The following is a 97818-nucleotide window of genomic DNA, read 5'->3' on the forward strand; positions in this document are numbered from 1 at the left end:
ACTGCCGCGGGTGAAATGCTTGCCTGGAATCCTCAATTGTATACCACTTCTGAGATGGCTTGTGAGGCGGTGAAGAGAGCACAGAAATTGATCAATAGGGAGGGGCTACATGTAGTAGAACATATTCTGCTTCGACCTCATTGTGAAAATAATTGCGGGTGTTATTTGTTACCGCATCAGGCGGAGCTGTTCCGTCAGTGTGATTTTCCTGATCTGGTGGCAGGGTATGATCCTTATTCGTTTATTGCTACCGTTGTATTACCTGCATGGCCGGAGAGGTTTAGAAAGGATGGTAACAGGCAGGTGATTGAAAATATGCTGCAAAGGGAAGCGCCTGCGCATGTATTACTGCGTATTACCTGGTTGATGCCGAAAGAATTCTGTCAGTTTGAAAGTTATTATAAGCAATGGATCAGGTGGATGGCGAAGAAAACAGTGTGTAATGGGCCGTTTGATTTTGACGGGTTCTTACAGGTGTTGACGAGGGATGTGGAGACACAGGATTTTCAGGAGCAGGTGAATGAGTTGTTTGATTGGAAGACGTCTTGTGAAGAGCAGGGGCCTGTGATAAAGGTGGCGGCGGAGTGCAAGGTTGCAGTGGAGAGTACGGCGAAGGCGGTAAGTGCAGTTACGACTTCCGATAAGGCAGTCACTGAAGCAGCAACGAAACCAATAATCGAAGATAAAACAAAGCCTGTATCCGAAGCCGCAACAAAACCAGTAACCGAGGATGAAACGAAGCCTGTACCCGAAGCAATAACAAAACCAGTAGCTATTGCTGAACCGAAATCTGTAGGTCAGACCACCCCACTTGCCTACATTGACGCAAGCAATAAAGCCAGAATTGTCAATGGCCGTCTCAATGCCCGCAAGAAAGCCATCAAAGAACTGGCTGCCGACATTAAAGACAAACAACTCGCTGGCATGATCACCACCTTCTCCGAAGCTGCTGACCCCTCCTTAATACAATACCAGCAGGTAGTTGACAAAATTATAGCCGACTGGCCCAGTGGCAAAAAGAAGATCCTGAATAAAAAACAGGCCACTTCTCTCCTCAGCCTACTCACCGGTAACTATCTGGATAAATACACTTTCGGTGGCAAAGACATCAGTGGGCTCACTGCTGCCAAACCTATCCTGGACCAAATCAAAACCAAAATGCCACTGGCAGACATCTATAGAGAATGGAATGCTGCTACAGTGAAAAAATACGAACCTTCATTAGACATGACCCAGATTGAAAATCTCTTTAAATAATACATGGCAGCGGAACAACTCCATATGATCCGCAGACAGGTGCTGGCTTTGAAATTTCCAAAGTCAGCACCTGCTTTCGAATGGCAGCACGAGATGAGCAGGTATTACCACCATCATCTTGTGCCGCTGTTAGAAAAAGCTTGCAATGAACTTTGTGTCGAAGGCGAAGTAATACAACTGGATAGTGTTACCATTGACCTGGGTATCCTCCGGATCAAAGACATGAAGGCAGGCAAAAGCGAAGAAATAATCTATGCACTCCTGCTGGAACAACTTCGAAAGCACATTCCCACCGCATTGCGTATTTCGGCAAAAGCAGGTAATACCATCCGCCTGTCTGTAGCCCGGCAGTGGCTCTTTTACATGCAAAAAGGTTACCTCCCATGGAATACATTAAGGGCAGACTCCGTTTGGTACAATTATGTACTTGAAGCATTTGCTACTGACTTCCATATGGTCACGCTACTCAGAGAGCAGTTATTGCATGATCCTGTCGTATTACAGCGAGTGATCACTGATCACCCAGTTCCTTTTCTGATTCAATTAATGGAAATATTGACTGCCACCAGTCAGGCGAATATACTAACCGTATTTCATGAACTGGCTACGCTCAAAGCTTTTTCAAAAAGTGAAAGCCCGTCCCGTTTCCTCCCATCATCATCTTTTTCCATTCCAGTTGTTATGAGTCATCAGCTCTGGAAACTGGTATTTAAGATGGCGGCCGGTCCCCATGGGAAAAACCTTTCCACATCCCAGGTAGCAGCGGCTTACATACAGCAGGAGCAAATGGCAATGGAAATTTCTATAGCGGAATTAAATGAAGAGGTAATAAACGTACTACCGGTATGCTTTCCCTTATTAAAGGAGATGTCTGTTTCAAATGTAATTCATCCGGTTGCTTCCAATTCACAAAATAACGCAATCAGTATTGAACATGAAGATGACACCATCCCATCCGATGGCATCTTCCTCATCAACACCGGACTTGTCCTGCTCAATCCCTTCCTTTCCACCTTCTTCAAAAAACTAGGCCTGTTAAAAAATAACGCCTTTGCTGATATCACCGCACACGAAAAAGCATTGTACCTGCTGCATTACCTCGCTACAGGTGAAACCGAAACCCCAGAACATGCCTTAGTAGTGCCCAAGTTACTCTGCGCATGGCCATTAGGTAAAAACCTTGCACAGGAAATTGTATTGACACCCGGGGAGTGTGAAGAAGCAGACAACCTGCTGGAAGTCGTGATCGAACACTGGGAAAAACTACAAAATACATCTGTCGATGCATTGAGAGGTAGCTTTCTGCAACGCAACGGAAAGATCTTTACCCTCAATGAACAAACATATATCCAGGTTGAACAACAACCCCTAGATATCCTTTTAGATTACTTGCCATGGAGTATCAGTCATATCCGGCTGCCATGGATGAAAAATATTTTAAGAGTTGAATGGCGATGAAAAAATACAACCAATGTAAGAAACCTTCCCCTGTCACAGAGGAAACTCCTTTTTTCGGATCACAATCTGAAAGCAGTTTCTTCACGCCCACTATTCAACGCAGCCCGCTCAGTGAAAGCGTCAAAAACAGCTGGGGATTCGATGGCAATAAAGGAAACATCTTCAATATACTCAGAACCAAATGCCCCTGTAAAGACCCGGACCTGGATCAATACATCGGCAGCATCTTCCCCATTATCAGCGACGATTGGTGGCTGGCTACAACCATCATGCAATATGGTCCCGAGCCCTTATGGCCACACGAGCTACTGGTGGAACGTAATAAACGATCCAGGGAAAACAACTGGGGATCAGAACCAGGAAATATCGAAGCCAGTATGGGCAAGGAAGGCAAGATCAAAGCTTACTATTTTCCCGGTACCAGCGATCGTCGTGCGATGATCATTGGTGGTGTACATGGCAGTGAGCGGGGTGGTGTGGAAGTAGTGAATCATCTGCTGGAAATCATGCGGGGTCCGATGGCACAAATGCCATATTATTCTGTGATCATTGTACCCAGCCTCTTCCCTGACAATGTCGCTATTGGCAGCAGAGAAACGCCAGTAAAAGGCGCCGTTGACCCTAACCGACAATTCCCAAAAGTGGGGAGCAATGCCGATTTCAATGCTGATAAAAACTGTACAGTAGACAGTACCGGGAAAAGATGTGTTGAAGATAACAACCTCGTATTAATGGACCTGGTAGACCGCTTCAAACCTGAGCGCCTGGCCAGTGTACATGGTCATAGCAATTTAGACGAATCGACCATGAATGAACTGGGTGGTCCAAGTATCACCACCGATCCAAGACCTGGCAATGAAGCAGCTGATGAAGCACTGGCACTTGAGATGGCGAAAAAAGCAAATGACCTGAAGGTAAGAGTACCCGCCAATAAACTGGGTAAAAAGGATCAACATGTTCGTTACCCCAACAAAACAGCCAAGCGCTCTACTGAGGGTGTCACCTTTGGCAACTGGGGTTCGCATGCCACTCCTACCCGACCAGCGATGAATATGATATTGATTGAAACCTATGGTAATGCCACCAGCAAAGGCAACAAAACCAGACAGGCAGAACTGGAATCATTAGCAAGTGTGCTGCATGATATATTCCTGGCGCCTCCGAAGGAAACTAAATAATGGAAAAAGCTACCCCAACATCCGTCGCGACTTCCGCGAAAACAAACACCCCCTTTTTTGGAAAAGAAGGTGGGGAGGATTTTTTTTCGGGGACTGATTTTTTTGCTGATGTGCAAAGGTGTGCGTGTGATGAGCAGGAGGAAGAGATTCAAAGGTGTGCGTGCGACGAACAGGAGGAAGAAATTCATACTAAAACAGAAGAACAAAAACCAGATCCTGCACCTACACCCCCACCACCTGCAGCGCCTACGGAAACGGTAAAAGAATCGGAAGAAGAGGAGGAAGACCCGGAATCAAAGGAAGAAGTTCAAAAGAAACCCATCTTTGAAACCGAAGCGCCCAATGATATACAACGCAGTTGCCGGGAATGTGAAGAAGGGGAAGTAGTATACCGCCAACCAGCTACAAACATCCAGCTACTGGATGATGTAAAACCTGATGGCAGCCGTGAATCTATCATCACCGCGGCCAGAACTATGCTGGATAAAATCCAGGCCAAAAACAACGATGGCAGTGGCAAAAGAGTCGGTGCCCAATACCTTTTAGAGATCTTTCACCTCGCCGCCCCCGGGGTATGGGATGACACCAACATCGAAAACATCGGCGGTCAGCTTCCCTCCTGGTGTGGTATCTTCGCCGTTTGGGCACATAAAAAAGCAGGCAAAAACATAGGTGACTGGCAAATGGGTAAAGGTGTCTCAGCCTTCCATACCCTTACCCAAACCACTGCTCCTCAACCCGGTGATATCGGTTACATAGACCAACCCTACCAGCACCACTGCATAGTGGTAAAAGTGGAAGGCGACACCGTTTACAGCATCGATGGTAACAGCGGCCTTTTCAGTGAAGTAAAAGAAAATGTCAAACCACTCTCTAACTATTCCGGCTTTTTTACAGCCTTTGCAACCAGCACGAGCAGTGCGGTTCAAACCAAACTCACCGTTGGCCAGCCCGATGACATATACGAAAAAGAAGCTGACAGTGTCGCCACCCAGGTCATTCAGCGTATGGCAACTCCTATCATCCAGCGCTCCATTGCTCCTGTAAAGATCCAGCGTAAGCCCATCTTCGAAAGCAACAGCCCTGAACACCTGCAAAGGAAATGTGCCGCCTGCGAACAAAAAGAAAAGATGTTGCAAAAGAAAGGTGGCCCATCAGCAGCACCGCCTTCTGTAGAATCTACACTTGCAGGAAGCAAAGGCAGTGGTAGTCCGCTTCCTTCACACATACAACAAAGTATGGGTAGTGCTATGGGCGCAGACTTCAGTGGTATCCGAATTCATACGGACAGCAGCGCTGTGCAGATGAACAAAGACCTGCATGCACAGGCCTTTACCCATGGCAATCACATTTACTTCAACAGTGGTAAATACAACACGGCGCATAGCAGCGGTCAGCACCTGCTGGCGCATGAGCTCACACATACCATTCAACAAGGCGCTGCGGGTAAAGCCATCAACCGGCTCACGGCAGAAGAACAAACTTCTCACGCCAATGATGTATATGATGCACTGGATGGCTGGACCTCCAGCAATGACAGCGCCATCATCTTATCCAAATTCCAGGGACTGAGCGCGAATGATGTGGATGCTATCCTGAACGCCGTAGCCGCCAGGGCAGAAGAAAACGTACTATATGTGTATGACTGGCTCAGTGCTGACTGTGTTACTTCTGACTGGAAAGCATTGCTCCGCATCTTCATACAGGTACAATCTACCCAGATCACTGAGCTCATAGCAAAAGAGGTTTTGAATCGTCTGAATGGATACACCTCTGACGACGACAGCAAAGAGATCAGGGAACTGCTTACGGGGCCTACCGGTGGTACGATGGACAACATTCTCGGGGAGATGGAGACACAGGGGGAATACCTTCCTGATGACATGGCTGTCTTCCTCTTTGGAGATTTACAGGATATGGATGCGCACAACCTGTCGCTCGCCTTCTTTGGCAGTGGCAGTGTAAAAGCCCTGGAATACGCCACTCACTGGTATGCCTATAAGATTAAAAACCTTATTTCAGGCTGGACCAGCATGGCAGACAGCAACTCTATATTACTCAACTTCCGCCGGTTGCCTAATCACATGGCGCGAGTGGCAGTATATGCCAAACTTGGGGAACTCACACAGGCCGAATGGAATGAAACCGCGGCCTTCTCTCTCATGGACGATATGCAGCAGGGAGATTACAATACCTTACGCAGTGAATTACTCCCCGAACTGCCTGTGTATAGTATTGAAAGAAACTTCCTCCGGCAGGCATGGGATTTTATCACTGATGTAGGTGATTACCTGATTGGTTTTGTAGAATATGTAGTTTGTGGAGTAGCTGGTGTCATCGCGGGTATTTTTGATGCCATTGCAAGCATTGTAAGTGGCATAGTTGACCTCGCGGCAGGTATTGTACACTTCTGTGGCTGGTTACTTTTTAAAGCCAGCGGCGGGGCTATATGCAGGGAATCTGCTGATAAGGTACACGACTTCGTGGCTTCTATTGGTCAGGCTTTTAATGCGCCCGGTGAAATGATTTCCAGGATGTGGGAAGAAACAAAACTGGAAGCTTCCCTGATCGAAGGTCCATTTGAAGAATGTCAGCTCGCGATCTTCTGGGTGAGAAAGGTGACTAACTTTGTGGTGAACATAGTCTTACTCATTGTTGCTGGCTATGGTGCCGTCAAAGCGGCGCTTGAAGCCATCGAAACCATCAAGACCATCAGCACATTCGGCGAGTTTCTCACAAAAGTGGGCGAGGTACCTATCCGTTTACTGCGCAGCATGCGGCAATTGCCAGCCAGCCTTGCCAGCGGTGCAGCCAGGATCGTGAGTACGATCCGTAATATTGATGAAATCATTTCGGCAGTCCGAACCACGATAGGTTTTATCCGACTCGCAGTTGCTGATGAAAACTTCTTTACAAACTTACGAGCTGCAGGTACTGAACTGGCCAGAGAACGACTCGCCGCAGAAAGGGAGTTCTGGCGCAGGCGCCGTGAGATATGGCGAGGTGCTACTGATGCGCAGGAAACACGCCTGGGAGGTATTGAAAACGCCACTGATGATGCGATTGCCACAGCCGATACAAACCGTCAGGCTGCCGAAGCGCAGATACTAGAAGCAGAAGCGGAAGCCAATACTACCAGAACTGCCGCCAATGCGACTGAAACTGAAGTAAGAACAGGGCAACCTACCGATGAACCTAACAGACCTGTTACTCCTGATGTTCCGAATCCGGAAGCACTGGCATGGGAACAGAGCCTGAGTCCTGAAACCCGTGCCATGCTCGATGCCGATCCTGAACTCCGCAGGATGTGGCACAACATGGATCCTGATGTACGTCGTGCACTTACCTATTGTAATTCCCCCTGTATCCCGGTCAATATTTCTCCACAGAACCTGACCAAGGTACATAACCTCATCACCAGGCTCAACCTGTCTTCTGATGACCGTGCACTCAGGGAATACCTGCATATGTTCAGAGACAACCAGACAGATCTTGCCAACGCCATCGACGCACTCAATGGTGTCACCAATGGAACAGAGCTGCAGCAATTCATGGACAACCGCCTCATTTCAGCGATACAGGCCAGGGCAGGTGTAACATTGCGCAGGGGTGTTGGCGGATTGTGGGAATATACCCGGGCTGATGGCGTAGTGATCCGTGAATTTGAATTCAATACCCACGGGTTCCTGACTGACAACAGGGGTACGAACAACTTCTTCCAGTCACACCACGGTATACAAGATGCCTGGGCAAGGGAACGCTTTGCAGGTATGGGGGTTTATGGCAGGGATGACGCTCCGGCTTTGTTACTGAGAACACGTAACTTCGCCGACGGCGCCCGTGGTACCCCACATGGATTGATCAATGACCTGCAGGGCGCCAGAAGAGCAACGGTCGCTACCCGCACCTTTGCAGAAGAAAGAGCCTTCCTGGTAAGTGATATGAATGCAATAGGCATACCTGCCGGCGTGCAGGGGCCTTACCTCGCAGAAGTGGATGCCTACTTTGGAAGGATCTACAATACACTCAGAACAACTTTAACCAACGATCAGCTAACTGCTATCTTTGGCACATGGACCCCATAAAAAAAGACCTTATGAGTACAATTATTGGTCCCGACTGGGATAAACAAAACCCGGCTACGGAGCAAGATATACAATCGCTGGAAGCTGCTTTCGGGGCAATACCGGAAGACTACAAAGCCTTGTTATTACAATCCAACGGCAGTAGTCTGCGTGGTAAGAAGACACCATTCATCATCTATTCCGTCTCTGAAGTACTGGCATTATTCAGAGAGAAAGATCTGTATAAATTCATTCCGCAATCCCTTGTTTTTGGTGGGGATGGTGGGGGTACTATTTATTGTTTTGACCTGCGCCCGGGAAAGGAACAGGCTGTATTTTTCATCAGGGAAGAAGATGCCGGTTATGAGCCGAATGCATACAATTATGTAGTGTTTAATGGCACGACACTTACTGACACCATTCAGCGCATTGTCAACAATGAAAAGCTCAACTAATGCCTATCATTTCCATAGCCATCCAAAAGGGAGGCGCTGGCAAGACCACTACCTCCATTAATCTTGGTGCCGCACTGGCAAGAGCCGGGAAGAAAGTGCTGCTGGTAGATGCCGATCCACAGGCCAACCTCTCCCAATCACTGGGTGTGCCGCCGGAGCCGGCGCAAAACCTGTATACTGAATTGAAGCGGGAAATGACAGGAGAAGGCAGCCAGATCAGGGATGCGATTATCAACATCAAAGAAGGACTGGACCTTGTTCCATCGTCTATTGAACTGGCAGGTGCAGAGCTGGAACTGGTGAGTGTATATGGCAGAGAACAGGTACTTAGCTGGCTCTTACAACCTGTAGCAGCTGATTATGATTTTATTCTCATTGATTGTCCTCATGCTGTAGGAATGCTCACTGTGAATGCGCTGGCTTGTAGTGACTATGTGCTCATTCCTCTGCCGGCAGAGTTTCTGCCATTGAAAGGGGCATATAGTTTTATGCAGCACTTTCAGACGATCAGAAAAAAGCTGAACCCCAAACTCAATCTGCTGGGCATGGTCCTCACCAGATTTGACGAGCGGAAAACAATGAATCAACAAGTCAGACAGGAACTGACTGATAAATACAATGGTCAGGTATTCGGCACAGTCATTCGTACCAATATGCAACTGGCCAAAGCACAGGAAGCAGGTAAAGATATTTTCAGCTATGACCCACAGGCCAATGGTGCAAAAGATTACGCCAGACTGGCAACGGAACTACTTAGTAAATTATAAATGACTCCATATGCCCCGTTCAATTCGCCTTCGCCCCCAGGAACAGGCTACACAATCCGGTTTCTTTCAAAAAAAGGAGGACCCCTCTTTTTTTAAAGTCAATGAACCGGATGATAAACATGAAAAAGAAGCAGATGCTGTAGCGGACAATACCATTCAGCGACTCGCTACTCCTGAAGATAAACAGGAGCCGGCTACCAACGAAGGCCGGATGAAACAGGACAAAGATATTCAACGCTGTCCCTGTGAAGAATCTGAATAACATTTTACAATAAAGAACATGCAGGTATTACAGGCGTACGCCAAAGTTTTGTCAGGATTAATCAGTCATCGCATGCAAACGCCTGAAGCTGATCTGGTCATTAACGTTCCAATTGATATGGATCAGGAGGATCCATTCCTACAATTTATCAAAGCACATTCATTAACTACCTATGAACAGTTATTACTCTTCATGGCCCTCATCCCCCATTTACAACCCGACTACTTCGATACCGAAATACAGAAATATCTTCCGGGCAAAGGCGACTTTCCACAAATAGGCGGTACCCGCAGTAAACAAAGCAGGGGCTTTCTGCCCACAGGAGAAACAGCACTGTTCTTACTAGGTGGCAATGACTGGGGTACACGTATTGAAATACAACAGATCTTCTGGCCAGATCACTTCTTCAGCCGTTCAAAAGTACTCTGGCTGGAAGAGATGCCGGGGGGTGAACCCACGATGAGCGGACGATTGCTTTTATCGCAGGATCATATCAACATCTTTACACATGGCAAACCAGTACCCCCACATTTCAGTAGTAGCTTTCCTGCCAAACCAGTAACGACTGAATTAACATGGGATGACCTGGTCATCAGCAATGACCTGAGAGCACAGATTGATGAGCTGATAAGCTGGGTCAACCTCAATGCGAAGCTGATGAACAGATGGGATATGGAAAAACGCCTGCGCAAAGGATACAGAGCCCTCTTCTATGGGCCACCGGGTACAGGAAAAACATTCACAGCAGGATTGTTAGGGAAGTATACAGGCAAGGACGTGTATAAAATAGACCTCTCTATGATTGTGTCTAAATACATCGGTGAAACAGAAAAGAATTTAGAATTATTATTCAGCCGTGCTGAAGACAAAGGATGGATTTTATTCTTTGATGAAGCAGATGCACTCTTTGGAAAACGCACCAATGTGCGGGATGCGCATGACAAATACGCCAACCAGGAGGTGTCTTATTTATTACAACGTATTGAAGACTATAATGGACTGATCATTCTCGCTACCAATATGAAGAATAATATAGACGATGCATTTATACGTCGTTTCAATGCGATCTTAAAATTTACTTTCCCCGATGCCAATGAGCGGGCTTTGATATGGCGCAGAACTTTTCCATCTAAATCTACATTTATAGGCGGGGATATTCCTGATATGGTTAAACGATATGAACTGGCAGGAGGCAGTATCCTGAATGTAGTGCACTATGCCTGTCTGAAGGCAATTGAGAAACATACGGATGATAAGGAAGAACTGGAAATTTATGTCAATGATGTACTGGACGGCATCAAGCGGGAATTTGTAAAAGAAGGCAAGCCCTTCTGATAATGAAAAATTATATATATTTGCCCATTGTTTGTGAAAGAGGACAATATACCACATTAACTACCAGTACTTTATTGAATTTGTTTAACCAAAAACACCCTTACATGAGAACATTTATCTGTTCATTCCTTGTCATTGCTATGTTCGTTAGTAGCACATCCTGTAACAATACCAGCGGCAAGAAACCCGGCGCTTCCGAATACAGCGAAAACTCAGCTGAATCAGCCAGCCACATTATTGAATACACGAACCTGATCGTTGATATGTCGAACAAACATAACAGCTACCTGGAAGATGTTGTAAACAATACCACCAAACTGGAAGAAGCACTGAAGCATCCTAATGACCACTATCGTTTTATCACGATCAATAAGCCATTCTCTGCACCGGATTTCCATCAATTCAATCAGAAAGTCAAAATCGACGAACCTGTAAAAGAACTTAGTTCTCCCGACAAAAAGTTCTTCAAAGACAGCATTACGAAGTACCAGGGGCTTTTTGCCACTATGCAGGCGACTAACAACCGTATGCACGAGTACATCACTGCAGAAGATTACAAAGACGATAAAGGTTCGAAAGGATACGCTATCATCGATACGCTCCGTGGCCAGATCGCTCAATTATATAGTCTGAAAAGCGCTATTGTAAAGAAAGTTGAAGTAGTAGCTGACGCAAGCGAACAAATTATTCTGAAGGATAGTCCGCTGAAAGAATACATCATCGCGATGAAAAAGGATATGGGCAATATCCGTTCCTTCATCGATCTGCTGGGTAGTGAGGAAAAATATGCTGGTATCGAAGCGAAAGCCAAAGCCCAGTATGATTCACTGGAAAAAGCACAGGCTGAACATGCACAGATCAATATCGACAATGCGAAGAAAGCAAACGAAGATCATAGCTTTAATACTTTCTACGATGATTTCCATAAACTACTGCTGAATGCCAGAAAACGCATGCGTGATGCTGGTGAAAAGGGTCACTTTGAGAGTTATGACCTGGAATCACTGGATAGCGATTACGATTCACTGGTAAGAGATTATAATAATTTCAATAGTTAAGAAATAAAAACATTCATGAAAGAGGGAATTCACCAGCGAAGATGAAGACCATTTTCAGATAAAACGGGCTTGCCTCACACGGCAAGCCCGTTTTATTTAGTCTTCTCTACTTCCATCATCCGCCATTCTCACAATTCGAGGCGAGAACTTCGCCACCACATCTACCAACGCTTCCTGTGCCGCCATCACTGTATGGATGTCCTTATACGCCATTGGCGCTTCGTCCAGACCTGCACCGATCAATGTCACATTGTTAGCTGCCAGTACCGCTACCATATCTACTTTCGAAATCTCTTTTTCCGCTCTGGTACGGCTCAATTGTCTACCCGCACCGTGAGATGCTGAGTTAATCGCCGCTTCTTCTCCCTTACCACGTACCAGGAATCCAGGCGTAGCCATAGAACCAGGAATGATACCCATCACACCTTTACCTGCGGGCGTTGCTCCCTTTCTATGCACGATTACTTCTTCACCATTCAATTGTTCCTTCCACGCAAAGTTATGGTGGTTCTCTACGGTTGCCAGCAACTGGCCACCTACCAGGGCTGCAACTTTACGGTGTATTACCTCGTGACATGCTGCCGCATAATCACCGGCCAGGTTCATCGCCATCCAGTATTCCTGACCTTCTGCCGTATTCATATCCAACCATGCCAGGTTAGCTGCTTCTTTTGGCAGTTTACACAGGTCCTTGGCCAGTCTGGTATAATAACCGGCTACTGTCGCACCAAAACCACGGGAACCGGAGTGTGATAACAGCGCCAGGTATTTACCTGCATTTATATTCAGTGCTTCGTCTCTCTGCGCAAATTCAATCACACCAAATTCCACGAAGTGGTTACCGCCACCTGATGTTCCCAGTTGTGACCAGGCTTTATCTTTCAGTTGTTTTACAAACGGTGTCATATTAAATGCATCGTTATCCAGTACGGCGTGTTCTGCACGATATTTACCGTGGAAACTTTGTCCTGCACCAAATTTTGTTTCATCCAGCAGGATCTTTTTCAACTTCGTTTCATCCATGGCAGTATCCGGAATATCATAGATGGACAGCGCCATTCTACATCCGATATCTACACCTACACCATAAGGGATCACAGCGCCTTTGGCAGCTAATACACCGCCGATTGGCAGGCCATAGCCCTGATGTGCATCGGGCATCAATGCACCACCCACCGTTACCGGCAGCCGCATAGCGAAATCCATTTGTTTGATGGCACCCGGATCGATGGCTGCTTCGCCATAGATCTTATAATCAGCAGCTTTATCATTGAGGGATATAGTGGTATCTACAGGGGCGGAGGCTTCTTCAATCATTTTAGTCGCAAGGTCTTCCAACACCGGATGGTCCAGGTACATTTCTGGTGCAGATCGCAGGTTACTCATCAATGCAATAAGGCTTGTATGGTCCATATCGCTTAAATGCGCTTCGATTACGGCCAGCGCTTCACCTACTATTTTACCTTGTTTAAAACCTGCTGCAATTAGATCAGCTCCATTAATCTTGTTCATACATTGATCAATTTAGTATAATTGAATTGATGATACAAATATTCAAACCTATGTGCGCAAGGTTAGTGCGTAGTTAAAAAAAACTTTCTGGCACCATACATGTTATATATCCTTATAGAAAACCTTTATATATATACAGCTGAGACAGCTGTAGTTTCAAACCTGTAATCTCAAAAAAATCTAACAATGAAAAAACTACTAATTTTTTCCGCCTCTCTGCTGTTAATAACAGCCAGTGCTACATCTGCACAAACTCCCATGACTGATACTGCCATGCATCACCATAATGGTATGCACAAGATGAAAGACTGTGTAGTCATGAAAGGAGGCAAAGTATGGGTAATGAAAGGTGGTCAGAAGTCAGAAATGACAAAGACCATGACCATGACTGATGGTACGATGGTAATGGCAGACGGTACTGTTAAAAATAAAGATGGTAAAACGTGGATGCTGAAAGATGGGGAGATGATAGATATGAACGGTAAAGTGATGATGAAGGATAAAATGAAAAAGGCCAAATCAGACGGTATGAAATAGTACCATGATAGTTAAAAGGAAAGGGCAGCCACTACCGCTGCCCTTTTTTCTTTTCTTTTATTGATTAGTCGATGAACAACTGTGTAACTGCGGCTGCATCTTTCGCCCATACCGTAGTATAGGCTTCATCAGATGCCTTCTTCATCTACAGGTTGATGTGTAAAAGGGCGTTTTAATGTGGGTATGTATAGGGCCTGTTGGCGTAAGGAAACTTTCAACAATGCTTTTAGCTGTTCCATGCTGATTTGTATTAAAAAGAAAGGTCCGGAATTTTGTAACTGTTATCAGATTAGAAGTAAGTTACAATTGACCAGGACCAAATATCTAACGATACAAAGATGTCACCACAAGTGCGCAATTTTTCTGCGCAGACAGAATTAATCTTACCAAAGGTAATAAATAATTTTATTTATTATATATAATATTTTGAAAAGTGAGTATAAAGTTGTCTATCTCCTAATCAATTATTTTTCTTATATTGCTTAACACAGTATTAAGACACAAGACACAATAGCCTGGACAATCAGCACATTTTCTCCTGTTTTCCCACTACCTCCATGTACCTTATTTAAACCCATCAACTATGAGTAAACTTTATGTACAGTATGGCTGTGGCATGTCATCACCCCAGGGCTGGAAGAACTTTGACGCCTCTCCTACGCTCCGTCTGCAGCAATTACCTCTTATAGGGAATTTGCTTAAACAACGCATGCATATTGCTTTCCCCGACAATGTGCTACAAGGGGACATCATCAGAGGTTTACCTGGCATCGCCGACAACTCTGCTGATGGTGCATATTGTTCGCACGTGTTGGAACACCTTACGTACGAAGATTTCCTCATTGCTGTGCGCAACACCTACCGGATACTGAAACCCGGCGGTATCTTCCGCTGTGTAGTACCCGACCTGGAAAAAGCAGCCCGCGAATATGTGGAAGACCTTACGAATCATGACCAGGAGGCCAACGCAAAATTCCTGCAAAAAACACGGTTAGGAAAAACGCATCGTCGCAGGGGTATTAAAGGACTGTTGCAAAATACATATGGCAACAGTGACCACCTGTTTATGTGGGACACTTTATCGTTATCCAATGAACTGTACAGGGCAGGCTTCAGTTATGTACGTCCTGCCACATTTAATGATAGTGAAGATGAAATGTTTAAACTTGTGGAAAGTGAAGGACGGTTTAACAATGCTGTTGCACTTGAAGCGCGTAAATGAAAATAAAAGAGCGTGTATCAAAAGTAAGATACACGCTCTATTCATTCGGATACCTGATGGAGCCAGGTTTCCATGTATGTTGTTCTAAGGAGGTTCATTTATTTTTCATACATCCTGATCGTATTACTTCAGTATAGCTACGATATTCTGAAATGCAAATATTTCAAATGCGGCTACATTATAGTGTCCCAATGGCATCAAACCATCAGGCAGCATGCGATAAAATGAATAATCAGGCAGCAGGTCAATAAAGTCTTTAAAGAAAGTGCGGGATATTACATTCATTTCGTTGAACTCAATCTGGATTACTTTTACCTTTCTTCCTTGTATTGTATGCATTGCACCCCTCAGCACATTCAGCTCATGACCCTCTGTATCTATCTTTAACAACGCTACTTCGCTGATATTGCGCTCTGCGACAAATTCATCAATGGTGGTAATATCAATCGGTAATTCTTCTGCCTCACTGTCTCTGAAACCAGTGATCACCTCCTTGTACATACTGGCATGTTCAGAACCACCATTGCCAGCATAGTCGTAGATGACGGCCTGTGACACTTTGTCTCCCGCACCACGCTTTACAGGTATAAAATGATGCGTGGCAGCTGCATCCTGCAATTTGTTGAAAGCCTTTGGATGTGGTTCAAATGCATATATTGGCAGACTTACATTTTGCCTGCGCAACATGATGGAGTAGTGACCCACATTTGCCCCTATATCGAGTATAGCTCCGTTATCAAAATAATGATACTTCTTCATGTATTTTACAAAGGCCTCTTCTCCACTTACACGATCATTTTCATGATTCATGATTCCAATTCCCCGCATACTTAACTTATACATCAGCAAATTGAAACGATACAATGCTTTTCGTGCAAATACAAAAACATACAGATCTTTAAATATTGTTGATACAGGATTCATTGAGGTTTTATTTTACATTCATTTTAATTAAAGTAATTCTGTTTCTCCTGTTGCCACATTGATCACAGGCATTCCTTTTATACACTCGTATCGCTGTGTACCTCTTAAATAATTCAGCTGGCCCTTCTTATTCCTGCTTTCCCTGAATTGAGATTCCACATACCCCTCTTCTACACTTAGTGCTTTCAACTCACCCAGCCGATCGTTTCTTACAAAATAGGCGTTGTTACCAACAGCATTACATCCCACCAGGCTATATCCTTTCTCCTCTGCCAGCACATATAATGCTTTTAACGAAGCGCCAAAATACAAGTAGCTATAATGTTCAGCGGATCGTACAAAATCAGGTTTGTAAGGTACTGTCACCGGACGGTGCTTCCCAAATACACTATTATACTCTGCTACAACAATCACAGGTTGTACCACTTCAATCGCTTTCCAAACCCAATAGTCATTACCATCTATATCTACACTCAGCAATCCAATCTCTCCATCGATTCCCCTGGAAGAAATGAGATCATTAATATTGTCCCTGGTGATAAAAGCTTCCAATGCCTGCAGATCATGCTGATAATAAATGTCATCGGACATTATATAGTCAATTGCCTTCCGCGATCCATCTATGACCAGACCGGACCAGTTATCATGTCTTAATAAAAATCGGGTATTCGATTCTACATAATTTTCAACTCCAAACTCGATAAATATTTTCAGAGGAATTTGAACTTTATGAATCAGATATTGTATTATCCCATCGTCCCCTGCCTGACTAAACACTTTAAATTCAGCATCTGCGATGTTGTCCAAAATTGGTAATGCTTTATTTTGTCTTGCTAACAATGCTCCTAATAACAGAATATCGGTTTGTTGGGACTTTCTGATGTTATACAAATAATGGTGCATAACATTAAATAACTTTCTAATGCTTTTCATCTATTACGGGTCAATTTTTTTTCGAGCTACAGCTAGGATTTTTTTCTCCCATAAATACATAAATAATACAAATATTGTTCATTTTTTAATAATTTATAACGTGTATAACTATCGTATTTAGTATTGCACTTGCCCCATTTTCCTAACAGTCTTATACTGGAAAAATCTTTACTATAGCATATTATAGCGAACATCCACTGCTCAGGTCACTACGCCAGGGATTTTTTTTCAATTTTGTGCAAATGATATTTTTGATTTAACTTGCCCTCGTCTGAGAATGCTATAATCAATAAAAAACTGGAAATAACTCCACTCTAATAATGACCAAAAAGTCATTAAGGTTTTTTATTGTTTTATATTATCACCATTCCATGACCTCGAATAAGCCCTCATCATTATACTTTTTTAGTCTGGATGCAATCAGGGGATTTGCGGCACTCATTGTCGTATTATGCCACTGGCAATTCTTCTTTTATAAGGATTATACTGTTCAGACAGCTCCCCTCGAAGATTTCCATTTACCGCTATATTCCGTATTCTCCATCTTTTATCATCATGCATTTTATGCGGTAGACCTCTTTTTCCTGCTGTCAGGTTTTATATTTTTCTGGTTCTATGCAGATAAGATCGCAAAGGGGGCAACCAGTTTTAACTATTTCATTACCTACAGGTTCACACGCCTATATCCTGTGCATGTTCTTACGCTCCTGGCCATTATACCATTGCAAATGCTGATGGTGAAACAGTCAGGACATACCTTTATTATACAAAATAATGACTACTGGCATTTTCTGCTCAACCTGCTCGTTATCCACAGCTGGGGGTTTGAGAAAACACCGGCGCTCAATGGATTTAACGGGCCATCATGGTCTGTATCCGTAGAGTTGTTGCTCTACCTGGTATTCTTCCTCATCGCATGGCGTAAACAACATAACAGAAAAGGATTATTGATCTTATTGGTCGTTGCTGGTGCTATTGTCCAGGCTATTTACCCAATGATCGGTCAGGGTATCTATTCTTTCTTTTTAGGGGCACTCGTATATCATATATACTCCTGGTTGTGCACTAAAAAATATTTCGGGAAACTGACCCGCAATATTGCCATTGCTGCTGTGTTGTTATGGATGTATATCCTTGCCGAATATTATTTTTCGTTTACTCATCGCCTGTTCTTCTCTGTTACACACAAATTACTGCCAGCCTGGACGGATGAAAAAAATGAAAAGATCTTTTACCTGGCGACTAATACATTTTTCAGAACGATTGTGTCTCCTGTTACTGTACTGGTATTAGCCATGGCAGAGACGATCAAAAGCGGCATCAGGGCCAGGTGGACACAGCTACTCGGAAATGCCAGCTATTGCCTGTACCTGATTCACTTTCCGCTCATGGTTGCTGCCGCCGTACTGGTCAATGCGCTGGGTTTACCCAAAACAATATTCCAGTCTCCCCTCACCTTATTATTATTCTATGTAGTTCTGATCACACTAAGTGTTTTGGGCCACTACTATTTCGAGCTCCCTGTACAACAGACTTTACGACAGAAATTAATTAAAAAAAGGACGAGCACTGTGCCTGCTGCCATCATTCCGGAAGCATAATCTATTCAACCATCAAATACACACGATCTATAATTAAATAACACATGAAATCCAAAATCCATTTACTGTTAATTAGCAGTTTGTTCTTAATGGCCAGCTGCATTGAGACCAAAAAAATAACCTATTTAAACGACATTCAGCAACAAATGGGTGAGGAAAACGGGCATTCCTTACAGCCACTTAAAGTTCAACCCGGGGATGTATTGCAAATTACTGTTACGACCATTGACAAAGACATTTCCCAGATTCTGAATCCTGCTGCCGTATCCGCTGTTTCCACTACTGCCAATGGTATTGATCCCGGTTATATCGTAGATAGTGACGGCTACATCAATCTCCCGATGGCAGGCAGGGTTTATGTAAAGGATAAAACAACGGCAGAAATCAACACTGTCATTACTACAGAACTGGACAAAAGTATCCGTAATGCCTTTGTTTCTACCCGTATTACCAATTTCAAAATATCTGTGTTAGGTGATGTTGCGCGCCCAGGCTCGTTCAAGATAGGTGCTGAACGGGTATCCATACTGGATGCACTCAGTATGGCCGGCGATATGAATGTAACCGCCCTGCATGATAATGTTACGGTGATCAGGGAAGTAGATGGTGTAAAAAAGTATGTGTCCCTCAACCTGACTGACAGTAAAGTGCTTTCATCACCTTACTATTACCTGAATAATAATGATGTGGTTTATATAAGACCGGGCAAAAACAAAGTGTTCAATAGTTCAAAATTCGTCACGCTGATTCCAACTATGATAAGCGCGCTGTCCCTCATCACAACACTTATTATCGTTACTGTTAAATGATTCCTACGTTATGAACCAAAAAAACGAAACAAATAACCGGGCTGCAGTTATTGATCTGAATGACCTGTTGAAGAAACTGGCATTCCATTGGCCACTTTATCTCATCCTCATACTGCTCTCAGTTTTGGGAGCATTCATCTACCTGAAATATGCCAAACCGAGGTATATGTCCAGCGCTAAGTTGTATCTGAAAGATGAAAAGAAAGGTGGTGGTGAAGAAATGGATATGCTCAAGTCGCTCTCCCTATTCAGTAGCGGGAAAAATATTGAGAATGAAATGGAAGTGATCAAGTCCCCGATATTGATAGCCAAAGTAATCAGGGACAATCACTTCAACATTCGTTACTACCGGAAAGCAGCAGTTCGTAATCAAGAACTCTATGACAACTCCCCGTTCAGCATCCGGGTTCTTAGTGATACTGCCAATATCGGCAATTATGTTTTTGATATAACCCCAGAAAGAAACGGTCTGAAAGTAAAAGCTGAATATGGTGATGACCAGACGAAAGATTTCACTGTGCAATCAGGCGTCCCTTTTACTGTAGGACGCGATCAGTTTAACATCACTTACAGCACCCCCACTATAGAAGTTCCCGGCATGAATGACTATCGCATCCGGGTGGATTCTATTGCAGAACTGGCCTATGAAAAGTTGGATGATATAGGCACAGCGCTGGTGAATAAAGACGCGACTGTAATATTGGTGACTTATGAGGATGCCGTCGCGGCACGTGCTGCTCACTTTATCAATGCACTGCTGGATACCTACAACGATTATACGCTGGATGATAAGAACAGGGTAGCCCTGAAAACGATCAACTTCCTCTCTGTACGTATTGACTCCCTGCGCGATGAGCTGGGCTACCTGGAAAAACAGGAGGAACGATTCAAAGTGCAGCGGGGTATTACCGATATCGAAGGCACTTCCAAACTGGCCCTGGAACAGGTAAAGGATGCAGATATAAAACTGAATGATGCAAACATGCAGCTCTCCGTATTCGACCAGGTGGACGAGTACCTGAATGCACCGGGTAATAGTTATCCTTTCGCACCGATGCTGGGCACCGTTGATCAAACCCTGACGGCCATGATCAACAGGTATGAAGAGCTGCTGAAAGAAAAAAACAAACTCTCGCTCTCCCTGCAACCCAGCAGTATGATCGTACAAAACCTGGATAGCCAAATAGAAGATGCACGTAATACTATTAAAAACTACATCTCCGGTTACAGGCGCAACGCCGGCGTAGCACAGAACCAGATGCAGCAAAAGGTCAACCAGATCCAGGCTAAAATTGCCAACATTCCGGCTTACGAAAGAGAATATATCAATATCAAAAGACAACAGGGCGTAAAAGAAAATCTCTACCTCTACCTGTTGAAAAAGAAAGAAGAAGCATCGGTTTCCTATGCAAGTAATGTGACTGACAACAGGGTTATTGCTCCTGCATTCATTCCTGAAAAACCGGAATCACCCAGGAAAACGATGGCCTTTGTAGGATTCCTTGCTGCTGGTCTGGCACTGAGTACGCTTTACATCTACCTGAAATATTTCCTTAACAATAAGATCCTTAGCAAAACTGAGATTGAACAATTATTTGAACTTCCGCTTATGGCAGAAATATACCAGGATGAAGAAGAAACAGCCAAAAACTTTTCTCTTCAAAACAGGTCCGTACTGTTGGAACAAATCTTCAACTTACGTACCAATCTTCGTTACCTGTTGAGCGAACATACTGATAGTACTACTATCCTGGTTACTTCCAGCATTTCCGGCGAGGGTAAAACTTTCTTAAGTGCGCACCTGGGCAACTCCCTCACAGTGAATAAAAAGAAAGTAATACTGCTGGAACTTGACCTGCGTAAACCAAAACTCTCCAAGTTCCTGGGCATGGACAATTTTACAGGCATCACTAATTATATCGTAGAGAATAAATCTATCGACGATATTATCCGCAAAGTGCCGGGTACCGACCTACACCTGATTTCATCCGGACCTATTCCTCCTAACCCGGTGGAACTGATAGAAGGAAACAGGATGCGTACACTGCTGACTACACTAAAAGAACGCTATGACTACATCATCATTGATACGGCGCCAATCGGTATCGTTTCTGATGCAAAGAGTCTCGCACCTTATATTGATGCCAGCCTTTTTGTAATCCGGTACAATTTCACCTTAAAATCGAAACTGAAAGCAGTAGCAGAAAATATCAGGGAAGGGCATTTCCGCAAAACCGGTATCATCTTCAACGGTATTGAACAGGATAGTTTCTATCCAAACTACTATTACGACCATTATTCATATTCACAGGAAAATCTGAAAGTAAAAAGATGGTTTTCATTTTTCAAAAAACTAAAACATCGTCTTGCATAAGATCCTTCAAAATAGTGGTTGGCTGCTGATTGACAAACTGGCGCGGCTGTTCCTTGGTTTATTTACCATGGCTATGATTGCACGTCATATCGGCCCTGAGGAATTTGGTATCTGGAACTATTCTATAGCCCTTACTGCAATTGTAGGTGGTATAGCGGTGCTGGGGCTGGACAAGATTGTAGTGAAAGAATTGGTATCTGCCCCTGAGCGCAGGGATGAGATTGTGTCTACAGCGCTGTGTATGCGAATTGTAGCGGGCATTCTATCCTGCACAATTTGTATTATGATCCCCTGGTTCACCAGGCAGAACAATCCTTTGTACATCTGGTGTACCACCATTACTGCTTTTAATATCCTGCTGCAATCATTCGATGTATTTGACTACTTCTACCAGGCACACAACCAGGTGCAACGGGTCATTATACCGAAGGTGACCATATTTGTTTTATTCTGCCTGATCAAGATTATGTGTATCAGGATGAATCTTTCTTTTATGATCATCCCGTGGGTATCTCTTGCGGAACTGGTGGTTACCTACCTGCTCATATTTGGGTATTACATCTGGCATGAAGGCATTGCCTCATTGTTTAAAGTACGCATGCAGGAAGCCCGCTACCTGATTTCACAAAGCTGGTCCCTCCTGTTCACCGGTATACTTGTACTGCTGTACATGAAAAGCGATCAGCTGATGCTGGATATACTGACTACCCCGCAACAACTGGGAGAATATGCAGCAGCTGCCCGTATATCAGAGTTGTGGTATGCGATACCGACGGTGATAGCCGTTGCTATTTTACCCAACCTGATACAGAAAAGGCAAACCAATCACGGCAGGTATTTAGAAAATGTGGAGAAATGGATCCGGCTTTCTATGTGGGGCAGTACGGTGATTGCCATTATTATGACAATTGCTTCCAGCTGGCTCACAGGCATCTTATATGGCAGCCAGTATCCACATGCAGGTGTGATCCTTTCCATACATATCTGGGCGAATATACCCGTATTTATATGTGTTGCCATTATGCAATACCTGATAGTGGAAGGCAACTATAAAGCGAACCTGTATGCAACAATTGCGGGTATTGCAGCGAACCTGCTGATCAACCTGTTGCTGATTCCCTCACTGGGAGGTATAGCTGCAGCTATTGCTACCGTTATTTCTTATACAACCGTCGCTACCTGCCTGATCATTGTTGACAAAACCGGACAGGCAAAAATGTTCATTATAAAAATGCTACACCCAGGAAAGGCGCTTGCAGATATCTGGCAGTTGCATCTGGCGTTGAAGAGTTCTATTGAAAACTTATTATCTGTATTACGTCAAAAGTCGTTGAGTAAATGAGTCAAGTTAAAAAATTAATTGCCTGGTTGGGATCAAAGCTAGCACCTCAGATCAGGTACCTGGCTCCGGCGTACAGCTCGGAGGGGGAAGACCTGATTTTGAAAAGAATTTTTGACAACAAACAAAATGGTACTTATGTCGATGTGGGTGCACACCATCCTTTTCGTGTATCCAACACCTATATATTCTATAAAAAACGCTGGAAAGGCATCAACATCGATCCGAACCCCGGCTCCAAAGCGATGTTTGACAGATACCGTCCACTGGATACCAACCTGGAAATGGGGGTATCCTCCACCAGGCAGCACCTGACCTACCACATTTTCAATGACCCTGCGCTGAATACCTTTTCGCCTGACAAGGTGGAAGAATACACACAGGACCCTAAATACAAAGTGATTGGGGAAGAACAGATTGAAACCTGGCCACTGGGTGACATTCTGGATAAATACTTACCTGCCGGCACTGCGATCGACTTCCTTACTATTGATGCAGAAGGACTGGATATGGATGTGCTGCGTTCAAACAACTGGCAAAAGTATCGCCCTGCATACATCCTGGTAGAAAGCAATCCCTTCCTGCTGGGAGACATGTATAATACAGAGCTGGGCAAATTCATGCAGGCAGCGGGTTACGACATCTTTGCCAAAACATATTATACCTACATTTTCAGGAATATCAAAGGTCATTAGCGTATATGAATAAGTTATATGTACAGTATGGATGCGGTCCCTATTCAGTGCCTGATGGATGGACCAATTTTGATGCAAGTCCAACACTCCGGATCCAGCAGTTACCTATCCTTGGCAAATTGCTGAAAGGCAGGCTGCATGTTACTTTCCCAAAAGATGTTCAGCAGGGAGATATTCTGAAATCATTGCCTGGTATCAGTAAAAATTCATGCGATGGTGTATACTGTTCTCATGTACTGGAGCATCTTTCTTATGATGATTGTCTGCTGGCGGTGCGTAATACCTATCGCATTCTGAAACCAGGCGGCTATTTCCGCTGTGTATTACCTGACCTGGAATCAGCTGCCAGGGAGTATGTAGAAGACCTCGCCAATCATGATATCAATGCAAATACCAAGTTCCTCGAAAAAACGATGCTGGGCAAAAAGCAACGGCAAAGGGGATTCAAAAGTCTGCTGACAAGCACGCTGGGCAACAGCGAACATCTATACATGTGGGATCATCTCTCCCTGTCCAACATCCTGCAGGAAGCGGGTTTTAGTACCGTAAGGCAATGTGCATTCAATGATTGCCCGGATCCGATGTTTAAGCTGGTAGAAGAAAGAACAAGATTTGAAAATGCAGTATCACTTGAAGCTATAAAATAATGAAGCTCGAAACACCTGTGCTATTACTGATATTCAACCGTCCCTTTCAAACCATGCGGGTATTTGAGCAAATCAAAGCCCAACAACCTTCCCGGTTGTTTATCGCAGCAGACGGTCCCCGTCCTGGTAAACCAGGCGAAGCCTCCCTGTGTAAATCTACCCGGAATGAAGTGATGAATGCGGTGGACTGGCCCTGTGAAGTAAAAACCTTGTTCAGAGTTGAGAACCTGGGGTGTGGCAAAGCGGTGAGCAGCGCCATCGGGTGGTTCTTTGAACAGGTAGAAGAAGGGATTATCCTGGAAGATGACTGCATACCAGATCCCACCTTTTTTAGCTTCTGTACCTCCCTGCTGGAGCGATACAGACATAACAACCATGTTATGCACATCGCTGGCAGCAATTACCAGATGGGACTGCAAAGAGGTGATGCATCTTATTACTTTTCACGATTCGCACACATCTGGGGATGGGCTACCTGGCGCAGGGCATGGAAATATTATGACTTTACCCTGCAGCGGTACAAGGATGTTTCCAGGAAAGGTATGAACCGCCAGTTCCTCACAGATATTGACAATATCTATACTAATAGAATCGATACCTGGGATATTCAATGGTTTATGAGTGTGTGGTTCAATCATGGATATGCTATTATTCCTAATACCAACCTGATTAAAAACATCGGGTATGGAAAGGAAGCAACACATACCCGCGCCACGCCTGCCTGGTTCAAAAAAATGGTGTATGGCAGTATCAGCAATATCGTTCATCCAAAAGAGATAAGCATTGACGATGCAGCTGATAATTATTCAGTAGCGAGCCTGTTCAATCCTCCTTACCTGTCTTATATGGCAAAGAAGATTGTAAGGGGCACGCCATTCCTCTATAACCTGTATAAGCGCATTTCGTAAATATGGATAGTATTTATAACGCCCTCATCAGCAGTAATCAATTCGTGGAGATGTTCAAGGAAGCTATGCCCCTTGTCATTGCCAGTATATTGTTATACCTGCACTACAGCAGGAGGATCACTGCGATGGAAACTGCTTTATTTGCCTTTGCCACTGAAGCTTATACGATGCTGATAGTAGGTCCTACCTTTACCGCGACTTTCTTTATCAGTGCAGTCTTCATGGTGGAGCAGGCACACAGGCTCTTTACAGGGCAGACACTCATCAGACGTGAATACCTGTTATTACTGGTACTACCGGCATTGTCAAGCCTTGTTATTTTTGTTCTTGTGCAGGTGTATAAAGATCCGTTCTATTATCCACCTGGTAAGAAATCGGCTTTCTACTTCAGACCCATTTATTTTTACATCAAGTCTTTTCTACCGCTCTTTGCACTGGGGGCTAAGATTGTACAGGAAAGGAAACAGTTGTCTTTTGAGCTGTATGCTGCCACCATGAAAAAGATTGCAAAATTTTCTTTTGCAATTGCCATTCTGCAGATCGTGTCACAATTTATATTCAAAAGTGAAGCATTGGGTGAGATCATCGGGTTACAACACCGTTACCTGCTGGAGCAATCCACATCCTTTTTCAGCCTGCGCATACAGGCATTATTTGCAGAGCCGAAAGTGTTCAGTGCATTTCTATCACTCACCATCCCCTTGTTTCTAAATGACAGGGAATACAAGTGGGCTGCGATCTCTCTGATCATGGGTGTGCTCACTGTATCTCAAACCTTCTGGATCAACCTGCTTTCGGCGGGAATCTGCTGTATATTCCTCGCCAGTATTTCATCTGCCAGGTTACGTATACTCCTATCCATAAGCATCATCATCGGTCTATTCCTGGGGGTCGCAGCATCCAGTAAATATTTTATAAAGCTGTACGCCAAAAACCAGACAAATACCTTTTATCAGTTAGTGTTCAAGCGCTCTGTATACAGGTATGATAATGAGATCTGGCAGAAAGACAATGTAGTAATGGGGATGCCATTGCAAAGAGATATGGAGCTGCCGGTGGTAGACTTCTTCAAAGATGAACCTTACCTGCTGCTGTCCGGCTATGGTGCGGGTAATAGTACGTTTATTCCTGCACAATACTTCTTTGGGCAAGTGAACTATGAAAACAGGTTGAACGGTATTGGCGGGCATAACCTGAATATGCGTTGGTTCTACATATTGGCAGAGTTTGGTTTGCTGGCCCTCATCTGCTTTTTCGCAGTGCTTACTATAACAAGGCCACAGCTGGGGGCTTTTCAAAAAGGGTATTTCGCCTTTGTATGGGTATGCTTCTTTTTTAGTCAAATAGATCTGTTCCTGATAATAGTAGCAATGTTATGCGCTTACGATGATGGAGAGACTACTAAAATGACCATGTGATGCAGATATATTTAGACAATATTGTGTTTACGATTCAAAGGGCAGGCGGTGTGTCTATGTATTGGTATGAGCTACTGAAAGGGCTCTGCAATACAGATCTGCCGCTGAACTTTCTGAATGCGGATCTGCATTCTGACAATCTCTTTGAGCAGCAGCTTGACTATAGTCCTTATCCCTGTATCCGTGAAAGCTGGATACCTCCAAAGTATCTGCGCTACCTGCCATTGCGGTACACACTGCCTTCCAGTGCTGTATTTCATGGTGGTTACTTACGTGTATCACCCCAAAAAGATATCGTCAACATTCTCACATTACATGACTTTGCACATGAGCGAAGGATGGCTACCCGATTCCCCCGCGGGCTGGCCAACATCCGGCAAAAGGCTTATGGCATACGCCATGCAGACGGTATTATCTGCATCTCAGAAAGTACCCGGAAAGAGCTATTGTATTTCTATCCCAAAACGGATCCTGAAAAAGTCAGGGTTATTCTTCATGGTATTGCTGATTGCTTTTATCCCCTGAACAAACAGCAGCCGCCTGACTTCGCATTGCCCCCGTCACCTTATATTCTGTACATCGGCGTGCGCGGCCACTACAAAAACTTCGATCAGGCAGTGGCAACATTGCAGTTATTACCAGCCCAATACCAGCTGGTGATAGCAGGTGGTGAACCCTGGCAGTCCAAAGACAGGGAGGTACTGGAACAGGCCATTCCAGGCAGGTATCATATACTCCGGGATGTGAGTTCCTCAGCGCTGAACATCCTATACAATTATGCCTGGTGCCTCTTGTATCCTTCCTCCTACGAAGGCTTTGGATTTCCACCTGGAGAAGCCATGAAGGCGGGTTGCCCGGTAGTTGCTACCTACACCACTTCCATACCGGAAGTGACAGGTACCGCAGGGCTACTGGTGAACAACCCCTCTCCTGCTGCATTTGCAGAAAAAATCCAATTGCTCGAAGATCAACATTTCAGGGATACAATTATTCAGGCGGGGTATACCCGATCGCAATTCTTTACATGGGACAAAAGCATTCAGGAAACAATCGCTTTTTACAAACATTGCTGGAACACTAAATTTTCACTATGAATTTCATTTTCAAAATTGCCGACGCGGCCAAAGTTTTTTTACAATCAGGAAGAGGTCTCAGTGCCTTGTGGAAAAAAGGAGGATCCATTGCCTCCACCACAATTTTGCATAACTGTAAACACTATATTCCGGAAATAAAAACAATCATCGATGTAGGCGCCAACCAGGGACAGTTTGCGCTTTCTGCACGTTTCTTTTATCCACGTGCCGGTATTCATTCTTTTGAGCCGGTGCCGGCTGTATTTCACACATTGCAGCAAAACATCAGCAAGGCGAAAGGTATCAGTACGTACAACTTTGCACTGGGTAGTACCAACGGCTTCCTGGAGTTCTTTCAGAACGATTATTCACATGCCAGCTCTGCACTGCATGTATCAAGTATACAGCAACAGTTTTTCCCACAGACCGCTTCTGAACACCAGATCAAAGTACCTGTAAGAAGGATAGACGACCTGTTTAGAAACATTCCTTTTGAAGCACCGGTGCTCCTGAAACTGGATGTACAGGGGTTTGAAAAAGAAGTACTGAAAGGGGCTGCTGCAAGCCTGGACAAAATAGATTACCTCCTGTTCGAAACATCGTTCGTACCTATGTATGAAGGAGAACCCCTCTTTGATGAGATGCATAATTATGTAAAAGAGCTGGGATTTGAATTCATCGCTCCTGTTGGTTTCTGCCAGACAGATGCTTTGCAAATTTTACAAATGGACTTGTTGTATAAACGAAAAACAGCAGCCTGAGCTGATCATCTTTTTTTTAAAGGAGTAAGAACAAAAAGCGTAGCAGTTTTGTAATAATAAAACCAAGCAAGCCCCCAAATTCACCACTCCGATCTTCATAGCCTACCCAAACCTGACTGAGTTAAAAACTAACAGTAACGCCAATAGGAAATTGATATACGGCAACCGATGCCTACTGTAATCTTGTGACTATGAAGAATCGAAATTATGCTGTACAATATTTACGGCACTTTATTGACTTTACCATACTGGGAGCGGCATTTGTACTTACCAGATACTATATCAGTACCAAGGGGGGGATGATATTTACTCCCCTGGATTGGATACTGCTTAGTATCAGTATCAGCACCTGGATCGCGCTCGGCTCGTCTCTCCGGTTGTATGTTGAATATGATAAGGTTAACTCGTTTTCATTTGAATTTGTAGCTGTATTGAAAAATGTATTGTTACAATCATGCGTACTCACCTTCCTGTTTTTTTATCTCTTCAAAAACTATAGCTACCCACGCACCTTTACGTTATTGTATTCCACATATGTATTTGCGGGTGTATTGTTCACAAGATATGCAGTAAAGAAAACCCTGCTGAAACTCCGCAATCAGCGGCATCGCAAAAAAAATGTTCTGATCGTAGGCACTGGCGAAACTGGTATCGACTTTTATCACACTATTACCAATAACGGTCATTTCGGTTATAACTGTATCGGTTTTGTAGGCGACCAGGCGCAAACACAGTTACATGGGCAATACCTGGGCAATCTCTCTGAACTGACCAATATACTGGAAGCAAATGAAATAGACGATGTGATCGTTGCCCTGCCGGAATATGCCAGGGACCAGACGGAAAGCATTATTGTAGCCAGTGAACGCGCCGCAAAAAATGTGAAGATCATTCCCAATGTACACCAGTATTGTTCCCCTACGGTGAGTATGAACCTGTTGGGATCTTTTCCACTGGTAAACATCCGTTCCTGTCCGCTGGATGATCCTGCATTACAAAGAATAAAGCGGGGGTTTGATATCGCATTTACGCTCGTACTTTTCACTGCTTTCAGCTGGTTGTTCCTGCTGATTGCGGCGCTCATCAAACTGACGTCAAAAGGTCCGGTATTTTTCAAACAGGAAAGGTGGGGGCTGAAAAATAAAAAGATCACCTGCTATAAGTTCCGTTCCATGATCGTACAGACCAGTGAAGTGGATGCGAACGGCAGGTTCCTGCAGGCAACCCGCAATGACAGCCGTGTTACTTCAATAGGCAGGTTCCTGCGTAAAACCAATCTTGATGAATTGCCACAGTTTTTCAATGTGCTGTTGGGCAACATGTCATTTGTAGGTCCGCGTCCACATGCCACTCCCCTGCATATAGAATCAAGGGAAACGGTGCAACACTATATGCGCAGGCAGATGGTAAAACCGGGCATCACAGGATGGGCACAGGTAAATGGTTGCAGGGGTGAAACCAGCCAGTCAGGTATGATGCAGAAAAGAGTAGACTACGATATCTGGTATATTGAAAATTACAGCTTCTGGCTGGATTGCCAGATCATATTCCAGACAATGGTGAACATGATAAAAGGGGATAAGAACGCTTATTAAGAATATGTCCGAACGATTATTACTGATTACAGGCAACTATAGTCCTGAGCCAACCGGAATTGGAAAATACAATGGGGAAATGATACAATGGCTGGCGGATAAAGGTCACGATTGTACTGTCATTACTACTTATCCTTATTACCCACACTGGAAGATACAGCCTCCTTATGAACAGCAGGGACGCTGGTATAAAAAGGAAGTACACGGGAGGCTCACTGTTTATCGCTGTCCTCAGTATATACCGGCAGCGCCATCAGGTATGAAACGTATATTGATGGATGCGACCTTTTTTATCGCTGCGTTCTTTCGGTTATTCACATTGTTGTTTACCACGAAATTCGATGTGGTCATGGTGGTCGTACCCCCGTTCCATTTAGGCTTTCTGGGCCTGTTGTACAAGTGGATCAGGGGGGCGCGGCTGCTCTATCACATACAGGACATGCAGATAGAAGCAGCCCGTGACCTACAGATGATCCGTTCCCGATGGCTGATCAATACCTTGTTCCGCATGGAACGTTTTATACTCCGCAGGGCAGACCTGGTAAGCAGTATTTCGGAGGGTATGATGCGGAAGATTGCGGCCAAATCAGGCAGGGACATCTTCTTTTTCCCAAATTGGGTAGCCATCAGTCATTTCTTTCCCATCACAGAGAAAGCGATTCTCAAAGCAGATTTTGGCTTCCATGCGCAGGATAAAGTGATACTATATTCAGGTGCTATTGGCGAGAAACAGGGGTTGGAATCCATACTGGAAGTAGCCGGCGCTATGCAGACAGATACCCGGCTGAAGTTCCTGATCTGTGGGTCAGGGCCCTATAAAACAACTTTGGAAAACAAGGCGCAGGCCATGTCTTTGCACAATGTGATCTTCTACCCTACCCAGCCTTCTTCGCAATTCAACCGGTTCCTGAACATGGCAGACATTCACCTGGTAATACAAAAAGCCAATGCCGCCGACCTGGTGATGCCAAGTAAGCTCACTACGATACTGGCAGTAGAAGGATTAGCATTGATCACGGCCAATGAAGGTACCAGTCTGTACGAGCTGGTAAGGACAAATGAAATGGGTATAGTGGTGCAGGCAGAAAACCAGCAGGCGCTGTATGAGGGATTGCTACAGGCTATAAACGAAGATTCCGGACACATCACCAGTCGTGCTGGAGACTATGCCCGGAACTTTCTCGCTATAGATTCGATTATGACAAGCTTTGAACAGACAGCGATTAAGGCTGCCAGATAATGCGTGCACCACCTTTTACATCGCCGCTGTATTCAGTGGAATTGAATATCACACTGCAGAAGCTGATAGTGGTTACGTTATTATCAATAGATACATAAACAGATCCTGATGATGTATCTGTGGTCCATGGAGCAGTAGTGATCGCCTTGGCCGTCAGTCTGCAATAGCCTGAAGGCAGTGAAGAACTGGATTTCTGGATAGAATAGATACCTTCAGCAGGAGGCTGATTGTTGGGAAATTCTACAGTAATAGTAGCATTCCCGTTTGTAGCAGTAACTACGTAATCGCTGGTACCAGTAGTCCCTACTACCTTATTGAAGGAGAGGTCAACCACACCTTGCAGGGTAGCCTGGTTACTATCCAGACCACAGGCGTTTGTAGGGCCAGTGACAACGATAGTATCAGAATTGCCGGTGTAGGTACAGCCACCTGTGGTAGTTACAGTTACTGAATACACATATTTGCCTCTGGTAGGAGCAGAGATCTTAGGTGCCGCATCTGTTGATGTATACCCATTGGGGCCGGACCAGACATAGGATTGAACGGCACTTACACCAGAACTGGAGAGCGTGAGCGTTTCATTGTTACCAATGGGACCATTGCTTTTGACTTTGGGCTTAAGGCCTGTATCGCAGGCGGCTCCGCCTTTGGAACATCCTGTTAGCGCGCTGATCCATCCTAAGATTAATACGATAAATATAGATTTATACTGCATTGCCAAATATTCATCAATACGAAATAATATTATATGCTTTACTGCCGTTAATATGTAACCAATAGCTCCAGCGTCATACAAAATGTTCCATTTTTACTACCGCACATAGCTCTTCCAGCAAGAACAACCCTCGTTGCTTTGGCATCATATTGGATAAAAGGATGTAAATCGGAAATAAATATAGTAAATACTTTAGTTATTAGTATTTTTTAATATTAATAATATATGAACAGATACGGGTTTAGGTGCGTTAAAAAGATTAAAATTATATCAGTATCAAGGGGTTGGAGGGCATATATTATATAGGTAAAAAAAATTAAAAAAGTCAAAATTTAATAGAGAATTTAACATTTTAGATGAAAAATGGCTGTTTTCCGGGAGAGTTGGGCATAGATGATAATGGGGGTTTTAAAATGACTTGTGTGGATAATTTTCAAAAAAAAATCGCTTTTACCTGACGGTAAAAGCGATTTTTTTTGACGCTGGCCTGCGGCCGGCTAATAAAAATGAGACTGGACTATAATTGAGGGCCAGATTATTTTATTTCAATTACTTGTTCTGCCAGGTTCCAGCCGCTCACAGTTACCTGTGCTTTGCCGCTTTTACCAATTGCATCACCACTGATAATCACTACTTTCTCTTCTCCAGGCACTACTGATACATAGTTATCATTGTAGAACACAGGCAGAATTCTCTTCTTTGTCTGTGCATCTACCAGTGATACCCTGTTAAAGAATGCCAGCGGACCACCTTTAGGGTTGCTGATCTTCACATGGATATCATTGCCTGATTTAGTTGCCGTGATCTGTGGTTTAGCAGCCTGCATGTTCTGCAGACCGGAGTAGTTGCCTTTTGCATCAGGGAACCAGTACAGGTTATCATCCATCACAGTTTTATCAGCTTTGATGAGGCGTACTGCCAGGAACACACCTTCCTTCTCTCCCAGCTTATCCAGGAAAGCTTTGATGTTCATGATCTTCTGTACATTGGATGGACCGATTTCAGAGAACACCTGTGTGATCAGCGTATCATGACCTTTCATATCATATGCTTTCAGTTGCAGCATGATGTCGTGATAGTAATCGAAAGTATTGTTTACAATGAATACTGTACCATCGGTTGGATTGATCATACCATGTACAGGTGTAGCACCGGCTCTGTTACCATACAGACAGGCGTTTGGATCCAGGTAGTAATCGTAGTGCTGTCCACGTAATGCAGTCCATGGGTTCTGTGTTTTCCAGATGATCACACCTGTGTACCAATCCCACATATGAGAACTGAAACCTTCCATCAGGCCACGGTACTGATCATAGTTTACCAGCTGTGCCTTGTTCGTCCAGTCCCTGATATCTTTGGGTTTACCATATACATCCAGTGAATTGAAGTAAGGAATGTATTTGTGATAATCCCATACTGAATCAACACCACCAGATTTATTTTCAGGACCTACCAGGTTTTCTTTTGGTATAAAGCGTTCCAGTGATTCCAGGTCGCCTACGCCAACAGAGCCTACTTCGGAGTTGAACGGCCAGGTTCTTTCATTCCAGAATACATTCAGCGGCTGCCAGTTGTAAGGGCCGTCGCCATTGCCCCCCAGCATGTTGTAAGACATACTATCGGTGTTGGAATAATGGAAGAAGTAACGTGTACCATCCAGTTTAGGCATAATGCTGTCTGCCAGCACATCGAAGATATCTGTAGGAGGGGTAATTTCATTACCACCACACCAGAATGCCAGGGAAGCGTGGTTACGCAGCAGTTTTACCTGGTCCGCAGCGGAGTTGATCCACAGGCGGTGATCATCAGGATATTGTCTGCGGGTCCACTGGTCTTCTTTCTTCATTGGGTCTACCCAACGACCGTTACAGTCGCCGCTCATCCAGAAGTCCTGGAATACCAGCATACCGTATTTATCACAAGCCTGGAAGAACTCAGGCCTTTCGGTGAGACTACCACCCCATATACGGATCAGGTTCAGGTTCATGTCGCGGTGGAAACGAACTTCTGCATCGTAACGCTCGTTGGTGAAGCGGAACATTGCATCGGAAGTGATCCAGTTACCACCCTTGATGAAGATATTCTGACCATTTACAGAGATCTCACGGCTTCTGGTGTGCGCATTCCAGAAAGTACGGATTTCGCGTACACCTACAGTGATTTCTTCAGTATCGTCTACTTTGGTATTTTCTACAAACTCTACCTTGCTCTGGTACAGGTTCTGCGGGCCATAACCGGCAGGCCACCAGAGTTTAGGATCTTTCAGTTCCAGGTCGGGCAGTTGTACTTCGGTATGTGCTTTTGGCGCCAGCGTTACTTTGCTGCTCACGGTCACACCACCAATGGTATAACGCAGGGTACCTGCAATGGTTTTTGCAGTAGCGTTATCCAGTTCTGCGCTTACCTTGATTGTAGCAGGGGCCTGCTTGCCTTCCGGCCATCTTGGACCTGGTACATTGGTTACCACGTGTGGGTTGCTGATGTTCACAGCACCTGTTTTTTCGATGGTCACCTTGTCCCATATGCCGGTATTACGATCGCGCATGGGCTGAATCCAGTCCCAACCCGCGGTGTACTGAGGGCCTACGTTTTTTGCAATCGTACCATCGCCACCCTGGCCACCATTAGGATTACCAATATTGACAGGTGGATATACGATCACCGCCAGGCGGTTTTTGCCATCCTTTGCGAGGAAGGAAGTAATGTTGTAAGAATGACGGATGTAGGTACCGTAGTGGGTAGTCGCGTTCAGGCGGTGACCGTTCAGGTAGATATCGCAACCGTCGTTTACGCCTCTGAAGTGCAGCCAAACCTGGCGGTCAGCAGCAGGAGTCGCTTCTGAGAAGTCTTTTACGAACCAGTAAGTATAATGATCGCGCCCTGTGGTATAGATATCAGGTATACGTTCATTATTCATTCCATAGAAAGGATCTGGAACAAGTTTGTTGTTCAGTAACGTCGTTAAGACGGTACCCGGCACAGTAGCTGGTAACCAGCCTTTGAGCCCATAGGCAGGTGTTGACAGTGCTTCGCCCTTTACAGTGACGTCGGATACATTTGCACATTCCCAGCCACTATTAAGTTCATATTGGCTTTGCGCCATCAATTGTAAAAAGGGTGCCAGTAAGAGACCTGTCACATTCAGTAGTTTCCGGACCATAGTTATGCATGAAAGTTTAGAAGGCAATATTGCCTGTTCACTGTTCTGACAAAAATATACGTTGGAATTCCAAAATCAAAATGATGCTGATTAGTTAGGTCAAATATGAATTACAAAAGGAGAATTACGTATTAGAAAGGGGGAAATAAAAAAGCCCCTTTGGTTAAAGGAGCTTTTAAAATACGTTTTTATTATTCTGCTTGTGAAGCAACTAATACTATTTTAAGATAAAGGTCGCCAGGAGGATCTACTGTTGTACCGGTAGCGCCCTGAATTTCAAGATAGAGTACGCCTGGTTTGTAGGTGTATACAATACTGGAACCATTGTACACATCTGGTAAAGCTTCCCAGGTAGTACCATCACCGGAAATATATGCTAATACGCCATCAGTCTGGTTTGTACTTTCATTAATTTCAGGCATATTAATCTGTGCATAGTAAGTTTTTGTAGTCTGGTCATATTGCCAGGCAGTGGAGGCAACAGATGTCTGAATTGTAATGTTAGGAACCTCTTGTGTGATGTACTCTTTTTTACAGCCAGAAACAAGGGACCCCAGGCCTAATACCAGTACAGCAAGCAATAATTTAGTTTTCATAAATAAGCATGTATTGATTAATTACAGAATAAGGAACATATATCCTAATCTTCAAATACGATGCCATATTTTGTAGAATTAACTTCCTTCTATTGCTTTCAATGTTTTTTCTGCCTGCTCTTTTACAGCCGGGTTTGCACTTTGCGTCATCGCCACTACCCTTGCTTTCATCTCTTCGGCTTTGCGTTCTGCCAGTACCTGCAGGAGTGCAATCTGCATAAGCGGTGGTTTATTTTGCAGAGAGATGCCTGCCGTAGAAGCGACCATATTACTCCGCATTGTGAGCAAAACATCCCTGATTAAAAAAATCGTACTACTGTCCACGCGATTCATTTCATACACCAGCGCAGCGATCATAGTGGTATTGCCTAACATGCCTGCTGCTTTGATAGCTGCCGTTTTTACGACCATATTACTATCGTTCAGTGCTGCCTGTATCACTCTTGTGGCAGTACGCTGACGGCTCTCGCCAAGCAATAATAGTATGCCTGCTTTCACTTCATCTTTTTCTCTTACTACTCTGTCTATCCAGTAATTGGTATTGGAAGTATTCAGGTTCTTTGCCGCCATCTTCAATGCTGCTGATCTGAAAGCGGGATCAGGATCTGCAGCTGCATCGCCTAATATCCTGTTGGCATCATTGAACCTCACGGTCACCATGATTTGCAGTGCAGCAATCCTGGCAGGCAACTGTGCAGGTGATTTACATTCTTTCAGCAGGCGGGCAGCAATTTTTCTTGCAGGTTCCTGTGGCCAGTTTTCCGCCATGCGCTGTGCAAATAATATATACGCTGCCGTTGCATTCATGCTGTCGTATACATATCCTGCTCTTGCCGCTGCAGCACGTAACAAAGAATCACTGCTTTCATTGCCTATGTTGGCAATCGCCATCAAAGCAACCCTGCGTTGACGCAGGTCTTTTGTATTTGCCAGTGCTGTCACCGCATCGAGGCCGCTCAGGTAACGGAGTTCTCCGATGGCATTGATCAGCGCTATTTTGCTATTGCCTTTTGCTTTTGATAAGGCATATACCAAAGTTGGTTTCGCCACCGGCCCACCAATTTGTATCAAGGCCCTTGCTGCAGCATCGCACAATGGCTCCTGCACCAGGTAAGGGGCAATAGTAGCAGCGGCGACGTCATTGCCACATAACTGTAACTGGCTGATCAGAAAATTTTTGGCGGGGATTGACGGCACCCATTTCAATGCCCTGCACCAGGCTTTTACAGCCGTTTTACGGGCAGAATCCTGCAGGGCGGCAGTGATATACCTTGTATACGCTGTGAGGGCATATTGCACTCTTATATTCCCGGTCTGCGACATCATCGCGAGTGTAGTCAGTCCCTCTTCTCCCAGCTTTTCCAGTTGTTTCATGGAGATGTTTTTCAGACTATCGTTGGGTGATGGCATTTCCTGAAGGATCGCATTGATCCGGGTAGCATAGGGAGATGGTTTCCCCTGCCCAGCTGTATATAGTATAGGGAAGAGGATAAATAATATAATCAGTTTCGAACGCCTCATGGTACATGGTTATTTCCAGGTGGTGCGCAGGGGCTGGTTCAGCAACCTGTTTGCACCTTCATCGAACAGGAAAGTTTGTTTTTCAGGATCATATTGGAGAGAGCGGCCCAGCTGAAGGGCGATCTTTCCCATATTGACAAGTGTACAGGAACGATGTCCGTTTTCTTCGTTTGTCACGAAGGTTTGTCTTTCTTTTACCGCTTTCACAAAATCAGTGATAGCCAGTGGTGGTTCAGGAAAGTTGGCCAGGCGTTTTTCCAGGTCAGGGATATCTGATCTGAAATCAGCATACAGTTTACCATTGGGTCCGGAAATGAAGGGGGCATTTGCATCCCGGCCTTCCGGGTCCAGGATGATCTTGCTGCCATCCTGGTAGGTAAAGGTGATCTTCTGCCAGGTACCTACGGCATCCGGGTGTTGTAACGGTGTTTCCACCTCTACCTCAATCGGACTGGTTTCATCTTTATCCAACAGGTATTGCACAGGATCGAGGTAATGTTGCCCTGTTTCACCCAGCACGCCTGCTCCATAATCCCAATATCCACGAAAGTTCTGTATCCGGTTGATATTGTAGGGTTTATAGGGTGCAGGTCCCAACCAGCGGTCATAGTTCAGGGTTGCCGGCACAGGTTGAACCGGCAGGTTGGTTAAACCGGTATACTCACCAGGCCAGGTAAAACCCGTATGTGGTGCCAGGGTGATGGTGAGCGGCCAACCCAGTAGACCGCTGAAGGTCAGCTTCTTCAATTTTCTGACAGGAATATTAGTCCCGTAAAAGTTCCCATCTATGCGGTGGTTCATATTGAGCCGGAAGATGCGGCCATAGGTTTGCACGGCATTGACCACCTGCTTTCCTTCGGCAATGGAATGGGTCATCGGGGTTTCGCACCAGATGTCCTTCCCTGCGGCGGCGGCTTCCATAGCAATGAGGCCATGCCAGTGTGGTGGCGTGGCAATATGTACGATGTCGACATCCTTTTGTAAAAGAAGGTGCCGGTAGTCGTCGAAGGTTTTGACTTTTTTGTCTGTGAGGAGTTTACTTTTATCTACATCACAAATAGCGGTGAGGCGTGTACCGGCGTAGTCTATATGCTGATGGCCGGCGACACCCATACCGATCACACCTTTGGTCAGCTGGTCGCTGGGGGCAAGGTAGCCACGGCCCAACACATGCCGGGGAATGATAGTAAAGGCAACTACCGTTCCGGCTATATTTTTCAGGAAATCACGTCTATGGTTTGGCATAGGATCTTCTATAATGATCACGAGGGGACAAGATATGCATTTTTTATAAATATAAAGTTTTGGCCTCCTATCTGGAAAAATTTTACTTAAATTAGGGCTAGCCCTGAACCATTGAACACAAATTCCATGTCTAACAATCATCACGAAAAAGTAATTGCCAGCATTAGCGAATACCTGCTACTCAACCTGAATAAGCCGGTCAGTATTTCACAACTAGCTCATTCTCACTACATCAGTGAGTCAAAGCTCAAACAGGATTTCAAAAAATACAAGCAGCTTTCCCTGATAAACTGGTTATTGGAGCAAAGAATGCAAAAGGCTTTTCAGCTTTTACAACAATCGGATAGTAAAATTTCCGATATTGCGGAGGAAGTCGGGTATAGTAATGTATCCAGTTTCAACCGGGAGTTTAGGAAACATTATGCCTGTTCTCCCCAGGAAATCAGGAATGGAAATAGTGAATAAGTAAAACCATTCGGGGATTTTTAGCGTACATATACTCAGTGCCAAAAAAAATCTGCATTTTTCTTTGAAATCAGCAGCCTTGCCGAAAGAATTATCAGACAAGCACTTATATCTGTAGTACGTTATAATTAAGACTGTTCCCTGTAATTTTTACAAATCATTAACAGCCGTATTCGAAGTTTATTTTCTAAAAACAGCAATGTGTTTAGTAGTTTTGCCCCGCTTATGAAGTAATCGGTTACGATAGTCAGGCAGGCAGAATAGTATAAAGTGAGTGCATAACGTGTCATGCGAATCATAAAGATCTGGAGCTAATAACCGACAGGATACGTTGGGTTCTTATTGTTCCAATCTAATTATTATACATGTCGCCACTTTATATGCAAAACGAAAGACACCAGACTACAACAATGCACAATGCTTTCCAAATTACCATCGCGTAATCAAACATATTTACATAGTGCCTTGAAAAAGGGGCTATAACCTTCGTTTACGAACAATGCAAAATGAAATACCGGTACTTTAGTCCTTTAGTGCCGGTTTTTTTTTGTCCGTATCTTTAGTAGGAAGGTCTATTAGATCTGCTCTTTTCAGGGGTATTCTCAAGACGTTCATCCAGTTGCTCATCGCTCATTTCTCTTTCTGATTCGTCCAGCGGACGTTCTGCCTCTTCAAATGCTCCACCCGAACCAGTGTGCAAAATTTCGTTTTCTTTTGGTGAGCCGGTCGACGCGCCGGTGTCGTTCACGTAAATCATTGGTATACACGTTTTTCCATTCAAAGGATCAATAACAATGCTAATCTAATAAAAATCGTGGGTATTCCATAATGGTAGGGCTTTAACTCTATATTAAGAGCGGGGTTTTGCCGTGCAAAACCCCGCAGATCTGTTATTTTAATAATTTAATAATCCCCTTACCCCACAGTTTTCCAAGGCTCTCTGCCCCTACCTTGTTGGGATGCAGATAAAATACGCCCTGCCAGCCTTCTTCTGCCTGCAATTCTGCTGCCGCATGTTGCTTAAAGTACCCAAATCCCTGTTTATCACCTACAATCACCTGACCGGGTTTGGTTCTTCCATACTCCTTCACCAGGTTGCCTACCTCCGGGAAATAGGTTTGCAAACGGTCCAGACCACGCTGTAAATAGATAGCACCATTGTAAGTATTCGGGCTATACCAGATAGGCAAATGAATGACCACCCTGCTGTCGGGAAAATCCGTCAGCAACTGGTCTATAATCGCCTGTAAGTTCTTTTTATAGTTTTCGGGAGACACTGGCGCTCCATTGGGCCCTTCTACGGCACTATCATTGGTACCCAGATCAATAGAAAATACTAACAATGCATCTTTGTCTGCCTTATAAGCTTCAGCCGCAGCTTCTACTTTTTTAAATGCTTTGCCGGTAGCTGGCAGAAAATCTACTGTGGTGTAACCGCTTACGCCCTGGTTGGAAAAATTCACCTTTCCCACTCCTTCCTGTGTTTGTAGCCACTCCACCGTTCGTACCGGCGGTGCCTCCTTGTCAGGTTCCTTTAGCGTGGCTCCATGCGTAATGCTGTTACCAATAAATACAATGTTCAGATTAGTGGCGGCTTTCTTTTGCGCCATTGTTGGAAGCTGGGCAATCACCAGCATGAGCAGGTATACACCTGCCCGTTGGCCATAGGTTCTCATATACATGACAGTTTATCTCCGCCACTGGAAGTAGAAACAGCTACCCTCGCCTAAACGGGATTCCACCCACACCTTGCCTCCCTGTGTTTCCACCAGTAATTTGAGGATATTTAATCCTATCCCTGTGCCTTTGTCATCATCTTTGTCTACCTTTTCAAACAACCTAAAGATTCTTTCATTGTCCTTATCCTCTATGCCAGGACCATTGTCCTTCACATAAAAATTATAAAACTCACCATCCGGTGTACCCCCCACACTGATCTCTGCTAAAGCTTTATCATTATATTTAATCGCATTACTCAGTAAGTTCTGGAATACCTGTTGCAGTTTTTGTCTGCTGGTATGTAATACAGGCAGGTTCGTTCCCATCTGGATGTGTACATGTGCCGGGGGGAACAACAGTTTGATCAACTGCTGCAACAACTCGTTTACATCCACATCTTCTGTCTTGTTGGAGAACTGGTGTTCCTTGCTGTAGTCTAGAATGGCTGTGATCATATCTGCCATCTGGGTAGCGGCATTCACAGACATATCCATATACTCCGTCAGCATAGGGGATACCTTGATCCCATCTTCCTCCTGCATCAGCATCAGCAAACCGGTAATACCGGAAAGCGGTGTTTTCAGATCATGTGCTACCACATGCATAAAGCGCTCCAGCTGTCCATTGATCTGCTCTTTCTCTTTCAGTGTCTGCTTCAGTTCATCCTGATAGAAATATAATTGTTCGAATACATTTACCTTGGCTCTGGTCACATTGATGTCCAGGGGCTTTGACAGATAGTCTACCGCTCCTATTTTAAATCCTTCCAGCACATAGTATTCGTCTTTATTGATGGCTGTCACAAAAATGATGGAGATGTTCCGTGTTTTAGGGTTGGCTTTTAGTAACCGGGCTACTTCAAAACCGTCCATATCCGGCATCTGCACATCCAGCATAATCAACCCAATATCGTCATGCTTTAATACCAACTTCAATGCTTCATTGCCCGATGAAGCCTGTATAAAAGTCCTGTTATCCGCCAGCAGCATCTGTTCCAGCGATAATAAATTCTCCAATCTATCGTCTACAAGCAGGATGGTAAATTTTTTAGTCATAATACTCATGGGCTCTCTTTTAACGGCTAGTCTTATTTATATATACGAAGAAAACATTACTCACGGTTCATTAATTATAAATTTTATTATATCTTCAACTGACAGTACTTGAATCCCTTTGCACATTTCTATAGCGGCCAGTGGCATCGCCTCGAACGCGGCAGTAGCCGGATCCTGTACAATGCCGGTACCGCCTGCAGCGATAATATCGTACATACCTGCGGCGCCGTCTTTGTTGGCTCCACTCAATAAAATGGCCAGTGCGCTGCTGCCATATACCTCTGCCACACAGCTAAATGTCATGTCAATTGAAGGCCGGCTATAATTGACCAGTTCTGAATAATCCAGCATAAAGGTCTTATCAGCTTCCAGCATCAGGTGATAATTTTGTGGTGCCAGATAAATGTTGCGGGGTTTTACAGCTTCTTTATCTTCAGGTTCAATAATTCTTCTTTTGTTGGATAGTAACCGGCCCATTTCACTCTGCACATTGCGGAGCCGGTGCAATACGATAACAACAGGCGTCTGCACATAATCGGGCAATGCATCGAGAATGCTGGTTAATACAGCGATGCTACCGGCTGACCCTCCGATTGTGATAATATCGTACTTTTTGTTCTTCATAAATTTACAACATCCGGTTTATCCTTTTCTACGGTAAATTTTATGAGCCGCATGTATTGTTTCAAATTTTTCATGGATGCTGGCAAACCTCATCGTTTCTTTGATCCCCATGGCCAGGTAGCCGCGTGGAGAGAGGCTATCATAGAATAATTGCAATACGTGGTTCTGCAGTTCCCTGTTGAAATATATAAATACATTCCGGCAACAAATGAGCTGGAACTCATTAAATACTGTATCTGTGACCAGGTTGTGCTGAAAAAAGGTAATGTGTTTACGAAGTTCCTTTTTGATCAGAACATTGTCATACCTGGCTGTATAATAATTTGAAAAATCGCCTAACCCTCCTGATTGAATGTAATTATACACATAGTCTTTCATATTATCCAGTGGCAGGATGCCCATGTTCGCCTTTTCAAGGTTCATCGGGTTGAGGTCAGTTGCATATATTTTAGTTCTACCAAGGAGCCCGGCCTCATGTAGCAGGATTGCCATAGAAAATACCTCCTCTCCGGTAGAACAACCGGCATGCCATATTTTAATATTCGGATACGCCGCCAGCTTGGGAAGTACCTGTGTCCGCAATGTTTGGTAAAACAGGGGATCGCGGAACATTTCCGTCACGTTTACAGTGATAAACTGAACCAGCCGGTTAAAAAAGTTTGCATCATTGACCAGCTTATACTTCAGTTCAAATACAGTAGCTATCCCGGTATAGCTCATAAAACGAACAATACGGCGCTTGAGTGATGCCAGCGCATAACCGGTGAAATCATATCCGTATTGCAGCTTTATAATATTAACAATATCGACGAAATCTGCATTAGATATGTCTTCCTTCATAGAAACGTTACAAGGTTATACCATCCAAACATGCATTAATGATAAAAGTTTACTGCTGTCGATGGGCTTTGCTATATAATCTGATGCTCCAGCGGCAATACATTTTTCTCTGTCCCCCGCCATAGCTTTTGCAGTTAGTGCAATTACCGGCAGATTTTGATAACGAGGATTAGCTCTGATGTGGCGCATGGCTTCGTAGCCATCCATTTCCGGCATCATGATATCCATTAGTACTAACCGAATATCAGGATTTTCTTCCAATCTTTCAAGTGCTTCTTTTCCATCGGCAGCTGTCACGACATCCATACCATGTCCAGCCAACAATGCACTCAGGGAAAATACATTTCGCATGTCATCATCAGCCAGTAGCACTTTCAGTCCATCCAGGTTCCTTTCTGTTTTAGGAGCTCTGTCTGAAGGCTTTTGAGAATCAGACGCAGTCAGTTTGTACAGGAAGAGTTCAAGTTCGTCCATCAACCGGTCTCCGGAGAAGGTGGAGTTTCGGACGATGGCAGCAGCGTTCTTCTTCAGCGCCAGCTCATCGGCTTCTGAAATGTCGTGATCGAGATAGACGATCACCGGCACGTCTCTGGCAGTGCTGATCTGCTTGAGTTGGTTCAGCCTTGCTATGCTTTCTGAAATATCTGTACCGGCATCGAGTACGATCCCGTCATATTGATGGGATTGTAGTTCCAGGGCAGCTTCCCCCAGTGTTTTCACCAGGTGGTACTGGGTTTGTAACTGCCTTTCGTCACTCAGTGATTGCAGGAAAGGGTGATGGAGTAATACCCCGTCTGAGATTACGAGCACCTTTTTCAGTCTGGCTTCCAGCTGGGAGCTGATACCATTGAAGACACTCTCCAGGTCGGTCACCTGCAGTGGCTTCTGCGTATATCCCTCTACTTTATCACGTACCTGCAGAGAGATCTCTCCGGCAGATACTACGTGTACGAGTATATGTTTCAGCTCTTCATTGTTCTTCAGGATCTTGAGGATACTGCTGCCATCTATCAATGGCAGGTTCATATCTAATATAATAGCCGCTGGCAGGAACTTGCGGGCGAAGAACAGGCCATCATTACCATTCAGGGCAACGATGGTTTTGAATCCTTTCTGCCGCGCGAAGTCACGGAGGATGGAGGCAAAGTTGGCATCGTCTTCGACGATGAGAATGAGTTTATCCTGTTTGCCCAATGCATTACGATCGTCATCTACCAATTGTTCTTCAGGTGGGGCTATTTCTCTTACCATTACAGGCGCTTCCTTTACAATAGCAGGAGCAGGTGATGCATTCGAAACCGCATTGGTGCCGGTCTGCATCACAATCGTAAAGGTGCTGCCATGACCTTCAGTGCTGAATAACCTGATTTCTCCACCCAGGCGTTTCATCAGTTCCTTGCTTATGCTCAGTCCCAGGCCGGTACCACCGTATTTACGGCTGGTAGAGCCATCAGCCTGGCGGAAGGCTTCGAATATCAATTGTTGTTTATCAGCAGGAATACCGGTTCCGGTATCTGATACAGCGATGTGCAGGCCATCGGGGTGCAGGGTCCAGGCCAGTTCGATGGTGCCGTCTTTCGGCGTAAATTTAAAGGCATTGGAAAGCAGGTTTTTAATGACCTGTTCCAGGCGCTGGCCATCCGTTTGTATCATGGCTGGTACAGCAGGATCTATGTTGGTAATGAAGTTGATATGCTTTTCATCTGCAACGACATGAAAGAGTTGTTCCAGGTCGCTGGTAATACTCCTGACAGCTACGGGTTCGATATTCATCTCTACCTTTCCTGCTTCAATTTTGGAGAGATCCAGGATATCGTTGATGAGTTTGAGCAGGTCGGAGCCGGATTTGTGAATGATACTGGCGTATTCCATCTGCTTTGGACTCAGGTTTTGTTCCTTATTTTCTTCCAGCAGGCGGGCCAGGATCAGCACACTATTCAGAGGAGTACGCAGTTCGTGCGACATATTTGCCAGGAATTCAGATTTATAGGTACTGCTTTGCTCCAGTTCTTCTGCTTTTTTAGACAATTCCTGTCTTGCCATTTCAAGGGCTTTGTTCTGCACGCTAATTTCATCGTTTACCTGGCGCAGTTCTTCTTCCTGAACTCTTAGTTCCTCTTCAGAAGCCTGCAGGATTTCGGACTGGCGGGTCAGTTCTTCGTTGGATTGACGTAATTCTTCCTGCTGGGTTTCGAGTATTTCTTTCTGGTCCTGTACCCTGGTGAGTAGTTCCAGTACTTTCTTGCGGGAGGCAGCCGCGTTGACAGCTACGGCTGTGGCGTGAGCGGTATTGCGCAGCAATTCCATGGCCCTTTCAGAAAGCGGGGTAAATGAAACGAGTTCTATCAACCCTACCAGGTCGTTATCATGCCACAGGGGCAGGCATATAACAATACCGGGGGTATTGTTGCCTGTGGCAGATTCAAGTCGCCAATAGCTGGCCGGAATATCTTTGACAACTGTCAGTTCTTTGTGGGTGGCAGCTTCACCGGTGATGCCTTCATTCAATGCATAGAATTTTTTAACAGTGGCAGGCAGTCCTTTGCCGGCACAAAGTTTCAGCAGTTTATTATCCACATCATAACAATAGAAAGCGCCACCGGGAAGGTCAAGATAATTGACCAGGGCTTGTAGATTTTTATAGGCGAGGGTGTCAATAACGGCATCCCCCTGCAAGCTTTCATTGATCAGGCTCATACCGGTGAGCAGCCAGTTGTTGGCATTTGCATTTTGATTGAGTGTTTCCGTTTCCTCTAATTTTACCTGCAATTCTTTTTGGGCTTTGAAGCGGATGTTAAACTCCCGGAAGGAGATGGTCATGAGTATGATAGCTACAAGCAGGATAAAGGCTGTATTAAGAATGAGGGCTGTAAAGGCAACCTCAACGTTTTCTATATTTGCCCCGTTTCTGTTGGCAAGCAGCAGTCGTTCTTCGACAATCATATCCTGGAAATCATTATGAATTTTTTCCAGCATTGCCCGCTCTTCTTTTGTGATTTCCATGGCATGGGAAAACACAAAACTGGTATCGTGCCTCACTCCCAGCCCTTCCCAATAATTTAGGATTCCTATCAATTCTTTTTCTATGGCAATCGTTCTTTTGAGCTGGCTGGCATTGTCCATCACCCTTTTACGGAGGTCGTAAAAGGCTGGCAATATTTTTGGACGTATATCGAAGTAAGGGTCAAGGTATTTGAACTCATGAGTGTTCCTGTAGGCGGTTCCTGCAGATTCGATTTCGTAAATATATTTGTTGATACGTTGTGCAGTCGTAATGACTTCATAGGATTGTTCGACCCATTCGGCCTGTGAGCGTTGTTTCTTGAAAGTAATGTAGGTAAAGACACCCCCTCCTATTACCAATAATATGGCGAAAGAGAAGCCTAGATACAGACGTGTTCTTAAGGAGTTCTTCATAGTTAACAAATATAATACAGATTCGATATAGTAAGGGCACTATAAGGGCATCAAAAGGTCACTTCAATATCCTTTGGATAATGAGATGCCCTATTGGAGACCTTATAATAATGAGTTTGTGATACGGCTTACGTATATAAATCTCAATTATATGGCTATAATTCCTTTGTTGGTAGTAATTTGCAGCTATATTCGAGTGCATAAAATCGTAAACAGAACATTTACCGCCCCGAATAATTTTAAATAATTTATAATGTTAAAAAATTAACGAATCGTTTGCAAAAAGGTGAAAACCTTTAGGGGTGATTTCGAGTATATATGGGTAAGCCATTAGTAGACCATGCAAAATCGCCTGCACTTCAACAAAAACGTGAACAATTTTTTATCATACACTAAAAACATACGGTTGTACATCCCGTACCGCCATTCATCAAAAATAAAAGCCAATATATGAGTAGTAAAATTCTGCTTATTGAAGATGATGAAGTGATGCCGAAGATTGTAGAAAGGATCCTGCACAAAGAAGAATACAAGATTGAACATGTGACGAATGGCAAGGAAGCCTTCCAGAAGCTGGAGGATACCAACTACGACTTTGATCTTATCATTACTGATATTATGATGCCATATGCCAATGGTTTCGAAATACTCAGTAAAGTAAAAAACCGTAAAGAGGGTAAACCAATTCCCGTGATTATTGTTTCTAATGCAGGGAACGAAGATATCATCCTCGAAGGCTTCAAACTGGGAGCTGACGATTTTATGAAAAAGCCGGTGATACCCGGAGAGTTATTGATCAGGGTAAAAAGGCTTCTGATGCAATATAGCCGGTAATTACCGTTGGATATTCTATGTGACTGATGACCAATTGACCAATCCTTATGGAATTTAGCTTTTACGAATTCAGGTATGCTCCCCTGAGTATACAGATTGCATCCACTTTTATTGTTGTTGCCATTGTGTGTACGTTCTTTGCGTACCTCTCTATACTGGTCGGCAGGTACAAAGCCTACCGCCAGTCAGAAAGGTTGAAGAACCTGCACCCGATCATCGATGACCAGCTCATGGAGCACATCCTCCTGAATGAAGAGCTGGCCAGCGACGTGCCTGCCGACCATGTACAACTTCCTCTTGAAAGCTTTCAACAACCCATATTTGAAAAGAAATGGGCCCGTCAGGCGCTCATTGACCGTCTCATCCATTATAGAAATAATGTAAGAGGGGCGATGGGGGAACAATTGCGTAACCTGTACATTCAGCTGGATCTGGACAAGGATTCCCTGAAGAAAATGAAATCCCCTAAATGGGAAAGAAAGGTGCAGGCGCTGGCAGAGCTGAGCAACATGAACATGTCTATTGCTGACGTAAGCATCCTTCCGCTTACGAACAGTAATAACCGTGAGCTTCGTGCCGCTGCGCGTCATGCTTATATCAAGCTGAGTAAAAACGAGCCGTTCAAGTTCTTTGATGTGGTGACAGAGCCCCTGCTGCTCTGGGACCAGGTAGAGCTCTTTAAGATCATCTCTACAACTGAGCACATTACTATTCCCAATTTTGCACAATGGATCACTTATTCTTCCAATAAATCGATTGTATCTTTCTGTCTGAAGCTGGTGGTGCATTATAATCAGTTAAGTGCCGTGCCTGCTGTAATCAGACTGCTGGATACCAAAGATCATTATGTTCGCGCCGATGCTATTAACTGTCTGGGTAAGATGAAGATTGAAGATGTGGAAGAGAAACTTGTACATATGTATAACAGCCAGCCTCTCAATTGCCGGCTGGAAATACTGAAGGCACTCGGTAGGATCAGTAGTGGAAAGTATGTAGATTTTCTGCGTCAGGAATTCCTGCACGCCACCGATTTCGAAGTTCGTAAACATGCTGCCAAATCTCTCATCAACAATAAATGGGCGGCCAAAGGACTGATACAGGAGCTGATTGATACTGCTACGTCAGAAAACAAGCTGATCCTGAAACATAGCATGAACCCGTTAATAAAATTCTAGTTGTGAATGGATAATATCTGGGAAACTCTCGGACGAATATATGAGAATAGCGTTTTCATTTATGGTTCAATACTGCTGGTAACATACGCCTTGCTGGCTATCTTCTCAATGATATCCGTACGTGCATATGCCAAGAGGGACAATGCGGATCAGCTGAATACATTGCTCAGCTCTCCATTAGCCCCTGGCATTACCGTGCTGGCACCTGCCTTCAATGAAGGTCTTACCATTATATTTAATGTACGCTCACTGCTCACGATGAACTACCCCCGATATGAGATTATCATTGTCAATGATGGTAGTACGGATGACAGTCTGCAACAAATGATCGATGAGTTTGAGCTGGTGGAAGTTGACTTCGCCTACAATGCAAAGATCCAGACCAAGCCGGTACGCAAGATCTTTAAATCGTCGAATCCTGCCTACGCCAAACTGATGGTGATAGACAAAGTGAATGGTAAAAGTAAGGCCGATGCTGTGAATGCAGGTATCAATGCCGCTAGTTATCCTCACTTTGTATGTACAGACGTGGATTGTATTCTGGATAAAAACACCCTGCTGGAACTGATCAAACCGGTGATGCAGGAAGAGAAAAAACGGGTAATCGCAACAGGTGCTACCCTCCGTATTGCGAACTCCTGTGAGTTCGACCAGGGTGTGATGACCCGTATGCGGCCTCCGCGACAGCTCCTCCCCCGCTTCCAGGAAGTGGAATATATTCGTGCATTCGTGTTAGGTAAAATGGGGTGGACCCTGCTCAACTGCGTTCCGAATGTATCAGGTGGTCTCGGCCTTTTTGATAAGGAAATCGCGATACGCAGCGGGGGCTATGACCATAGTTCCTTTGGGGAAGACATGGAGCTGATGACACGTATGTGCCGCTATGCACATGACAACAAGATTGACTACGCTATCCGCTATATACCAAAGACTCTCTGCTGGACAGAAGCACCTGTGACCGTTAAGATCTTTAACCGCCAGCGTACCCGCTGGGCCAGAGGTCTTGCACAGCTGATGTATGCCCACTTCGGGATGTTCTTTAATCCAAAGTATGGCAGAATGGGGATGATCATTTTCCCGTACAACTTCTTCTTTGAGCTGCTGGCGCCAATCATTGAGTTCACTGGTATCATCTACTATATTGTAATGACCATCTTCGGCCTCATCAACTGGCCTACGGCACTGATATTACTATTATTTGTATATACGTATTCGGTAATGATCACAACCATCGCTATCCTATGGGATCAGCTATCGTTTAAATATTACCGGACGTGGAAGGAAGTCGCTTTTCTGTGTACCACACCATTCATGGAATTCTTCCTCTATCATCCGCTGATCGTGATTTTTGCCCTTCGTGGATATTGGTATTTCCTGACAGGGAAGAAAAGTACCTGGGGCAACATGCAGCGACGCGGGTTTCAGCAAACACCTAAACCAGCTGCTACAGCAGCTACAGCTAAATAAATACGCCAGTGGAACTGATAAGAAATTTTTACGAAGGCTTTGTGTTCATTTATGGTTGTACAATGCTGTTCATGTATGCGTTGCTGGCATTCCTTTCCCTGAGAGGCATCCGGAAATTCCAGCGTAAGAACAGCTATGTAGATTATACCAAGATGCTGCAGTCACCGCTGGCACCCGGTATTTCTATTATAGCTCCGGCGTTCAATGAGGCGGTGACTATTATTCAGAACGTACGCTCGCTGCTTACGCTCAAATATCCCACCTTTGAGGTGATCATCGTGAACGATGGCAGTACGGATGATACGCTTCAGAAACTGATCAATGAGTTTGAGCTGGTGGAAATAGACTTTGCTTACAATGCGCGCATCAACTGTAAACCCGTAAAGCGCCTGTTTAAATCGACCAACACGGCTTATGACAAGCTTGTAGTGATCGACAAGATAAATGGTAAAAGTAAGGCAGATGCTTCCAATGCGGGTATCAATGCCGCTGCTTACAACTACTTCCTCTGTACGGACGTGGACTGTATCATTGAGAAGGATACCCTGATGCGCATGATCAAGCCTTTCATGGATGAAGAGCACCATAAGATCAAAGAAATTGGTGAGCCTTGTCCTGAGTGTGGTTTTGTACATGTGAAAGAAGACAGTATCCGTGTAATTGCAACAGGGGCTACTCTCCGTATTGCCAACAGCTGTGAAATTGACGAAGGGGTGATCACCCGTGTACGTCCACCGGAAAAGTGGCTGCCACGTTTCCAGGAAATGGAGTACCTGCGTGCTTATGTACTTGGTAAAATGGGGTGGAGTGTGATCAACTGTGTGCCGAACGTATCTGGTGGCCTGGGTTTGTTTGACAAGGAAATCGCGATCAAAGCCGGTGGTTACGACAGTAAATCATTTGCGGAAGATATGGATATCATTACACGTATGTGTACGTACATGATTGACAATAATCTGAAGTACGCCATCCGTTACATTCCTACAACACAATGCTGGACGGAGGGTCCTCCAAACATGAAAGTATTCAGCCGTCAGCGTACCCGCTGGGGTCGCGGTCTGGCAGAGATCATCACGATACACAGAAAGGTCATCTTCAATCCCCGTTACAAACAGTTGGGGATGGTCGTATTACCGTACAACCTGTTCTTCGAATTCCTTGCTCCCATTATCGAATTTACAGGGATCATTTATTATATCTACCTCATTATTACCAACCAGATCAACTGGCAATATGCATTGATACTGCTGGCGTTCGTGTACTTCTATTCTGTGATGATCACGACACTCGCAATATTATGGGACCATAAGACCTATCAATACTACCGTACCTGGAGAGAGGTATTGGGGCTGGCACTCATGGCTTTTATTGAACCTTTCATATACCATCCGCTCATCGTATTCTTTGCCCTGCGAGGTTATTTCAACTTCCTTACGGGTAAGAAACACACATGGGGAAATATGCAGCGTCAGGGATTTGGTAAGAAAAAACCTGCAAACACGTAAGATGATGTCTCTTTTTAAACATATACTATCAGGTATCCTGATATGCCTGTCCTTACAGGTAGAAGCGCAATTATTTAAGAAAGGCCCGGATGCGGACGACCTCTATAATGAGGCGGTGAAAGAAACTAAAGCGCAACATTATGCAAAAGCGATAGAGCTGTCTAAGGCTGCGCTGGCAAAAAGGCCTGAGTTCACTGATCAGGAATTGCTGCTGGGCAGGTTGTATATGCTCACTGGTCAGACAGAACAAGCACGTAAGCATGTAAAAGCAGTACTGACCAAAGATCCGTTGTACAGAGATGCCTACCTGTATGCGATCAATATAGAGTTGGGCGCAAAGAAATATGATGAAGCAGAGTGCTATGTAGATGAAGGATTGTACCACTTTCCTGCAGACAGAGACCTGATGCTGAAAAAGCTGGGTATACTGGATGCCGGTGAAAACTTCTTCCAGGGCGGCATCTATGCGACGTCATTATTAGAAAAATATTCTTCCGATACTGTAGTGACCCGTGCTTATACCGGCCACTATATGCAGGCAGGCCACTTTTACCAGGTAAGAGGTAACCAGCCACTGGCACAGCAGAATTATGAAAGAGCACTGCTGGTAGATCCGAATAACAGGGAAGCAAAAGAGGCAATCACCAGTATGTATATCCGTAGTGGCAGCTATACCAGCGCCATGGAACGGATCAATGCAGAACTGGCAACGAATCCGGGTTCTTATGACCTGATGATGCGTAAACTGGGGTTGTTGCAGGATACACATGACTATGCCGGCGCACTGGCATACTTACAGATCATACTGAAAAGATTCCCGAACGATGGTAAAGCACGTAGTATAGATGCACCATTACGTATGGAAGCTGCTGCGTGGTATGCCAATACAGATCCTTACTTATTGTATGAAGGTGTGCTGGAAAAGAATCCCGGCAACCGTGAAGCACTGGATAAAGTAATTGGGTTAAGCATGTCTCGTGGTGCATATCGCGAGGCGCTGGCATGGATAAACCGTGGGTTGAAAAATAGCCCGAATGATCAGCGCCTGCTGGCACTGAAAATGGATGTACTGGAAAGCGACCGGAAATTCACTGAAGCCGCTGCGCTGGCAGAAAAACTGCGTCAGAGCAATCCGGGGAATGCGGATCTGAAAAGCAGGTATACTGCCCTGAAAATAGCCAGTGGCAGGGATTATCTGTCACAGCAGCAGTACGACCTGGCATTGTCTGAATTCAACAAAGCGTTACAGGCAGATCCTAAAGATACCGCTGCGCTGGACATGACTGCAAATACGTACATCATCCAGAAGGATAACGTACGTGCGTTGCAGGTGTTAGATAAAGCACTACAAACATATCCAAATAATACCCGCTTCCTCATAAAGAAGAGCAGTGTACTGGCGGACATGGGACAATATGATGAAGCGGCAGCGATTGCATCCCAACTGCTGGAACGTAATCCGGGTGATGAACGCTATCAGGCGAACCTTGTGGATTTACGTCTTACAGCGGGTCGTATCCTGATGCAATCAGAAGAGTATGATATGGCAGCAGGGCAATTCAGGGCAGTACTGGCAGAACAGCCGAACAACCCTGATGCTATGAACTACCTCATCAATATGGAAACTGCGGTAGGGCAACCAGACAGCGCATTGCTCTATGCTGATCAGGGATTGAAATATTATCCTGATAATAAAGATCTTTTACTGAAGAAAGCAGGTGTATTAACCAGTTTACACAGGTATAATGAATCGAATGACATCACCTATCAGCTGATGCAGCGTTATCCATTTACCGTGAAATACCGGAATGCCTATACAGAAGGTTTATTGTCACTCGGCACATCCTATCAGCGGAACAGTCAGCCGGATAGCGCACTGGCAGTATTCAAACAGGTACTGGCAGTGAACAGACGTGATTCATTGGGTTTATTGTATAGCATTAATCTGCTGAATGGTAAACAACAATATGATAGTGCACTGGTATATGCAAATGAAGGGATCAGGTACTATCCTAATAATGATGCTTTTGTACAAAAGCGTGCTGTGACCCTTGAGAATAAAAAGGAATGGGTGGCGGCAGCCGCAGCTGCGGATTCTGTAGTATTGTTGAAGAATAACCCGGTGAATGTGGATTATGCAGACTACCTGAAGAGTAAAACGCTGAAGAATCAGTTTGGCATGTATTACCTGCATACCAATTATGATTATTCTGATACGAAATACAACATTGCAACACTGGAATACCGTCACTATATACCGCGCGGTTCCTGGGCTGCCAGGCTGAACTATGCAGGTCGTACACAGGGTACGGGGCTGATGGGTGAAGCGGAGATCTATTATAACCATACGCCTAAGATGTATTCTTATGGTCTGGTGAACTACTCCAATGGGATTGTGTTTCCACAGCTCAGACTGGGGTACTCCCTGTTCAAAACCTTCAGGCATAATATAGAAGGGGAACTGGGGCTGCGCTATTTAAAAGGAGATAGTATCAACAGTATATCAGGGCTCGCTTCTGTGGCTAAAACATGGAAGGATTTCTGGGTAAACTTCAGGGCGTACTTTATCAGCGACTCGCCTAACTTCTATACCTCCTTTAACCTGACGAGCAGGTATTATATGAACCGCAACCAGGATTATCTCATGTTTGTGGCAGGGTTGGGTACATCGCCGGATGATAAGAGCCGGTTGGTGCAGTTCCCGAAACTGGCCGGGTTATTGACACGAAGTGTGGGCGCCGGTTATATGAAGACATTCAAATACCGGACTACAGTTGGACTGAATGCCACCTGGATCAATCAGAAGATTACTGATACGGACTTCCAGAACCAATATGATCTTTATATAACTTTACAACGTAAGTTTTAAATATACTGACTCCCTCCCTGATACGGAGGGAGTTTTTTTTCAGTCTAATTTTAAATTTTCATGTTCAGAATGATGCACTCATTGTTATTAGCATTGACCCTTTTTTCATGTCAGTCTACGGTTTCCCGGATAGATCTGAAGAAGCATGTGATAGTGTTACCCGTAGAACCGACAAAGAATGAAACGCATGCAGGGTCCGTATTGCAGGATTATGTGAAGCGGATATCGGGGGTGACATTGGCTATTGTAAAAGAGAACAGTTACCAGAAGAATCAGGCGGCGATCTTTGTGGGGAATACGGAGCAAGGGGTTTCTTTTGGTAAATTAAAAGGAGAAGGATTTATAATTGCGTCTGATGCGAAGAATGTATATATCAAAGGCGGTACAGGAAAAGGTGTGGTGTATGGGGTGTATACATTAATAGAGAAATACTTTGGCGCACGGAAATATGCGGAGGGGCCGGCTTTTATACCAGCATCAAAAGATGTTAGCGTGCCGCAGCAGTTGATGGATAAGGAGGAACCGACACTGGTGTACAGGGAGACGTATTACCCCGCTGCGTTTGACAATGAATTCCTGGAATGGCATAAGCTGCATAGATTTGAAGATCTGTGGGGGGTATGGGGGCATTCATTCTTTAAGATTGTGCCACCAAAGACTTATTTTTCTGCACATCCGGAATACTATGCATTGGTAGATGGGAAGAGACAGGCTACGCAGTTGTGTCTGAGTAATGAGGGGGTGTTTAAAGTAACGGTGGATTATTTACGGCATGCGATTGCTGATAACCCGGATGCTTTGTATTGGTCGATTGCGGCAGAAGATGGAGGGGGATTTTGTACCTGTGATCAGTGTAGCAAGGTGAATAAGGACGAAGGGAGTGCGGCTGGAACATTGATCCGGTTTATTAACAGAGTAGCTGCTCAATTTCCGGATCAGCATTTTACGACACTGGCGTATACCTATACCGCAAAGGCGCCATTAAAGACGAAGCCAGCTGCTAATGTGTATATTATGCTGAGTAGCATTGATGCTTACAGGCAGGAGCCATTGAGCACGATTCCTTCTGCAGCGGATTTCAGGAAGAACCTTGAAAGCTGGGGGGCATTGACAGATAATCTCTTTGTATGGGATTATACAACGCAGTTTACGAATTACCTGGCGCCATTTCCTGATTACAATAATTTACAGCCGAACTTACAATATATGACTGCGCATAAAGTGCGTGGGGTGTTCTCACAGGGAAGTGGGGATACGTATGGGGATATGGGGGCTTATAATGCTTATTTGCAGGCTCAATTATTGTGGGATCCTTCGGTGGATGCAGCGGCGGTTACGAAGGATTTTTTTAACGGGTATTATGGTAAAGCGGGTGCGGCTATGTTGGAATATGTGCAGGCGTTAAGTGAGTCTAAGGCGCAGTTGGATATTTATGGAAATCCTGTGGCAAGTGCAAAGAACTATTTATCGCCGGAGGCTATTGATAAATATTCTACCATTTTGGATAAAGCAGAGGCAGCGGTAGAAGATCCATATTTAAAGAGAGTATATAATGCAAGATTAGGGCTGGAATATTGTGTGCTACAGCAGTCACGTTTCTTTGGAACGGATAAGTATGGGTATTTACAGGCTTCCGGAAATGGGTATGTGGTGAATCCACGCTGGCCTGAGCGGGTGAAGAAATTTGTGGCGCAGTGTAAGGTGGCGGGTGTAAAGGAGATATCAGAGGGAGGTGCTTCGCCGGATGCGTATCAGCAGGAATGGGATAGTATTTTTTCGAAGAAGTGGGTGAATAGCCTGGCGTTTGGTGCGAAAGTGACATTGGTGAATCCGCCATCGGATGAATATCCGGCAAAGAGAGAAAGGACGCTGACGGATGGGTTATTGGGTACGAAAGATTTTAGTATTAACTGGTTGTTTATTTATGGAAAAGATCTGGTGGCGACGATAGATTTAGGGGGAGAAAAGACGGTGAATACAGTACAGATGAATTTCCTGAATGATCCAAGGCATTATATATTTAATCCTGCTACGATTACCGTGGAGACATCTGTGGATGGTGTGCATTTTACACCTGCGGGTACGCAGAAGAGTGCTTTTCCTGCAGAAGAGGATTATACAACGAGTATTAATACGTTTAAGTTTGGATTGTCAGCAGTGCATGCGAGGTACGTGAGGGTGACTGGGCAGTGTCAGGCTGCGGTGCCGGGGTGGCGGGGAGCGCCGGCTACGAAGAAGGCTTCGGTGTGTTGTGATGAAGTGTATGTATTTTAAAAATAGAAGTTTATGTATTCTAAATATTACAAAGGGTCGGTGCAATGCACCGACCCTTTGTAATTCTGCAGCCAGTAATTGCTTCGCAATCATTGGCTATATTTTAAAATGCACATAATAATTACTTTCTAATTGCTCTATCACTGCTTCCGCCGTTTCTACAGCCGCGGCTGCATTCCGGCCTGTGATAATATTTTCATCCGTCACGACCTTTTCTCCTTTATAAAATACGGCGCCGATTTCTTTCAATCTTGTTTCCAAAGGGAAAGGGACTTCTCCTTTTTCTTCATCATTTGAAATTGCCGTAATATTCTTCCCTGCGAGTAAGCTCATTCCACTCTTATCTTTTGAACAACACAACCCTGCCACCCCGTGTGCCACAGCCGCGATGGGCTTATGCGCCTTGTTGAAATCCTGCAATAAACCATTCAGTTCCTTATTATCTACCAGGTCCCACATTGCTCCTCTCCCACCTGCAATAAAGATGGAATCAAAATCCTCGGCACTCACCTCAGACAACCTGAGCGAGTTGGCCAGCCAGTAGACGACGTCCTGATCAGCCAATAACTGTTGGTGTTGCTCTGCGGTTGGATCTAAGGTAACCCGGCCACCTTTGGGTGAAGCGACCTGAACTTCTGCGCCGGTTTCGATAAATGCATAGTAAGGGGCTGCCAGTGTATCAAGCCATAGACCTGTGTTACCTGGCTGATGGTGGGTTGTGGTTACTAACAATATCTTCATAAGCATTTGTTTTTGAAGCAAATACTGCTGCAATAATAATGCCCCGGAGGGGTGCTCCGGGGCATTGGATTGTTAAAGAACTGCAATTATTTAAAAGGTACTTATTTAAGGTTGATTAGGTTAAGATTACTTATTATGAAGTTGCCTTGCTTTAGGATTACTTATTTTAAGGCGGCTTGTTTTTAAGATTACTTATTGCAAGGCGACTTATTTTAAGACGGCTTGTTTTAAGGTTACTTATTACAAGGCGACTTATTTTAAGACGGCTTGTTTTAAGGTTACTTATTGCAAGACGACTTATTTTAAGGCGGCTTGTTTTAAGATTACTTATTGCAAGGCGACTTATTTTAAGACGGCTTGTTTTAAGGTTACTTATTACAAGGCGACTATTTTTAAGGTTCCCTTATTTTAAGGTGACTACTACGACAGAAGTAGCTGGCAGTTCTACGACCAGGTCATTCCCTTGTTTCTTCGCACCATTGAAAGTAGCGATCTTCACCTTGTCTGGCTTTTCGAAGGTATTGATGTCGGTATATTTACCAGAGGTCAGTACCTGACCGGTTGCGGTCTTCCATTGTACATCCTGCAGATTTGCTTTTACAGTGATCTTTTTGGATGGATCCAGGTTGACGAAAGAGATATGCACTGCTCCGGTAGAATCTTTGGATGCAGAGGCATTTACCGCAGGGATGCTTTCGTTGCCATTGGTATATAATGGGCTATTCAGCTGAATAGGCAGGTAAGCGGCGTCCATGTGTACCTGGAACAGGTCAAATACATAGTAAGTAGGAGTCAGCAGCATTTTTTCCTTGTCGGTCAGGATCAGGGCCTGTAATACGTTTACAGTCTGCGCCAGGTTGGCTAATCTTACACGGTCGCTGTGGTTGTTAAAGATATTGAGCGTAGAGGCTGCGATCAGGGCATCTCTGAGACTATTTTGCTGAAAGAGGAAACCGGGGTTTGTGCCTGGTTCCACATCTGTCCAGATACCCCATTCGTCAACAGCCAGGGCTACTCTCTTTTTAGGATCGTATTTATCCATGACAGCGGAGTGTTTGGTCACGAGCGTGTCCATGACCAGGCATTTCCGCATTGTGGTAAAGTACTCTTTTTCGTCGAAGCTGGTAGCAGAACCTTTGTGGCCCCAGTCGCCAGGCAGGGTGTAATAGTGTAATGACAGCCCCCACATCATGTGCAGCGGAATATCTCTCATACAAACCTCCGTCCAGTGGTAGTCAAAGTCGCTGGCACCGCTGGCCATTCTTTTCAGTTTTGCACCCGGATAGTCGCGGGCATAAGTAGCATAGCGACGGAACTGGCCGGCATAGAATTCGGGGGTCATGTTACCACCGCAACCCCAGCTTTCGTTGCCTACACCCCAGAAACCGACTTTCCAGGGGGCAGGGTGACCGTTTTCAGCACGGAGCTTGCTCATTGGGCTTACACCGTCGAAGTTGAAGTACTCTACCCATTTAGACATTTCTTCAACAGTACCGCTACCTACATTCGCAGAGATGTAAGGCTCTGTGTGCAGCAGTTCGCAGAGGTCCATGAATTCGTGGGTACCGAAGGAGTTGTCTTCAGTGACACCGCCCCAGTTGGTATTTACCATTTTAGGACGATCGGATCTTTTACCGATACCGTCACGCCAGTGGTATTCATCTGCAAAGCAGCCACCGGGCCAGCGGAGGTTCGGAATGTGGATCTTTTTGAGCGCCTCAACGACATCGAGGCGGATGCGGTCTTTTTTAGGTACGTTCAGTGAAGAGTCAACCCAGAAACCATCATAAATACAATGGCCGAGGTGCTCAGAAAAGTGACCATAGATGTGACGGCTGATCTGGTGATCGGATTTACCAGATACCGTGAGGCTCGCTGTGGTTTGTGCCTTTGTAACCTGCATGATCACCAAAAGCAACAGGAAAGTGAGATTCTTTTTCATATACAATTTTCATTAGCGTAATTGCGAAGACGTGGAACGATGGCTAAGATAGAAAAATTAATTGTCAATTATACAACAATATTTCACCTTTTTATATAAGTATTAATACTCCGTTTAATATAAATGTCAGGTTTTGGTTTGCGTTACATTTGCGGGTATGGAAAAGATTATTTCAAACACACTTACATTGGACGCCTCCCCCGAAAAGGTATGGACCCTACTCACGGAACCAGGTTATGTAAAACAATATATGTACAACAGTGATCTGGTGACTGACTGGCAGGTGGGTCAGCCTGTAATATTTAAAGGGGCATACGCTTATCAGGCAGGAAGGAACATGTTATGATGTGCAGGACCAGCAGCATAATATCATTTATGCGAATGGGTACATGAATACGTTTGAGAATAAATCGCTGGATGCGGAGAATCTAAGTATTGAATTTAGCAGGGAGGCATTTTTGCAATTGACGGAGGGTAGTAATGATACGATGAAGCGATTTGCAGACCGATTAATGGCCGGAGGACCGGTGGTGATGGGTATACAGTCATTGCCTACAAATGCGACGATACAGCGGGTCATACAGGATATTATACAGTGCAATTTCACGGGGCATTTGAAGAAGCTGTTTTTGTTGTCTAAAAGTATTGAGTTGCTGGTATTGCAGGCGGATGCGTGGCACCAGGCTTTTCAGTTTAGGGAGCGGCAGCAGTATAAGCGGGATGATGTGGAGCGGATTCATTATGCGCGGGAGTACCTGATCAATAATATTGAAATGCCGCCGAGTTTGTCGGAGTTGTCGAGGATAGTGGGGATCAATGAGTTTAAGTTGAAGAAGAAGTTTAAGGAGGAATTTAATACGACGGTATTTGGGTATTTGGCGGATTATCGTTTAGGCATGGCCAGGAGTTTTTTAGAGGAAGGGAATAAGTCGGTAGGAGATATTGCATATGAGCTGGGATACTCGTCCCCACAGCATTTCAGTGCGGCGTTCAGGAAGAAGTTTGGGGTGGCGCCGAGTGAGTTGAAGAAATAATTTTTAAAAATATTTGGAGGATTAAAAACAATTCGTACATTTGCAATCCCAATCGCAGCCATGGTGCTGCGAAAAAGGAAAAAAGCTCTTAAAAATACAAGCGGAAGTAGCTCATTTGGTAGAGCACGACCTTGCCAAGGTCGGGGTGGCCGGTTCGAGCCCGGTCTTCCGCTCAGAGATTAAAAGCCTGATAAGATAACTTATCAGGCTTTTTTGTTTTTAATGCATTCTATTAGCCGGCCGTAGACCGGGCTGCTCATAAAAAACCCGCATTCGCCTACGGCAAATGCGGGTTTTTATTTAAATAAAAAAGAGCCTTCCGGTATGGGACCGAAAGGCTCTTTCAATATGATAGAATCCTTATTTGTATTTAGGATTATAAAGCGTGTTTTCTGGAACATTTACCTCAGGCTTACCAGGATAACGGTGTTTGTACAATTGGTAGCAACCTCCCAGAACAAAAGACAAAAAGCAGAAAATGCTTACATAAAATAAAAATCTGGAAGACGACACCCAGTTATTGGTAAAGTCATTCTTGTTTTCAACAGTATTATTTTCCATATCTAATTATTTCGCATTGCAAACTTACATCATGTCAAATGAAAATCAAAGTAAATTTTTACAATTAATTTACTCTTTTTCCAAAGTTCTGAAAGTCTTCCTGTTCAGGAAATAATACCTCCAGATCATGATCCCATGAAACACTCCTGTCATACCCAGCAGCTTCTTCTGTGGCAGGGGATGTTTCTCTCCTGTATACTTCCTGCGCCAGCGGAGATAATCCACATAAGCTCTGTAAATGGCCGTCATATCTTTGGGTTTTCCTGCTACCAGGCTCTTCACCGCTGCCAGCACATCCAGAAAAAACCGCTGGAAGAGCACGATCCATCTATCATGCGGATGCAGGTTCTTCCACAACATCATCAGGTTATTCCTGAAATTCAGGTATACCTTCCTGGGATTTCCCTGTGGGAGGCTACCTCCACCTACGTGATATACAATAGATTGAGGACAATAGCAGATCCGGTACCCGGCCCGTTTCAATCGCCAGCATAAATCCACCTCTTCCATATGTGCAAAAAAATCCGCATCAAACCCTCCAACCTCATGATAACAGGAAGACCGGATAAACAATGCGGCACCCGTAGCCCAGAAAATATCCTGTTCGTCGTCGTACTGCCCTTCGTCCGTTTCGGTCGTATACAGGATACGTCCACGGCAAAAAGTATATCCCAAAATATCCATCCAGCCGCCCGCAGCACCTGCATACTCAAACTCCGGCTTATTATAATAAGCCCTCAGCTTCGGCTGACAGGCTGCAATATGATGGTCCCTTCTCATTAATGCGACTACAGGTTCGATCCAACCCGGCTCCACTTCCACATCCTGGTTCAGCAATACATAAATATCAGCATGCACATGTTGCAGGGCTTCGTTATATCCCCCGGCAAATCCATTATTAGTACTATTCTGAATAATTTTAACTGCCGGGAAATGCTCGCGTACAAATTTCACGCTATCATCCGTGGAAGCATTGTCTGCAACGTATAACTCCAGGTTCTCATAAGTTGACCTGCATACGGAAGGCAGAAAATCTTCCAGAAACTTACGTCCGTTCCAATTCAGGATGACAACTGCTACCGATGGTATTCCAGACAAAAGATACTGTATTATACGTGAGTAATATATTTAGCGTTGCAAATATGCGAAAAATACGTTAGTGTATAAGGGGTATTCCTTAAATTCGATCCTCATATGTTCAAACAGTTCATAGGCTGGAAATTCCTGCTGGTTACTGCGGCCGTACTCATCATAGTGGGTACGATCTGGTATGTAAGCAGCCTGGCACGCAAGATCGAAGATGAAGAAACCCGTAAGGTGGCTACATGGGTGGCGGCTAACAGAGAGTTGTTACAGGCTCCTGATGAGGCGAACCTAAACCTGGCTGCGGAAATCATTACCAACAATACGACTATTCCTGTGATCATCACTGACCGGGAAGGCCATATCATCGACTCCCGCAATCTCGACACGGTTCGTATGGCGCATGATCCGCAATATATTGAAGATGAACTGACTACATTCAGGAAGCAACACCGTCCATTTATTATGGAGATCGATACCCGGAGTAATCTTTATAACTACATTTATTATGGAGACTCCCTGATCCTCAAACAGGTTCGCTACTATCCATATATACAACTGATGGTGGTGGCGCTCTTTGTGAGTATCATGCTGATCGCCCTCTCCTCTTCTAACCGCGCCGTTCAGAACCTTGTATGGGTAGGGATGGCAAAAGAAACGGCACACCAGCTGGGTACTCCCCTCTCTTCTATAGAAGCGTGGATAGAATTGCTTAAGGAAACGGATGGGAATGAGCTGATGGCAACAGAGCTGACGAAAGATGTGAACCGCCTGAAACTAATCACTGAGCGATTTTCCAAGATCGGTAGTGTGCCGCAGCTGGAAGAGCGGGATGTGATCCACCAGGTGAGTAATATGATGCAGTATATTAAAAAGAGGGCGCCGCAAAAGGTGGTGTTTAATATGCATACGCAGGAAAATGAGATGCCGGCGATGATTTCGCCGTCGTTGTTTGACTGGGTGATAGAGAATTTGTTGAAGAATGCGCTGGATGCGATGGAGGGTAAGGGTAGTATTGATATATTTATTGAGAGTCACCCGGCGCATATTATTATTGATATTACGGATACCGGGAAGGGGATTCCGAAGGCTAATTTTGAAAAGGTGTTTAAGCCGGGATTTAGTACAAAGAAGCGTGGCTGGGGGTTGGGGTTGTCACTGGCTAAGCGGATAATAGATGAGTATCATAAGGGGAGATTGACGGTGAAATGGTCAGAAATTGGTAAGGGGACGACGTTTAGGATTTGGTTGAGGAAATAAAAATGGCGGGTTCTGCAGAAAAAGTTTCAATTAAATTTGTTGGTTTTAAAAAAGAATTTAAATTTGCACTCCTTCAAAGCTGCGGAGGTGGCGAAATTGGTAGACGCGCTACTTTGAGGTGGTAGTGCCTGAAAGGGCTTGGGAGTTCGAATCTCCTCTTCCGCACACAGGGCGAAAAATTACTTTAACAGTAATTTTTCGCCCTTTTTTTATTGGGGAAATTGTTGGCGTTTAGGTAGTTATAAAGTGGTGATTTTTCAATAAGTGTTCGATAACGGAAATGGGTAAATGAATGTGGTTGTTAGAAGGTGAATATGGCTATTATGCCTGCATCAAAATAAAGCCATCAAATCTTTGGATCAATAATCAGGCACTTTGCCAAAATACTGAAGCCATATAGCTGCGATACATAAAATTTTATTGTATCTTTTTTGCAAATAACTGCAACAAAATCTAAGTTAACCGGTCTTATTCGACAATGAGCTATTCCGCGGAACATAATTTTACTGACCAATTCCTTGTCGAACAGGTGCTTAAGGGCGACCAGCAGGCATTTACACGGATTATCCGGCAAACTGAAAAACTGGTAGCCCAGATAGTATTTAAAATGATTCCCTCCCCTGCCGACCGGAAGGATATAGTACAGGATGTCTATCTGAAAGTCTATTCCAATCTTCCCGGGTTCCGTTTAAACGCCAAGCTTTCCACCTGGATAGGGCAGATAACATATAACACCTGCCTGCATTATATCGAGAAAAAGAAATTGGTGTATTTGCCCTCTTACTTTGAAGAGGATGATGCAGAAGATCACCATGACCGTATCAGTTATAAACAGGGAAACATCGCGCAGAATGAGGTGGAAAAGGAATTACAGGCCAAAGATCTCACCGCTATTCTCAGCTCAGCTATCAAAATTCTTCAACCACCTATTTACCAGACGCTGATCACATTGTACCACCAGGAAGAAATGAGTTACGGAGAAATCGCTGAGATCACGTCGCTCCCGGAAGGCACCGTAAAAAATTATCTGTTCAGGGCCAGAAAGTCGCTTAAACAACAATTGCTGACGGCCTATAAAAAAGAAGAAATATGAAGCAGGTACATCTTTCAGAGAATGAAGTACAGCAATTGGCTATGAAATTGCAACAGGCTGATCCACTGCAGGCACAGCACCTTCGGGAATGTGCTGCATGTAAGACGGCAATAGCCAGTTACCAGGCAATATTCAATTCACTAAAAGTAATGGAAGGGCCCACATTCGATTTTGACGTGGAGCAATTGGTAATGCCCCAACTACCTCTGCCGCAAAAGGCTGTTTCCAACAGTAAATGGTCTATCATACCTACCATTGGAATAGCTGTGGCCGTTTTTTGTATTCCTATCTTTATAATGAGCAGGTTCCTTTCTAATCTTGCAAAGGGCATTCCCGAGTACACCTTATATATTATTATAGTGACAGCCCTGGTTATTGCGGGCTTCCTGGGCAGGGAAATGGTGACCTCTTACAGGGAAAAAATTCGCCTGTTAAATTTTTATTGAAAAAGATGCAACATTCATTTGTTTGACCGGTCATATACGGTATAAACAATAAAACAGAAAAAAAATGAAAAAGATCATCACTACTATAATGCTTGTTGCACCTGTATCAGTATTTGCACAATCACCGCTTTTTCCCGCGAACAGCGAAATCACCACTGAACTGCTCAGGAGTACAGTGGCCACCATAGTCCTTTTTATAGCATCTTCCTTTATTCTTTCATTGCTCAGAATATTGCTGAATAATCAGCTAAAGAAAAAGATGCTGCAAAAAGGAGTTTCAGAAGAGGTTATTGCCAATATGCTTCCACGTAAAAGTGAGCAGATTGCAGCAATTAAATGGTTTGCCATTCTTACTGCCATTGCTTTAGGATTAACAATTATCACCTTTTTCCCTCCGATCGGCATTCACTCTGTAATTATAATGGCTGTATGTGTAGCATTGGGCTTTTTAGGTTATTACTTCTGGGTGAAAAAGATTGAAAAATAAAGCATGACTGGTTACCCTCTCATTCCTCACATTAATGCTTACATGTATGAAAACAGCATATATTCTATTTTCGGTTAGCGTGGTATTAGTTATCATTTCAATAAGTTTGTTCCTTAGTAATAATACGACCAGTCATAAAACGGCAGTTTCTTACGCTGAGACACCTACTGCTTATGTGTTTCGCGCATCCTACAATGCCAGTCAGGCTGAGTTGGTAGAAAAGTACATAGATAGCTGTTTTTCCCCGGTTGTAATTTTCGGCACCACTCATAAAGTAAAGAAAGAAGTGGTGACTGCTGACAATACCCGCTTTGATATCAAAGCATCCCAGGGAAACTTTTATGTAAAAGCAGATAAAAAATTAAATAGTCAGGCCGCTTTAGATAAGCTCATTAATACCTGCATGGGCTTGAAAAGTGTGATTAAACCCATATAACCATTACATAATCCATAAACATTCTTAGATGAAACCCTTGATAACCCTCATGGCTGTAAGTGTCATGCTCCTCTCTCTGTCCACAAAAGCCCAGCTGCCTGTCAGCAAGATTGTTGGAAAGATCGTACAGGCTGACCAGCAGCCTGTCAACGCAGCCACCATATCATTATTGGTAGCAGGCAATACACAACCAGTCAAATTTGAGGTATCTGCTACTGACGGATCTTTTTCATTTGAAGATATCCGGCCCGGCATCTACACGATAGTAGCAACGGCGTTAGGACTCGTCAAATATGAAAGTGCTCCTTTTACAATCGACCCATCCAACAACCAGACTACATTGCCGGTCTTTATAATGAGTAAAGCAGATATTGAGCTGAAAGAAGTAGCCGTAACAGCCAAGAAGAGTTTTATTGAACAAAAAATAGACAGAACCGTCGTAAATGTGGATGCCATGATTTCCAATGCCGGTACGACCGCGCTGGAAGTACTGGAAAAAGCACCAGGCGTGCGCGTAGATCCTAACGGTACAATCAGCCTGAAAGGACAACAGGGGGTTACCATTTTTATTGATGACAAACCCTCCTATCTTTCAGGTGCTGATCTGCAGAATTATTTACGCTCACTTCCTTCCTCCACACTGGCACAGGTGGAAATCATGACCAATCCACCTGCCAAATATGATGCAGCAGGTAATGGAGGTATTATCAATATTAAAACTGTAAAAAAGAAGATCCAGGGTTTTAATATGGGTATTAACTTAAGCCCAAGATTTTCAAAATACATCAGCGTGAATAATAGTCTTGACTTTAACTACCGCCACAATAAATTCAACTTCTTTGGCAACTTTGCATACGGTACACGAAATAACTATAATGATATCAGCATCACCAGGAAATATAAAAATGAGGATGGCAGTCTGAAAGATATCTTTACACAGGACTCCTACATCCGCCGGAAAGGATATGGTGTAAAGGCAACTGTTGGTGCAGATTTCTATGCTTCTGAGAACACCACCCTGGGCATCACCCTTGACAATATGATACGTTATCCAAAGAATACCAATACTAGCACCGGGCAAATATATGATAGCAAAATGATACTGGATTCTTCAGTCGTTTCGATCAACAATGAAGATGGTAAATTCAAAAGCCATGGTGTCAATTTCAATATCAAACATGATTTCTATAAGAATGGTCCATCTATTCTTGCCAATTTCGACTACCTGACATACGATATCAACAACGACCAGGTATTCTCTAACAAAAGCTATTCTCCTGAAGGAGTATTCAAATCGGAAGACAAACTGGATGGTAATTTGCCAACTGATATTAAAATTTATTCTGGAAAGGTAGATTATAGCCAGACGTTCAAAGGTGACTGGAAATTTGAAGCAGGTGCGAAGAGCAGCTATACCAATACCTCCAACATCGCTAATTATTTCAATACTATTGGAGGCATCACTTCACCGGATTATGAAAAAACAAACAATTTTAGTTATAAGGAAAATATCAATGCAGGCTATGTCAACTTGAATAAGGATTTCAACAGGTTGAGTGTACAGTTGGGATTACGTCTCGAAACAACTTCTTCTAAAGGACATCAGCTTGGGAATGTAGAGAAGCCTGATTCGGCCTTTGACCGTAATTATACGAACATCTTCCCTACGGTATTCCTGATGTATAGCCTGGATTCATTAAGCGATCATCAGCTTAAATTTAACTTTGGTCGCAGGATTGACAGGCCTTATTACCAGGACCTCAATCCCTTTATATCTCCTTTGGATAAGTTTTCCTACTACACAGGAAATCCTTATTTGCAACCATCCCTTTCGACAAAGGTAGAACTAGGCTATATCTTCAAAAACAAACTGACTGCTACAGCAAGTTATACAAACACGAAAGACCAGGTGTTTGAAACGATTGAGATCATTGACAATACCTACTATAGCAGACCTGGAAATATTGGAAAAACAAAACTCTATGCACTTGACCTGGGTGCAGGTCTGGACCCTACCCCCTGGTTTACTTTCCAAATCAATGCACAGTTAAACTATTTTCATTCTAAAGGTAATTTCTATACAGGCTTACTGGATACCAAAAGTACTTACCTGTATACGCAGGGGATGGCACAGTTTAAATTGAAGAAGAATTGGATTATTCAGCTAGATGGTTATTATCAGACCAAAATGACAAACGTACAATTTGAGCTGGCAGCCAGGGGCAGATTGAATGCAGCTGTAGCGAAAGTATTATCGCCAAAGGCAACGCTCAAATTCAGTGTATCGGATATCCTGTTTACCAATATCAGCAAAGGTACAATCACCAACCTTCAGCTGACAGATGCGTACTTTAAAACGCTTTCTGATTCAAGAGCAGCTATCTTTACGTTAAGCCTTCGTTTTGGAAAGGCGGTAAAGGGTCAACGTAAACATAATAGCACAGGAGCTGATACTGAATCAAACAGGGTAAAGAACTAATCATTATTTTTTTCATCATGGAAATACAAAAGGGTAGCTTCCATTCCTGGAGATTACCCTGTTTTTATTTCAACAGATAACTACTATCGCTGTCTAAAAGTAATATAACAGGTCTAACTCATTTGGCAATCGTCTATTAATTAAAAAATCTTTTGGGGGAGAGCAAATGATCTTTGTTCTTCACACAGCCTTTAATTACATGGATGTTGCTTAAAAAATGTCGAAAAAGTCAAAATTATTTGCATTCAGCTCCACATTGCTTTCATTTTCTCCATTTACAATTCTTATCAAATTCAATAATGGGATCAAATGTTCGATAGAGTTTACATTGTTTTTAAGGGTTTCGGCAATGGCAGCAACATGGACCTGAGGTGGAAGTGTATTTGAAATTTTTCAACATTCACCGGACGATAACAGGAATAGGATAGCAACCCAAACATCGCTCAGGGCAACCGAGAACTACCTGCCTCCTGTGCTAATAACTTTCCCCTATAAAATCCTTCCGCCTATTCCTCGATACCGGAATGACATTGCCATTTACTATGACATGACGGGTAGTGGTTTTCTCAATTTTATCCAGATTGACTATATACGATCGGTGGGTTTGTGCAAACTTGTCCGCTGGTAATTTCTGTAAACACCAATGTAATGTTTCCCGGATACTATATCTTTTATCTGCTGTAACTATTATGACATAATTTCCCATCCCCTCGAAGTATATTATTTCACTGCTCAACAAGCGCACAGTGGTATATCCATCTCTGAAAACAAAGTGTCTGTTATTTTTTTCATGACGCTCCTTTATTATGATCGATACAGCAGCATAGACATCCATATTTTTAAAGGGCTTTGTAATGTAAGCCGCCGGCTTTGTATTCAAAGCAGCAGTGACCGTTTCCTTATCTGAATAGGCTGTGATAAAAATCACCGGGATCTGGTACAAATAGCCTATCTCTTCTGCCATTGAGATACCGGTCTTGTCACTAGCCATTTTTATATCCAATAGGATAATATCCGGTTTGAACATGGCGATCATTTCCATGGCCTGCTGTCTTTCATGTGCCATTTTTACCTGGTCCATGTCGAATGAGATTAATATATCTTTCAGGTATTCTGCGATCAATACCTCGTCATCTACAATAAGAATCTTAAAAGGCGTCATAGGTTAATTTAAGCCGGGTTAAAAAAATGATGTATTGGCAGTCTTTAGCCGGCTACCGACTGAAAGGTAAATTCAAATACACAACCGCCCTCGTTCCTGATGCTATACTTTCCTCTTAACTGCCTCGAAAAAATATCTACTAACCGCATACCCAATCCCTCATTCTTTTTATTTTCATCAAAACCAGTTCCATTATCCTTTATCGAATATACTATTTTTCCAACTGTGGCCTTTCGAACCAGGTGAAGGGTTATTAACGGTTTATCGGTTTGATAGAATGCATGTTTTATACTGTTGCTCAACAATTCTGTGGTGATCATGCCCAGCGCAAGACAACTATTGACATCTAAATTTACATTGTCAATGCTCATTTCAAATTGAATAGGATGACGCTGGTCATCAATTAAATGTTGAAGCTTTTCCACGAGCTCTGTAATATACATTTTTATTGATATTGATTCCAGGTGATCCCTGTTATACATCATTTCATGTACCAGTGTCATTGCATTAATCCTGCGATTTATATCCATCAGCACCCGTTGATCATTTTCATTTTTGGCGGCATTGATCTGCATGGCTATCATCGCCTGGATAAACTGCAGGTTATTTTTAACACGGTGATGAATTTCCTGTAACATCGCTTTTTGTTCATTCAGCGCAACCTTCAACTCTCCGGTCTTTTCGTTAACAATCTTTTCAAGGTGCTCATTTTTCGTTTTTAGCAGGCGTAGTCTGATTTTAAATATTAAAATAATTACCAGCACCACACAAATTAACGACGTGGCTATGAACCAACCCGTTTTATAAAATGCCGGGATAATCTGCAAATTTACAACTATCTGCTGCTCACTCCACTGCCCATCAGGCAACTGCGCTTTTAAGCGCAGCTTATATCTGCCAGGGGGAAGGTTGCTCACGCGGATATGGTCTTCAGCAGTATAAATCCAGTCCTTATCAAAATCTTCCACCTTATAAGCATACCTATGCTCCCGGCTGTCATAATCCAATAAGATATAGGATAAGTTACATGAATTACCCGACTCCTGCATCCGGACAGTTTCTCCTGCAATTACAGCTGATGTCACGTCTTTTAATCCACCTTTCCTGTTATCATAGCTTTGAAAATCCAATAATACAAAGGGGTAAGTTTTTAATACCTTTTTATTCGCCAGATCTGCCGGGTTAAATGAAGTGATCCCATTGGCTCCTCCAAAATATAAAACACCCTTTTGATCTTTAAAAGAGGAGGACCGGTTAAACTCATTGTCTGCTATACCATCCTCCATAGTATAATTGGTGATGACACCCGTTTCCTTGTTTAACCGGGCCAGTCCATAATCTGTACCCAGCCATAGGTTATTATAATTATCTTCCTGGATTGTATAGATAATGGTGCTCAACAATCCGCTGGTAACCCCGAATTGCTGAAAGGTGTGATGCTCCCTGTCCCATCTGTATAACCCTTCAAGGTTGCTGACAATCCAATATATTCCCTGTTTATCTTCATATACGTCATATATAGATCTGCAAGGTAATTGCCGGTTTTTATCCGGAGCTGAATTGTTATAACAGTCTATCACATCTCCATTCTCTGACAATACAAATAAACCATTTTCGGCTACTGCCATTAACTCCTGGCTGGAGTTCCGGAAGATCTTGTAGATAAACCTCGGCTGTACCTCGTAGTTCTTGGCCACTCTTGTCAATTCACCGGTAGCTATATTATAAATAGCCAGTCCTGCTGTCGCCCCCAGCAACAATTTTTGATCACTTATAGGGAACATCGACCAGATCTCTGACATGCCTATTCTATGCATGAAATATATCTGGCGTTTTTTAATATCATACTTCCTTAAACTCCATCCGCTTAACCAAAGGTTATTATCCATCTTTACAATAGCGAAATTCTGTTCTCCTGTCAGTAGTTGCGTATCCCCTTTATTGTATATTATCACCGGGGCATCAAACAAACTCACCGCGAACAGGCTATCGTCTGCATATATACCTCTTGCTGAATTATTAAAGGCAAAACAAGGGGAAGCCCTGGTAAAATGGCATTCAAATATCCTTCTCTTTATCTCCACTTTATACAACCCGGTACTCGTACATAACCAATATGCCCCCTGCCGGTCAGTAAAGTAAGAGGAAACATGTATGTTTTCCTCTTTCCGGAACAACGTAATAAACCCGGTACCTGCACTATACAATACCACGCTATTGTCGGCCTGCTCTATTACGGCGGCATCCAGGTTGCTATCCGGATAAATGCAGTACCAGCTGTAAAATTTGATGGTACACCACCTCGATACCAATCTCTTTTTAAATTCACCTGCCTGACGGCCTGCTGAATCTATTGGCCACAGCTTACCGCCATAATCCAGGAATAAAAAATCATGTGATGCCGCCCAGGGCAAACGATATTGTATGATATATCCTTTACCTGGAATATGCAGACTAAGATTATCCAGATAGAACCTTATCAGGGTACTGTCCTCGCGCAATACAATACTCCTGTTTAAGTGGCTGTCGGCCTTGTGGGCCATTTCCTGGTCAATATGCTCAGCTGAGTTCCAACCTTTGAAAAGTCCTTTTCCCACGATCGCCTTTTTCTGAAAACCGGCTTTATGCGTATAAGTATAATTATATGACAGGCTTGGTGTAAAAAATTCCACTGGCCTTCCTGCTTCAGTTGAAATATTCCGAATGTCAGATTCGTGAAATGGCAAATGAGGGTAATAGCGATCAATCGGTTTTACACTTAGTGTCTTAATATCTATCACATCGAGGACCGTATCTGGTAAAATGGATGATCCCGGCCTTATGTAAGCGATAATAATCCCAGTACTGTCATCGGGTATTAAAGATAAAATAGCAGTTCCCCTGAGACCATTATTTTGGGTTGTAAAAAAAATAAAGTGATGCCCGTCGTAACGACACAGGCCACTCCGGGTGCCCAGCCATATAAAACCATACTTATCCTGCACGCCACAAAATAAATTCCGGTCAGGCAGACCATCCGTTTGGGTGATCAACCTTTTGTTAACAATGAATGCAGAATCCTGTGCATGTAACTGACTAACCGTAAATATAAATATTAAGAGAAGAACCAGTCGGCATATAATCATTGGGACTTCTATTATTTTTGGACAAATAAGCGCCTGGAAAATTAACAAATTAATTAATATTTCCGCACAGTTAACCAGGAATACTTCAGTTACCAATATTAAGGTGTTACCATCTGCTGTATAATTTGCCTCGGACCATTAGTAATATTTACCATTTACATACAAAACCTGGTCATTCACCCCCCATTTTATGCATATCATCCGACTACTAATTAATTTGCCCCTATGTTTCCATTTTCTATAAAATATCCAGTGATAACCATTACTAATGATACATACCGTATTGAATGTTCTCAAGTCGAAACTCAACGAATTCTTTAATATTAAAACAGGTGACGATGGTATGCTCGTCAAATTCATTGAAAGCGGTACCAGCGATCGTATCTCATTTTCTACCAATGCCGTTACACCATTTCTTATCAATATATCTGAAGACCGCACTTTCAGACAACCTGACCAGTATGCAGGCGTATGGCAGAACGGGATCAAAACCCAGCTGAATCCCGAGGTGAGAATTGAATTGCTGGTACTTTTCGTATCCAACTTTTCAGAATATTTTCAGGCGCTCAGTTCTATTTCTTATGTGATCAGGTTTTTTCAGGCTAACCGGGCTTTTGATCAACATAACGCCCCCGGGCTTTCCGACGAGAATATTGAACGCATGACAGTGGAACTGGTATCACTCCAACTGGCAGAACAGAACCAGGTTTGGCATTCCCTGCATGCCTCCTATTTGCCATCTGTATTATATAAGGTCAGGGTGCTTACTTTCCTGGACAATGAGAGCATTGCTTTCAAGAGCACACAGCCCGTATCCAATGTTATTTTGATCAATGAAAAACCGATGTGATGATGTACCGAAAATTATTCAGTATCGAAATCATTCACGCCTACTATTCCAGTGATGAATGGATGGATGTCACGATCATTCCTGACAGACTTACGCTCCAATTTTTTAATAACTCCCCCTTTTGTATAAGAACCCTGAAAAACGGCGTCGGTATTTTTGTAAATGCCGACGCTCCTTCTGCTACGCTTGCCATTCCGGATAAACTGACCTTTGAAGTATTTCCGACGGCCGCTATTTTCAACCAATTCCGGGACTTTAGCGAACTACAGGATAATGAATGCCTGCTCTTCCGCAACCAGACTTCATCAGGGGATACTCAACTGATGCCTGCGGCTACGCCGGCACCTGACAGGTACCTGAATGGATTCCAGGTGGCGGCACTGATTGATATTTACCCAGGTGCCGCGATGAATGATCTAAGAACTGACCTCCATTACACGGCAACTTTTAAAGTGCAATCCGCAATATGGAAATATTACCTTATTACCAATTCTGATGCAAAGGATATGTGGATTGAAGATACAGCGCTCACGCCCCTGCTGTTTAACCAGGTGGGTACCTCAGTGCTATTGACAGATCCTGTTATTACAGGATTACAATCCCAATTCCCGGATACAACACTATTAACATTTGCATCTGATACCGTCGTGCCTTTCCAGAGAAAAGGCAGGAAAAATATTCAACTCATCAGGAAGGGCTACATATTAATAGCGGACCTGCCTAATCCTACAGATCCTATACAGCCCTTTAATATTCTCAGGATCTTCTAACAGACAATTAATCTCAACATATCACTATGACCAATTACCAAACACCCGACGTTTATACTGAGGAAGTTGCAACCATGCCACCGTCAGTTGCAGGTGTATCCACTGCTATCCCTGTTTTTATAGATTACACCGAAAAAGCGGTCTGGAATGGAAAAAATATTTATAATACCGCCGTTCCTATTGCTACTTTAATGGAATTTAAGGAGTATTTTGGCGGTGCGGATACCACTTCTTTTACCGTAAGCTTACTACCGGATGAGTCTATCCAGGATATTACTGTAACAGCCCCGAGGAACACCCTGTATTATTCTATGGACCTCTAATTCAAAAATGGAGGTGGTGCCTGTTATGTTATTTCCATTGGCAGTTTTCCGGAAAGTTATTCCAAAGAAGCTTTTGTTAAAGGCCTGGAAATAGCCGGTAAAGAAGACGAACCTACCCTGCTCATGTTGGGAGAATCCATCCACCTGGATCCGGAAGATTATTATGAAGTGTGCCAACTGGCCCTGGCTCAATGTGCTGAATTGAAGGACGGGTTCTGCATTTTTGACCTGGAGAGGGGAGATAATAAGGCTGAAAATTTCAGGGAGGGTATCGGTATCAATAATTTAAAATATGGTGCGGCCTATACACCTCACCTGCAAACATCCCTCAATTTTATATACAAGGATACAGATGTAGCGATCACGGGTTTAACTGCCGGAGAGAGTCTGACTTACGATATTAATGGTATACTTACCACTGCAACCACGCTTGAAAGCATAAAAAACACCCGTTCTGCACTCTATAGCCAGATTGTAAGTGAGCTTGCAAAACAACGGATCGTATTACCTCCAGGTGCAGCTGTAGCTGGTGCCTATTGTACGACTGACAGAGATCGTGGCGTATGGAAAGCTCCGGCCAACCTCAGCCTGAATGCTGTAATTGGTCCTGTTGAAAAAATCACTGCCGCAGAACAGGGAAAACTGAATATTGACACCAACACCGGCAAATCTGTCAACGCTATCCGAAGCTTTACTGGTGCAGGTACGCTTATATGGGGCGCGCGCACACTGGCAGGAAATGATAATAACTGGAGATATGTATCCGTACGCCGCCTCTTTAACATGATCGAAGAGTCTATTAAAAAAGCAACTTATTTCGCCGTATTTGAGCCCAACGATGCCTCCACCTGGCTGAAAGTAAAGGCGATGATCGACAGTTACCTGTATAGCATCTGGCAACAGGGTGCGCTGGCAGGATCTACGGCGGAACAGGCTTATTTCATCAATATTGGCCTTGGTAAGACCATGACCTCACAGGACATCCTCGAAGGAAAAATGATCGTTGAAATTGGTGTTGCAGCTGCAAGGCCAGCCGAATTTATTATCCTGCGTTTCTCTCACATGCTGCAGGAATCATAATTCCTTCCTCTCCATCTGATTATTACTTCACTTGTATAAATATTACTGCTATGGCATTTACCAAAGTGGCAGTATTATAATTTTCGGATAGGCCTACACTTAACAGGACAATGGCTCCTTTAACAGTATCAGCAGGAGTGCGTGCCACATAGAAATTCTACACGCTATCCCTGGCATTCTATAATTGTATACTTGTTCGTAGGCGGATAGGTGTGGGAGTAATAAGATATAAAATAAGACGGTTCTTTTACAGGCCGTACTATAAGATAGATAATCTCATTCATAATTGCTGTGGTATTGTGACAGCAATAATTGTTAGAAATAACTTTATTACTTGTTTTACTAACAATTATTATCTATATTTATTAAGATTTTTAAGTGATATAATAATTCACCCTCTTTCAAAGATATATTGTGAACCCATAATCCCATTCTAATTTGTGCTAAAGGTAAGTAGCGTTCCACGGAAACAAGGAGACCCTCTATTAGCCTCCCCTGTTATTGTTTCATTCAAGTAATAAAGAAGTTAATATTTCTTTAACCTAAAACTGTTGCCTATGGTACAATAGAAAGAGTAAGGAGGTCATTATTTTAATGATTATGTGCATCTGCCTTGAAGCACACGAGATATTATTTGCGATAATATTCCTCCCAAAGAATATCGCAACAAAGTAAAAAAACCTACTATTCATTTAAAAATGTTACCCACATGAAAAAAAAGATCTATGGTGCTCTTGGCGTAGCAGCACTGGCTATTGCAGTATTCTTTACTACCAAAACATCCAGCTCTGCATCTGACATCTCCTTGTCAAACCTGTTTAAGATCAATGCTGCAAATGCAGAATGCTGCAGCACTCCTATTAACAACGGACGTTGTTCATTCACAGGCAATTGCTTTGGTAACCCTGGTGGTCCAGTTGATTGTGATACCACAAAAGGCAGCTGCTAATTTTATTTAGATAAAAAGGCTATCTGTCCGGTAATTGCTGGCGGATAGCCATCCCGGTCACCTTCAACCTTCAAGTAAAAATGCTATGCGTAGGAAAATACCTATCATTTATATCGTCGTGTCCAGTATTTTCATATCCTGTCAATCAGGTCCTGAAATAACCATTAAAAATGAAAAAAAAGGCCACCTGAAAGCTACCAAACGCCTGGAAATAACTGAAGAGAAACAATTCCCATTAGATAGCCTTTCTGCCCCACGCCCTCCATATATTGAATTGTTCAGCGACAGTAGTGGAGACAGCCGGCTTGCTATGCTCAGCGGATTTTCAAAGAATATTTTAATTTACAATTACGACTCTTCCAATAGCCCCATCCATAAAATTCCTATTGGGAATGTACAGATCCCGCTTGCATTTCACATCAAAAATATGGACTCCATTTATGTGTATAATGACCAATTCCTCGAAATGGACCTGCTGAATAACAAGTCTGAGATCGTATCAAAAATTTCATTGGTGAATAATACCAATTTAAAAGATCTCGGGTGGACCTTTAAGTATCCTCAGTATATGCCTCACTCTGTGAATAAAATGATTGAACATGAAGGCAAGCTCATATTTCCCGGACAATACATCTGGACAATTCCTGACGCAATCGTGAAAAACTTTAAGTTCTCCACCGCTATTGATATGAACAGCAATCAGGTAAGTTTTTTGAACACATACCCCTATGATATATATGGTCATGGATATGTGTGGGATGAGCCAATATATACAAACGTATACTATCATATGACTCCTGATAATAAAAAGATGATATGTAGTTTCCCTGTGTCACATGACCTATTCATTTATGACATGGAATCAAATAAGGAGCAGGTTGTGTATGGTGGCAGCAATGGGGCAGAAAATATCAGCTCTATGGACCCTGCGAAATTCAAATCCAAAACAGTAGCTCCCAAGGAATATATCTACCAGCAATCCTGCAAATCTGACCTATACGCGGGCATATTATATGATAAGTACAGGAAAGTGTATTACCGTTTTTTAAGAAAAGGTATTCCTGAAGGAGCCCGGTTCAAATGGGAAAATAAAAAAGTAAATGTGATCGTCATGGATGAAAACTTCAATTACCTGGGTGAAACTGAGATCGGTGATATGAATGAATTCTATCCGGACAATTCCTTTGTAACAAAGGAAGGGTTGAATATTGAATATGTAGATCCTAATGACGTAAAAGAAGAATTCCTGCGGTTCAAAATTTTCGCTCTAAAGAATATTTAAAACTATTTATCATGAAAGTAAGACATATCGTATGTTACATAATGGCGTCTATTGCTATATTATGTTGTTACTCATGCAAGAAGACTGATGCAAACCGGGAAGATGAGATCATTGCAACCGGGATAAAGGAAATCAAATTGCCTCAGCAATATAACTGGCTGGTCGTTCTTCCGGGACTTGGCTGCAGAGGCTGTATACAGGAAGCCGAAGCTTTTATGAAGACCTACGTAGAGAAGCCCAATATAATGTTTGTGTTGACGAAGGTGCAATCCATGAAAATTCTGGAGCAAAAGGTAGGAAAAACGCTACATGATCGCCAAAATGTTTATATTGACAAACAAGGATACTTTGATATCCCGACTAACAATACTATTTACCCATGTATTGTACAACTGGATAACGGCAAACCTGTACAACACCAGTTTCAATCACCGGCAAACGGGCAGGCATTCCAGTTGCTAAAAACAAAAATTGAGTAAGAAATTTCACGAATGAAGGTCTTTTTCAACTTCTTTTTAATCGTTAACCTGATCTGCAGCGGATCTAAGGTGTATTCCCAACCCGGTCGGGTATTGATGGATAGCCTGGCCCGGAGAATGAACATGTCCCTTTTAAAGGAAAGTATCTACCTGAACAGCGATAAGGATATCTATATAGCTGGTGAGAATCTGTGGTTCAATGCATTTGTGATGGACAGGCAGTCTTTTGGGCTGGCTGAAACTGATAAGATTCTTTACCTGGAAATTATGAGCCTGAATGGTGATACTGTGATATGGAAGGAGATGTATCCTGTTGTACACGGTGTGTGTGCAGGTCATGCTTACCTGCCGGTGGATCTCAGGAAAGGCAGATATTTATTGAAGGCGTATACAGGACATTCCTTCACCAGGGATCAACCTTATTTTTTTGCCACGGCTACTATACAGGTAGTGAAAGATCCCAGAGAGATCAGCAATAACTGGAAAGAAGACCATGATAAAACTCTACGTATTGACATTTTCCCGGAAGGTGGACAACTGGTGAGTGGTGTGACAAATACCGTGGCTTTCAGAACAGAAAGCTCATCTGTAAAGGGTAAATTGCTTAAAAACGGGGTTGTTATACAAGATATTGAGACAGAACAGGAGCATATTGGTGTATTTCAATTTACGCCGGATGCACAAGCTACTTACAGTATTCAATATGGTGGACAGGAGCAGCAATTGCCTGCTATCCAAAAAAATGGTGTTGCGCTACACCTGTTACATAATGGGAAAGACAGCATTACTTTCAGCATTGCTGCCAGTGGCTGGCAGGGCAATGTACTATTAAGACTACAGATGAATGGAGCCTTGCAGATGATAGGCGCCGGTGTGCTGCATGACAACCTGGTCATGAAGATACCGGTAAGCAGCCTCCCTGCCGGCATCGCAGAAGTTAGCCTTTTTGATGATCAATTTCAGGTACTTGCCAGCAGGTTGGTATATGTACATGCCGGGCGAAAAATGCATGTTCGCTTTAGTGGTCTGCAGGATACATATGGGCCTAAAGGTATGGTGACTTTGAAAATAACCACTACAGATGAAAATGGGAAACCTATGCCGGCAGCGGTGGGTGTACGTGTATACGACCGCTTGTTCGGCGACGCCAGGAGGAACAGGGATCTGACAAACTTCTATTACCTGACCTCACATTTAAGGGACACGCTTATTAATCCCGATCATTATTTTGACAGCAGTCACCCCCTTTCATTGGATACGTTGTTACTAACAAAGCAGGTGGTACAATATAACCTGAGTGAACGCAACCTGAAAGAAGATATGACAGTATTGCCCGATAGCTTGCTGTGTACAGCTGTAGCCATTCATGGAGCTGATAAAAAGCGCACTAACCTATCCCTGCTTTTCTTCAATTACGATAAAAGTGTGAACCGGGTAGGTATGACCGATGAAAAAGGACAGTTCTTCCTGAGACAGGAAGAGCTATCTGTTGGTCAGCGCTTCTTTATCAAGTATTTTTCTGACAAAGAATATGCGCTGCTGGTGCCCAGACCTTTTGATACTATTATGGCCATTGAATCAAAACGGAAGCCGGTATACTTTCTCAATGAGCGGCGTTTATTGCCCGGAGATGGTGGTAGCGGCCCTAACATGCTCCAATATGGTAATATGCTGAAAGAGGTGGTCGTAAGCTCCAAAGGGCGGGATTTTAATGACCCTTACCTGGGATTCCTGGACAGCATTGCAAAGTTCGAGGCCAATACCGACTTTGTAGGTGCATGCGGCTGGTTGAATTGTCCTGCTTGTGGGAGTGGCAAGAAACCAGTGGAAGGCGTCGTTTACTCCGAACTAAAAGATAATAAAAAGACGCTTGTATCCGGTCATCCTTTTTCATTTGGCGCTGATGACTATACAAAGGAAGCTTATCATTATCCAAAATATACAGAAGAGGAGCTGCTAAAAAAGTTCAAGATGGTTATTACAAAGGGCTTTTGGCAGCATGCTCCATTTTACCATCCGGATTATGAAAAGGAGGATACAAGGATGAGTGATACCCGGAATGTACTATACTGGAATCCCCTGGTTGTGACAAATGAGCATGGTGAAGCTACAATCCGGTTCTATTGTTCTGATATAAAAAGCAGCTTTGTGGGTGTAGCAGAAGGGGTAGCAGGAAACGGGTATGTGGGTACCGGTACTTTCGATTTTTCAGTCAGATAAATAGCAACAATATGCCAGGTAGGTGCCTGCTGATATATATGTCTATTCTCTTTATTTCTGCGCAGGTCATGGGACAGTCCTATGACATAAGGGGCGTATTGCGGGATTCAGGTTTACACCGTCTGCTCTATAACGGATCGGTCATATTGTTGCATGCAAAAGACTCATTTATTGTGGCAGATACCCGTGCTGACCAGGACGGTCGTTTCATTTTCAAAGGTGTAACAGATACGTCAAAGTATTTATTGTATTTTTCTTATCCGGGCTATGCAGGATATTGGTACCGGGTAGATGCCAGTCATCCGGATATAGGTACAGTCAACCTGTTTAAAAAGGAGAGATTGCTGAAAGAAATCATTGTAAAGGCAAAGGTTGCTAGTATCAGGATCATTGGGGATACGACGGAATATGTAGCGGATAGTTTTAAGATACAGCCCAATGCAAATGTGGAGGACCTGTTGCGGCAGCTACCCGGACTGCAGATTGATCAATTTGGAAATATTACGGCGCAGGGCCCAAAAGTGAAAAAGGTACTTGTAGATGGAGAAGAGTTTTTCAGTGATGACCCTACGCTTGTAACACGGAACCTGCGTGCAGATATGATCGACAAAGTGCAGGTATATGATAAACGATCTGATGCAGCTGTATTCACAGGAGTGGATGATGGGGTGAAGGATAAAACTATTAATCTTAAAATAAAAGAAGATAAGAATCATGGCATATTCGGAAAAACAGATGCGGGTGCAGGAACTGATGAACATTATGATGTACAGGGTATGTTCAATGCTTTTAATAAAAAGCGTAAAATGGCATTGTTTGCCACTACGGGCAACATTGGCAGAACAGGCTTAGGTAGTGCTGATAAACAAAAGATAGGATCGGGAGATAACGATAAAGGGACTTATACCGGCAAGGGATTGCCAACAGCTACCAGCATGGGCGCCCATTATGATAATGCCTGGAATGATAACGGCACATCCTTCAATGGCAATTATACCTACAACCTGATGAACGTGAATGGTGAGGATAGGATAATATCACAAAACAATCTGCCAACGGGGTTGATACTGGGTAATACTTATAATAAATTTGATAACAACTCCATTCGCCACGCCGGCAACGGGAAGTATGTATACCGGATAGATTCCACAGCAACACTTACCTCCTATGTAAATGGTGTGGTGATGGCCCTGACTTCCAATAGTGAAGGTTCAAATACAAATCTGAAAGAAGATAGTTCTTTTTTTTATGACAACCGGACCAGGAATCATAATGACTACCATTCTCAGTCGTATACAGCCAATGTATCGCTGGAAAAAAGATTGAAGGCAGGAAGAACTGTTTCAGTTTATTTTGACAATAATTTCTCAAATGATCGTGCAAGTGGTGAGAACTATTCTATCAGTACTTTCTATGGTGACAATAATCTGCCAGACAGTACTGCTATACTGGATCTGAAAAGGTCTATGAATGATGACTGGCGTATCAATACGCTCAAGGCATATTTTACTTCTCCCCTTTCAAAGCACCTGCATATCGTGTTCGATTATGAAGGAAGCAACAGCTACAGTAATGATGATAAACGATCACTGGACCCTGATAAAAATGAAAATACCAGTTTTAGTACAAAAAGGACAAGCGATGTTTGGTCGCATCAGGCGGGTGTAGCACTCAATTTTTCTACGGCCCAACTTATTATCAAAGCCGGTAACAATGTCCAGGCCATGCGGATGAATATAACCGAAGAGTTGGAGCATATACACTTAAAGCGACAATTCCTGAACTGGCATCCCAATGCCAGTATGCAATACACCGTTAAGCCATACAATGTGATCAACGTCAGCTATGTGGGCAATAGCACCACGCCGGAAAAAACACAGCTATTACCGATGGCTTATAATAATAGTCAGCTGGTGACCTGGCTAAAGAATCCCGGACTCAATAATAGTTTTACACATATTATAGGTGTGGGTTACAATTCTTCAAAGGTATCTACTAATACTTATACTGGTATCAGCGGCAACATCACCTTGAATAGTCGTCCTATTGTGCAGGACCTCTATGTTACTTCTGCAGGAGAATACATTTATCAATATGTTAATCTCAGTGGATATACTAATAGTAACTATAATGGCACTGCTTACTTCTCAAAAAAGATAATGAATGTACAAACTGTATTTGCATTATTTGGAGATGGTGGTACTGCTTATAGTTTGATAAATGACAGGGTGAACAAGTTGCGTTTTTCCAGCTACAGTGCCGGTATTGAGCTATTCGGATCTAAAGTTAAGGTTTATAGCATGTACCTGATGGGGCGTGCCGGGTATACTATGAATCAGTCTTCCCTGCAACCGGATAGCAAGAATGACTACTGGTTTGTGGAGGCTAAGCCTACGCTGGACATCTACTTCATGAAGCGATTTCAGCTGCACACTGATGTGAATTATTTATGGCAGGAAAAGTCACAGGCTTTCAGTGACAATTTCAGCAGGGTGATCTGGAATGCATGGATTGGCAGGACATTTTTGAAAAATGATCAGCTGACGGTTAAAATATCCTGTAACGATATATTAAATGAGAACAATGGTTATTCCAGGACGGCAACTAATACATTCTTCTCAGAGGAGCGGTATACTACTATACAACGCTATTTTATGATTGGCGCAACGTGGAGTTTTACCCGGTTTAAAACAATAGCACAATGAGGTATTTCTTTTTTACAGTTTTGCTTTTATTATCTGTACAGCTTTCTGCACAGCATTCCTCTTTTATGCGGAGTGGTAAGATCGTGTTTGAGCGAAGTGTAAACAAGTATACAGCAGTTGAAAACTTTGTAAGGGAAACAAGTGGCTTACCGGCGAATGATATTTATAATTATATGCAGGCATTCAGGGCTGGTACTTCACAGTTCTGGACCAGTTATTTTGAATTATTGTTTGACTCTGCACATACCTTATACCAGCCACAGGACCCTAATTTGAAATACCCGGACGATTTCTATGTCCCTGTAGCGTACAAAAACAAGGTATTGAATAACATCCCTTCCAGGGAATCCTTTATGGTCAGACAGGTATTTGATAAAACTTTTTATGTAAGGGATACCATGCGACATATACGATGGAAGCTGACCGAAGAAATACGTGAGATAGCAGGTTACCAATGCAGGCGAGCAAATGCATTAATAGCTGATTCTGTATATGTGATCGCCTGGTATGCCGATGATATCATGACTAAAGGAGGGCCGGAGTCATTTAATGGATTACCGGGTATGATATTAGGCGTAGCTATTCCTCATGAACACATTACGATATTTGCGCAGCAGGTGCAGGAGGAGGCTATGACTACGTTGACGTTACCCGAACAAACCAGGGAAGATATATTGACACATGCTACTCTTTTGGTCCAAATAAAGAAGATGTTGGCCCAGTTTAGGCTGAGTTATTCATGGATGAACTTTTTTATCGCTATGTAATTAAGGATTAAATGAAATCATTGTTTATTACCTATGCATTACTCTTTGCGGGGCTACTCATACCGGTATGTTTTGGTTTATACTGGTTATCGGGCATGCTTGCCATTCCATTTGCCATAATACTGGGCTGTGAATATATATTTCACCGGATGCCAGCGATGCTCTTTACATGCAGGCTATTGCTGGTGCTGGTGTATGTACTCATCTGCAAACTGTTTGTGTTTGATATCTTCCAGGTGAACAGCAGTTCTATGGAAGGTACAATCCTGAAGGGGGATGTGCTGCTGGTGAATAAGCTGGCATATGGGCCTATAAGTTTACAACCGGAAGATATTTCGTGGGTAAAACTTTTTTACAAGGGGCAACATAAAGACGTTGTGGACAGGAAGCGTGGTTATGAAAAGATCAGTCGGAATGACGTGTTTATCTATGAATTGTTCCCAGGGTATTTTGTTGTAAAGCGATGTGTGGGATTGCCACAGGATACTATCAAAATTGACAATGATTCCGCGTATATCAACAATCAGCTGTCAGGCTTTCCCAAAGATGGATACCAGCAATACAGGGAGCGGTTTCGTGACCGGTCGGGAGTAAAGAAAGCGGTGTCAATGATTCCTGAATCTGCTATAGACTCCGTGAATATTGATTCGAATGTGGTCATTGCAAATATGGCAATGTCCCAGTTGTCCGGTGATGCTATAGAAGTGGAACGGTTGCCTAATAAGTTATTGCAAGGAAAAACGCCGTACTTCCAGCCCGGTGTATGGACGATCAATAATATGGGGCCGCTCATTGTTCCACATGGTCATTATTTTATGATGGGTGATAACCGGCCTTATTCTGAAGATTCGCGATACCTGGGTTTTATACCGGAACAGCATATAGTGGGAAAGACAGTACTTGTGTTGTATTCTTATGGTGATAATGGATTTATCTTGAACCGTTTATTTAAAAAAGTATTATGAGCTTTTTATTTGCGGAGGGTATTGCTTTATTATTCATGTTCCGTTGTTTAAAGTGGAACGACCGGTTTATGTTAACAAGGATTGATGTGATCTTCTCATTGCTGGTAATTTATGTTTTTATCAGGAGTGAATTGCGGCTCACCTTGCGGCTTGTAGATGTTATGGCACTGGCAGGATGCTATGTATTTTTAAGGAGAGCACCTTTACGTTTCTTTATTTACATGTTTTATGGCATCATTGTATGTGGTATTATTGAGTCTTTATATGGGCTATTACAGTTGTATGATGTATTACCTGCTGAAGGACAGTTTAAGTTAACAGGGCATTTTTTCAACCTGGGTGCGTTTGCTGCTTTTATAGCATGTACTGTATGTATATCTATGGTGTTATTATTATTATTCAAAGATAAGCGGTATCAGTTGATCCCGTGGGTGAATGTGGTATTGGCAATTATTGTGCTGCCAGTGACCTATAATAGGACGGCCTGGATCATCTGCCTGGTAGTTGGTCTGTTTTTGTTTCTATCCAGACGGATATGGGTGTTAATGATAGGGATCGTAATATTGACAGGAGCATATTTTATAAAAAAGGATTCTGCTGATGGCAGGATGCTGATATGGAAGGTAACGATCGATATGATTGGTCAACAGCCGGTATGGGGCGTGGGATATGACCGGTTTGCTGCAAAGTACATGAACTACCAGGGAGCTTACCTGGCAGCGAGGGGTAGTAATGAGGAGGGGCAACTGGCAGACAATGTGTATTATGCTTTTAATGATCTATTGCAAGTGACAGCGGAACTTGGTCTTATCGGAGGTGTTGGTGTACTGGCATTGCTGTATTGCTGTTTTAGTATCAGGCGGGGGAAGCGTTTATTATGGACTGGGCAGGGAATTGTGTTGGCGTATGTGATTGCAGGATTGTTTTACTATCCTCATTTCATACTATCACTGAAGGTGGTGGGTTTAATAGGATTAGCGTTATTATCCAGGCTGGATAAGCGGGTATATCAGGGCAGGATACCTCCGGTTGTGCTGATAGCTCCAGCTATTGGCATAATAATATGGATACTGCCATTGCAATATGGCTATTACTATTGGGGGAAGGCGCAGGTAGCTTTCAGGCAGCTGCAGATACACCGTAGTCTTGACTATGCCAGAAAAGCCAGGCCTGTGATGAAGCAGAATGGCGAGTTCCTGTCTGAAACAGGGAAAAGCTATATGCTGGTAGATTCACTGGATGAGGCAGCGGAATATATGAGGCAAAGCCAGGCGTATTTAAACAACACGGTGATTGAGACAAATTTAGGGATCATCAGCTTGCAAAACAAACAGTTTGCCGATGCAGAAAAGCATTATAAGCGGGCTTTATGGATGGTGCCAAACCGTTTCTTTACAGAATACCTGTTATTGGAGCTATATACGAAGGCTCATGAAGACAGGAAAGCTTGTGAGCGTGCCAGGATTATATTACATAAAGATATGAAAGTATACTCATCAGCTGTGCGGGAGATAGTGGACTCTGCGAAAAATTATTACGATCATCATTGTAGTCAATAAAAAATTCCCTTATGAAAATTCCTTTGTTAATCCTTCTTGTGGTACTGTTATCATCATGTAAGCACCGGAGTGTAGAAGAGGAAGTGATCAGTTACTTTGAGCAGCAACGAAACCCTGAGAAGCTGCAGGCAGCCAGGTACCTGCTGGCCAATATGAAAGGGCATTATAGTTTGTCCGGCCCTAACTATGGCAAATACGTAAACGTATTGCATGAGGTATCCGGGTATGTTGAAAGCAAAAGAAAGAATGCTATTACGGACCTGATGAAGGTGCATGCTGTGGATGATATTTTTTCAATGGAGAAAGATGACAGCACGATCACGGCAAAATACCTGATCGACCATATTGAAAACATTTATAGTGTGTGGGAAAAAGTGCCATGGAGGAATGACTATAGCTTCGAGCTATTCTGTGAATATGTATTGCCTTACAGGATAGAGAATGAGCGATATAGTAATTGGGTCCGCCCTTTTAACGAGGCATTCTCGGGGATCTTCAAAGAGGTATTTTTTAAGGGAGGTACTGTGTATAAGGCAGTGAATTATTGCAAGGATACTACACAATACTTGTCTATGCTGGACTCGGACAGTACTACAATGGTGAAGTTGGAACCAGGAAAGAATAGTATCATCTTTGATCATGTACAGATAGATAAACCCGGGGAAAAATGGATCAGGATTCAGTATACCAGCGGGCAGGATTCAGCTAATGTGTTGATGGTATTCAATAAGAAAGATACGGTTGTACATTCTTTAAGTACATCCGGCACCATCTATTGTTATCCCAATAATCAATGGCGGATCAAGAATGCTTTTGAGGAAGGTGATAATACAATTGAGATCAGCGTGCGGAATCATCCGATAGGACTGGATTATATTGATATTATTCCAATAGAGGATTTTCATAGGAACGGGCTGACAGATGGAGGTCATTATATGATTACCAATGCAGGTAATGGTCAGGGGTTAGCAGGGAAAAAAGTGTTGAATATGCAGAACATCGATTATGGTTTCTTTGTATTGAGGGATTCATTGCAGGCCCTTGGGTTGCGATGGAATCCTTACTATAGCCAGGATACATCAAAGATTGAGGCATTTACAGGAAAGGATAACCAACAGTGGTTTATTTCAGGTGTAGATACCGGATATTATAAAATCATCAGCAAGGTCAATGGAAAGTGCCTGGAGTTTTCGGTAGATGGGCATTTAACAGCAACCAGGGAATATAAAGGATTGCCATCTCAGCAGTGGCTCTTTAAGCAGGTAGGTACTGGTATAAAGTTCGATCCGAAAACCCATGTGCCTCAAAATACCCCATTGGAGTATGCCTGCAGGGTGAAGGACGCTATCAATTTTCAATGGATGTTCTTTGGTAATTATTTTCCTGCTTTGCCGGCAGATGAAATATTGAAGATACATATGGGTGATTGCCGTGAGCAGTCGCATTACCTGGTATATATTCTGCGATCATTGGGCATACCAGCTGTAAGTGAGGTCAATCCCCAGCGTCCTTATAAGGACATGGGCCATGACTGGAATGCGATCATTGGCAGCAATGGTGAGACGATCTATTATCAGTTGGATACAAAGCCTGGCACAGGAAAACCAGACTCTCCCATTGCGAAGATCTATAGAAGGACATTTAAGACAGAACCTACTTCACTGGCTTTAAATAAATACCCACATGAGATAATACCTGCGGCGTTTGATAATCCATATATGAAGGATGTGACCAAGGAGTATTTTACTACGCGCACGATATCTGTGCCAGTCTTTCAACAGGCGCATGGACAACATGTATATTTATGTGTATGGGATGATGCCAAATGGCTACCGGTGGGTTGGGGCGAAATCCGGAATGGCAAGGCAACATTTAAGGATGTTGGGTTAGATGCACTATATATGCCTATGATATTTGACAAGAAATATACAGCCATTGGGAAACCATTTGTGGTGAAAGATAGTAGTATTGTCTATATTTCAGTGAATCCTGAAATGAAGCAGCAGGCAGTGCTGACCAGGAAGTATTGGTGGCCGGCTAACCATTTTATGGACTACAGGTTGAAGGGGGGAGAATTTCAGGGTGCCAATAAAGAAGATTTTTCAGATGCGGTGACGTTCTATACGATTAAGGAGAAGATCAAACCGGTTTATTATAATATTAGGGTCAATGATCAAAAGATGTATAAGTACTACCGGTTCTGGAGTGTGCCATATAATTACGGGAATTTGGGTGAAATGAGGTTTTATGGAAAGGATGATCATGAGTTGCAGGGAAAAGTGATTGGGAATGAAGGGAGCTATAAGTCACTGGGAAATGGGCGGGAGAATGTGTTTGACAATAATATACTGACCTATTATGATGGTAAATCAAGGTTGGAGAGCTGGGTGGGGATAGCTTTGAATACTCCACAGGCGCTGGGTAGGATAAGATTTGTACCGAGGAGTGATGGGAATTGTGTGGAAACGGGAGATAGTTATGAGTTGTTGTACTGGGATAATAAGGGGTGGGCATCATTGGGGGAAGTAGTGGCCCAACAGGATTCACTGGTATATAGCAATTTGCCCAAAGGGGCTTTGTTCCTGTTGAAGGATAAGACGAAGGGAAAGCAGGAAAGGGTGTTTACGTTGGATGAAAAGGGAAGGCAGGTGATGTGGTGATATGATTTTCAGTAATGGTCGATGACAATCGCTGGTAGGGGATGAACGCGACAGATGATTCAGGTAGCCTCTCATGATCCTTATCAAGCCTTCTAAAGAAATTCAGCCAGGAAAAAGATCGTTCAACCTGCCAACTACCTGCTTGTGGAACAAAGCCTTTTACAGATAGTAGTCTCTGGGTTATCTGGATATTCCAATTATAGTAGTTTTCGACCGTATCACTGAATTCACCTGTATAAGCCTTATTAGTACGAATCAACTTCATTCTGGAACTAACGGTTTCTATTTAGCCCTGAAATTGGCGGAAACTATGTTTCCGCCTTTTGCTTCTTCAGTTCATTTCTTACAGGCACTGGTGCACACATGTCCTTTTTCTCCGTGTGCATAAATATGCTTGCCACTATCATGGCATGCCTGGGTACATACATGGGCTTTCATCTTCATTTTCTTCTCTGTCTTAGCTTTTGGAGCATCCTGCTTTTTATCCTGCGCTATAGTAGCCAGGGAAAAATGTCCAATCAAAAGCGTTGCAATGAAAATTTTAAGGATTGATCTCATGGTAGTTTATTTAAATTGTTATTGAAGTGTTACTTTAATAATATTGCTGATAGCAGTCAACATCGTCCTCTCATTTGGGCAAGGAACAGCAGCTAATACCTTTGATTCAGTTAAAGGAGTACCTGCCAGAGTGAGCCACTGCCAAATCCGGTATCCGATTTTTCCACGAACCATTGTCCCATAGCTTTATATGGTCAGATACGTCTCCGGTAATAAGTATATCATCCTGATAGTTCAAAAGGACACCCGGATAATCCGGTGCAAAAAACAGATCATTGATCCAGCCATATCATCCTTCTGAAAGGCTGCCAGCTTCAACACAGAATCAGATAAATGACACGTCTTTAGCAGTCTATAATTCATTTCGGGTGCATTTTAGTAATACAAAACAAATGAAAAGGTATCCCACAGATATTGCAGAATTGTAACAAAAGTATCACAATGACTATTCCGGGGTTTCATTTAGCAACTTAGAACATGTTTAAATTTCTAAACGACTCATTTTAGAAGAATATTAATGAATGCTACCTATTACCAGGGAAGAATTTTGTATTGCACAGCAGTGATAATACGGGTATTATATTTATTCACTAGCGTTTTGATATTAAGCTGGGGCAATTACAATGAAGGAGGATTACTGATCGAAAGCCTGGAAACACATAAACGCCTGTTTGGGTGTTATCCAGAGTGGATATTGGCAGATCAGTTGTTCGGGACACTTGAAAACAGACGATTCATGAAGGAAAAAGGGATCTGTTATGTTGGCAGGCCATTGGGCCATCCCTCACCGGATAGTAAGCAGCAAAAGCGATTATTATTAAAAGAGATGCCGGAACGAAATGCGATTGAAGGGAAGTTTGTACAGGGGAAAAAATGCATACGGTCTGGGTAAGATAAAAGCCCGGCTCAAGGATACAGCTGAGAGTTGGGTAATGTCAATATACTTTGTTATGAATCTGCTGAAACTGGCAGCAGGTTCTTTGTTGTCAGCACGCCAAATCTTTTACTGGCTATTAGCAGGGTGCTATTTGACCATAATAGTGAATAGACCCGATGCACAATTTATACCCCGATATATGAGACATCATGAATGGTAAATGGTCATGGTGCTAAAATGAAATATAATTGATCGGGAACTTATTCAGCAGGCCCTAATTACTTTTCAAATATTTAACCGGACTTGCCCCTGCAATACTGCCAATCTGAATAGCCAGCGTGATACCTGTAGTAATTAAAGACAGTACTGTCGTGACAATAAAAGCTCCAAATGGCATATGTATTCTGTAAGCAAAATTATCTAACCAATTATTTGCCCAGAAAAACACAACAGGATACGCCAATAAATTGGCAATGAGCACTAGCCACAGATACTTCCTGCTAATCATGGTAAGTATTGTTGTAGAAGATGCACCTAATGTTTTCCTGATGCTGAATTCCTTTAGTCGTTGCCTGATCATGAAAGTAGTCAAAGCAAACAATCCGATCAGGGCAAGCATCAGTGAAACTGTAGAAAAAATGTAATAAATATTCTTCAATCGCTCATGTTCTGCATTCAGCTGGTTATATTCATCTTCCAGAAAATCATACCTGAGTGGGTATCCAGGATAATAACGTTCCCATATTCCTTTAACTCCCCCTATCACCATCATTTTTGCACGATCATCTATTTTAATAAGCAGATTGCTTGTACCTGATGAACCGATATGAGTATTAATCATGTAAGCAGATGGACTTACTTTTTGTTCAAATCCATGATACTTAAAGTCGTTAATGACACCTACCACAGTAAGCGGAAACCGCTCTCTTCCTCCGTAAATAGTTTTCCCCAGCATATTCTTCCCCAAAAGATCTGCTGCCGCTTTATTTAATACAACTGCATTTTCTGAGTCAAGTCCGTATTCCTTTGAGAATAATCGTCCCTGCTGTACCTGAACATTCAGTGCATGAAGTGTCTGATAACCAACAGAAATAAGAAACATCTTTTTTATTTGACCTTCATAAGACGTCTCAAATAAAAAATCATCTTCCTGATTGCTCTTTTGAGAACTAACACCTGCATATTTAACACCTGGCAGTTGTTCTATTTCACTTATCATACGAGGATTGACCGGAGATTCAATATGCAACAACCCCATTGGACTAAAGCCCAGATCGCTTTTTTGCATATACCTGATCTGCAGCGTCATTACGATCAGAGAAATAATAAAGACGACGGTGATAGAAAACTGAAGTACGATAAGCGTATTGCCAACAAACTGTCGCCTATTCATTGATCCATTTTCATCCCTGAAAGCACCCAGAGGGCTAAAATTCGTAAGAAACAGACATGGATAAACAGCGGACAACATACACGTCATGATGAAAATACCGAGAAGCTGTAATACAAAAACAGGTAGATTAATATTTTGCTTCAGCGAAATCGATATCTGAAAAATGTCATTGATAAAAGGCAATAGCAATACGGAAAGTAAACAACTTAAAAGCAAGGCTGTAAGACATTTAACGGCAACCTCTCCTAATATTTCTAACATCAGATGAATTCTGGATGCGCCTAATATCTTTTTGACACTTATGCTTTTTATACGGTAAAATGACGCGGCAACGGAAAGGTTCGTAAAATTCGTAATAGCCAGCAATAATAATAAAACAGAGAGTCCTATTAGTGGGGCTGCAATATTCATGATCCCTTTACCCTGCAAGGGATGGATATGTATATCTTCTAATGATTGTAACCTAAACCCATCCGGCAATATTTTGTTATGTACAGTCAGGTTATGGTTCCGTCGTGAATCGTATAATATGCCCATTTCCCGGGCATATATACCATATGCAAGTGTTTGCAACCGCTCTGTGTTTGCACCGGGATTTAGCCGCATAAAGATCCTGCAGGGCATCGTTTCTCCCAGATCTGTAGGGGGAATATCCAAATTTCCACTACTGGAATGATATATAGCAGTAAAGTGAAGCAGCGATGGTAACGCTGGCAATTCAATTACCCCCTCTATCTGATATGATATTGATTTGTCCTGGTTCCATCGCTTTAAACTGACAGATCTACCCACTACTTCTTTTGTACCAAACCATTTCTTTGCAAGCGATTCTGAAATTACTATTGTGTTAGGATTTTTTAAAGCCGTCTTTCGGTTACCGGCAATAAACTTATAAGGGAATACATCAAAAAAGGAGCTATCGCAATCAAGCATATCCTTTTCAAGAAATGAATTGTTTTCCGTAGTTATCCCAATCTGTCCTCTTCCCCCTGCAAGACTAATCATGGTAAGGGCCTTTACATCAGGCATGCCGGATTTGAGGGCAAATCCCATTCTTGAATCACAGTAGTAGGTCCATTCTTCCTTATCATAAGCCTCATCCAATACACCTGCACCATATATGTGTTTTAATTCCGGAGACCAGCGATCATAATTCAGTTCATAGTTCAGGTATAAAGTGATCACAATCAGACTGGTCAGACCTAGAGCCAATCCAATAATACTTATAAAGAATGTAGTATTATAGGTTTTCCTGTTTAAAAGAATACTCACCATAAGTGTGGAATAATATTATAACGCAGCTAAATATTCTTCAAAAAGATTCATTCTACCGGATTTAGGCATAAAGACATCATGCAATTGATTATCTTTTCCCAGCACAAAATAATACGCACTTTCACCCGCTTTCTTATCGATATCTATCTTATTTTTTCCGACAATAAAGATAGGGTATCTAACCGAAAATTCCTGCTTAACCGCATTTACTGATTGAAAATCTGCAAATACCGCTACGTTATACTTTAACTCATGGGCTTTCATTTCTAATACTTTCAGACTCTGCGCAATACAAGTGTTACAGTCAGCTGAATGTATTCTTAAAATGAGAAGTGGTTTTGTTAAGTGAAGATTCCCGATAACACTATCAGCAACAGTAAATTTATTGTACCCTATAATCAGGTTGTCATTTAAATAGGATGCTTTTGCTGTAACTTCTGCGATTTGACTTTCTTTCGCTGCAAGCACAAAATTTAATTGTCTGATCTGTTCAGAAGAGTTTTTAAGCCGCATTACAAAAAAAACATCCAGTGCGGACAATATTACGATAACAACAATTCCTAGCTTCATATATCATTGTATTATTGGTTAATTTCAGCAGGTAAATCATAACGCACAACTGCTGGTTTGCTTTCATTCCTGTATTTAATCGTATATAACCTGTTTTGCTTTTCATCTACAGCAAAAAACCCCAGATACGACTGATCCAGATAATAAATTTTTTTCAGCTGCCCATCCCATGAAAATATATGTAACTCCATATTTGAATTTTCCTGAAAATAATTGGCATACTCCTTATTCAGGCATAAAGCGTAGAAATAATTATTACCTCCGTAAGTAGTTATATAATAAGTTTTAGTATCTGCATAAGGCAGCATCGTATTTCCAGGCTTAATAACCGGTACCGGGCTTGTTGCCGCATTTTCAAATATAGATGTCTGGATCTTATTACTGTCAGGTATAACAAAGTCTACTCTTTTAAACAAGGTCATTGCAGAGGCCATAATACCTTTCTTCATATTAAACGCATTCTGCGCATAGTAGTAATACGCTTCCGCGCTGGCAGGGATATCGACACTATCTACTTTACTGAAATTCTTAATCCAGCTTGTTTTTCTCTTTTTTATATCATAAACAAAAAACCGCCCTTTATAACGTGAGCTGATGCTACTACCATAAATCAGACTATCACGCCATCCCAATAAAGATGCATATCCTGAAATTAAATAAGGTGGAAGCCTTACTGTCCACTCCGGTCTTACAATTGTATCCTCCAGCACTTTTCTAAAATTGAATTTAAGGTATAGGTTTTTTCTATAGTCAGTTAGGTAAAAATAGGTCTCATTATCCTTTACATAATACTGATTGTCATACCTTGGGTTCATAAACTGGTAGCTACTATCGCCCCTGGTACCATATTTGCCCAAAAATTTGAGATCCCTGAGTGCATAAAAATTTAGATATGCATTGCTATGTGGAGTCACTATTACTAAAACTGTATCAATGATACCAATGAAAGAAATTTCTGCACTATCGATCCCGGCAACAGGGTCCCCTTTTAAGGTATCTATTTTTGCTGTCTCTTCTTTTATAATGATTCTGTTATATTTCATTTTATCACTTTTACAAGCCAGCTGACACAGAAATATACTTAAGCCTAATAAGAGTTTATTCCGACATGACTTTATCATGGATGATTGTATTATAAAATGAATAAATTGTTTCGTTACTAACCGGATCTCCTATCATGACGACTTTATCATTTTCATCCAATAAAAAAGTTCCCTGAACATATCTGTCAAGATGGCGATTTAATAAGTAATAACCACTCGTATCCAGATATATGTAAAATGCGGGTTTTGTACTATCTATGAATTCCCGGAAATACGTATCCGGCTTCCCCTGGGCTACAAAAATGATTTCTTTGACATCCATTTTTTCTTCTGACAGAAACTTGTTCCATTCATCCATTTTCCGGATGCAGGTTCCACAACTGGTATTGATGAATGAAACAATTTTATACGCTCCCTTATGTCCAGCTACGCCATTGGGTGTATAATACAAGGAGAGCGAATCCCGGGTATTTATCCTATGCCCAACTACATCACTGTAGTCATTCAGATAGGACATCAATGCTTTCTTCTTTTCAATATCATTATTACAGGCACATACCTGTAATAGTAAGACGTATATAATAAATAAGTTTTTCCACATCTCCTGTTTTTTTATAATGAGCCATCCTTATTTAAGGATGGCTCATGTTCATTACTTTTTACAAGTAGATTGATCTGAATAGGTACCGGCGGTTGTCTCAGTGCATCCATTACATTTTGTAATGGTAGTGGACCCTTCGCTATAAGTACTATAGCAATAGATCTTCCCGCCGCTTGTGTCTCCGCTTGTATCTGTTGAGGTAACAGTACCAGAGGTACCTGTAGAAGTAACCGCCAGAATGCCTAAAACGTTTCCGTTTTTTCTTAAAGCGATGTCATAATTCGCGAATGCATACTGGATGTTAAAACCAACTGCAAATACAAAAGTTGCAATACCAATTGCTTTTACTAATTGCTGTTTTGTCATTGTTTGACTTTTAAGGTTAATAATCGGATTTATTTAAAAAGTGAGCTTTCTCGGTATCCAGTAAGTGCCGCAGTTCAGTTTTCAGCGTGTCTGAATCATGCCATACGAATGTGCGTTGATAAGCATAGATACCTAGTCCGGAAAAATACACGATGATCATTGCGGCGTATAAATTTCTTAGTTTTTTCTTTCCTGAAATTAGTTGATCAAACAACCAGGCAAGTGAGAAAAAGATGCCTGCGGCGGCTAAATAGGCATAACGGTCTGCGACTAATTCAAATCTTTTCAGGGAAAATAAATTCAGCACAATACCGATGTGTATGAGGAAAAACACAAAACCAGCAAGCAGTATCCGCAGCTGTTTATAATAACGATACAGACAATATCCCATTATGAGTATTATAAATGGATATATCCAGAATCGCAGCGGTAATGGTTCTCCAGGGTTATTGGGAAAGACGTATAAATAGGATAATTTAAACGGCAGCAGGCACTTGGTCAGGTATTCGATCAGCGTATAGGATGCCAGTATTATCCTTTGATAAAAGGGGTAAATTTTTTGACCTTCCATATTCGCTGTCCTACCCTGTGATATTATTGAAAGAATACCAAAAAATATGGATAGCAGAAAGAATGGAATTTTCTCAAGCCAGACATTCCATTTATGTACATTCCGTTGTAAGAAATAGTCAAACAGGATGAGACATACAGGCAAGGTAACAGCCTGTTCCTTTGCACCAAAGGAGATAATAAAAAACAGGATGACTAGAAAATAATACCGATATTTCTCTGTAGTGATGTACGTGATGTAAAAATGCAGGGCTATCAAATAGAATAAAGTATAAACAATAATCTTTGATGCCGCCATCCAGGCCACTGCCTGTACGAGGAACGGATGAATGGCAAATAATAACGCCGTAATAAATGGAATGCGCCAGGCACCGGCCTGCTCCTTATTTCCGGTCAGTAGGATTCTGAGTACAAGAAAGTAGAGTAATAGCACGTTGGAGATGTGTACCAACAAACTGGCAGCATGAAACCAAAATGGATCATATCCAAAAAAGGTATACAACAAAATATAAAAAAACTCATTGACAGGTGCATACTGTCCATGGTAAAATTCAGTCAATACATTCCACAGATTATAATGATTCAATCCCTCTTCAGTATAGGAGTTAATGACGACCCACTGGTCGTCCCATTTATACTGAAAATCATTATCAAAAACCTGCTGGTAGGTGATAAGACAACATGCAATCAAAGAGACAATAACAATTAGATTTATCGTCTTTATTTGGATACGGTCGCCTGAAAATACCTGTGGAATAAATTGACTTTTGACTGAATTATTCATTCGATTCAAAAGTGAAAACATAAACAGTAAATGAAATATTAGGTATGTTTTAATGGTAATTAAGCACAGCACCTTCTTACGTGTAGCATTGTCTTTCCTCAATGCATACGCACTTTCTGGTCCATTTTTCCTGAACCGGATATGGGTTAAATATGTCGAAACTAATCTGTTATAGAAGCTAACTTAAGGATCTCACTAAGTGAGATTAATTAACAAACCTGATAGCACGACTCATAGGCACAACTGAAGTAAAAGTAAACTTCTAACTTTGGAAAGGATTGGGTTTAAACTGTTATATAATAATAACTTATAGGTTAAACACAGAAATTGATTGATCTAATGGTATACTTTCCTCGCTGGATCAAATATAAATTACATTTTTGGTAATATCAATATTTTAATAATGAAGTTGTTTACACT

78 protein-coding genes and 2 tRNA genes are annotated in these 97818 nt (G+C 43.1%); 54 read left to right on the top strand and 26 right to left on the bottom strand.

What is annotated here, in order from left to right:
- From BW716_RS36685 to BW716_RS08455, 9 genes are all read left to right on the top strand, one after another.
- On the top strand, positions 1 to 1257 hold a 1257-nt coding region (locus BW716_RS36685; RefSeq protein ID WP_220388728.1), incomplete at its 5' end, for a hypothetical protein.
- A gap of 3 nt (positions 1258 to 1260) precedes the next feature.
- Complete coding sequence (locus BW716_RS08420; protein WP_083722096.1) at positions 1261 to 2715, top strand: contractile injection system tape measure protein; 1455 nt, start codon at positions 1261 to 1263, stop codon at positions 2713 to 2715.
- Positions 2712 to 3893: a hypothetical protein gene (locus BW716_RS08425; RefSeq protein ID WP_083722097.1), complete on the top strand. Its 1182-nt coding sequence runs from the start codon at positions 2712 to 2714 to the stop codon at positions 3891 to 3893. Before BW716_RS08420 ends, BW716_RS08425 begins: the two co-directional genes overlap by 4 nt.
- The gene (locus tag BW716_RS08430; protein WP_083722098.1) at positions 3893 to 7978 is read left to right on the top strand and encodes a DUF4157 domain-containing protein; all 4086 of its coding nucleotides are present in this window, start codon (positions 3893 to 3895) and stop codon (positions 7976 to 7978) included. Before BW716_RS08425 ends, BW716_RS08430 begins: the two co-directional genes overlap by 1 nt.
- An 11-nt stretch (positions 7979 to 7989) precedes the next feature.
- Positions 7990 to 8412 carry an SMI1/KNR4 family protein gene (locus BW716_RS08435; RefSeq protein ID WP_179091045.1) on the top strand — a complete coding sequence of 141 codons (423 nt, stop codon included), beginning with the start codon at positions 7990 to 7992 and terminating at the stop codon, positions 8410 to 8412.
- A complete protein-coding gene (locus BW716_RS08440) occupies positions 8412 to 9179 on the top strand; it encodes a ParA family protein (protein WP_083722100.1) in 768 nt (255 codons plus the stop codon). The genes BW716_RS08435 and BW716_RS08440 overlap by 1 nt, the downstream gene beginning before the upstream one ends.
- 10 nt (positions 9180 to 9189) lie before the next feature.
- Complete coding sequence (locus BW716_RS08445; protein ID WP_083722101.1) at positions 9190 to 9441, top strand: hypothetical protein; 252 nt, start codon at positions 9190 to 9192, stop codon at positions 9439 to 9441.
- Between the two features lie 18 nt (positions 9442 to 9459).
- Positions 9460 to 10776, top strand: a complete 1317-nt coding sequence (locus tag BW716_RS08450) for an ATP-binding protein (protein ID WP_083722102.1) — start codon at positions 9460 to 9462, stop codon at positions 10774 to 10776.
- 104 nt (positions 10777 to 10880) lie between these two features.
- The gene (locus BW716_RS08455; protein ID WP_179091046.1) at positions 10881 to 11834 is read left to right on the top strand and encodes a DUF3829 domain-containing protein; all 954 of its coding nucleotides are present in this window, start codon (positions 10881 to 10883) and stop codon (positions 11832 to 11834) included.
- Between the two features lie 96 nt (positions 11835 to 11930).
- On the opposite strand, the gene BW716_RS08460 is transcribed toward BW716_RS08455, so the two are convergent.
- Positions 11931 to 13346 carry an RtcB family protein gene (locus tag BW716_RS08460; protein ID WP_083722104.1) on the bottom strand — a complete coding sequence of 472 codons (1416 nt, stop codon included), beginning with the start codon at positions 13344 to 13346 and terminating at the stop codon, positions 11931 to 11933.
- A gap of 186 nt (positions 13347 to 13532) precedes the next feature.
- Between BW716_RS08460 and BW716_RS08465 the strand changes: the two genes are divergently transcribed.
- Both BW716_RS08465 and BW716_RS08470 read left to right on the top strand, forming a co-directional pair.
- Positions 13533 to 13883 carry a DUF6799 domain-containing protein gene (locus tag BW716_RS08465; protein ID WP_083722105.1) on the top strand — a complete coding sequence of 117 codons (351 nt, stop codon included), beginning with the start codon at positions 13533 to 13535 and terminating at the stop codon, positions 13881 to 13883.
- A 583-nt stretch (positions 13884 to 14466) separates the two neighbouring features.
- On the top strand, positions 14467 to 15105 hold the full coding sequence (locus tag BW716_RS08470; RefSeq protein ID WP_083722106.1) for a methyltransferase domain-containing protein: 639 nt from the start codon (positions 14467 to 14469) through the stop codon (positions 15103 to 15105).
- 123 nt (positions 15106 to 15228) lie between these two features.
- On the opposite strand, the gene BW716_RS08475 is transcribed toward BW716_RS08470, so the two are convergent.
- Together BW716_RS08475 and BW716_RS08480 are read right to left on the bottom strand one after the other, a co-directional pair.
- Positions 15229 to 16029 carry an FkbM family methyltransferase gene (locus BW716_RS08475; RefSeq protein ID WP_083722107.1) on the bottom strand — a complete coding sequence of 267 codons (801 nt, stop codon included), beginning with the start codon at positions 16027 to 16029 and terminating at the stop codon, positions 15229 to 15231.
- A gap of 27 nt (positions 16030 to 16056) precedes the next feature.
- Entirely contained in the window at positions 16057 to 16962 is a 906-nt protein-coding gene (locus tag BW716_RS08480) for a hypothetical protein (RefSeq protein WP_235643563.1), read from the bottom strand.
- 371 nt (positions 16963 to 17333) lie between these two features.
- Between BW716_RS08480 and BW716_RS08485 the strand changes: the two genes are divergently transcribed.
- The 12 genes from BW716_RS08485 to BW716_RS08540 all read left to right on the top strand — a co-directional run bounded on the left by BW716_RS08485 (position 17334) and on the right by BW716_RS08540 (position 31422).
- Entirely contained in the window at positions 17334 to 18563 is a 1230-nt protein-coding gene (locus tag BW716_RS08485; RefSeq protein ID WP_179091047.1) for an acyltransferase, read from the top strand.
- 44 nt (positions 18564 to 18607) lie between these two features.
- On the top strand, positions 18608 to 19372 hold the full coding sequence (locus BW716_RS08490; protein WP_083722109.1) for a polysaccharide biosynthesis/export family protein: 765 nt from the start codon (positions 18608 to 18610) through the stop codon (positions 19370 to 19372).
- 10 nt (positions 19373 to 19382) lie between these two features.
- The gene (locus BW716_RS08495) at positions 19383 to 21746 is read left to right on the top strand and encodes a polysaccharide biosynthesis tyrosine autokinase (RefSeq protein WP_083722110.1); all 2364 of its coding nucleotides are present in this window, start codon (positions 19383 to 19385) and stop codon (positions 21744 to 21746) included.
- Complete coding sequence (locus BW716_RS08500) at positions 21739 to 23088, top strand: flippase (RefSeq protein WP_083722111.1); 1350 nt, start codon at positions 21739 to 21741, stop codon at positions 23086 to 23088. The genes BW716_RS08495 and BW716_RS08500 overlap by 8 nt, the downstream gene beginning before the upstream one ends.
- Positions 23085 to 23780, top strand: coding sequence for an FkbM family methyltransferase (locus tag BW716_RS08505; RefSeq protein WP_083722112.1), 696 nt, complete (start codon positions 23085 to 23087; stop codon positions 23778 to 23780). The genes BW716_RS08500 and BW716_RS08505 overlap by 4 nt, the downstream gene beginning before the upstream one ends.
- A 5-nt stretch (positions 23781 to 23785) precedes the next feature.
- Positions 23786 to 24427: a methyltransferase domain-containing protein gene (locus tag BW716_RS08510; protein ID WP_083722113.1), complete on the top strand. Its 642-nt coding sequence runs from the start codon at positions 23786 to 23788 to the stop codon at positions 24425 to 24427.
- On the top strand, positions 24427 to 25335 hold the full coding sequence (locus tag BW716_RS08515; RefSeq protein ID WP_179091048.1) for a nucleotide-diphospho-sugar transferase: 909 nt from the start codon (positions 24427 to 24429) through the stop codon (positions 25333 to 25335). Before BW716_RS08510 ends, BW716_RS08515 begins: the two co-directional genes overlap by 1 nt.
- Before the next feature lie 2 nt (positions 25336 to 25337).
- Positions 25338 to 26753 (top strand): hypothetical protein, encoded by a 1416-nt coding sequence (locus BW716_RS08520; RefSeq protein ID WP_083722114.1) that lies wholly within the window; start codon positions 25338 to 25340, stop codon positions 26751 to 26753.
- Positions 26753 to 27847 carry a glycosyltransferase family 1 protein gene (locus BW716_RS08525; RefSeq protein ID WP_083722115.1) on the top strand — a complete coding sequence of 365 codons (1095 nt, stop codon included), beginning with the start codon at positions 26753 to 26755 and terminating at the stop codon, positions 27845 to 27847. The genes BW716_RS08520 and BW716_RS08525 overlap by 1 nt, the downstream gene beginning before the upstream one ends.
- The gene (locus BW716_RS08530; RefSeq protein ID WP_083722116.1) at positions 27844 to 28587 is read left to right on the top strand and encodes an FkbM family methyltransferase; all 744 of its coding nucleotides are present in this window, start codon (positions 27844 to 27846) and stop codon (positions 28585 to 28587) included. The genes BW716_RS08525 and BW716_RS08530 overlap by 4 nt, the downstream gene beginning before the upstream one ends.
- 191 nt (positions 28588 to 28778) lie before the next feature.
- Positions 28779 to 30182, top strand: a complete 1404-nt coding sequence (locus BW716_RS08535; protein WP_083722117.1) for an undecaprenyl-phosphate glucose phosphotransferase — start codon at positions 28779 to 28781, stop codon at positions 30180 to 30182.
- A 4-nt stretch (positions 30183 to 30186) separates the two neighbouring features.
- Positions 30187 to 31422 (top strand): WcaI family glycosyltransferase, encoded by a 1236-nt coding sequence (locus BW716_RS08540; RefSeq protein WP_083722118.1) that lies wholly within the window; start codon positions 30187 to 30189, stop codon positions 31420 to 31422.
- Here the strand turns inward: BW716_RS08540 and BW716_RS08545 are convergent.
- The 5 genes from BW716_RS08545 to BW716_RS08565 form a co-directional block, all read right to left on the bottom strand.
- Positions 31406 to 32137, bottom strand: a complete 732-nt coding sequence (locus BW716_RS08545; protein WP_083722119.1) for a hypothetical protein — start codon at positions 32135 to 32137, stop codon at positions 31406 to 31408. The genes BW716_RS08540 and BW716_RS08545 overlap by 17 nt on opposite strands.
- Positions 32138 to 32672: 535 nt before the next feature.
- A complete protein-coding gene (locus BW716_RS08550) occupies positions 32673 to 35297 on the bottom strand; it encodes a glycoside hydrolase family 2 TIM barrel-domain containing protein (protein WP_083722120.1) in 2625 nt (874 codons plus the stop codon).
- A 191-nt stretch (positions 35298 to 35488) separates the two neighbouring features.
- A complete protein-coding gene (locus BW716_RS08555; RefSeq protein ID WP_083722121.1) occupies positions 35489 to 35893 on the bottom strand; it encodes a hypothetical protein in 405 nt (134 codons plus the stop codon).
- 78 nt (positions 35894 to 35971) lie between these two features.
- Complete coding sequence (locus tag BW716_RS08560) at positions 35972 to 37414, bottom strand: HEAT repeat domain-containing protein (protein WP_083722122.1); 1443 nt, start codon at positions 37412 to 37414, stop codon at positions 35972 to 35974.
- Positions 37415 to 37423: 9 nt separating this feature from the next.
- Positions 37424 to 38659, bottom strand: coding sequence for a Gfo/Idh/MocA family oxidoreductase (locus BW716_RS08565; RefSeq protein WP_083722170.1), 1236 nt, complete (start codon positions 38657 to 38659; stop codon positions 37424 to 37426).
- Positions 38660 to 38785: 126 nt separating this feature from the next.
- Here BW716_RS08565 and BW716_RS08570 point away from each other — a divergent pair, with 126 nt between their 5' ends.
- A complete protein-coding gene (locus BW716_RS08570; RefSeq protein WP_083722123.1) occupies positions 38786 to 39124 on the top strand; it encodes an AraC family transcriptional regulator in 339 nt (112 codons plus the stop codon).
- A 559-nt stretch (positions 39125 to 39683) separates the two neighbouring features.
- Here the strand turns inward: BW716_RS08570 and BW716_RS08575 are convergent.
- From BW716_RS08575 to BW716_RS08600, 6 genes are all read right to left on the bottom strand, one after another.
- A complete protein-coding gene (locus tag BW716_RS08575) occupies positions 39684 to 39881 on the bottom strand; it encodes a hypothetical protein (protein WP_083722124.1) in 198 nt (65 codons plus the stop codon).
- A gap of 133 nt (positions 39882 to 40014) precedes the next feature.
- Complete coding sequence (locus BW716_RS08580; protein WP_083722171.1) at positions 40015 to 40800, bottom strand: GDSL-type esterase/lipase family protein; 786 nt, start codon at positions 40798 to 40800, stop codon at positions 40015 to 40017.
- Between the two features lie 12 nt (positions 40801 to 40812).
- Positions 40813 to 41907 (bottom strand): ATP-binding protein, encoded by a 1095-nt coding sequence (locus tag BW716_RS08585; protein WP_235643565.1) that lies wholly within the window; start codon positions 41905 to 41907, stop codon positions 40813 to 40815.
- Between the two features lie 51 nt (positions 41908 to 41958).
- The gene (locus BW716_RS08590) at positions 41959 to 42522 is read right to left on the bottom strand and encodes a chemotaxis protein CheB (protein WP_083722126.1); all 564 of its coding nucleotides are present in this window, start codon (positions 42520 to 42522) and stop codon (positions 41959 to 41961) included.
- Between the two features lie 18 nt (positions 42523 to 42540).
- The gene (locus tag BW716_RS08595; RefSeq protein ID WP_083722127.1) at positions 42541 to 43362 is read right to left on the bottom strand and encodes a protein-glutamate O-methyltransferase CheR; all 822 of its coding nucleotides are present in this window, start codon (positions 43360 to 43362) and stop codon (positions 42541 to 42543) included.
- A 15-nt stretch (positions 43363 to 43377) separates the two neighbouring features.
- Positions 43378 to 46779, bottom strand: a complete 3402-nt coding sequence (locus BW716_RS08600) for a response regulator (protein ID WP_083722128.1) — start codon at positions 46777 to 46779, stop codon at positions 43378 to 43380.
- A gap of 450 nt (positions 46780 to 47229) precedes the next feature.
- On the opposite strand from BW716_RS08600, the gene BW716_RS08605 reads away from it, so the two are divergent.
- The 6 genes from BW716_RS08605 (at position 47230) to BW716_RS08630 (ending at position 56903) form a co-directional block, all read left to right on the top strand.
- Positions 47230 to 47613 (top strand): PleD family two-component system response regulator, encoded by a 384-nt coding sequence (locus BW716_RS08605; RefSeq protein ID WP_083722129.1) that lies wholly within the window; start codon positions 47230 to 47232, stop codon positions 47611 to 47613.
- A gap of 47 nt (positions 47614 to 47660) precedes the next feature.
- The gene (locus BW716_RS08610; protein WP_083722130.1) at positions 47661 to 48788 is read left to right on the top strand and encodes a HEAT repeat domain-containing protein; all 1128 of its coding nucleotides are present in this window, start codon (positions 47661 to 47663) and stop codon (positions 48786 to 48788) included.
- A gap of 6 nt (positions 48789 to 48794) precedes the next feature.
- Positions 48795 to 50255, top strand: coding sequence for a glycosyltransferase (locus tag BW716_RS08615; RefSeq protein WP_083722131.1), 1461 nt, complete (start codon positions 48795 to 48797; stop codon positions 50253 to 50255).
- An 8-nt stretch (positions 50256 to 50263) separates the two neighbouring features.
- Positions 50264 to 51760 (top strand): glycosyltransferase, encoded by a 1497-nt coding sequence (locus BW716_RS08620; RefSeq protein WP_083722132.1) that lies wholly within the window; start codon positions 50264 to 50266, stop codon positions 51758 to 51760.
- Between the two features lies 1 nt (position 51761).
- Positions 51762 to 54629 (top strand): tetratricopeptide repeat protein, encoded by a 2868-nt coding sequence (locus tag BW716_RS08625; protein WP_083722133.1) that lies wholly within the window; start codon positions 51762 to 51764, stop codon positions 54627 to 54629.
- A 69-nt stretch (positions 54630 to 54698) separates the two neighbouring features.
- The gene (locus BW716_RS08630) at positions 54699 to 56903 is read left to right on the top strand and encodes a DUF4838 domain-containing protein (protein WP_179091049.1); all 2205 of its coding nucleotides are present in this window, start codon (positions 54699 to 54701) and stop codon (positions 56901 to 56903) included.
- 96 nt (positions 56904 to 56999) lie between these two features.
- Here BW716_RS08630 and BW716_RS08635 read toward each other — a convergent pair whose 3' ends face one another.
- A complete protein-coding gene (locus BW716_RS08635; protein WP_179091050.1) occupies positions 57000 to 57644 on the bottom strand; it encodes a type 1 glutamine amidotransferase domain-containing protein in 645 nt (214 codons plus the stop codon).
- Between the two features lie 403 nt (positions 57645 to 58047).
- The gene (locus BW716_RS08640; protein ID WP_083722136.1) at positions 58048 to 59586 is read right to left on the bottom strand and encodes an alpha-N-arabinofuranosidase; all 1539 of its coding nucleotides are present in this window, start codon (positions 59584 to 59586) and stop codon (positions 58048 to 58050) included.
- Between the two features lie 157 nt (positions 59587 to 59743).
- On the opposite strand from BW716_RS08640, the gene BW716_RS08645 reads away from it, so the two are divergent.
- The 3 genes from BW716_RS08645 to BW716_RS08655 all read left to right on the top strand — a co-directional run bounded on the left by BW716_RS08645 (position 59744) and on the right by BW716_RS08655 (position 60793).
- Positions 59744 to 59932 (top strand): SRPBCC domain-containing protein, encoded by a 189-nt coding sequence (locus tag BW716_RS08645; protein ID WP_083722137.1) that lies wholly within the window; start codon positions 59744 to 59746, stop codon positions 59930 to 59932.
- A gap of 1 nt (position 59933) precedes the next feature.
- Positions 59934 to 60620: a helix-turn-helix transcriptional regulator gene (locus tag BW716_RS08650; protein WP_143708785.1), complete on the top strand. Its 687-nt coding sequence runs from the start codon at positions 59934 to 59936 to the stop codon at positions 60618 to 60620.
- A 100-nt stretch (positions 60621 to 60720) separates the two neighbouring features.
- Positions 60721 to 60793: transfer RNA gene (locus tag BW716_RS08655), tRNA-Gly, on the top strand.
- Positions 60794 to 61250: 457 nt separating this feature from the next.
- On the opposite strand, the gene BW716_RS08665 is transcribed toward BW716_RS08655, so the two are convergent.
- Positions 61251 to 62279, bottom strand: a complete 1029-nt coding sequence (locus BW716_RS08665) for a glycosyltransferase family 2 protein (RefSeq protein WP_083722140.1) — start codon at positions 62277 to 62279, stop codon at positions 61251 to 61253.
- Between the two features lie 96 nt (positions 62280 to 62375).
- On the opposite strand from BW716_RS08665, the gene BW716_RS08670 reads away from it, so the two are divergent.
- The 7 genes from BW716_RS08670 to BW716_RS08700 all read left to right on the top strand — a co-directional run bounded on the left by BW716_RS08670 (position 62376) and on the right by BW716_RS08700 (position 68465).
- Complete coding sequence (locus BW716_RS08670) at positions 62376 to 63524, top strand: PAS domain-containing sensor histidine kinase (RefSeq protein WP_083722141.1); 1149 nt, start codon at positions 62376 to 62378, stop codon at positions 63522 to 63524.
- A gap of 81 nt (positions 63525 to 63605) precedes the next feature.
- A tRNA-Leu gene (locus tag BW716_RS08675) sits at positions 63606 to 63689 on the top strand.
- 313 nt (positions 63690 to 64002) lie between these two features.
- On the top strand, positions 64003 to 64617 hold the full coding sequence (locus tag BW716_RS08680) for an RNA polymerase sigma factor (protein WP_083722142.1): 615 nt from the start codon (positions 64003 to 64005) through the stop codon (positions 64615 to 64617).
- Complete coding sequence (locus tag BW716_RS08685) at positions 64614 to 65063, top strand: hypothetical protein (protein ID WP_083722143.1); 450 nt, start codon at positions 64614 to 64616, stop codon at positions 65061 to 65063. Before BW716_RS08680 ends, BW716_RS08685 begins: the two co-directional genes overlap by 4 nt.
- A gap of 64 nt (positions 65064 to 65127) precedes the next feature.
- Positions 65128 to 65550, top strand: a complete 423-nt coding sequence (locus BW716_RS08690) for a hypothetical protein (RefSeq protein WP_083722144.1) — start codon at positions 65128 to 65130, stop codon at positions 65548 to 65550.
- Between the two features lie 46 nt (positions 65551 to 65596).
- Positions 65597 to 65986, top strand: a complete 390-nt coding sequence (locus BW716_RS08695; protein WP_143708786.1) for a hypothetical protein — start codon at positions 65597 to 65599, stop codon at positions 65984 to 65986.
- Positions 65987 to 66014: 28 nt separating this feature from the next.
- Positions 66015 to 68465 carry a TonB-dependent receptor gene (locus tag BW716_RS08700; protein ID WP_083722146.1) on the top strand — a complete coding sequence of 817 codons (2451 nt, stop codon included), beginning with the start codon at positions 66015 to 66017 and terminating at the stop codon, positions 68463 to 68465.
- A 475-nt stretch (positions 68466 to 68940) separates the two neighbouring features.
- Here the strand turns inward: BW716_RS08700 and BW716_RS08705 are convergent, their stop codons facing one another.
- Positions 68941 to 69627 carry a LytTR family DNA-binding domain-containing protein gene (locus tag BW716_RS08705; RefSeq protein WP_083722147.1) on the bottom strand — a complete coding sequence of 229 codons (687 nt, stop codon included), beginning with the start codon at positions 69625 to 69627 and terminating at the stop codon, positions 68941 to 68943.
- A gap of 44 nt (positions 69628 to 69671) precedes the next feature.
- Complete coding sequence (locus BW716_RS08710) at positions 69672 to 72752, bottom strand: histidine kinase dimerization/phosphoacceptor domain -containing protein (protein WP_083722148.1); 3081 nt, start codon at positions 72750 to 72752, stop codon at positions 69672 to 69674.
- Between the two features lie 268 nt (positions 72753 to 73020).
- Between BW716_RS08710 and BW716_RS08715 the strand changes: the two genes are divergently transcribed.
- The 13 genes from BW716_RS08715 to BW716_RS08770 all read left to right on the top strand — a co-directional run bounded on the left by BW716_RS08715 (position 73021) and on the right by BW716_RS08770 (position 89361).
- Positions 73021 to 73602, top strand: coding sequence for a DUF4255 domain-containing protein (locus tag BW716_RS08715; RefSeq protein WP_083722149.1), 582 nt, complete (start codon positions 73021 to 73023; stop codon positions 73600 to 73602).
- Complete coding sequence (locus BW716_RS08720) at positions 73602 to 74372, top strand: hypothetical protein (protein WP_083722150.1); 771 nt, start codon at positions 73602 to 73604, stop codon at positions 74370 to 74372. The genes BW716_RS08715 and BW716_RS08720 overlap by 1 nt, the downstream gene beginning before the upstream one ends.
- Before the next feature lie 26 nt (positions 74373 to 74398).
- On the top strand, positions 74399 to 74695 hold the full coding sequence (locus BW716_RS37605) for a hypothetical protein (protein WP_220388729.1): 297 nt from the start codon (positions 74399 to 74401) through the stop codon (positions 74693 to 74695).
- A 123-nt stretch (positions 74696 to 74818) separates the two neighbouring features.
- Positions 74819 to 75775: a phage tail sheath C-terminal domain-containing protein gene (locus BW716_RS08725; RefSeq protein ID WP_220388730.1), complete on the top strand. Its 957-nt coding sequence runs from the start codon at positions 74819 to 74821 to the stop codon at positions 75773 to 75775.
- Between the two features lie 709 nt (positions 75776 to 76484).
- Positions 76485 to 76724: a hypothetical protein gene (locus BW716_RS08730; RefSeq protein WP_083722151.1), complete on the top strand. Its 240-nt coding sequence runs from the start codon at positions 76485 to 76487 to the stop codon at positions 76722 to 76724.
- An 85-nt stretch (positions 76725 to 76809) separates the two neighbouring features.
- A complete protein-coding gene (locus BW716_RS08735) occupies positions 76810 to 78006 on the top strand; it encodes a DUF4221 family protein (protein WP_143708787.1) in 1197 nt (398 codons plus the stop codon).
- An 11-nt stretch (positions 78007 to 78017) separates the two neighbouring features.
- A complete protein-coding gene (locus tag BW716_RS08740) occupies positions 78018 to 78485 on the top strand; it encodes a hypothetical protein (RefSeq protein ID WP_083722153.1) in 468 nt (155 codons plus the stop codon).
- 12 nt (positions 78486 to 78497) lie between these two features.
- On the top strand, positions 78498 to 80705 hold the full coding sequence (locus BW716_RS08745) for a hypothetical protein (RefSeq protein WP_083722154.1): 2208 nt from the start codon (positions 78498 to 78500) through the stop codon (positions 80703 to 80705).
- Positions 80706 to 80716: 11 nt separating this feature from the next.
- The gene (locus BW716_RS08750) at positions 80717 to 83410 is read left to right on the top strand and encodes an outer membrane beta-barrel protein (RefSeq protein ID WP_083722155.1); all 2694 of its coding nucleotides are present in this window, start codon (positions 80717 to 80719) and stop codon (positions 83408 to 83410) included.
- Positions 83407 to 84177, top strand: a complete 771-nt coding sequence (locus tag BW716_RS08755) for a GLPGLI family protein (protein ID WP_083722156.1) — start codon at positions 83407 to 83409, stop codon at positions 84175 to 84177. The genes BW716_RS08750 and BW716_RS08755 overlap by 4 nt, the downstream gene beginning before the upstream one ends.
- A gap of 11 nt (positions 84178 to 84188) precedes the next feature.
- Complete coding sequence (gene lepB / locus BW716_RS08760) at positions 84189 to 85142, top strand: signal peptidase I (RefSeq protein ID WP_083722157.1); 954 nt, start codon at positions 84189 to 84191, stop codon at positions 85140 to 85142.
- Complete coding sequence (locus BW716_RS08765; RefSeq protein WP_083722158.1) at positions 85139 to 86701, top strand: O-antigen ligase family protein; 1563 nt, start codon at positions 85139 to 85141, stop codon at positions 86699 to 86701. The genes lepB and BW716_RS08765 overlap by 4 nt, the downstream gene beginning before the upstream one ends.
- An 11-nt stretch (positions 86702 to 86712) precedes the next feature.
- A complete protein-coding gene (locus BW716_RS08770) occupies positions 86713 to 89361 on the top strand; it encodes an RICIN domain-containing protein (protein ID WP_083722159.1) in 2649 nt (882 codons plus the stop codon).
- A gap of 336 nt (positions 89362 to 89697) precedes the next feature.
- On the opposite strand, the gene BW716_RS08780 is transcribed toward BW716_RS08770, so the two are convergent.
- On the bottom strand, positions 89698 to 89919 hold the full coding sequence (locus tag BW716_RS08780; protein WP_083722161.1) for a hypothetical protein: 222 nt from the start codon (positions 89917 to 89919) through the stop codon (positions 89698 to 89700).
- A gap of 598 nt (positions 89920 to 90517) precedes the next feature.
- Here BW716_RS08780 and BW716_RS08785 point away from each other — a divergent pair.
- Entirely contained in the window at positions 90518 to 90811 is a 294-nt protein-coding gene (locus BW716_RS08785) for a transposase (protein WP_179091051.1), read from the top strand.
- Between the two features lie 259 nt (positions 90812 to 91070).
- Here BW716_RS08785 and BW716_RS08790 read toward each other — a convergent pair whose 3' ends face one another.
- The 6 genes from BW716_RS08790 to BW716_RS08815 are packed head-to-tail and all read right to left on the bottom strand — an operon-like array spanning position 91071 to position 97398.
- Complete coding sequence (locus tag BW716_RS08790; protein WP_083722163.1) at positions 91071 to 93464, bottom strand: ABC transporter permease; 2394 nt, start codon at positions 93462 to 93464, stop codon at positions 91071 to 91073.
- Between the two features lie 15 nt (positions 93465 to 93479).
- On the bottom strand, positions 93480 to 94034 hold the full coding sequence (locus tag BW716_RS08795; protein WP_083722164.1) for a hypothetical protein: 555 nt from the start codon (positions 94032 to 94034) through the stop codon (positions 93480 to 93482).
- Between the two features lie 11 nt (positions 94035 to 94045).
- Positions 94046 to 95077 (bottom strand): hypothetical protein, encoded by a 1032-nt coding sequence (locus BW716_RS08800; RefSeq protein ID WP_083722165.1) that lies wholly within the window; start codon positions 95075 to 95077, stop codon positions 94046 to 94048.
- 55 nt (positions 95078 to 95132) lie between these two features.
- Positions 95133 to 95678 (bottom strand): redoxin family protein, encoded by a 546-nt coding sequence (locus BW716_RS08805; protein ID WP_083722166.1) that lies wholly within the window; start codon positions 95676 to 95678, stop codon positions 95133 to 95135.
- Positions 95679 to 95729: 51 nt separating this feature from the next.
- The gene (locus BW716_RS08810) at positions 95730 to 96044 is read right to left on the bottom strand and encodes a hypothetical protein (RefSeq protein WP_083722167.1); all 315 of its coding nucleotides are present in this window, start codon (positions 96042 to 96044) and stop codon (positions 95730 to 95732) included.
- Between the two features lie 16 nt (positions 96045 to 96060).
- A complete protein-coding gene (locus BW716_RS08815; RefSeq protein WP_083722168.1) occupies positions 96061 to 97398 on the bottom strand; it encodes a hypothetical protein in 1338 nt (445 codons plus the stop codon).
- Positions 97399 to 97818 lie beyond the last annotated feature (420 nt).

The sequence above is a fragment of the [Flexibacter] sp. ATCC 35208 genome (assembly GCF_001975825.1).
Taxonomy (GTDB): Bacteria; Bacteroidota; Bacteroidia; order Chitinophagales; family Chitinophagaceae; genus Chitinophaga.

Coding starts and splice junctions, on each gene's coding strand:
- BW716_RS08420 (WP_083722096.1), top strand. CDS start 1,261: ATGGCAGCGGAACAACTCCATATGATCCGCAGACAGGTGCTGGCTTTG.
- BW716_RS08425 (WP_083722097.1), top strand. CDS start 2,712: ATGAAAAAATACAACCAATGTAAGAAACCTTCCCCTGTCACAGAGGAA.
- BW716_RS08430 (WP_083722098.1), top strand. CDS start 3,893: ATGGAAAAAGCTACCCCAACATCCGTCGCGACTTCCGCGAAAACAAAC.
- BW716_RS08435 (WP_179091045.1), top strand. CDS start 7,990: ATGAGTACAATTATTGGTCCCGACTGGGATAAACAAAACCCGGCTACG.
- BW716_RS08440 (WP_083722100.1), top strand. CDS start 8,412: ATGCCTATCATTTCCATAGCCATCCAAAAGGGAGGCGCTGGCAAGACC.
- BW716_RS08445 (WP_083722101.1), top strand. CDS start 9,190: ATGCCCCGTTCAATTCGCCTTCGCCCCCAGGAACAGGCTACACAATCC.
- BW716_RS08450 (WP_083722102.1), top strand. CDS start 9,460: ATGCAGGTATTACAGGCGTACGCCAAAGTTTTGTCAGGATTAATCAGT.
- BW716_RS08455 (WP_179091046.1), top strand. CDS start 10,881: ATGAGAACATTTATCTGTTCATTCCTTGTCATTGCTATGTTCGTTAGT.
- BW716_RS08460 (WP_083722104.1), bottom strand. CDS start 13,346: ATGAACAAGATTAATGGAGCTGATCTAATTGCAGCAGGTTTTAAACAA.
- BW716_RS08465 (WP_083722105.1), top strand. CDS start 13,533: ATGAAAAAACTACTAATTTTTTCCGCCTCTCTGCTGTTAATAACAGCC.
- BW716_RS08470 (WP_083722106.1), top strand. CDS start 14,467: ATGAGTAAACTTTATGTACAGTATGGCTGTGGCATGTCATCACCCCAG.
- BW716_RS08475 (WP_083722107.1), bottom strand. CDS start 16,029: ATGAATCCTGTATCAACAATATTTAAAGATCTGTATGTTTTTGTATTT.
- BW716_RS08480 (WP_235643563.1), bottom strand. CDS start 16,962: ATGAAAAGCATTAGAAAGTTATTTAATGTTATGCACCATTATTTGTAT.
- BW716_RS08485 (WP_179091047.1), top strand. CDS start 17,334: ATGACCTCGAATAAGCCCTCATCATTATACTTTTTTAGTCTGGATGCA.
- BW716_RS08490 (WP_083722109.1), top strand. CDS start 18,608: ATGAAATCCAAAATCCATTTACTGTTAATTAGCAGTTTGTTCTTAATG.
- BW716_RS08495 (WP_083722110.1), top strand. CDS start 19,383: ATGAACCAAAAAAACGAAACAAATAACCGGGCTGCAGTTATTGATCTG.
- BW716_RS08505 (WP_083722112.1), top strand. CDS start 23,085: ATGAGTCAAGTTAAAAAATTAATTGCCTGGTTGGGATCAAAGCTAGCA.
- BW716_RS08510 (WP_083722113.1), top strand. CDS start 23,786: ATGAATAAGTTATATGTACAGTATGGATGCGGTCCCTATTCAGTGCCT.
- BW716_RS08515 (WP_179091048.1), top strand. CDS start 24,427: ATGAAGCTCGAAACACCTGTGCTATTACTGATATTCAACCGTCCCTTT.
- BW716_RS08520 (WP_083722114.1), top strand. CDS start 25,338: ATGGATAGTATTTATAACGCCCTCATCAGCAGTAATCAATTCGTGGAG.
- BW716_RS08525 (WP_083722115.1), top strand. CDS start 26,753: ATGCAGATATATTTAGACAATATTGTGTTTACGATTCAAAGGGCAGGC.
- BW716_RS08530 (WP_083722116.1), top strand. CDS start 27,844: ATGAATTTCATTTTCAAAATTGCCGACGCGGCCAAAGTTTTTTTACAA.
- BW716_RS08535 (WP_083722117.1), top strand. CDS start 28,779: ATGAAGAATCGAAATTATGCTGTACAATATTTACGGCACTTTATTGAC.
- BW716_RS08540 (WP_083722118.1), top strand. CDS start 30,187: ATGTCCGAACGATTATTACTGATTACAGGCAACTATAGTCCTGAGCCA.
- BW716_RS08545 (WP_083722119.1), bottom strand. CDS start 32,137: ATGCAGTATAAATCTATATTTATCGTATTAATCTTAGGATGGATCAGC.
- BW716_RS08550 (WP_083722120.1), bottom strand. CDS start 35,297: ATGGTCCGGAAACTACTGAATGTGACAGGTCTCTTACTGGCACCCTTT.
- BW716_RS08555 (WP_083722121.1), bottom strand. CDS start 35,893: ATGAAAACTAAATTATTGCTTGCTGTACTGGTATTAGGCCTGGGGTCC.
- BW716_RS08560 (WP_083722122.1), bottom strand. CDS start 37,414: ATGAGGCGTTCGAAACTGATTATATTATTTATCCTCTTCCCTATACTA.
- BW716_RS08565 (WP_083722170.1), bottom strand. CDS start 38,659: ATGCCAAACCATAGACGTGATTTCCTGAAAAATATAGCCGGAACGGTA.
- BW716_RS08570 (WP_083722123.1), top strand. CDS start 38,786: ATGTCTAACAATCATCACGAAAAAGTAATTGCCAGCATTAGCGAATAC.
- BW716_RS08575 (WP_083722124.1), bottom strand. CDS start 39,881: ATGATTTACGTGAACGACACCGGCGCGTCGACCGGCTCACCAAAAGAA.
- BW716_RS08580 (WP_083722171.1), bottom strand. CDS start 40,800: ATGAGAACCTATGGCCAACGGGCAGGTGTATACCTGCTCATGCTGGTG.
- BW716_RS08585 (WP_235643565.1), bottom strand. CDS start 41,907: ATGAGTATTATGACTAAAAAATTTACCATCCTGCTTGTAGACGATAGA.
- BW716_RS08590 (WP_083722126.1), bottom strand. CDS start 42,522: ATGAAGAACAAAAAGTACGATATTATCACAATCGGAGGGTCAGCCGGT.
- BW716_RS08595 (WP_083722127.1), bottom strand. CDS start 43,362: ATGAAGGAAGACATATCTAATGCAGATTTCGTCGATATTGTTAATATT.
- BW716_RS08600 (WP_083722128.1), bottom strand. CDS start 46,779: ATGAAGAACTCCTTAAGAACACGTCTGTATCTAGGCTTCTCTTTCGCC.
- BW716_RS08605 (WP_083722129.1), top strand. CDS start 47,230: ATGAGTAGTAAAATTCTGCTTATTGAAGATGATGAAGTGATGCCGAAG.
- BW716_RS08610 (WP_083722130.1), top strand. CDS start 47,661: ATGGAATTTAGCTTTTACGAATTCAGGTATGCTCCCCTGAGTATACAG.
- BW716_RS08615 (WP_083722131.1), top strand. CDS start 48,795: ATGGATAATATCTGGGAAACTCTCGGACGAATATATGAGAATAGCGTT.
- BW716_RS08625 (WP_083722133.1), top strand. CDS start 51,762: ATGATGTCTCTTTTTAAACATATACTATCAGGTATCCTGATATGCCTG.
- BW716_RS08630 (WP_179091049.1), top strand. CDS start 54,699: ATGATGCACTCATTGTTATTAGCATTGACCCTTTTTTCATGTCAGTCT.
- BW716_RS08635 (WP_179091050.1), bottom strand. CDS start 57,644: ATGAAGATATTGTTAGTAACCACAACCCACCATCAGCCAGGTAACACA.
- BW716_RS08640 (WP_083722136.1), bottom strand. CDS start 59,586: ATGAAAAAGAATCTCACTTTCCTGTTGCTTTTGGTGATCATGCAGGTT.
- BW716_RS08645 (WP_083722137.1), top strand. CDS start 59,744: ATGGAAAAGATTATTTCAAACACACTTACATTGGACGCCTCCCCCGAA.
- BW716_RS08670 (WP_083722141.1), top strand. CDS start 62,376: ATGTTCAAACAGTTCATAGGCTGGAAATTCCTGCTGGTTACTGCGGCC.
- BW716_RS08680 (WP_083722142.1), top strand. CDS start 64,003: ATGAGCTATTCCGCGGAACATAATTTTACTGACCAATTCCTTGTCGAA.
- BW716_RS08685 (WP_083722143.1), top strand. CDS start 64,614: ATGAAGCAGGTACATCTTTCAGAGAATGAAGTACAGCAATTGGCTATG.
- BW716_RS08690 (WP_083722144.1), top strand. CDS start 65,128: ATGAAAAAGATCATCACTACTATAATGCTTGTTGCACCTGTATCAGTA.
- BW716_RS08695 (WP_143708786.1), top strand. CDS start 65,597: ATGAAAACAGCATATATTCTATTTTCGGTTAGCGTGGTATTAGTTATC.
- BW716_RS08700 (WP_083722146.1), top strand. CDS start 66,015: ATGAAACCCTTGATAACCCTCATGGCTGTAAGTGTCATGCTCCTCTCT.
- BW716_RS08705 (WP_083722147.1), bottom strand. CDS start 69,627: ATGACGCCTTTTAAGATTCTTATTGTAGATGACGAGGTATTGATCGCA.
- BW716_RS08710 (WP_083722148.1), bottom strand. CDS start 72,752: ATGATTATATGCCGACTGGTTCTTCTCTTAATATTTATATTTACGGTT.
- BW716_RS08715 (WP_083722149.1), top strand. CDS start 73,021: ATGATACATACCGTATTGAATGTTCTCAAGTCGAAACTCAACGAATTC.
- BW716_RS08720 (WP_083722150.1), top strand. CDS start 73,602: ATGATGTACCGAAAATTATTCAGTATCGAAATCATTCACGCCTACTAT.
- BW716_RS37605 (WP_220388729.1), top strand. CDS start 74,399: ATGACCAATTACCAAACACCCGACGTTTATACTGAGGAAGTTGCAACC.
- BW716_RS08725 (WP_220388730.1), top strand. CDS start 74,819: ATGTTGGGAGAATCCATCCACCTGGATCCGGAAGATTATTATGAAGTG.
- BW716_RS08730 (WP_083722151.1), top strand. CDS start 76,485: ATGAAAAAAAAGATCTATGGTGCTCTTGGCGTAGCAGCACTGGCTATT.
- BW716_RS08735 (WP_143708787.1), top strand. CDS start 76,810: ATGCGTAGGAAAATACCTATCATTTATATCGTCGTGTCCAGTATTTTC.
- BW716_RS08740 (WP_083722153.1), top strand. CDS start 78,018: ATGAAAGTAAGACATATCGTATGTTACATAATGGCGTCTATTGCTATA.
- BW716_RS08745 (WP_083722154.1), top strand. CDS start 78,498: ATGAAGGTCTTTTTCAACTTCTTTTTAATCGTTAACCTGATCTGCAGC.
- BW716_RS08750 (WP_083722155.1), top strand. CDS start 80,717: ATGCCAGGTAGGTGCCTGCTGATATATATGTCTATTCTCTTTATTTCT.
- BW716_RS08755 (WP_083722156.1), top strand. CDS start 83,407: ATGAGGTATTTCTTTTTTACAGTTTTGCTTTTATTATCTGTACAGCTT.
- lepB (WP_083722157.1), top strand. CDS start 84,189: ATGAAATCATTGTTTATTACCTATGCATTACTCTTTGCGGGGCTACTC.
- BW716_RS08765 (WP_083722158.1), top strand. CDS start 85,139: ATGAGCTTTTTATTTGCGGAGGGTATTGCTTTATTATTCATGTTCCGT.
- BW716_RS08770 (WP_083722159.1), top strand. CDS start 86,713: ATGAAAATTCCTTTGTTAATCCTTCTTGTGGTACTGTTATCATCATGT.
- BW716_RS08780 (WP_083722161.1), bottom strand. CDS start 89,919: ATGAGATCAATCCTTAAAATTTTCATTGCAACGCTTTTGATTGGACAT.
- BW716_RS08790 (WP_083722163.1), bottom strand. CDS start 93,464: ATGGTGAGTATTCTTTTAAACAGGAAAACCTATAATACTACATTCTTT.
- BW716_RS08795 (WP_083722164.1), bottom strand. CDS start 94,034: ATGAAGCTAGGAATTGTTGTTATCGTAATATTGTCCGCACTGGATGTT.
- BW716_RS08800 (WP_083722165.1), bottom strand. CDS start 95,077: ATGAAATATAACAGAATCATTATAAAAGAAGAGACAGCAAAAATAGAT.
- BW716_RS08805 (WP_083722166.1), bottom strand. CDS start 95,678: ATGTGGAAAAACTTATTTATTATATACGTCTTACTATTACAGGTATGT.
- BW716_RS08810 (WP_083722167.1), bottom strand. CDS start 96,044: ATGACAAAACAGCAATTAGTAAAAGCAATTGGTATTGCAACTTTTGTA.
- BW716_RS08815 (WP_083722168.1), bottom strand. CDS start 97,398: ATGAATAATTCAGTCAAAAGTCAATTTATTCCACAGGTATTTTCAGGC.